We start from the raw sequence: 112263 nt of genomic DNA on the forward strand, positions 1-112263 counted from the left end.
TATCTGCTGTTCAAGAACTCCACCGTGACCAGCGGCTACGGGATCGCGCCGCGCCAGCTGCGCGTCATCGATTCAACCCTCCGCGGCGTCGAGCACGCGCCGCTTGCGTTCAAGGGCTCGTGGACGACGCAGCAGGTGGATGTCAGCGGCAGCGCGCTTGTCGGCTCCGGGCCGGTCTTCGCCGAATGGCCGCCCGAAAGTCTGACCATCGGCCGTGACGGCGTGAGCTGGGACGGCCGGCGGCTGACGGTCGCCGCGCTGTCCTCCTCGTCCGATGGGAAGATCTGGGGCCGCGCCGCCTGGGAAGGCGCGATCGTCTACGCCGACGCGGTGCGGTCGCCGAACTGGGGCATCATCACCGACATCACCGGCGAGGGCGATTCCATGTATTTCGACATCGACTGGAAAGCCGGCCCTGGCCCGACGGCGGGGACCCGGCTCTTCGTGCCGAGGCTGCACGACGTGGCCGTCAGGGCCTCGCATGCCACGCCGGGGCTGTCATGGAACGATACCGATGCCGGCCGTCAGCTCACGCCTGGCGGCAACTGGCCATTTCCGGAGGACTATCCAGCGGACCTGTCGGGCTTCTAGGACAGCGGCAGGTGTTGGCCGGGCATCGCCAGCCGCACTCAGGTGCCAATCTCGTTCCCGGTCCAGCGCGCCTGAGCCCGTCCTCACCTGGGTCATGGGGCACTTCGGCAGCCCAGGCCGAAAATCGACAGACGGCTGCCCCGGACCGGTTCCCCTGCCGACTGCGAGATCAGACGCCGTAGGTGGACGCCGGATATCCGGCCGAGAACACACGAGACGCGATCGTCGGAATCGTCTGCTCCGATGCGAAGTTGAAGCCGTTGAACGTCGTGGGCGTGACTGCGACGCAGTCATCGTCGACGAACACCTGCGCATGCGGCTCATATAGACGTTCTCCCCGGCACCTGGTGGAGAGCCGTTCAACCACATGGCGCTCTACAGAATCGCAGTGTGGTCGGAATTGCGGGCGATCGAGGTGATGTAACCATTGCGGCCAGAAAGGTTGCCGACATGGACCGGGCGCCCCTCGAACGCGGTGGACATCACCGATGGGCCGCCAGTTCGGGGATCGAGAGAGGACGGTCACCCGAACGGAGGAGAGAGTGGTCGTACCCGGCTCCGCCGATTTCCCGCGAAAGCAGTAATCCAGAAGCAACTAGGATGTATGTTATGTTGCAAATGGTAATTTATTGCCGATCCCTGCAGAAATGAGAATTCATTGCAGACCCATATCTGCAATATAATTTCTCTTTTTGCCCGTCCGTGTGCGGTTCCGAATGCCTGAATAGCATCCCCTTTTATTGTGCACACTGGTGCAAACAGTCGATGCCGCGGCGATGCACACGCTCATTCGCCGGAGTTTTGGCTCCGTGAGCATCATTGCCACGCGCTAACAAGAATGGGGTGGCTAATGAATATCGATGCAAAGCGCTTGGCCAGGGCCGTCTTGAAGCGCGTGGCTTCCTATCGATTTAATCGATTTCACGCGTTGCAAGCCCGATCCGTGCTTAGGACACTTGAGAAAAGGTACGGTAAGACGAACCCGGCACATATCAAGCTCGCAAATGCCTATGCGCGCGATGTGCTGGGGCACGCGCGCTATGCTCCATGGCTTTACGTCTACTCGGCAGTGTCCGGGGTGTTCAAGGAAGGCTGGATCCCGGACAACTATTACGGCAGCGTCGTGGTGCCGGCAATCACGGGCGGATATGGCAAGGTGTCTGACTTCAGGTGCCTGCAGAGAACGATATTTCAGAGCGCTGCTTTTCCCGATATCGTGTATTTCGTAAATGGCCTGTTCCTCACTCCCGACAACATCGCGGTCGCACCGCACAGCGTCAAACACCTGCTTTTCGCCAGTCGCGATGAAATTGTTTTTAAGGTCGACAATTCGCTCCAGGGTGCGGGCATTTTCTTTTTCCGTCGTAACAACTTTGATTTGAAAAAGATGGAAGCGCTTGGCAACGGTGTCTTTCAGGAGCGGATCGTCCAGCATGAGGCGCTGAATCGTTTCGCGCCTGGCTCGGTGGCGACGCTGCGCATGACCACGGCCGTAGACGACAACGGGCAGATCGCGCTCCGGGCCTGCTACCTGCGTCTGGGGCGAGCGGACGATACACACGTACAATCGAAGAATCACGTTCGCGTCGCGGTGGACCTGTCGAGTGGCGAACTTGCGCGTGAGGGCTATCTGGCGAACTGGCTGACGGTTCCAGCCCACCCCGACACAAACGTCGAGTTCTCAGGCACCCGGATTCCGGCTTTCGCCAAATGTGTCTCGATGGTGCTCGCGCATCACCGCAACATCCCGCTGACACGCAGCGTCGGCTGGGACGTCGCGATCGGTCGCGACGAAGCGGTGAAGCTGATGGAGTGGAACGCGTTGCACAACGACATCAAGTTCAGTGAGGCCACGCAAGGGCCGTGTTTCACTGATCTGCGCTGGGACAGGTTTGCGCGCGAATGATGCCCGTGCTCGACCCTGGTCGGCGGCAGCGGCGACGCGTCGACTGCATTAGCCGTCCCTATGAGGTATCAATGGCGGATCGCCCGATTCTGCCGGGCCGCCCCTGATTGTCGCCGCGGAGCCGCACTGCCGCCATGCCACACGCCGATTTCGTCCATCTGCGCGTGCACAGCGCCTATTCCCTCTCGGAAGGGGCGATCAAGACCAAGGAGCTGGTCGGGATCTGCAAGAAGATGCAGATGCCGGCCGTGGCGGTCACCGACACCGGCAACCTGTTCGGCGCGCTGGAATTCTCCTTCGCGGCCAAGGACTACGGCATCCAGCCGATCATCGGCACCATCCTCAGCATCACCCGGGCGGAGACGGAATCGGGCGCCCGCGTCGGCGGCCCGGCCATCGCCGAGCCGGACTGCCTGGTGCTGCTGGCCCAGAACGAGACCGGCTACGAGAACCTGATGGCGCTGACCAGCCGCGCCTATCTGGAGACCGAGCAGGGACTGGCGCCGCAACTCGCACTGGAAGCGCTGGAAGGCCACACCGAGGGCGTCATCGCCCTGACCGGCGGGCCGAAGGGCCCGGTCGGCCGCCTCCTGCTGGCCGAGCATCCGGAGCGGGCGCTGGCCACGCTGCGCTATTTGAAGACGCTGTTCCCCGGCCGGCTCTATGTCGAGCTGATGCGCCACGGGATGGAGGAGGAGGACCGGATCGAGGCCGGGCTGATCGACCTCGCTTATCAGGAGGATGTGCCCCTCGTCGCCACCAACGACTGCTTCTTCGCCACCGAGGACATGTACGAGGCGCATGACGCACTGCTGTGCATCGCCGACGGCACCTATGTGGTCGAGGCCAACCGCCGGCGGGTGACGCGCGACCACCGTTTCCGCCCGGCCGAGGAGATGCGCCAGCTCTTCGCCGACCTGCCGGAGGCGGTCGACAACACGCTGGTGATCGCCCGGCGCTGCGCCTTCATGCCGAAGAAGCGGGCGCCGATCCTGCCCGCCTTCTCCAGTGAGGCCGGCCGCAGCGAGGCGGAGGAGCTGCGGGCCCAGGCGCATGAAGGCTTGGCGCGGCGGCTGGAGGCGCATGTCTACAAGCCGGAGATGACGCCGGAGGAGCGCGAGGCGGTACGGGAGAAATACGTCGCCCGGCTCGACTACGAGCTCGACGTCATCGAGAAGATGGGGTTCCCGGGCTACTTCCTGATCGTCTCGGACTTCATCAAATGGGCCAAGGCGCACGACATCCCGGTCGGTCCCGGCCGCGGCTCGGGTGCCGGCTCGGCCGTCGCCTGGGCGCTGACCATCACCGACCTCGACCCGCTGCGCTTCGGCCTGCTGTTCGAGCGGTTCCTGAACCCCGAGCGCGTGTCGATGCCGGACTTCGACATCGACTTCTGCCAGGACCGGCGCGACGAGGTGATCTCCTATGTCCGCGACCGCTACGGGCACGACCGGGTGGCGCAGATCATCACCTTCGGTAAGCTGCAGGCCCGCGCCGTGCTGCGCGACGTCGGCCGCGTGCTGCAGATGCCGTACGGCCAGGTCGACCGCATCTGCAAGCTGGTGCCGAACAACCCGGCCAACCCGGTCACCCTGGCCCAGGCGATCGAGGGCGAGCCGGCGCTGCAGCAGGAGCGCGACAACGACCCCCAGGTGCGCCACCTGATCGACCTGGCGATGAAGCTGGAAGGGCTGTACCGCCACGCCTCGACCCACGCCGCCGGCGTGGTGATCGGCGACCGGCCGCTGCACCAGCTGGTGGCGCTGTACCGAGACCCGCGCTCGCCGATCCCGGCCACCCAGTTCAACATGAAGTATGTCGAGCAGGCCGGGCTGGTGAAGTTCGACTTCCTCGGCCTGAAGACCCTGACGGTGCTGCGCACGGCCGAGAACCTCTTGAAGGCCAGCGGCGTCGACATCGACCTGGCGCGGATCCCGCTCGACGATCCCACGACATACACCATGCTCGGCCGGGCGGAATCGACCGGCGTGTTCCAGCTGGAAAGCTCGGGCATGCGCGACGTGCTGCGCCGGATGAAGCCGAACCGGGTCGAGGACATCATCGCGCTGGTGGCCCTCTACCGCCCCGGCCCGATGGACAACATCCCGACCTACATCGAGGTCAAGAACGGCACCAAGGCGCCAGACTACCTCCACCCCTCGCTGCAGCCGATCCTGGAAGAGACCTACGGCATCATGGTCTATCAGGAGCAGGTGATGCAGGTGGCGCAGACGCTGGCGGGCTACTCGCTCGGCGGCGCCGATCTCCTCCGCCGCGCCATGGGCAAGAAGATCAAGGAGGAGATGGACGCCCAGAAGAAGACCTTCGTCGAAGGCGCATCCGCGCGCGGCGTGCCGGAAGGGCAGGCGGCCAACATCTTCGACCAGGTCGAGAAGTTCGCAGGCTACGGCTTCAACAAGTCGCACGCCGCCGCCTACGCCATCGTCGCCTACCAGACCGCCTATCTGAAGGCCAACCACCCGGTCGAGTTCCTGGCGGCGTCGATGACGCTCGACCTCGGCAACACCGACAAGCTGAACGTCTTCCGGCAGGAGCTGGGGCGGCTCGGCATCAAGCTGCTGATCCCGGACATCAACAAGTCCGACGCCGTCTTCGCGGTCGAGGTGCTGCCGGACGGCAAGAAGGCGATCCGCTACGCCCTCGGCGCGATCAAGGGCGTGGGGCCGGAGGCGATGCGCAGCCTGGTGGCGGAGCGCGAGCGCGGCGGGCCGTTCAAGGACCTGTTCGACCTGGCCCGGCGGCTCGACCTCAAGCTGCTGAACAAGCGCCAGCTCGAGAACCTGGCCCGCGCCGGCGCCTTCGACTCGCTCGACAACAACCGCGCCCGCGTCGTCGCCTCCTTCGAGACGCTGCTGCGCTACGCCCACACCGTGGCGGCGGAGCGCGAGAGCGGCCAGATCGGCCTGTTCGGCGGCCCGTCGGGCGGCGAGCTGAGCACGCCGCCGCTGCCGAACATCCCGGACTGGGATTCGATGGAACGGCTGAAGCAGGAGTTCGATGCCGTCGGCTTCTACCTCTCGGCCCATCCGCTCGACACCTACAACACCAAGCGGCTCGGTTCGGTGCGCTCGGCCGAGATCGGGCAGAAGGCGCGGCTCGGCCACACCCAGATCCGCCTCGCCGGCATCCTGATGGCGAAGCGGGAGATGACGACCAAGACCGGCAACCGAATGTGCTTCGGCACCTTCTCCGACGCCAGCGGCGTGTTCGAGGTCACCTTCTTCGCCGAGACCCTGGCCACGGCCCGGCAGATCCTCGAGGTCGGCGCCGCCCTGGCGATGTCGGTGGAGATCCAGAGCCGCGGCGAGGAGATGCGGCTGACCGCGATGTCGGTCGAGCCGATCGACCAGGCCCTGGCCCGCAGCGCCGCGCGCTTCGTGATCTATGTCGAAGGCGTGCAGGCGGTGCAGCCGCTGCACAGCCTGCTCGACCGCGAGGGGCCGGGCCGCTGCAAGGTCAACCTGCAACTCCTCCTGTCGCCGACCGAGGAGGTCGAGATCGAGCTGCCCGGCGCCTACGCCATCGGCGGCCGGGCCAAGGGGGCGCTGAAATCGGTGCCGGGCGTGCTCGGGGTCGAGGAGTTCTGACGGCTCGGACCTGTTGTCGCGCCCCTTGTTGCCGCGCCCGGCCTGCGCTTGAGTGGAGGCGTCGCGGAGAAACGAGGACCGGCAGGCATGGTCGAGACCGCAGCGGAGATGGCGGCGCCGGCCGGGCCGCCGAGCCTGGGGCAGATCTTCCTGGCCTTCGGCAAGATCGGGCTGACCAGCTTCGGCGGCGGCCTGAGCGGCTGGATGCTGCGGGAGTTCGTGCAGAACCGGCGCTGGATCAGCGAGGCCGACTTCCTGAACGGCCTCGCCCTGGCCCAGGCCTTTCCGGGCGTGAACGTCGTCAACCTGTCGCTCTGGATCGGCTTCCGGCTGCGCGGCGGGCCGGGGGCGCTGGCCGGCGTGCTCGGCATGGTGATCCCGGCGATGCTGGTCGCCATCGCCGCCGTGGCCGCCTTCGGCGAGGTGGCGCACTACCAGTCGGTGCATCTGGCGCTGGCCGGCGCTGCGGCGGCCGCCATCGGGCTGTCGCTGCAGATGGGCGTGCGCGCGGCGCGGCGGGCGGCCCGGTCGGCCGTGCCGGTCGCGATCATCGTCGCGACCTTCCTGGCGATCGGCGTGCTGCGCCTGCCGCTGCTGCCCGTGATCGCCGCAATGGCGCCGCTCAGCATCGGCCATGCCGCCTGGCGGCAGCGGAGGAGCTGATGGACAGCATCCTGCTGCGGCTGCTGATCGTCTTCGTCCCGCTGTCCTTCCTCAGCGTCGGCGGCGGCCAGAGCATCATTGCCGACATCCACCGCCAGTCGGTCGGCGTCTATGGCTGGATGACCGACGCGCGCTTCCTCGACCTGTTCGGCCTGTCGCGGATGACGCCGGGGCCGGGATCGCTGCTGGTGACGCTGGTCGGCTGGCAGGCCGCCGGCTGGGCCGGGGCGCTGGTGGCGACGGCGGCGATCTTCGTCCCGTCCTCGCTGCCGGTGTACGGGCTGGCGCGGCTGTGGGCGCGGTACCGCGGGGCGCCGTGGCAGCGCGCGGTCGAGGCGGGGCTGGCGCCGGTCGCCGCCGGCATGGTGCTGGCGGCCTCCTTCACCCTGCTGCAGGCGGCGGAGGGCGGGGTGCTGGCCTGGGCCACGGCCGTCATCTCCTGCCTCGCCCTGCTGTTCACCCGGGTCAGCCCCTTCCTGCTGCTGGGATCCGGAGCGGTGCTGTTCCTGCTGGTCCGGCCGTAGGCAGGGCTTGCGGCGTCGCGCCGCCATGGCCAAATGCTGCGACTTGCGCTACAAGCGCGACCGGACCCGGGCGCCGAGGGCTGCGCCGCGGGCGTTTTTTGTTGGAAGACGCTGTGTTGCGCACCGAAACCCGCGGCATGGGCCTGGCGCTGATCGCGATGATCGCCGTCGTGGTCGCCTCGAACTACCTGGTCCAGTTCCCGATCAACGACTGGCTGACCTGGGGTGCTTTCACCTATCCGGTCACCTTCCTGGTCACCGACCTGACCAATCGCTTCTTCGGTCCGCGCCGCGCCCGCCAGGTGGCCTATGTCGGCTTCGCGCTGGCCGTGGTGCTGTCGGTCTGGCTGGCCGACTGGCGCATCGCCGCCGCCTCCGGCACCGCCTTCCTGGTCGGTCAGCTGCTGGACATCCACATCTTCGACCGGCTGCGCCGCGCCGCCTGGTGGCGCGCGCCCTTCATCGGTTCGGCCCTCGGCTCGGTGGTCGACACCGCGATCTTCTTCACCGTCGCCTTCGCCGGCACCGGCCTGCCGATCGTGACCCTGATGGCCGGCGACCTGACGGTGAAGCTGGCCTGCGCCTTGCTGTTCCTGGCGCCGTTCCGGGCACTGATGAACGTCGTCATGCCGATGCCGGCGCTGCAGAACGGCTGATCCCGCCTCGTGATGCGTGTCGACGAGTTCGATTTCCACCTGCCGCGGCAGCTGATCGCCGAACGGCCGGCCGAGCCGCGCGATGCCGCCCGGATGCTGGAGGTCGCGGCCGATGGCCTCGCCGACCGGCAGGTGCGCGACCTGCCGGGCCGGCTTGAGGCCGGCGACCTGCTGGTGGTCAACGACACCCGCGTCATCCCGGCGCGGCTGCACGGCAAGCGCGACCTGGCGGGGATCGAGATCATGCTGCACCAGCCGGCGCAGGAGGGGCGCTGGCGCGCCTTCGCCCGCCCGGCCAAGAAGCTGAAGCCCGGCGATGTCGTGCGCTTCGCCGACGACTTCGCCGCCACCGTCGTCGCCAAAGGCGAGGCCGGCGAGGTCGAGGTTGCCTTCGACGACCCGGCCGGCCTGGCCGACAAGCTGCGCCGCTACGGCGAGGTGCCGCTGCCGCCCTATATCGCCCGCCCGGACGGGCCGGATGAGCGCGACCGCGAGGACTACCAGACCGTCTTCGCCCGGCATGACGGCGCCGTGGCTGCGCCGACCGCGGGGCTGCATTTCACCCCGCCTCTCCTGGATGCGCTGGCGGCGCGCGGCGTCGACACGGTCCGCCTGACCCTGCATGTCGGCGCCGGCACCTTCCTGCCGGTGAAGAGCGAGACGGTCGAGGGCCATGTCATGCATGCCGAGCGCGGCGTGCTGAGCCCCGAGGTCGCCGACCGGATCAACGCCGTGCGCGCCGCCGGCGGCCGCATCGTCGCGGTCGGCACCACCAGCCTGCGCCTGCTGGAGAGCGCGGCGGCGGACGGCACGGTGCGCCCGTTCGACGGCAGCACCGACATCTTCATCACCCCGGGCTACCGCTTCCGCGCCGTCGACCTGCTGCTGACGAATTTCCACCTGCCGCGGTCGACCCTGTTCATGCTGGTCTGCGCCTTCTCCGGCATGGCGCGCATGAAGCGGGCCTATGCCCATGCCATCGCCGCGGGCTACCGTTTCTACTCCTATGGCGACGCCTGCCTGCTGCACCGTTCGGACAAAGATGACTGAGTTCCGCTTCGAGACCCTGGCCCGTGACGGCGCCGCCCGCAGAGGCCGCCTGTACACCGCCCACGGCGTGGTCGAGACCCCGACCTTCATGCCGGTCGGCACCGCCGCGACGGTGAAGGCGATGCGGCCAGAGGAGGTAGCGGCCACCGGCGCGCAGATCGTGCTGGGCAACACCTACCACCTGATGCTGCGCCCGGGGGCGGAGCGGGTGGCGCGCCTCGGCGGCCTTCACCGCTTCATGAACTGGCCCGGCCCGATCCTGACCGATTCCGGCGGCTTTCAGGTGATGTCGCTGTCGCAGCTGCGGCGCATGGACAAGGATGGCGTGACCTTCCGCTCGCATCTCGACGGCAGCGAGCACCGGCTGACGCCGGCGCGGTCGACCGAGATCCAGCACCTGCTGGACTCCACCATCACCATGGCCTTCGACGAATGCACGCCGTTTCCGGCGGAGCCGGAGGTCGCGGCCAGCTCGATGCGCCTGTCGATGGACTGGGCGAAGCGCTCGCGCGACGCCTTCGTCGCCCGGCCCGGCTACGGCCAGTTCGGCATCGTCCAGGGCAGCGTCTACCCCGACCTCCGGCTCGAATCCGCCGCGGCGCTGACCGCGATCGGCTTCGAGGGCTACGCCATCGGCGGACTGGCGGTGGGCGAGGGGCAGGAGCGGATGTTTGCCGCCCTCGACGTCACCACGCCGGCGCTGCCGCACGACCGGCCGCGCTATCTGATGGGAGTGGGCAAGCCCTCCGACATCGTCGGTTCGGTCCTGCGCGGCGTCGACATGTTCGACTGCGTGCTGCCGACCCGCTCCGGCCGCACCGGCCAGGCCTTCACCCGCCGCGGCACGGTCAACCTGCGCAACGCCCGGCACCAGGACGACGAGCGGCCGCTGGACGAATCCTGCCGCTGCCCCGCTTGCCGCCAGTACAGCCGCGCCTATCTGCACCATCTGGTGCGCAGCGAGGAGGTGCTGGGGCTGATGCTGCTGACCCACCACAACCTGACCTATTATCAGGACCTGATGGCCGGCCTGCGCGACGCCATCGAAGCCGGCACGCTGAACGCCTTCGCCGCCGCCTTCGAGGCGGAGCAGGCGCTGGGCGACATCCCGGCCCTCTGAGGAGACGATCATGGCCCGCAAGGCGAAAGCGCAGGCGCAGGGGACCGAGGCCCTCACCCAGCTCGGCCAGCCGACGGCGCTGCCCGCGTCGCCCGAGGAGGCGGTTCTGGAAACGGTGCCGAACCCGCGGCCGAAGCAGCTCTACCTGGTGCGCTTCACCGCGCCGGAGTTCACCTCGTTGTGCCCGATCACCGGCCAGCCGGACTTCGCGCATCTGGTGATCGACTACGCTCCGGCGGCGAAGATCGTCGAAAGCAAGTCGCTGAAGCTGTTCCTCGGCTCCTTCCGCAACCACGGCGCCTTCCATGAGGACTGCACCGTCTATGTGGCGGAGCGGCTGATCCAGGCGATGAAGCCGCGCTGGCTGCGCATCGGCGGCTATTGGTACCCGCGCGGCGGCATCCCGATCGACGTGTTCTACCAGAGCGGGCCGGCGCCCGAAGGCCTCTGGCTGCCCGACCAGGGCGTGCCGCCCTATCGCGGACGGGGATGAGCGGCGGGGCCGACATCAAGGACCGCATCCGGGCCGAAGCCCATGCCCTCGGCTTCGACAGCGTGGGCTTCGCCGCAGCGACGCCCGACCCGAGATTGAAGGAGCGGCTGGAGCTCTTCCTCGCCGAAGGCCAGCACGGCGACATGGGCTGGATGGAAACCCATGCCGACCGCCGCGCCGACCCGCAGACCCTGTGGCCCGGCGCCCGCACCGTGCTGTCGATCGGCCTGAACTACGGCCCGGCCGAGGACCCGCTGCCGCTGCTGCGGGAGCGGGAGAGGGGGGTGATCTCGGTCTATGCCCAGGGCCGCGACTACCACGACGTGGTCAAGAAGAAGCTCAAGGCGCTGGGCGGCTGGATCCACCGCACCTTCAGGATCGAGCTGAAGGTCTTCGTCGACACCGCGCCGGTGATGGAGAAGCCGCTGGCGATGCGCGCCGGGATCGGCTGGCAGGGCAAGCACACCAACCTGGTCTCGCGCGACTGGGGCTCCTGGCTGTTCCTGGGCGAGATCTACCTGGCGCTGGAGCTGCCGCCGGACACGCCGGAGCGCGACCGCTGCGGCTCCTGCCATGCCTGCCTCGACATCTGCCCGACCGCGGCCTTTCCGGCGCCTTACAGGCTCGACGCCCGGCGCTGCATCTCCTACCTCACCATCGAGCACAAGGGGCCGATCCCGCGCGAGCTGCGGCCCCTGATCGGCAACCGCATCTATGGCTGCGACGACTGCCTGGCGGTCTGCCCCTGGAACAAGTTCGCCGCCGCCGGACGCGAGGCGGCGCTGGCGCCGCGGCCGGGGTTGACCGGCCCGGCCCTGGCTTCGCTGCTCGGCTTCGACGATGCCGGCTTCCGCGCCGCCTTCTCCGGCTCGCCGATCAAGCGCATCGGCCGCGACCGCTTCCTGCGCAACGTGCTGGTCGCCATCGGCAACAGCGGCGATGCCGGCCTGGCGCCGGCGGTCGAATCGCTCCTGGACGACGCCTCGCCTTTGGTGCGCGGTGCCGCGGTCTGGGCCCTGGGCCGGCTGCTCGGCCCCGACGGGCTGCGCCGGCTGGCAGCCGTGCGCGCCGAGGATCCGGAGGCGCAGGTGCGCGAGGAGTGGCAGGCCGGGCTGCAGGCAGCCGCCTGATACAAGTGCGCATAGCTCGCCCGCGGCGGCTGGCAAAGGCTGGCAGCCGCGGCGGAAGCGCGGTAGAAGGCGCGTTTTCCTGTTACGCTCCGGACCATGACCCCCTCCGCCCGCATCCAGGCCACGATCGACATTCTCGAGCGCATCGCCGCCGAGAACCGCCCCGCCGACGCCGTGGTCTCGGCCTATTTCCGCACCCGCCGCTTCATCGGCTCGAAGGACCGCAGCGAGATCGCCGGCCGCGTCTACGCCGTGCTGCGCCACCACGCCCGGCTGGGCTGGTGGCTGGACCGGGCCGGGGCCGAGGACACGCCGCGCAACCGGGTGATCGCCGAGCTGACCCTGGCCGAAGGCGTCGCGGTCAAGGACATGGGCCGCCTGTTCTCCGGTGACACCTACGCGCCGATCCCGCTCGACAAGCCGGAGGAGGCGCTGGTCAAGGCCACGGCCGGCCAGCCGCTCGACCATCCCGAGATGCCGAAGCCGGTGCGCAGCGAGATCCCGGACTGGGCCGCGGCCTCGCTGGAGGCGAATTTCGGCGACCGCTACGAGGCCGAGGTGGCGGCGCTGCTGGACCAGGCGCCGCTCGACTTGCGGGTCAACGAGCTGCGCGGCAGCCGCGACGAGGTGCTGCAGACGCTGGCCGCCGGCAAGCTGTCGGTCGAGCCGACGCCGCTGTCGCCGCTCGGCATCCGGGTCAAGGGCCGGCCGCAGCTCGGCCGTCATCCGGCCTTCCAGTCCGGCCTGATCGAGGTGCAGGACGAGGGCTCGCAGCTGATCGCCCTCCTGGTCGACGCCCGGCCGGGGCAGCAGGTGGTCGACTTCTGCTCCGGCGCCGGCGGCAAGGCGCTGGCCCTCGCCGCGCGGATGCGGGGCAAGGGCAGGGTGGTGGCCTGCGACGTCTCCAAGGGCCGGCTCGACCGCGGCAAGGAGCGGCTGCGCCGCGCCGGCATCGACAATGTCGAGCCCAAGCTGCTGGAGAACGAGCGCGACCGCTGGGTGAAGAAGCAGCGCGGCAAGTTCGACCGGGTGCTGATCGACGCGCCCTGCAGCGGCACCGGCGCCTGGCGCCGCAACCCCGACGCGCGCTGGCGGCCGATTGACCTCGACCGGCTGCTCGGCGTCCAGCGCGAGATCCTGGACAGCGCCGCCCGCCTGGCCAAGCCCGACGGCGGCCGGGTGATCTACGCCACCTGCTCGCTGCTGCGCGAGGAGAACGAGGCGCAGGTCGAGGCTTTCCTCGCCGCCCACCCCGACTACCGGCTGGTGCCGGTCGAGGAGGTGTGGGCCGAGGCGGTGGGCACCGGCCCGGCGCCGACCGCCGGCATGCTGCGCCTGTCGCCCGCGGCCAACGGCACCGACGGCTTCTTCGTCGCGGTGCTGGAGCGCGGGCCGAAAGCCGAGGCGGCCGACGCCGCCGGCGCGGAGGAGGCATGATCCGCCGCGCGGTCCTGGCCGACGCGCCGGTGATCGCGCGGATCCATGTCCAGGCCTGGCAGGAGACCTATCGCGGCCTGGTCCCGGACGAATACCTGGACAGCATGACCGTGGCCCAGCGCGAGCGCGGCCATGAGCGCCAGCTGGCGCATGAGGACGGCACCGCGACCTTCCTCGCCCTCGATCCGACGCCGGCCGGCGGGTCGGTGCCGGTCGGCTTCGCCTATTGCGGCCGGGCCCGTGGTGCGCCGGGGTACGGCTGGGGTGAGATCTACGCGCTCTACCTGCTCGACCGGGCCAAGGGGAAGGGGCACGGACGGGCGCTGATGGCGGCGGCCTCGGACTGGTTCGCCGATCGCGGCATGATGCCGTTCATGCTCTGGGCCCTGACCGCCAATTTCCGCGCCACCGGCTTCTACCGCCATCTCGGCGGCGAACCCTATGCCGACCGGCTGGAGCGCTTCGGCGGCGCCGTTCTGGCCGAGAGCGCTTTCCGCTTCGACCGGCGCATCCTTCCGGCGCCGCAACGCTGAGACCATGGCCTTGGGAGATCCGTCATGGCGAGCCCCGAAGGGGCGTGGCCATCCAGGGCCGCTTGCATCGGCCTCTGGATCGCCGCGTCGCTTCGCTCCTCGCGATGACGATGGGTGGTGGTCTTGAGCCGATGAGAAGAGCCTGAACCGTCTTCGCCCCGCGCATACAGGCCGCGCGCCGGACGCGGGCCGCGTCGCTTGTCCTGCGGGCGGCGGAGGGGTAAAGCTCCGTCCCACCGCCCGCCCCGGAGTTGTCATGACCGCCCCGACCGCCACGCCGTCGCCGGACCGCATCCTCATTCTCGATTTCGGCAGCCAGGTCACCCAGCTGATCGCCCGCCGGATCCGGGAATCCGGCGTCTATTGCGAGATCTGGCCGTTCAACCACGCGGGCGACGACCGCATCCGGGCCTTCGATCCGCGCGGCATCATTCTCTCCGGCGGCCCGGCCTCGGTGACCGAGGCGGCGTCGCCCCGCGCGCCGCAGCTGGTGTTCGAGCTCGGCGTGCCGGTGCTGGGCATCTGCTACGGCCAGCAGACCATGTGCGAGCAGCTGGGCGGCGCGGTGGAGAGCGGGCACCATCGCGAGTTCGGCCGTGCGTGGCTGGACATCCGGGAGAACTGCGCCCTGTTCGACGGCGCCTGGGACGTGGGCCAGCGCGAGCAGGTGTGGATGAGCCATGGCGACCGCGTCACCCGGCTGCCGGACGGCTTCCGCATCGTCGCCACCAGCGAGAACGCGCCCTATGCCGTGACCGCCGACGACGCCCGCCGCTTCTACGGCGTGCAGTTCCACCCCGAGGTGGTGCACACGCCGCACGGCGCGGCGCTGCTGCGCAACTTCACCCACCATGTCTGCGGCTGCGGCGGCAGCTGGACCATGGCCGCCTTCCGCGACGCGGAGATCAAGAAGATCCGCGCCCAGGTCGGCGACGGCCGCGTGATCTGCGGCCTGTCCGGCGGCGTCGACAGCGCCGTGGCGGCGGTGCTGATCCACGAGGCGATCGGCGACCAGCTGACCTGCATCTTCGTCGACACCGGGCTGATGCGGGCGGGCGAGGCTGAGCAGGTGGTGTCGCTGTTCCGCGGCCACTACAACATCCCGCTGGTGCATGTCGACGCGTCGGACCTGTTCCTCGGCCGGCTCGAGGGCGTGACCGACCCGGAGCAGAAGCGCAAGATCATCGGCGCCGCCTTCGTCGAGGTGTTCGATGCCGAGGCGGAGAAGATCGAGGGCGCCCGCTTCCTGGCCCAGGGCACGCTGTACCCCGACGTGATCGAGAGCGTGTCCTTCACCGGCGGCCCGTCGGTGACGATCAAGAGCCACCACAATGTCGGCGGCCTGCCGGAGCGGATGAAGCTGGCCCTGGTCGAGCCGCTGCGCGAGCTGTTCAAGGACGAGGTGCGGGCGCTGGGCCGCGAGCTGGGCCTGCCCGAGGACTTCGTCGGCCGGCATCCGTTCCCGGGGCCCGGGCTGGGCATCCGCATCCCCGGCGCGGTCACCCGCGACATGCTGGAGATCCTGCGCAAGGCCGACGTGATCTATCTCGAGGAGATCCGCCGCGCCGGCCTCTACGACGCGATCTGGCAGGCCTTCGCGGTGCTGCTGCCGGTGCGCACGGTCGGCGTGATGGGCGACGGCCGCACCTACGACTATGTCTGTGCGCTCAGGGCCGTGACCTCGACCGACGGCATGACCGCCGACTACTACCCCTTCGACCACGAGTTCCTGGGCCGGGTCTCGACCCGCATTGTCAACGAGGTCCGCGGCATCAACCGCGTCGTCTACGACATCACCTCGAAGCCGCCCGGGACGATCGAGTGGGAGTGAGAGGGGAAAACGGCGGCGATAGCGTAACTTTAGTAGTGAATTTCGCTGCCGTTCTGCTGCTACATCCGCCAGTCCGTCACGTCAGGCGCTGCACCAACATCCGCATGAATGCGCGCGTATTGTCATAAATCACCACTGCTTCATCGGCTGAGAAGCTGCGCTCCGGATGCATCGCCGGATTTCGGAAAGCATCCTTGACGAAATTCAGATAGGTTCCCGTTTCGGACGCCCATGTCCGCATCTCAGGATCACCCTTCATGCGGGCTGCGTCTCTGAGTGCGTCCGTGGTGTTAGCGATTGTCCCACCCCAGGTTGCTCCCCGCTTGACGCCGAGGTGATCGGCTAGCGCGCCGACGCCGACTTCTGCGACCCGCATCATATGCATGACGCACGCTGTCCAAAGCTCATAAGCGCGGCACTTGGCACCATCCGAAACATCCGCGCGGATTTCGGGAAATCGGTTCACGATGTCGAGCCCGAACAGTTTAATCCCATCGTCGATCAGCTTTCCTTCAGTCGGACCTACAATATATGTGTGATGGCGCCCGATCTCATCCCCAAGTGAGGTGGCGATCTGATGACAGCTGACGGCGATTTGTTCGCCGAGCTGCCGGCCAACCAGGATGCGATCTGACGGGCGCCATTGTCGCACAAGCTGATGGCAACGTTCGCAGGTAGCGGTCGTCACCGGCAGCTCGAGCCACTTTGCCGTATCTAATATCGAGGCCAGACTCCTCATGAAGACCGCCACTGTGCGATCGGCGGCGAGCTCCGCCAAACCACGCTCACCAAGCTTGCGCGTCTGGATAAGGAGCTTCTCCGCGAACATCGAAATGTTCACGGAGGCCGCGAGCAGACTGGCAAGATCAATGCGTTTCAAATCATTTCCCCCCGGCAACCGGCTAGCGTTTCCATTGTCATCATAGTTCGAGAGCGGCATCTGTGCGATGAGGGTCACGCCTTCGGCATTTAGGATGGCAGTGCACTTTTAGCGGACTTCGCGCTGCTGCCGGCGCACGGTGGGTGTGATGGGCAATGGCCGCACCTACGACTATGTCTGCGCGCTGCGGGCCGTGACCTCGACCGACGGCATGACCGCCGACTGCTACCCCTTCGACCACGAGTTCCTGGGCCGGGTCTCGAGCCGCATCGTCAACGAGGTCCGCGGCATCAACTGCGTCGTATATGTCACCTCGAAGCCGCCGGTGACCATTAAATGTGGGTGAGGGCTGCCTATGCCTCTGGCTAGCTAAGATGCTAGTATATAGATAGGTGAGCTTCTCTGACGCCAATTTCGTTCCTGGAGATGGTGGTGGGAGTTGTTGGACGGGTGGTTTTTGCTCCGTATGTTCCTTCGAAGAGGCATAGCTATCTGGTCCGAGAAAGCGTCAAATAGAAAGAATCTTTCGGGATGATGCGGGAAAGAAACCATGTCACTGGATGAGGAAATTGAGAAGGCGGCGCGACAGGTTTCTACGGACGCCTTTAGCCTCACAATAGGTGAAATTGTTAATATGTATCGCGATGGCGATATAATAATAAATCCTGATTTTCAGCGTCTGTTTCGATGGGATATCGAGAGAAAATCTCGTCTTGTGGAGTCCATACTCGTCAGAATTCCACTGCCATCTATATTTGTATTTGAACTTCCTAGCAGTAAGTGGGAAGTAATAGATGGTTTGCAACGTCTATCAACTATTCTTGAGTTTATGGGTGAACTTAGAGATCCAGATAATGGAGGCCTTTCGAAACCTAGGTCTCTTGTTGGGACTCAATATCTTCCTTCGTTGAGGGGAGCTTTTTGGTCCGAGGAATTAAAGGATGCACAGCTTGCTCTAGACGCGCAGAAGCGTGTTGCTGATGCTGAAAATTTTTTGGACATTACCTCTACATATTATGCTTTTGATGGAGATACTCAGAGAGCAATTAAAAGAACAAAGATTGGCGTTCAACTATTGGAGAAAAAAAGTGACCCGAAGAGCAAATACGATCTTTTCCAAAGGCTGAACAGTGGTGGATTGGTCGCAAACGACCAGGAACTTCGCAATTGCGCAATAGTTATGGTTAACCCGAGTTTTTTTGATGACCTTAAGACTATTGCCGTATCGGAGGATTTTTCTAAACTTATCCCGTTGGGAGGTCCGTCTATTAGAAAATCAAATCATTTGGATAATCTGTGTAAGATTATCGCATTTTCGTTTCAAGACTACAAAATTGGTACTGATATCGAGGAATTTGTGACAACGGCTATGATTGAAATAGCAAGCAAGAAAGAAAATGATATTGCAGGAATGTTTTCTGTCCTCCACGAAGGCATGAACCTGTTGATTCAATCTTGTGGCTATAATGCTCTTCGCCCCTACAAAGACGGAGAATTCATAGGAAGAATAGGCCGGACGTCTATCGAAATAATTTTGGTTGGTATACTAAAGTGTCTTCCAAACATTCGATCAAAAACCAATCCAGAGACTTTTGTAAGGGAAAAAATCATTGAATTCTGGAGATCCGAGGACTCTAAGAAGTTTTCTGCTGCTGGTATAGCTGGCACCGATAGGGTGCAGTATACTATCCCACTTGGCATTTCCATCTTCTCTGAATGAGCCCCGAAACGACCTTAGCTTCGCGTCTTCAGGATGACATCACCTGGAGAATTCGTGAGCTTTCAGAATTGGTTAGGGCTTGCAACGAGGCGAAGGGCACCCGTAGAGACGCTCTGCTTAGAGCGTCTGTTCCGGTGATATACGCGCATTGGGAGGGATATTTTGTCTACGCAACAAATTCATACCTTAATTTCCTGACAGAAAAGCGGCTAAATATGGGAACTCTACGGGATGAATTTTGGGCATTAACGATACGAAGAAGATATAAGCCAAACCAGTTCTCTGGTGATGTCCAATTTACTCGTTTTTTACTAGATATACGCTCTGACGTTGATCGCATATTCAAAAAGGGCAATTTTGAAAAAATCAATGGTGCTTCGAATTTGAAATCTGACGTCGTCAAATTCTGTTGCGCATGTATTGGTTTAAATCCTGATGTCTATTTAGGATATTTCGAATTCATTGATCGTGAACTGGTTGAGAAAAGGAATCATATAGCCCATGGAGTGTCTCTTCGATTCTCTGAAGAATCTGTTGCTGAGTATCGAGACAAAGTTGTTGATCTTATGAGAATAACTCAAAACGAAATCGAAAATACAGTGGTTCGACAACTCTACAGAAAGGTATCATAGTTACGGCTATATCGTTCGAGACCGCCGCGGCACTCAGCCACCTGCCCGGGCCGCCGCGCCGCCCGGACCTTGCCGCTCTTGCCGTCGCAGAGGAATCGGTCGGCGCCGTCGATTCTAGGCCGGATAGGCCCATCCCGGCCGGCTTTTCCAGGCTCTCCAGGACTTTGGCCGATCGCGGCAACACCTCGCCGTCGACCCAGCTGATGCTGGCGGAATGAGTTCAGGCCAGATCGGGTCATCCGATCGCACCAAGTTGTAGGATGCTGCCTCTCCTCGACGGGCTTGAGTCGGGAGGAGAGGTCCCAACGTGATCGGATCACAACTCATTCCAAACACGATGTGCAATTGCGTTAACCCGATTCGTGTTCATGATATGTTTCATGAACAAGGCGCAGACCGATCTGGCATTGGAGACCCTGGCCGCTCCCGCGGAGGAGCGGGCGGCGCGGCATCTGCGCATGCTCGCCCGGCAGCCGAGATCCAGATGGAGGTATGGAGGCGACCCGGCGACGCCTTCCGCGATGTGGGCTCTCGAAGACTATCTGCGCCGGCAGCGCCGGCATATCGATACCATCTTCGACTATCGGTATTCGCCGCTTCCTTTTGTCTTCGCTGCCGCCATCTGTGGAGGCTACTTGGATGAAGCAGTCTTGCCGGCTTGTCCGAAGAGAAGCTGGAGGCTGTTCCACGGTGACGAGATGGAAGGAAGACCGATCGTAAGAGCGCCGGCGCGACTTCCGCATCGCGCTCTGCTGCTCGTCAGGAGACCTCTTGCTGTCCAGGACAACTGCGTCACCTGGGCGGTGGCCAATCCGGGAGCAGAGTGATGCCGAATCTTGGCGAAGCCTCGCGGAGACGCTCGATCTCCTCGGGCGTCGGCGGCCCCACGATTTCGTCCGGTTGAAGCTCGTGGCCAGCTTCCTCGAGAAACCGGTCGAACAGAGCGGGGGTCCCGATCAAGATGTATCGGCTGGGATTGCCGCTCATGTTCATAAGCTGGTGCGGAATGCCGCGCGGCAGGAAGGCGCTCTCGCCTGCGGTCAGGCGTCGAGGCCGGCCGTCGATCACCGCGGTCAGCTCGCCTTCGATGATGTAGACCGTCTCGTCGTCCCTGGCGTGGACATGGATCGGCGTCCCCGTGTTTCCGCCGCTCTTGTTCTCGAAGAGGCAGAACTGCCCCGCGGTCTGGTCTCCGGACAGCAGGCGTTTCATGACAATCCCTGCAAGAACGAACTCTTTGCTGTCGTTTTCACCCATCGTCGGTTCCTTTCCACGCATGATGCAGGTGAAGTCGGCGGGATCTCCATTCAGCGAGTTCGGGATACCAAAGACGATAGACGCTGTGATGCGCCGGTTCCCGGAGCCGGCTGCGCGTGATCAAACTCCGGCCACACCGATATCCGGCTGTTCCTGCGACGCTCCATTGCGTGCCGCAGCACGAGTTCTATCGGATAGCAGCGACACTGTTGTCGTGTAGAATGACGGTGGCGCTGACTCTTGCCTGAGCAAATGATGTGAAATACTGTCAGTGCATCGCGCAGGGGGCGTCTACGACAAAGCCGAGTACGCCGAGGGCAGGGGGCGCTTGATGTCGGCAAGCCCAACACTCCAGGATATTCTCTGCGAACTCGCCGCACTTGAAGACCCGAAGATGCGGGAGACCAATGCGCGCCGTCGGGATGATCACGGCGTGAACCTGGCCCAGCTTCGCGCGCTCGCCAAGCGGCTCAAGACGCAGCACGAGCTCGCCCTTGATCTCTGGGCGACCGGCGGCACCGCTGCGCGCCTGCTCGCGACCCTGATCTGCAAGCCCAAGGCGTTCTCCGCCTCCGAGCTCGACGCCATGATCCGCGACATCCGTTGGCCCAAGCTCCTCGACTGGTTCATCGTCAATGTCGTGAAGCCGGGCCGGCACGCCGAGCAGCTCCGCCTGGCCTGGAAGGACGGCGACGACCTCGTCGGCCGAGCAGGCTGGAGCCTGACCACGGAACGGGTGGTCAAGAACGCCGAGGGGCTCGACCTTTCGGCGCTGCTCGACCAGATCGAGGCGGAGATGAAGCAGGCGCCGGAGCCGAAGCAATGGGCGATGAACCATTGTCTCGCTGAGATCGGCATCCACCATCGCGCGCATCGGAAGCGGGCGATCGCGATCGGCGAGCGGCTCGCCGTCCTGATCGACTATCCGGCGTCGCCGGGCTGCACGCCGCCCTATGCGCCGGTCTGGATCGCCGAAATGGTGCGCCGGCGCGAGCAGACGGAACCCGCCTGACGCGCCATAGGACGTCCGGCATGAGCCCGCCGGGCGCATCGATCTGAAGACCGAGGCCCCGCTTATGCCCGACGCTCCGGTCGAAGCCGCGATCGGCTTGAACGGCGGTCCAGTCTCGGCCATCCGGGTTTCTGCCAGTTGCCACAGTTCGCGCCGACGCAGAGCCGCAGATTGGAGTGACGGATCGCGGTGGGGACGCCCATTGCCAAGCGTCAACGAGGTGCGCGGGCGTCTCGAAGCTGCCCGGGACGATCGAGTGGGAGTGAATGGCTATGCCTTACACCGAAGTTCTTCCATCCAAGGCCGAGATATTCGGCCACTGGAAGGATCGCTTTGCGGGCATCGGTATTTTTGTCGATTGGGGTGAGCCGAGCTGCTGGGCGTGCGGTTTCCACTACGCCGCCAAATATGATATCAAGTCACCGGATGCGAATTGGAACGAAATACTCGATGGATGGGGGCGAATTCCGCTTCAGAGGTGTCATATTGTTCCTCGATCGCTGGGTGGGGCCGACAAGCCGGACAACCTGTTTTTGATGTGTCGTGAGTGTCACGATTTGGCACCCAATACCGCGCTGCCGGAGATCTTCTTCGAATGGGCTCGGGCACAAAGCTACTTGAGGCGCGAAATGGAAAAGATCAACGAAGCTCTGCGGTCGTTTAGCGTTAGCCCCAAGCAGTATTGTGAACTCCTCCAGGTTATCCAAACCTCGGATTTCAAGCTTTGGAAGCGCGGCAAGTTGGGGTTGCATAGGCCCCAATCAAAAATACGCCCGGGTATCGTGCCGACTTACTCCCGCAACTTTGATCGGGTTAGCAGTTCATTACCTGAGATCTGAACGAGATCAAAGTCTCCAGTAACATCGAGCGAGCGGATCGTCTTCCGGCTCGCCGGATCGAGAGCACTCCAAACCATAGGTGCCATCTGTTGAAGGCGATTCCGCCGTATATCGATCAATACTGATCGTGCCGGCGCACCCATTCCATGGTGAAGTTGAGACCGTCCTCATCCCGGCCCTTCGGCACCAGGTCGAGGAAATGGTAGGCGCCGTTCACCATCTCGACCCCGCGCTGGTAGCAGGAATAGGTGTGGAACACCTCACCGCTCCGGTTCTGGTAGAAGACGCTGATCCCGACCTGTTCCGAGATCTTGTTCGGCCTGATCTCGTAATTGTACAGCGCCTTGCCTTCGGCGATCTGCTCGGGCGTGAAGGACACCTGATAGTCGAAGTTGAAGTCGCTGCCGAAGGACGAGACCCAGGGAAAGCTCCAGCCCATGCGCGCCTTGTAGGCCTCGATCTTCGCCAGCGGCGCGCGCGAGACGGCCGTGAAGGTCACGTCGCGGTGGTTGAGATGGATCGGGATGCCGTTGAAGTTGTCGGCCCAGAAGGAGCAGGACTTGCAGCCTTCCTCCCAGTCGGGGCCGAGCATGAAGTGATAGATGATGAGCTGGGAGCGCCCGTCAAACAGGTCGGCCAGCGAGAGCGTGCCGTTCGGCCCCTCGAAGCGATAGGGCTTCTCCACCCGTTCCCAGGGCATCGCCTGCCGGCGGCGCGTCAGCGCGTCGAGCTGGCGGGTAAACTCCTTTTCCGCGGCAAGCAGGTCGAGGCGCGCTTTCAGCCATTCTTCGTGCGAGACCACCTTGTTGTCGAGCATGTCTCTCTCCTCGGGGCTGTCGTCAGCCCCGCTTCGGCCGCCGCACAGCCCTGATCTTCCCGCTCTTGCCGCCGCCGCAGAAGAACCGGTCGCCGCCGTCGGATTCAAGTCCGGACACGCCAGATCCCGCCGGCATCTCGAGCCGCTCCAGCACCTTCCCGGTCTGCGGATCGATCCGCCGCAACTCGCTCTCGTCGCCTTCCCAGGTGGCGTGCCACAACTCGCCCTCGACCCAGCTGACGCCGGTGACGTGGCGGTTGGACTCGATCGTGCGGAGGACCGCCCCCGTCTCGGGATCGACCTGATGGATCTTCCGCTCCTGGTATTGCCCCACCCAGAGCGTCCCCTCGGCCCAGGCGAGCCCGGAATCTCCCCCGCCGCCGGGCGCCGGGATGGTGTGGAGCACGCGGCCGGTCTCCGGGTCGATCTTCTGGATCCGACTCTCGGCGATCTGGAACAGGTGCCGGCCATCGAAGGCCGTTCCCGCATGCGCGGGGACGTCGAGCGAGCGCACCACCTTGCCGCTGTCGGGGTCGAGGGCGTTGAGCTTGTCCTCGGAGGCGAACCAGACGTGCCGGCCGTCATAGGTGACGCCGGCCACGGCCTCGACGCCCGGGAACGGCCCGTATTCGCGGATGATGTCGGCCATGGATCGTTTCCTTGATCGTTTTCCTGATCGTTTCATGGGGGCCAGCCTAGCCGTCGGGCAGCGGGGCCGGGAGTAACAAGGTCGTCGTGAAACCGGGCACGGGCGGGGTCATCCAGCGGCGCGCCCGGCCATGGCCGAAGGACTGCACCTTGCCCGCTTCCGCCAGCGCTTCGAGGGCCCGCTGCACGGTCCTCTGGCTGGCGCCCAGCGCCAGCGCCAGGGCCGAGCTCGACCAGGATTCGCCGTCGGCGAGGAAGGCCAGCACCGCTGCGTGCCGCTCCTCCACCGGCCGGGCCAGCACCACGGCCTCGCGGTCGTGACGCGGCACCAGGGCGAAGCCTCGCGCCGTCGCGTTTACCCTGGCCAACGGCCGCAGCGCGGCGCGCAGTCGCCCGATCTCCACCCGCAGCCGCGCGCGATGCGATTCATCGGCGAACTTCGCCCCGAAGGCCCGCGCCAGCAGCACGCCCCGCGGCGCGTCCCCGGGCCAGGCCTCGCCCAGCGCGCGGGCCAGCGCGAACAGCACCGGGCGCCGGGCGAGCGGGATCACCGTGCCCACGCCGCGCACGACATGGCGGCACGCATCCACGACCAGCGCGTCCGACGCCAGCAGCGCCTCGACCTCCTCGAGCCGGAGCGGGCGCTCCTCGCCGCGCGCCACCAGCCGCGCCGCCGGCGTCTCCAGCAGGCGGGCCGCGCCGTCGACCTCCGCCGCCAGCGCCGGGATGCCGGCGGTGCGGGCGGCCTGGTCGGCCCGGGCCAGCGCGGCGCGCGCCGGCTCGGTCCGCAGGCGGCGCATCGCGATCCCCGCGACCGCCAGCTCGTGGGTGGCCCTCAGCGCGGGCGGGAAGGGGGAGGGGTCGAACCCGGCCAGCGCCCGCTCCGCCTCGTCGAGCCGCCCGATCAGGAGGAGGCGCCGGATGGCGAGGGTGCGCGCATGGGCGGCGTTCACCCCGTCGCCGTGCCGTTCGAGCGTCGCCCGCGCCGCGTCCAGCGCCTTCTCGGGCCAGCCGAGGTCGCGCGAGGCCAGCGCGACCTCGGCCTCGGCGACGACGCACCGCGCCCGGGCCACGGCTTCCCTCGGGCCGAAGGCGCGCGCCGCGCGCCGCAGCAGGAGCTTCGCCCGGTCGAGATCGCCCAGCTGCGCCATGGCGATGCCGCGCAGCGCCAGAGCCGGCGCGTCGTCGCGCAAGGCGACGCGGTTCAGGGCGCCGAGCGGATCACCCGCCGAGAGCGCGCGCGCCGCGGCCGTGATCAGCGAGTCCATCGAAATCCCGCCACACTTGTCACTCCCCGCGGTTCGGTCCCCGGCACCAGTCTAACCCACGACCACCGGACACCAATGGAGAGTGGAACGATGACGGCACACAGGACCGGAACCCGCGAGGAATGGCTGGCGGCGCGGCTCGACCTGCTCGAGGCCGAGAAGGAGCTGACGCGGCGCAGCGACGAGCTGGCGCGGCGGCGGCAGGAACTGCCCTGGGTCCGGGTCGACAAGGAGTACCGGTTCGAGACCGACGACGGCGGCGCCTCGCTGCCGGACCTCTTCCGCGGGCGGTCGCAGCTGATCGTCTACCATTTCATGTTCGGGCCCGACTGGAAGGCGGGCTGCCCGTCCTGCTCGATGATCGCAGACAGCTTCAACGGCTTCGCGGTCCATCTGGCGAATCACGACGTGATGCTGTGGGCGGTCTCGCTGGCGCCGCTGGCGAAGCTGCAGGCCTATAAGCAGCGGATGGGGTGGACCTTCCCCTGGGCCTCCTCGCTCGGCGGCGACTTCAACTATGACTTCAACGTCGCCTTCACCGAGGAGCAGCAGCGCGCCGGGGCCATCGAATACAACTACAGGCGCGGCGGCCATGCGATGGACCTGGTCCCGGCGCCGGAGCCGATCGTCCAATTCGCGACCACCTGCGGCACGGACGCGCCGAGCTACAACCGCGACCGGCCGGGCATGAGCGCCTTCGCGCTCGAGGACGGCGTCGTCTATCACACCTACTCGGCCTACTCCCGCGGGCTCGATGCCCTGTGGGCGTCGTATCAGTGGCTCGACCGCGCCCCCAAGGGACGCAACGAGACCGGCATCTGGTGGCGCCGCCACGACGAGTACGGCCATGGCTGATCTCTCGATGCCTCGGCGCCTGGCTGGCGCGGCCGACTGGCTCGGCCTCGCGGCCGCGCCGACCTTCGCCCTCATGGCGCTGGTCTCGGCCGTGTCCGGCGGCGAGGCGGATGTCCTCTGTTCGGCCGCCGGAGCGTCGCCGCTGGCCGGAATGGTGCCGATGTACCTGCTGATGAGCGCCTTTCACATGGCGCCCTGGCTGCGGCTGATGACTGGAACAATGGGAGGAAAGACGAGATGAGCGAAGCCTATACCGGCGGCTGCGCCTGCGGCGCGATCCGCTACGAGATCGCCGGCGAGCCCGTCTTCATGAACGACTGCCAGTGCCGCGACTGCCAGTCCCGAAGCGGCACCGGGCACGGCTCCTACCTGACCTTCCCGAGCGCAGGCGTGAGGAAGCTCACGGGCGAGGCCTCGCGCTGGGACATCGTCGCCGACAACGGCAATGTGAAGACCCACGCCTTCTGTCCCGTCTGCGGATCGCCGGTCTACCTGACCTCCGCGGCCAAGCCCGACCTCTTCACCGTGCACGCCGCCAGCCTCGACGATCCGGGCCGGTACCGGCCGCAGGCGGTGACGTACCATCTTCGCGGCCACGCCTGGGACCGGCTCGACCCGGCGCTGCCGAAATTCGACGGAATGCCGCCGGCGTAAGCGGGTCACCGCCCGGGCGCTGCCGGCAGGCCCTCCAGCAGCACGCCGATCGCGGCCTCCACGACCGGCGTCCGCCGGTCCCGGGCGTAGAGGCCGTACTGGGCGGCCAGCGGCTCCGGCACGCCGGCCGAGGGCTTCAGCACCCGCATGGTGGCGGCGCGGACGGATTCGGGCGGCAGCAGCCCGATGCCCAGCCCGTTCTCGACCGCCGCCTGCAGGGCCGTGACGCTCTGGCTGGTGAAGGTGACACGATGCTCCCGGCCGCTGGCGGCCAGCGCGTCGAGCATGCGCTGGCGCCACAGGCAGGGCGCGGTGAAGGCGACCAGATCGAGCGGCCGGTCCGGATCCGGCGCATGGTCCGCGGCGGCCACCCATTGCAGCTCGACCGTCCACGAGGCCACGGCGTCGGCCACCACGACGGAGGTCGGGCCGATCATGATGTCCAGCCCATCCTCGCCCCACAGCCGCCCCAGCGCCACGCTGTGCTCGACCACCACGTCGAGGCGGATCTCGGGATAGGCGCGATGCAGCCGCCCCAGCGTCGCCGGCAGCGTCGCGGTGGCCAGCTCCTCGGCCAGGCCGATGCGCACGCCGCCGCTGATCTCCTTCTGCCGCAGGCGCGCCACCGCCTCGTCGCCCAGGGCCAGGATGCGGGTCGCGTATCCGAGCAGCAGCTCCCCCTCGGCGGTCGGCACCACGCCGCGGCCGGTGCGCTGGAACAGAGGCCGCCCGAGCAAGTCCTCGAGCCGGCGCATCTGCATGCTCAGCGCCGACTGGGTCCGCCCGGTCTGCGCCGCGACCTTGCTCAGGCTGCCCTGCCGGCAGACCGCGACATAGGTGCGGAGGAGGTCGAGTCCGATCTGCTCGGCTATCATCTTTTCTGAACTCTGAAATCACCGATATCGGTCTACGCTGATGCCTCCCGGCGCGCTATCTCCCCGGCATGATCCGCGCAACGAGAGGCGCCGACCCAATGAAAGCGATCCGTGTGCACCGCCATGGCGGGCCCGAGGTGCTCGCCGTCGAGGAGATCGACATCGGCCGGCCCGGGCCCGGCGAGGTCCGCGTCCGCCACCGGGCGATCGGCGTCAACTTCGTCGACATCTACTTCCGCTCCGGCGAATACGCGCCGCCGAGCCTGCCCTTCACGCCGGGCAACGAAGGCGCCGGCGAGGTGGTCGCGGTGGGCGAGGGCGTCACCGAATTCGCCCCGGGCGACCGCGTGGCCTATGTCGAGACGCTCGGCGCCTATGCCGAGGAGCGCAATGTCCCGGCCCACTACGTGGTGCGCCTGCCGGACGCCATCGATTTCGAGACAGGCGCCGCGATGATGCTGAAGGGCCTGACGGCGCAATACCTGCTGCGCCGCACCTTCCGGGTCGGGCCGGGCCACACCATCCTGATGCACGCCGCGGCGGGCGGTGTCGGCCTGATCCTGACGCAATGGGCGAAGCATCTCGGCGCCACCGTCATCGGCACGGTGGGCTCGCCGGAGAAGGCCGAGCTTGCCCGCGCCAACGGCTGCGACCACGTCATCGACTACCGGGACTTCGCCGCGCGCGTGCGCGATATCACGAACGGTGAGGGCTGCGACGTGGTCTATGACGGCGTCGGCCGCGCCACCTTCCCGGCCTCGCTCGACTGCCTGCGGCCCTTCGGCACCTTCGTCAGCTTCGGCTCGGCCTCGGGCCCGATCGAGCCGTTCGACATCATGCTGCTGATGAAGAAGGGTTCGCTCTTCGCCACCTGGCAGCTGCTGTTCGAGCACCTCAGGAGGCGCGAGGACGTGCTGGCCATGAGCGCGGAGCTGTTCCAGGTCGTCGCCGGTGGCGCGGTCAAGGTCCCGGTCCACGCCCGCCTGCCGCTCGCCGAGGCGGCCGAGGCGCATCGCCGGCTCGAGACACGGCAGACCACCGGCGCGACGATCCTGCTGCCATAGGCCTGGCGGCAGCAAGGGAACGCCCCGGAGCGGGCGCGCGTTGGCCGGTCACGCCGGCACCGTGACCGGCCATATCCCGGGGAGGGGGCCATGAGCAAACCCTATGTGGTCCACGGCCAGAAGGGCACGGGATCCGTTCCCGTCGAAGCCGCGCTGCACCTGCTGGGCGAGCCCTATGAGGTGGTCGAGCGCGGGCCGGACGACGACCGGCCCGCCGGCAACCCGATGCAGCAGGTCCCGGTCCTGATCCTGCCGAACGGGGAGGTGATGACCGAGAGCGCGGCCATCCTCATCCACCTCGCCGACACGCATCCGGCGTCGCGGCTGTCGCCGGCGATCGACGACCCGCGCCGCCCGGCCTTCCTGCGCTGGATGGTTTATGTCTCCGCACAGATCTACGCGCTCGTCTGGGCCAGGGACGATCCGAGCCGGATCGTCGCCGACAAGGCCCAGGAGGCGGTGGTGATGGAGCGCACGCGCGAGCGCATGGCCTTCTGCTGGCGGATGATGGACGCCCGGGTCAGCCCCGGCCGCTACATCCTGGGCGACGACCTGACCGTGCTCGACCTCTACGTGACCATGGTCTCGCATTGGGGCCCGCGCCGGCCGCGCTTCTATGAGGAGGCGCCGAAGATGGCCGAGGTCGTCCGGCGGGTCGACCAGGATCCGCGCCTCGCGGAGATCTGGGCCACGCGGCTGGGCTGAGGCGCTCTGGCACCATCGGCGCGTCGGCGCCGTTGCTTCCATGACGACGTCTGTCTGAGGAGAGCAGCCATGCAGGTCCAGGAGATCATGCACACCAGCGTCCAGCTTGCCGATCCCAATATGACCATCCGCGATGTGGCGCGGCGGATGCGCGCCGAGAACATCGGGGCGCTGCCGGTCGGCGAGAACGACCGTCTCGTCGGCATGGTGACGGACCGCGACATCGTGATGCGCGCGGTCGCCGACGAGCGGAATCCCGGCACCACCACCGTGCGCGAGGTGATGTCGGAGGGCATCTGCTACTGCTTCGAGGATGACGAGGTGGACCGGGCCGCCGAGGTCATGGCGCAGCACCAGGTGCGCCGGCTGCCGGTGCTCAACCGCAACAAGCGGCTGGTCGGCGTCGTCGCCCTCGCCGACATCGGGCGCTCTGGGGAAGGGGCCGCCGAGAGCGCGCTCAAAGGCATCTCGGAGCCGACGGAGAAGGAGCGGCGATAGCGCGCGCCTGCTGCCCGGAACAAACCGATCCTGCGAAGGCTCGCATCGGCGAGGAACGGCTCCGGCGCTGCGCGGGTTCTCACCGGTAACAGCCGGAGCCTCCGATGCCGACCCGTCCCTACGCCATCCTCGAGGCCCCATCCACGCTGGGTCTGGCGACCGACGGCGTGGAGGGCCTGCCCGACCGGCTCCTGGAGCTGGGCCTCGCCGACCGCATCCATGCGCGCCGCGCCGGGCGGCTGGCCGCCCCGCCGAAGGACCCGACGCCGGACCCCGAGACCCTGACGCTGAACGCCAAGGCGATCGCGGCGTGGTCGCCCGAGCTCGCCGACGCCGTGGAGGCGGTGCTGGACGCGGGCGACTTCCCGGTGGTGCTGGGCGGCGACTGCACGATCCTGCTGGGCTCGATGCTGGCGCTGCGGCGGCGCGGCCGCTACGGCCTGTTCTTCATCGACGGCAACGCCGACTTCTTCCAGCCCGAGGCCGAGCCCAATGGCGAGGGCGCCTCCATGGATCTGGCCTTCGTCACCGGATATGGCCCGGCGCTGCTGACCGAGCTGGAGGGCCGCCGCCCGCTGGTGCGGCCCGAGGATGCCGTCGCCTTCGCCTTCCGCGACCACGAGGACCAGGCCGAATTCGGCAGCCAGCCTCTGCCCGCCGGGCTCTCCGCCTATGATCTCCACGCCGTGCGCCGCCTGGGCGTCGAGGCCGCCGCCCGCGCGGCGCTCGTGCATCTGACGCGGGCGGAGCTGGACGGCTTTTTCATCCACCTGGACGCCGACTGTCTCGACGATGCCGTCATGCCGGCGGTCGATTTCCGCGTGCCGGGCGGGCTGTCGTGGGATGAGCTGGCGGCGGCGCTCCGGATCGTCCTGGCGAGCGGGAAGGCGGTCGGCCTCGAGGTCACCATCTACAATCCGCGCCTCGACCTGGACGGCAGCGCCGGCCGCGGCCTCGCCGACGTCCTGGCCTCGGCCCTCGGAACGGCCGCACCCGCTTAAGCCACCGCCATGCGCCGCCTCCGCAGGCGGGGAACCTCCGCCGGGGCCTCCCGTTGCCAGGATGTGATGGCTTGAGAGGCGGTCGCCCCATGGCTTCCGTGCGGAAGAAGCAGGAACGGCCCGAGGTCGACGAGGAGATCGTCGAGAAGGGCGACATCTATTTCGTGTACCGGCCCCGCATCGAGGAGGGCGAGGCCGAAGGCCTGGGCGAGGTCCAGCGCTTCTACATGGTGATGAAGCCGGACGGGCAGAGCAGGTTCCGCGTCGCGGTGCTCGGCCGCAAGCATATGCCCGAGGCTCACGACCACGAGCGCATCTGGGGCTTCGTCGACGCGGTGAAGAGCGGCCGCGAGGTCGAGGAGGAGTTCCGGGAGCACCATTATTCGACCAAGACGCGCGGCGAACGCACGCTGGCGGCCGTGCGGCCGGCGGGGGAGGGAGTCTATGCGCTGGTCCGGCGCGGACGGAACCTGCATCTGACCTATGAGCTCGAGCTGCCGGAACGGCCCGGCGAGGTCCAGAAGGAGCTGAAGATCGAGCGCCAGGCCGCCTACATCCTGTCGGTCAAGAACCCGGAGAAGCCGTCGCCGCCCGGTTCGGGGCTGCCCGAGCGGGAGGAGGCGCATTACCCGAAGACGCTGGAGCGGGAGTTCCGCGGCCGGCGCTTCGCCACCGAGGATCCGCATCTGCTCGACTACGAGGGCGCCGAGTTCATCCTGGTCGGGGCGCGCACCGACCCCGAGCGGGCCTATGATCTCCACATCGAGGCCGAGCACGAGACGGCCCGGAAGGCGGACATCTTCCGCCAGCTCAGGATGTCGCCGCGCGAGCATCCGATCGAGCCGTTGCTCAAGGGCAAGTGGCGGTAGCGGCGATGCGCCTGTGGAGCGAAGCCTTCGCGGATGGGCAGGAGATCCCGGTCGAATTCACCAAGGACGGCCGCAACGTCTCGCCGCCCTTGCGCTGGTCCGATCTGCCCGACGGCACACGCGAGCTGGCGATCCTGTTCGAAGGCGTCACCCCCGCCACCCGCGAGCCGTGGCTGCACTGGCTCGCCTACAAGATCCCGGCCGATCTCGACGGCCTGCCCGCCGGCTTCAAGCATCAGCACGAGCCGGAGGAGCCGCTGCATCTGTTCCACGGCCGCAACTCGCTGGACGGGGACGGCTATCAGGGCCCGCAGGGAACGCTCGGCCGCACCTTCCGCTACCGCATCCGCCTCCTGGCGCTGGACCATCCGGCCGAGGCGCCGCTGGGTCTCGACCGGAAGCGGTTCGAGACGGCGATCGCTGGTCATGTCCTAGAAGGAGGCGAAGCTGCACGCCACCTACACGCGGCAGGCCTGAGCGTCGCACCTACGCCCATTCGAGATGAAGCGCCCCGGTGTCGTCCGGCGCGACGCCGCCGCCGAAGCGGCGGCACTCGCGATCGAGCACGTCGCGGAGCCATTCGATATCGCTCTGCCCGGCGCGATTGAGCCGGAGCTGGCGCAGCTGGAACGGCACCATCGTCAGATCCTGCAGCGCGCCGTCCGCCGCCAGGACCGGCAGATACATGAGCACGAGATCGTCGCGAAAGGCCTCGTAGCCGGTGATCCCCTCGTAGTCGGTGATGAAGTCGCCGCAGCCATGGAGGATCAGCCGGCCGTGATGCACCTCGATCGCCTTGGGGTGATGCGAGGAATGGCCGTGCACCAGGTCGATGCCGGTCTCGTCGATCAGCGCATGGGCGAAGGCGCGGTGGGAACGGGAGATCCCATATCCCCAGTTCCCGCCCCAATGGATCGAGGCGATCACGGTGTCTCCCGCCCGCCTGGCGGTATCGAGCTGCGCCCCGATCCGCCGGGCGGTTCCGGCGGAGAGGTCGGGCAGGAGGTTGACCCCGGGCCTGTCCGGTCCGGCCAGCCAGCTCTGCGGCACGCCGCTGTCCGCGGAAGCGGCGGCATAGAGCAGGACCCGGCCTCGCTCCGTCAGCGGGAGGATGGCGGGCGCCGTCGCCTCGGCGATGCGGCGGCCGGCGCCCGGCGCCGCGATCCCCGATGCCTCGATCGTGTCGAGAGTCTCGATGAGTCCCGGCCTGCCCCAGTCGAGAACGTGATTGTTCGCCAGGACGCAGCAATCGATTCCGGCCGCCGTGATGCAGGCGAAGTTCTCCGGGCTCATGCGATAGTTGATGCCCTTCGGCTCCGGCGCGGAATGGCGTGTCACGCTGGTCTCGAGATTGATGATGCGGAGGTCGACACGGCGTTCCGCCAGCTCCGCCAGGGCATCGCCCCAGGGGTAGAGCAGGTCGACCGGCCAGGGCAGCGGCCCGTTCGCCTCCTCGGCCAGCGCGACGTATTGCCTGGCCGAGGTCACATGGCGCTCGTACAGCCCGGGATCGCACGGCCAGGGCAGCACCTGGTCGATGCCGCGCCCGGTCATCACGTCGCCGGTCAGGAACAGCCTGACGTCCTCCACGCCGCATCGTCCTTGCGTTGGCGCCTATCGGGGAAAACGCGGCCATCCGCCATCCGATCCGACTGTTCCGCCGGGCACGAGGAACCCGGGTTGCGCCGATCCGGTTAGACTGCAGCGGAGCCGGCCTGCGCCGGCCCGGACAGGAGGCGTCGCCATGACCCGTCCGCGCTACGCGATCGTCGAGGCGCCCTCGGTGCTGGGGCTGTTCCCGAAAGGGGTCGAGCGGCTGCCCGAGGCGCTGCTCGGGGCGGGGCTCGCCGAAAGGCTGGCGGCGCGCCGTGCCGGCCGGGTCGAGCCGCCGCCCTACGATCCCCGGCGCGATCCGGAGACGCTGCTGCTCAACCCGTCCGGTATCGCCGCCTATTCGGCCACCCTGGCGAACGCCATCGGGCTCGTCCGCGGCGCCGGCGAGGTGCCGGTGGTGCTGGGCGGCGACTGCTCGATCCTGCTCGGCTGTCTGCTGTCGCTGCGCCGCCGCGGCCGCTTCGGCCTGCTGTTCCTCGACGGCCATGCCGATTTCTACCAGCCGGAGGCCGAGCCGAACGGCGAGGCGGCGTCGATGGATCTGGCGCTGGCCACCGGCCGCGGCCCCGCCGTGGTGACGGATCTCGAAGGGCTGCGGCCGCTGGTCCGCGACGAGGACGTGGTCGCGTTCGGGCCCCGCGACGCCGAGATCGCGGAACGCTTCGGCAGCCAGCGGATCGAGGACACGATCATCGAGTTGCTGGACCTCGCGGCGGTCCGGCAGGCCGGCGCCGAGGCCGCGGCGGAGCGCGCGCTGCAGCGGCTGGTCCGCCCCGATCTCCTCGGCTTTTGGCTCCATCTCGACGCCGACGTGCTGGACGACGCCGCCATGCCGGCGGTCGACTACCGGATGCCGGACGGCCTGTCCTTCGACGAGATGTCGGCGGTCCTCCGCGCCGCCGCGGCGAGCGGCCGGATGGCCGGCGTCGACATCACGATCCTCAACCCGGCGCTGGACCCCGACGGCGCCATCGCGGCGCGCTTCGTCGATGCCGTCGCCCGGGGGCTGCGCCCGTAATATGCTTTCGCCCCATGGCCCGAGCCGGGCCGTCCTCGGGGGTGCCGGATGCCGCTTCGCCTGCCGCCGCTCTCGTCCCTCCGCTTCTTCGAGGCGGCGGGGCGCCATCTCAGCTTCAAGCTCGCCGCCGCCGAGCTGAACGTGACGCCGAGCGCGGTCAGCCACGGCATCGTCGGGCTGGAGCGGGCGCTGGGCGTCGAGCTGTTCGTGCGCGAGCCCCGCAAGCTGTCGCTGACGCCGGAAGGCGCGGACTACCTGCCCTATGTCTCCGAGGCGCTGTCGCTGATCGCCATCGGCACGCAGCGCCTGCCGGGCAGCGGCGAGCGCCGGACGATCACGGTGAGCTGCGCCCCCACCTTCGCCGCCCGCTGGCTGCTGCCGCGGCTGCACCGCTTCGGCGAACGCTGGCCGAACAGCGGCGTCACGGTCGACACCTCGCGGCGGCAGGTCGGCTTCCCGGTCGACGGCTTCGACTTCGCCGTCCGGATGAGCCGAGCGACCGCCGGCGCCGCCTGGACCCGGCTGTTCGGCGAAAGCCTGGTGCCGGTGTGCAGCCCCGGCTACCGCGAGACCCTGGCGGGCGACGGCGGGGCCGTCGATCTGCGCCGGGCCGCGCTGATCCACGTCACCCCGGCCAGCGAGGACTGGCAGGCCTGGCTGGAGCGGGTGGGGATCGACGGCGTCGACCTCGCCGGCGGGCTGCGGGTCGACACCATCCAGATGGCCTTCGAGGCCGCGGCGATGGGGCTCGGCGTCGCCCTGGGGCGGCGGCCGCTGGTCGACCGGGACCTCGCGTCGGGGGCTCTGGTCGAACTCGGCCTGCCGGCGATCGAAGCCGAGACCGCCTATTGGCTGGTCGGCCCCGAAGGGGCGGACCGCCGCCCGGACCTGCTGGGCTTCAGGCGCTGGCTGCTGCGCGAGGTCGAAGCGTTCGGGCAGGGTACGGCTGCCGCGGGCGAGGGGAGGCGGATCGCCTGAGGCTGTTCAGCCCCGGGCTTACGACACCCCAAGCCGTCATTGCGAGGAGGCGAAGCCGACGAAGCAATCCATGCCTCCGCTCTTGCGGCCTGGATTGCTTCGCTGCGCTCGCAATGACGATCCTTTGAGCTGACCGACCTGGGAGACCCGGCCGGGACCAGGTGAGCATTCTTCACCCGTCAGCGAAACCTTCTCTTTTGCCGGCCCTTTCGCCGGTTGCCATTGTGTGGGGCGGGCGAGGAGGGCCCGGACCATGGCGGCGACCGAAGCACGGCATTTCGCATCCCCCGGCATCCGGGCGGGGCTGGTGATCCTGGCCGGGGCGCTGATCATGAGCGCCGCCATGGGCTCCCGGCAGACCTTCGGCCTGTTCATCGAGCCGTTCTCCTTCGACCGCGGCGTGCCGGTCACGCTGATCGCCTTCGCCATCGCCCTGCACAACCTGGTCTGGGGCTTCGCCCAGCCCTTCGCCGGGGCCGCCGCCGACCGCTGGGGCTCGGCGCCGGTGGTGGCCTTCGGCGCGGTCGCCTTCGCCGCCGGGCTTGTCCTCACCGCCATGGCGTCGTCGGGGGTGACGCTGGTGCTCGGCCTCGGCCTCCTGGTCGGCATCGGCATCAGCTGCACCACCTTCGGCGTGGTGCTGACCGCCCTGGGCCGCGCGGCGCCGCCGGAGAAGCGCAGCATGGCGATGGGCCTCGCCAGCGCCGGCGGTTCGCTGGGCCAGGTGCTGCTGGTGCCGCTGGCGCAATGGGTCACGGATCTTTCCGGCACCGCGGCGTCGCTGCTCGTGCTCGCCGGCTGCCTGGTGGCCGTGGCGCCGCTCGGGCTGTTCCTGGATCGGCGCGACGGCGCCGCCGCGCCGGCGCAGGCGGAAGCGGCACAGCCGCTGCGGGCGGCGGTGGCGCAGGCGCTCGGCCATCGCGGCTATCGCCTGCTGACCCTCGGCTTCTTCACCTGCGGCTTCCAACTCGCCTTCATCGGCACGCATCTGCCCAACTACCTGCTGCTCTGCCACATGCCGGCGGGGCTCGGCGCCACGGCGCTGGCGCTGGTCGGGCTGTTCAACATGGTCGGCAGCTGGGGCTGCGGCTGGCTCGGCGGCCGCTTCCGCCAGCACCATGTGCTCGGCTGGCTGTACCTGATCCGCGGCGTCGCCATCGCCGCCTTCTTCCTGGCGCCGAAGAGCGAGGCCTCGGTCGTGCTCTTCGCCGCCGTGATGGGCCTGACCTGGCTGGGCACCGTGCCCCTGACCAGCGGCCTCGTGGCCAAGGTGTTCGGCACGCGCCATCTCGGCACGCTGTTCGGCGTCTGCTTCCTCAGCCACCAGATCGGCTCGTTCCTCGGCGCCTGGGCGGGCGGCTATGTGTTCGACGTCACCGGCTCCTATGCCCTGGTCTGGATCGCCACCGCGGTCGCCGGGCTGGTGGCGGCGCTGCTGCATTTCCCGATCGACGACAGGCCGGCGGCGGTCACCGCCTCGGCGCGCCAGGCCGCTTAGAACTCGTCATCCATCAGCGGCCGCTTCTTCCGCTTCGGCCGCGTCCACACCACGCCGGGAAAGCCCTTCAGCGGGCGCAGCGGCTCGCCGCGATAGGTCCATTCCGGCGCCTGCTCGATGGCGATGTGGTACAGCGGCTCGCGGCCGGTGCGGGTCTCGAACAGGGCGCGCGGGATGTTCACCATCTGCGGCGCGTGCGGCCGCTCATACAGCACCGGCGTGCCGCAGTGGCGGCAGAAGCTTCTCGTCCGGCCGGTGTCCTCCGCGACGAAGCGGGTGAGGGCGGACTCGCCCCTGACGATGCGGACGCGGCTGCGCCAGCAGCCGACATAGGTGGCGTAGGCGGCGCCGTGCGCCAGCCGGCTGTCCCGGGAATGGTCGTGCCAGGCCCAGCGGGCGGGGACGCCGATCTCGATCCGCACCCGGCCGCACAGGCACCGGCCCTCCGCCACCTCCGCCGGCGCTTTCCGGACCTTCAATGCCGTCTTGCTCATTCTCGGCCTCGTCTGCTGCGCCCGCAGAGAATACAGGCGCCACCTGCCAGGGAGTGTCAGCTATTCCGCGCCGGGGGAATCGATGACGCCGAGCCATCACGGGTCCCCGGCGAGCCCGCCGCGGTGTAGTCTCGCTCCACCTGTCGCGGAGCGGACCATCCCGAGTGGCATCGAACGGCAGTTCCTGGGCATCGCGCGGCGATCCGCGGCAACTCTCGCTGGACTTCGGGTTGCCGCAGACGCCTTCGATGTCGCCGGATCGGATCTTCTTCGCGATCCTCCCGTCGCCGGCCGATGCCGCCATGATCCGGGCGCAGGCGGAGGCCCTGCGGCTCGACCTCGGCCTGCGGGGACGGTTGCGGCCGCCGGAGGTCCTGCACATCTCGCTGCAATCCGTGGGCCAGTACCAGTCTTTGCCCTTCGCGCTGGTCGACCGGGCGATGCGCGCCGCCTGGACGATCGAACTGCCGCGATTCGAGGTGACATTCGACCGGGTGACGAGCTTCGGGGCGGGCAGCGGAGCCCGGCCGGTCGTGCTCCGCTGCGCCGAGGGGAACACCGCGCTCTTCGATCTGTACGAGGCCTTCGATCCGGCGATGGAGGCCGTCGGCCTGCACGGATCCCGCCCGCCTCCCAGGCCGCACCTGACGATCCTGTACGACCGGAAGGTCGTTCCCGAGGCGCTCCTCGACGCGCCGATCACCATCCCGGTGCGCGATTTCGCGCTCGTCCACAGCCTCTATGGCGAAAGCCGCCATCTGATCCTCGGACGCTGGCCGCTGTGCGGATGACGGCCGCGTCCGCCGTGCCTATGGTCGGTCTCCGACAGGACTCGGCACCAGGAGCGGAAGCGACATGGCGAAGGCGATCACGATCTACGGCATCAAGAACTGCGACACGATGAAGAAGGCGCGGGCGTGGCTGGACCAGCGCGGCGTCGCCTATGCCTTCCACGACTACAAGGCGGTCGGGATCGACCGCGCCACGCTCGAAGGCTGGGCGCGCAAGGTCGGCTGGGAGGTGCTGCTGAACCGGGCCGGCACCACCTTCCGCAAGCTGCCCGACGCCGCCCGGGAAGGGCTGACCGAGGCCAAGGCGATCGGGCTGATGCTCGACCAGCCCTCGATGATCAAGCGGCCGGTGCTCGACATCGGCGGCACGCTGCTGGTCGGCTTCAAGCCGGAGCAGTACGGGGCCGCATTCGCAGGCTGAGGCCCCGGGGATCCGGCGCGATGTTCACCAGGCGCCGATGGCCACTGACCGGGCGGAATGCAGGCGCTCGGCGAAGCCGCCCGTCCGTTGCGTTCGTGGTCGATCATCAGCAGGGCACGGTTCAGTGCCTCGAACACACCTCTGTCTCGCCAGGCCGCAAACCAGCGATAAACCGTGCTCGTCGGCGGAAATCGCTTGGAAGAAGCCGCCGTGCTACGCCACCGCGCATTACATAAAAGATCGCATTGACGACTTCGCGCGGCGGCCAGGATAGCTGTCGTCCCGTCCGCTTCGGTGCCGGCAGGAGCGGCTCGACCTGTTGCCACTCCGCATCCGTCAAATCCGTTTCGTATCGAGGCCCCCGCGCGACTATGCTGCCGGCGAGTGGCTGGGGTCCACATCGCGCTCGCTTCCCAAGATGGCCTGAACAATCCCCAGGAATCACGCGATGCTCGGTCGCTCAACCCTTTCGGGATAGGCTCTAGAGAGACGTCCAATGGATCGGGACATCCATCCCTTTGACGAGGCGCATCTGGCCCGGATTGAACCCGACGACCGTCTCGTGGTGCTCGCCCGGACGATACAGGCGCAGGATTCCCGAACGGAAGCTGAACTTAAGGATCGCGCCATTAACTGGGCACGCTTTGGGGAAACATGCCTCGGGCAGGCGCTCTATCGGCACCGCTCCGTCTTTCGGAATGCTTCGGAAGCGGCAGTGTGGAGCCATCTCGAACTGAGCTATTTTCGCGACATAGTTCCTGCCGACGCCATTCACGAACTCGTCGTCAAGCAGCAATCGGCCGAGACGCAACTGCTGCGCGCGGAGATTCTTTTGACCACTCCCTCGGCCTTCATACTGCCGCGAAACTGGCAGGGCTCAGCCGATCGGCCCGAACGGCAGGCATCGCTGGAATATATCGAAGTGCAATCGCCATATCTCAGCGAGTACAGAGCCATCATGCGGAAGTATATCGGCCCGGCCGCCGCGAAGCTCGTCCAGGCGAACAGGATCGGGACGTTCAGGACGATGGAGACAGCGGCAGTGCTCTACCGCGACCCGGCGTTGAAGATCGACGGAACCAGATTCACCTATGCGAAGTGGATGCCGACGGCTTCAATGGGTTCGGCCAAGAGTTCGATGCCGCGCTCCGTGAGGTTTCGCCGGACGGCGGCTTTGCGGCCGTCTTCGCCGGCCTCGACCGCATGCGCATGATACCCCGCTGGACCTTCAACGATCCCGTGGTGGAGGCGGATGCTGCTGTCGGGCGGGAAGGCATGGTAGAAGCATGAGGAATCTCGCCCCGGATCGTCCTAGAGCGAGTTTCGAGACAGGCTCTCAGAACGTTTGGTAGCGGATTCTGCTTCCTGCATTTCGTCCATTCCTAAAAGGATCTCTCGAAGCCATACCTTCTTGGGATCAGGAAGATTGCTGCGAAACGCAAGATGTTCGATGGTCGGTCGCAATTTCATTATCTCCCTATCAACCACCATTTGAAGATCTACTTCGCTACTATCCGAATCGATGATTTTCTCTTGTTTTGGTTCCGGATAAAAACTGAACAGCCAGTCTGTCAGAATTTCAACGGCGGTCAGTTTTGCCCATTCTTCTCCATGCTGGGCAATTAGACCGAGTATTGGGATAGCAGGAACAATCGCAGGATAATAGGTACCCGCTTCGGCATTCCCAAATGCGTATTCCGTGCCCATAACTGCGTTCCACGACGAATCCTCGTCGGAGGCACTTAATATTCTGCGAAGCTCCCACGGGATCCTCTGTCCCGAGTTCCCCGCCGGCTGCGTCTAGAGTTTCCAATCCATTGCGACGATCGCGTCTTCTATATCAGACAGGGGCCGCCCCTCGTCATTCATCGATCACGCCTTCCCCAGAGTGTCGCCTGCAATAGCCTAGCTCTATCGTCACACGAACGAACAGCCGCGGGGTGGAAGATACAAGGTTTCCTGGCAGCTTCTGCCCAGTGATGACTGCCTTCCGCCCTTGCCGGCCATTGCCGGCGCTCGCGGCGGCCGGTCCGGTATCGCCAGCCGTCCTCGACTCCCTTGGTCACCACGAAAACGAATCGTCATGGCGAGCCCCGCGGGGGCGTGGCCATCCAGCGCCTCCGGCCCGGACCGCCGCGCAGCTGCCGGCTCGTGATGACGTGAAGGCAGTTCTGCTTGACTATATGTTCCTGTTTCGTGCTAATGCAGAGATGGTCGATGCCGCCACAGCCGAGACTCCGTCCGCCGCTTCGCCGGCCGCGGATGAGGCTGTCCGGGAGACCGAGGTGCTGTCCGGGCTGACGAAGCTCGCCCTGGAGATGGCCCGCGGCTTCCAGGCTCAGGGACTCGCGGCCCTCGCGGCCGGCGATCTCGACCATGCCGGCAAGGCCGAAAGCCGCTTCAGCAACCTGTTCCTCGCCATCCGCCGCGCCGTCGCCCTCCAGGCCAAGCTGCGCCGGCAGCGGGAAGAGGCGCAAGCCGCCGCGTCGCCGGCCGCGGACGAGGCCGCGATGCTGTCCGAGCTGACGGAGCTCGCCCTGGCTCTGGCCCGCGGCTTCCAGGCTCGAGGACTCGCCGCCCTCGCGGCCGGCGATCTCGACCGCGCCGGGGATGCCGAGACCCGCTTCAGCAGCCTGTTCCTCGGCATCCGCCGTGCGATCGCGCTGAAGGCGAGCCTGCGGCGGCAGCGGGAGGAGGCGCGGCGCGAGGCCGAATGCCGGCGGAAGGCCCGGCAGGACGAGAAGGACGACCGGCGCCACGCCGTCGCCCAAGGCGTCGCCGCCGCCATCGCCGATGTTCCCGACACCGAAGCGCAGGAACGGCTGACCGTCGATCTCTGGGACCGGCTGACCGAGGACGAGCGCATCGACGTCGACCTCGCCGACACCGCCTTGCCGATCGAGGCCCTGATCGCCAGCCTGTGCCGGGCCCTCTGCCTCCCGCCCCACGGCCCCCCTCCGGCCGGCGGGGCTGCCGGCGCGGCGAAGGCCGGACCTCCGGCCCGGCCCCGCGCCGCGCCGCCTCCAACCTCTGCCGCACCACCCCGGCCGAGGAGGCCGGCGGGCCCGAGGGCGAGCGCCGCATCCGCACCGTCGCCGCCGGCGAGATCGACGGCCGGAGCCGGGAGCCCGTCCCGGCTCTGGCCGGGGACGACCGGCCGCCCGGCGACACCGCGCCGCCCGATCCGGCTCGGCCCCGTGGCCGGCGCCGATGGACCGACGCCGACTGGGCCGAACACCGTGGCCGCAAGACCGAGCGCAACACCCGGTGGCGCCACCTGCAGAGGCTCGCGCATATCCACCGCCACGGCTGAGGCTGGGCGGTGACCGGTCCTGCGTCTTGTATAAACCGATCAGTCGGTCTATTAATGAGGCATGCGACGGTCTCCTCATCGCGACCCGGCGGCATCGGGGGCGGAAGGGCCGGCCCTCGGATCCTGGGCGCGGCGGGGCCGCGCCGGGTTGGCCCGCTTCGCGCGCCGGCATCCGCGGCTCTACGCCGCCCGCCATGTCGTCCGGGCCCTGCTGCAGCTCGCCGTCGCCGCGACCGGCATCGGCGCCCTGATCTGGATGCTCGTGCCGGAGCTCGGCTGGCCTTGGCTCGACATCGACTGGGGCTGGCTGCGGCTGCTGCCCTGGCCTGACATCGGCTGGCTCTGGTCCTGGGTCCCGCCGCTGCCGGACTGGCTGAAGATGGTCCTGCACGGGGCGAAATGGGCCGTGCCGATCGTCATCGCGGTTCTGGTCGCGATCGACGAGGTGGAGCGCCGGGCCGGCCGCAGACATCCCGGCAATCCCCAATCCCATCCGGAGTGACCCGATGCGCACGCTCGACCCGGTGAAGCACGAGGCCAAGCGCCGCCGGATCCTGGAGGCGGCGGCCGAATGCTTCGCCACCAGGGGCTTCCACGACACCCGCACCGCCGACATCTGCGCCGCGGCCGGCATCAGCTCGGGCAACCTGTTCCATTATTTCCCGAGCAAGCAGGCGATCTTCACGGCGATCTTCGAGCAGGACGGCCGGGACAACGCCGATCGGCTGCGGTCGGCTCTGGCGGCCGAGGATCCGCTGGCCGCGCTGCTCGAGGTCGTCGAGGCCCAGGCGGCGCAGGCGGACTACCCGCATCTCGGCGGGCTGATGCTGGAGATCGTGGCCAATGCCAGGCGCGACGCGGCCTTCGCCGAGTTGATGGAGCGCAACGACCGCGCGCTGCGCGACGGGCTGCGGCAGCTGCTCGGCCGCGCCGCGGAGCGGGGACAGATCGACCCGGAGCTGCCGCCCGACGCGGCGGCGGACTGGATCATGGTGCTGCTCGACGGCGGCTTCGTCCGCGCCGCCGCCGATACCGGCTTCCGCCCGGCCGACCCGATGCTGCGGCGGATCATCCTGCGCTTCCTCGGGGCGGAGGACGCTCTATGATGCCGGGCTACACACGGCGCCGGGTGATCCGCGGCGCGGCGGCGCTCGGCGGCGGCCTGCTGGCCTCGGCCGCCGGCGCGGCCGGGCAGGACCTGGCGTTGAAGGGCGTCTGCTACGACACCGGCACGGCCTATGTGCCGGGATCGCCGTCGCGCGCGGCCTGGCATCCGGCGGCGGTGCGGCGGGACCTCCGCATCATTCGCGAGGCGCTGCACTGCAACGCGGTCTCGCTGTTCGGCACCGATCACGGGCGCCTGGCGGAGGCCGCTGAGGCGGCCGCGGCGGCCGGGCTTCAGGTGGGGCTGCAGCCGCGGCTGGTCGAGGCCGGGCAGGACGCGGCGCTGGACCATCTGGCCGAGACGGCGCGGATCGCCGAGGCCCTGCGGGCGCGCGGCGCCGCGGTGACGCTCAGCCTCGGCTGCGAGCTGACCCTGTTCACCGCCGGCTTCCTGCCCGGCGCGACATTCTTCGACCGGATGGCGGCCTTCGGCACCCTGTCAGCCGACGGCTTCACGGCGCTGAGCGTGGCCCTCAACAACCACCTCGCCCGGGCCCGCACCGCCGCCCGGTCCCGCTTCCGCGGGCCGGTCACCTATGCGGCCGGGCCTTGGGAGGATGTCGACTGGAGCGACTTCGACCTGATCGGGCTGGACCACTACCGGGACGCGTCGAACCGCGCGACCTATGTCGAGGAGCTCCGCGCCTTCCGGCGCTGGGGCAAGCCGGTCGTGGTCGCGGAGTTCGGCTGCTGTGCCTATGAGGGCGCCGAGGACGCGGGCGGCGACGGCTGGAGCATCGTCGATTGGACGAAACCGGTGCCGGAGCTGAAAGGCGCTCCGGTCCGCAGCGAGCGGGTCCAGGCGGAGACGATCGGCGAGCTGATCGGGCTCTACCGGGCCGAGGGCATCGCCGGCGCCTTCGTCTACCAGTTCATCGACACCGGCATGCCCCATTCGCCGGACCCGCGCCGCGACCTCGACATGGCCGGCTACGGCCTCGTCCGGGTGGACGAGGCGGATTCCGGCGACTGGACCCCGAAACAGGCTTTCCGGACGGTTGCGGAGCTCTACGGCCAGGGCTGAGGCTCATACCGGCGAGTTCACGATCGGACTCTTCCCTCTCCTGGGAAAGCACCGTCATTGCGAGGAGGCGGAGCCGACGAAGCAATCCAGGGGCCGGTGCGAGTGGCCCTGGATTGCTTCGCTGCGCTCGCAATGACGATTTTTGGGCTCGCCGGTATCAGGCGGCTTTCCACTTGATCGAGCACCCCATCGACGGCACCTGGTCGGCGGGCGCCTGGCCGGTCTCGGCGACCTGGAGCATCGCCTCGACCAGCTCGCGCCGCGCATGCGGCGGGGGCGGGGTGGTCCGGCCCTCGTCCAGCCGGCCGCGATACTTCAGCCGGCGGTGCGCGTCGTAGCCGAAGAAATCCGGGGTGCAGACCGCGCCATAGGCCCGCGCCACCGACTGGTCCTCGTCGTGCAGATAGGGGAAGGGCAGGTCATGGGCCTCGTCGAAGGCCTTCATCTTCTCGAAGCTATCCTCCGGATAGGCCGTGGCGTCGTTGGAGCAGATCGCGGCGAAGCCGATGCCCTCGGCCATCAGCGTCATGGCGTCGTCGGTCAGCCGGTCGATCACCGCCTTCACATAGGGGCAGTGGTTGCAGATGAAGACGATCACCGTGCCGCGCGGCCCGGCGATGTCGTCCAGGGAATAGGTCCGGCCGTCGGTGGCGGGCAGGCGGAAATCGGGGGCCGGCAGGTCGAGCTCGAGGGGCGGGGGCGTGGTGGCCATGGCGCGCGTCCTTCGCTGCGGAGGTCCGGCCCCAGTCTACCCGCAAGACAACATCGGCTGCAGCCCACATTGGGATGAGCTCAGAGCCTGTTTGAAAATGCGCTGGTGCGAGTCGGCTGGCGGTGGTTTCGAGAACCGGAGCGCAGCGGACGTGAAAGTCCGTGAGCACCGGAAGCGCAGAAACCGCCGTCAGGCGGCCGCTCCAATAGCATTTACAAGCAGGCTCTCAGCGCCAGGCGCAGATGCCCAGCGTCGCACCCTTCGCCAGCAGCGCCTGCGCTTCGGCCTCCGGCACCGCCTGCGACTTTCCGTCGGCGCACAGCATCGTCAGCTCGGCGTGGCCGGCGACATCCAGCAGCAGCTGGTCCCAGTGCCGGTACTGCACGTCATGGCCTTCGCCTCATAGATCCGGGCCTTGCGCAGGTTCTTGAAATGCGACTGCCAGTACTGCGCCTGATCCATCCCGACCGATTTATCGGCGGTGCCGTGATAGACATAGACCGGCGTGTCGACCTTGGAGATGTCGGCCTTCGGCCCGGTGCAGTAGCGGCGGTATTCGGCGACCTGGCCGCGCAGGTCGCCCATCTGGCCGCGGATGAAGTAGGTGCGCGCACCCTCCTCATAGGCCCGGTCGGCGAAGCCCGGGATCTTCCGGGTCGGGCTGGTCTCGGGATAGGCCCACCACGCCTCCGGGTTCTGCGCCACCTTCATCATCTCGGTCAGCTCGGCCTCCGACATGGTGCAGGCCTTGCGCTCCGGCCCGAAACCGGAGGTCGCGGCCAGGAAGTGCAGCGAGATCAGCCGCTCCGGCATCTCCGCCGCGATCTCGGCCAGGTAGGGCCCGCCGCCGGAAATGGCCAGTGCGGCCGTGCGCTCGATCCCGAGATGGTCCAGCACGGCGCGGACCTCGGCCGCATAGTCCTTGGTGGTCCAGCCCGGCTTGAACTCGGTGTCGCCGAAGCCGTTCCGCTCGACGCTGATGAAACGGAGCTGCAGCCTGGTGCGCAGGCTGCGCAGATACTCGGTCATGCCGAAGGCGCGGGCGCTGGTGCCGGTGCCGCTGACATAGAGCACAGGCCGCCAGCTGGGCTCGCCCTCGTCGATGTAGTGAACCTTGCGGCCGTCCGGCAGCGTCAGCGCCTGCACCGTCGGGCCCATCGGGTCGAAGCCGGTCTGGATGTCGGAAAGGGCTGTGGCCGGCACGGTCGGCGGCGGGTCGGCGGCCGGGGCCTGGCCGGCGGACAGCGCGAGGACGGTGGCAGCCAGCACGGGCCGGAACGATCGCATCGCGCTCTCCCTGTCGGTTTGCTTCACTCTAGGGTCGGAGGGAGGCCGCGGATTTGACCGCATCCGTCATGGACGTGACGGAAGCCGGCTATTGCGAGAGCCGCAGCCGCATGACGTGCCGCCGGCTGCCGGCCCGGCCGATCTCGGTGAAGCCGGCCCTGGCGAAGGCCTGGACGAAACCCATGAAGCGGTAGCTGGGCGAATCCGGATCGACCGGATACGCCTCGACCACGGTGGCGCCCTGCGCCCGCGCATGCTCGACCGCCGCCGCGATCAGCTGGTCGGCCAGGCCCAGGCCGCGCAGCCGGCGGGGGACGAACATGCAGGCGAGGGACCAGACCCGCTCCCCGTCCTGCGGGCCGCCGAGCGGACGATAGGTCTCGCGCGGGGCGATCGAGCACCAGGCCACCGGCTCGCCCTCATGATACCCGACGATGCCGATCGGCACCCCGTCCCGCACCCTGGCGTGCAGCGCCGCCTTGCGGCCGGCGCTGTCGAGCCTGACCTCCTGCGGCGTCGCGCGCCAGGCCATGCACCAGCAGTATTTCGGCGCGCCGCGGCTCTCGAACAGCCGCTCGAAATCGGGCCAGCTCGCCGCGTCGACCGGGCGGAAGGTCAGGGCCGGCGCGGGCCGGCGGGCGGCGCCGGTCACATGTGCCACCCGTGCCGCGGCTCGGCCGTCGCCGGGTCGTAATGCTGGTCGATCAGGTCGATCAGGGACCGGACGGTGAAGGCCGAGGCCAGGTCGTCGCGCGGGATCTCCGCCCCCAGCGCCTGCTCGATGTCCCAGGCCAGGCGCGTCACGTCCGCGGGGCCGATGCTTAGATCCTCCAGCAGCCGGTCGTCCGGCGCGACGGCGCGGCCGGCCGCGGCGCCCAGAACCCGCAGCACCTCGGCCTCGACCCGGTCGCGCCCGCTCACGTCGCCGGCTCCAGCGACCCGAGCGCGGTCGGCAGCAGCTCGGACACGGTCGGGTGGATCGGCATCGACCGCTGCAGCACGTCGTAGGGCGCCTTGGCGTACATCAGGTCCAGCAGCCCGTGCACCACCTCGTCGCCGCCGGTGCCGAGGATGGCGGCGCCCAGGATCTGCCGCGTGCCGGCATCGACCACGACCTTCATGAAACCTTCGGTCTCGCCCTTCTCGACCGCCCGGCCGACCCGGGTCATCGGCCGCTTGGCGACCAGGATGCGGCGGCCGGAGCGGCGCGCCTCCGCCTCGGTCATGCCGGCGCGGCCCAGCGGCGGATCGGTGAAGAGCGCATAGGCCGGGATCCGGTCGGTCACCCGCCGGGTCTCGCCATCCAGCAGGTTGGCGGCGACGATCTCGAAGTCGTTGTAAGAGGTGTGGGTGAAGGCGCCGCGGCCGTTGCAGTCGCCCAGCGCCCAGATTCCGGGCACGCTGGTCTGCAGCGCGTCGTCGACGGTGATGTAGCCGCGCTCGTCGGTGGCCACGCCCGCCGCCTCCAGCCCCAGATCGGCGGTGTTCGGGCGGCGCCCGACCGCCAGCAGCAGATGCGAGCCGGTGACGACCGGCGCGCCGGCTGTGCAGTCGACCGCCACCGCCACCCCGTCGCCCTGCCGCGCCACGCTCATGCACTTGGCGCTGGTGCGGATGGCGATGCCCTCCTTCTCAAGGAAGCCGGCGATGGCGGCGGAGACGTCCTCGTCCTCGCGTCCGATCAGCCGCGGCCCCTGCTCGATGATCGTCACCTGCGAGCCGAAGCGGCGGAATATTTGGCCGAACTCAAGCCCGATATAGGAGCCGCCGACGACCACCAGATGCTCCGGCAGCGTGTCCAGGTCCATCATCGTGCTGTTGGTCAGGAACGGCACCTCCTGGATCCCCGGCATCGGCGGCACAGCGGCCCGGCCGCCGACATTCAGGAAGATCCGCTCGGCGGTCAGGGTCTCGTCGCCGACCTGCACGCGGCGCGGCCCGGCCAGCCGGGCCTGGCCTTGGATCACGGTGCAGTTCTCCAGGCCGCGCAGCCAGCTCTCGACCCCGACCCGCGACTTGCCGGAGATTGCGTCCTTGCGCGCCTTGACCTGCCGCATGTCGACGCCGGGCGGGCCGGGCAGGACCACGCCGTATTCGGCGGCGCGCTGCGCCATCCGTGCGGCATAGGCGCTGGCGACCATGGCCTTGGTCGGGATGCACCCGGTGTTGACGCAGGTGCCGCCGAAGCGCGCGCGCTCGATGATCGCGACGCGCTGCCCGGCCCGGCTCAGCCGGTCCGCCAGCGCCGGCCCGGCCTGGCCCGTGCCGATGATGATGGCGTCGTAGCTGGTCATGGCCGCCTCCCTGTTGAGAAGGGGAGAGGATAGCGCATCCCTTCGTTAAGGACGGGATCTCTCCATCAATCGGCTCAGATTGAATTTTTATGACGATCCGTGGCGTTTCGCTATGATATGGGCGCCCAAGAGCAAAGGAGGCATGCCATGGCCAAGGGTCAATTGCGCAAGCCCAAGGAAGCCAAGAAGCCGAAGAAGGACGCCGCGCTGAAGAAGAGCGCCGCAACTTCGACGAAGAAGGCCTGACAATCGGCGCCGGCCGGGTCGCCTTCGAGAGACCCGGCCGGCACGGGGCCTGCTCAACGCTCCAGGAATCGCCCCAGCAGCCGCCGCGCCGCCGCGGTCGGCAGCAGGCGGCCGGCGACGACGTCGGCCTCCAGACCCGGCAGCGCCGCGGCCACGGCGGGATGACTTCGCAGAGCGTCCAGCAGGCCGTCGCCCAGCTCGCGCCACAGCCAGGACCGGGCCTGCTCGGCGCGACGCTCGGCCAGGGCCTCGCCCATTTGCGCACGGAACCGGCCGATCGTGTCCCAGACCTTGTCGATGCCGCGGTTCTCCAGCGCCGAGCATTGCAGCACCGGCGGGGTCCAGCCGCCGGTGCCGCGCAGCAGCGCCAGGGCGTGCCGGTACTCCGCGGCGGCGTGGTTGGCGGCGCCCTTCAACTCGCCGTCGGCCTTGTTCACCACCAGGATGTCGGCGACCTCGACGATGCCGCGCTTGATGCCCTGCAGCTCGTCGCCGGCGCCGGGCAGCAGCAGCAGCAGGAACACGTCGACCATCTGGGCGACGGCGGTCTCGGACTGGCCGACGCCGACGGTCTCGACGACCACCACGTCGTAGCCCGCGGCCTCGCACAGCAGCATGGTCTCGCGCGTCCGCCGCGCCACCCCGCCCAAGGTGGCGCCGGCCGGGGAGGGGCGGATGAAGGCGGCGGGGTCGCGGGTCAGCAGCTCCATCCGCGTCTTGTCGCCCAGGATCGACCCGCCCGAGCGCTGCGAGGACGGGTCGACCGCCAGCACCGCGACGCGGTGGCCCCGGCCGGTCAGGTGCAGGCCGAAGGCCTCGATGAAGGTCGACTTGCCGACGCCGGGCGGGCCGGAGATGCCGATGCGCACGGCGCCGCCGGCAACGGGCGTGAGCGCCTCCAGCAGCGCCTCCGCGCGTTCGCGGTGGTCGGCGCGGCGGGATTCGACCAGGGTGATGGCGCGGGCCAGGGCGCGGCGGTCGCCGCCCCGGATCCGCGCCGCCATCGCCTCGATCGTCTCCGCCGTCACCGCCCGCTCCAGAGTCGCCGTCATGCGGGGAGGCTAGGCGATTCCGGCCGACGGCGTCCAATCCGCGCGTCTATTTGCGGCCCTCGCCGCGGCTCGGGTCCTTGCCGGCGGCCTGGCTGCTCTTCTTCGGCCGCTGCGCCTCCTGCTTCCGCTCGCCCGCGCGATTGCCGCCATGCTTCCCGAGCGACGTCTTCGTCGGCGGGCGCGGCGCGCTGTCTCCCTTGTGTTCCTTGGCCATGGGTCCTGCACCTCCAGCATGGGGCTCTGTCTGCTCAACGGCGTTGGAACGGCGGGCGTTCACGCCCGGAATCGGCCGACGTCGCCCGATGTTGCGGAGGAAAGGTCTACCCACACGGCACAGAACGATCCCGCAGGGTCTGGAGGACAGGATGAGCGCCGCCGGGCTGGAGGTATTCGACAAGACGCTTCAGACGACCCACATCTGGCTGGACGAGCTGATGCAGCACGAGGCGTTCGGGCCGGACAGACGGTTCGCCTGGCATGTCCTGGGCGCGGTGCTGCGCGCCGTCCGCGACAGGCTGCCGCTGGATCTCGCGGCCCATCTCGGGGCGCAGCTCCCGCTGCTGATCCGCGGCGCCTATTACGATCGGTTCCGGCCGGAGGAGCTGCCGCATCGCGAACGGACGCTGGACGGCTTCCTCAAGGAAGTCGGCGACGATCTGGCCATGACGCGCCCGGTGAATCATCGCGAGGCGACCATGATGGTGTTCCAGATCGTGTCGAAGCACGTCAACCGGAGCCAGATCGACAAGGTGCGGCACGCCCTGCCCGAAGAGCTCCGCGCGATCTGGCACGACGACCCGAACGCGCCCGATGTCACGCCCCGGGAGGCCGAGCAGTAGGCCGCAGCCGACCAGGCTCTGGAACGGCGAGAACACGCCTCAATCGACGGGGCCGCCGATCTGCTCCGTGATCCGGGCGGCGGCGTCCCGGAGCGCGGCCAGGGCCTCCTCCGGCGACGTCGGGTCCCCGCGCTGGGGCAGGAAGGGCAGGGTCAGCGCCGCGACCGCCAGCCCCGACGGATCGAGGACGGGCGCGCTGATGTCGGTCAGGCCGGGCGCCGTCTCGCTCGGCGCCATGTCGAATCCGGCCGCGGCGATGCCCTCCAGCCGGGCCAGGACGTCGTCGACCGGCAGGACGTCCCGCTGCGCCATGATCCGCACCATCTCGCCCCGCCGCGGCTCGCGCTGAAAGGCGGTCAGGATGCGGGCGGAGACGAGGTGCATCGACAGCGGGAAGACGGCGCCCAGCTTCACCGTCCAGCCCATCGGCCGGTCCGGTTCGGCCTGGGCCACGATCAGGAAGTGCTCGCCGCTGGCCATGCTGAGATGGCAGGCGAGGCCGACCGAGGCGGCCAGCCGCTCCATGATCGGCAGCGCCGCCTGCTGCAGGCGGCGGGTCGGCGGGTGCTGGGTGCCGAGCTGGAACAGGCGCAGCGTCAGGCGGTATTCGCCGGTCTTCGGATCGCGGACGACATAGCCGCGCCGCTCCAGCACGCCCAGCATGCGGAAGATCTCGCCGACCGACCGGCCGACCCGCTCCGCCAGCCGTTTCTGGGTGATGCCGCCCGGCTCGGCCGCCAACGCCTCCAGCAGGTCCAGCCCCTTCTCCAGCGCCGGGGCGCCCGGCTTCGCGGCGGCGTCCCTGTCGTCGGCGTTGACATCGCTGTTCATATGGTCTTCCATATTTGAAATCATAACGACATCAATGAAATCAGAACATCGTCAAGATGCCCCATATCGGAGGAGCCGCCATGAAGATGCTGTCCCCGGACGCGGTGGAGCATTATCGGACGCACGGCTACTACGCGCCGATCCGGGTGCTCTCGGCCGCAGAGGCCGCGCAGATCCGCCGCCATCTCGAAACGCATGAGAGCGTGCACGGGACATTGAAGGGCCCGATGCGCCACAAGAGCCATCTCCTCTTCACCTGGCTGGACGAGCTGATCCGCCATCCCGCCATCCTCGACGCGGTCGAGGATATCATCGGCCCGAACATCCTGGCCTGGGGTTCGAGCTTCTTCATCAAGGAGCCGCACGATCCCGGCTTCGTTTCCTGGCATCAGGATTCGACCTATTGGGGGCTCGACCCGGCCGACATCGTCACCGCCTGGGTGGCGCTGTCCGAGAGCACGGCGGAGAACGGGGCGATGCGGGTGATCCCGGACAGCCACATGCTGGACCAGATCCCGCATCGCGACACCTTCGCCGCCCACAACCTGCTGACTCGCGGCCAGGAGATCGCGGTCGAGGTCGACGAGGCGAAGGCGCGGATGCTGGAGCTGCAGCCGGGCGAGATGTCGCTGCACCACGTCCGGCTGATCCACGGCTCGGACCCGAACCCTTCGGCCAAGCGCCGCATCGGCTTCGCCATCCGCTATCTGCCCACCTATGTGCGGCAGGTCGTCGGCACCCACGACTGCGCGACACTGGTCCGCGGCGTCGACGAGTTCCACAACTTCGAGCCCGAGCAGCGGCCCGATTCCGACCTGTCCGAAGCCGCGCTGGCGTTCCATGCCCGGGTCACCGGCGCGCATCAGCAGATCCTGATGCGCGGCACCGGCCGCCAGCCGGCCGCCTGACGGCCCGGCGCCGGTCCTGCCACCGGCCGGCAAGGCCGGATCAATCATAAGGGGAGGGACGCGATGGGCGCGCGGCTGCGCTGGTTCATCGTCTTTCTGCTGTTCCTGGGCGGCGGCATCAGCTACCTGGACCGGGCGGCGCTGTCGATCGCAGCACCGCTGATCGCCGAGGATCTCCAGCTTGATCCCGCCCGCCTCGGCATCGTCTTCAGCAGCTTCTTCTTCGGCTATGCGCTGTTCTGCTTCGTCGGCGGCTGGGCCGCGGACAGGATCGGGCCGAAGAACGTCTTCACCCTGGCGATGACGGTCTGGTCGGTGTTCTGCGGGCTGACCGCCGCCGCGACCAACATCGCGGTCCTCCTGGTCGTGCGGGTGATCTTCGGCATGGGGGAGGGGCCGTTCAGCGCCACCGCGAACAAGGTGGTCAGCAACTGGTTCCCGCGGCGCGAGCAGGCCACCGCCGTCGGCATCGCCAATGCCGGCCAGCCGATCGGCGCCGCGCTGGCCGGCCCGGTGGTCGGCACCATCGCCGTACTGGCGGGCTGGCGCATCTCCTTCATCGTCATCGCCCTGGTCGGGCTGGTCTGGGTGGCCGCGTGGATGCTGCTCGCCACCGACCGGCCGGAGCAGCACCGCTGGCTCGGCCCGGTCGAGCGCGAGGAAATGGAACAGGAGCGGGCGCAAGGCCCCGCCGTCACCGCCCGGCTGCCGCTGTCGGCCTATCTGCGCCGGCCGGCGATCCTCGCCACCGCCTTCGCTTTCTTCGGCTACGCCTACATCCTCTACTTCTTCCTCTCCTGGTTCCCGACCTACCTGGTCAAGGCACAGGGCCTCAGCATCGGGACGATGGGCGTGGTCAACGCCATCCCCTGGCTGGTCGGCTGCATCGGCATGGTGCTGGGCGGCATCGTCTGCGACCAGATCTACCGGCGCACCGGCCATGCCCTGTTCGCGCGCAAGCTGATCCTGGTCGGCAGCCTGGCCATCGCTGCGATCTGCGTGGCGCTGGCCGGCATCGTCACCGGCGTGTCGGCGGTGGTGGCGCTGATGGCGGTCTCGGTCTTCTTCATGTATCTGACCGCGAACACCTATTGGGCGATCATCCTCGACACGGTGGAGGAGGGGCGGGTGGGCAGCGTCGGCGGCTTCGTCCACCTGATCGCCAATCTCGCCGGCATCGTGGCGCCGGCCGTCACCGGTTTCATCGTCGAATGGTCGGGCGGCTTCGCCGGGGCCTTCGTCCTGACCGGTGGGATCGCGGTCCTGGGCGCGCTGGCGGTCGCGGTCTTCGTGCGTGGTCCGGCCCGGGCGGATACACCGGCGCTGTCGCGGGTGCCCGAACGGCTGGTTGGGGCCGGGTCGCCTCGGCCGTGACGGCTGGCCCAGCCTATTTCCCGGCGCGCCACTCGACCACGCCGAAATCGGTGACCAGCGCCACGACGCGGCCGGCTCCGTCGAGCCCGAAATACGATGCGTAGAAGCCGTCGCCGAAGCCCGAGGAGAACATCACCACATTAGCATGCCCGAACGGGCGCAGCAGCCACGCCCGGCTGCCGACGGGGGCATCGTTCAAGGCCGTGACCAGCCGTTCTGTGGCGGCCTCGTCGGCCATCGCCGCCACATAGGCGGCCTGGGCTTCGGCGTCCATGAACGCGCCGGTGCCGGTGTCGACGCCGTAGCCGTAGATGTGGCCAGGCTCCAGCTCCCTCGGGATCTGCCCGGGCCGCAGCGCCATCACCCAGCGGGCGGCCGGCCGGTCGGCGAAGAGGATACGGGCGAACGCCACCCGCTCCTCGCCATGACTCAGCCGCGCCACCGCCAGCTGGACCGGGAACTTGCCGACGGGCACGCGCCGGCTGAAGGCCTCGATGCCGTCGCAGACGAAGGGATCGCAGGCGACGATCCGGCCGCTCGGCACGGCCAGCTTGCCGATCTCGAGCCCCGACAGCTGGATCGGCCCGTCGGGCGGCGTGACGGTGAAGCCGGGGCCGAAGGCCTGTGAGAACAGGATCGATTGCGGCAGCGGCCATGACGCCTCCGCCGCCGGGGCCCGGCCAGCCGGAAAACAGGCCGGCAGGAGCAGCAGGATCCACGCGAGCAGCCGGCCGGGCAGGCGCATCATCCGACCCCGCCTCGCCGACGGCCCGTCACGGCGCCGCAGCCACGGCCGCCGCCGGGTCGCGGTTCGGCCGTTCCGGCGCCGGCAGCTCGCCGCGCTCGGCTGCCTCCTGCTGGCGGCGCCACATCTCGGCATAGCGGCCGTTCTCGGCCAGCAGCTGGGTGTGGCTGCCGCGCTCGGCGATGCGGCCGTCGGCCAGGACGATGATCTCGTCGGCGTCGATCACGGTCGACAGGCGGTGCGCGATCACCAGCGTGGTCTTGCCGCGGCTGACCTCGCGCAGGTTGGCCTGGATCTCGCGCTCGGTGTTGGTGTCGAGCGCCGAGGTCGCCTCGTCGAACAGCAGGATCGCCGGATCCTTCAGGATGGTGCGGGCGATCGCCACGCGCTGCTTCTCGCCGCCGGACAGCTTCAGCCCGCGCTCGCCGACCTTTGTCTCGTAACCGTCGGGCAGGCGCAGCACGAAATCGTGGATCCGCGCCATCTGCGCCGCGGCCACGACCTCCTCGTCGCTCGCCCCGGGCCGGCCATAGGCGATGTTGTAGCGGATGGTATCGTTGAACAGCACCGTGTCCTGCGGGACGATGCCGATGGCGGCGCGCAGGCTGGCCTGGCTGACGTCGCGGATGTCCTGCCCGTCGATCCGCACCGACCCGGCGGTGACGTCGTAGAAGCGGAACAAGAGGCGGCTGATGGTCGACTTGCCGGCCCCGGTCGGCCCGACGATGGCGACGGTGTGCCCGGCCGGCACGGTGAAGGTCACGCCCTTCAGGATCGGCCGCCGCTGGTCGTAGCCGAACTCGACATCGGTGAAGCTGACCGTGCCGCCCTGCACCGCCAGCGGCTGCGCCCCGGGGGCGTCCACCACCTCGGGCTCGACGCCGAGCAGCGAGAACATCTTTTCGATGTCGACCAGCGCCTGCTTCACCTCGCGATAGACGAAGCCGAAGAAGTTCAGCGGCAGGTACAGCTGGATCAGATAGGTGTTGGCCAGGACGAAATCGCCGACCGTCAGGCGGCCGTCGACGATGCCCTGGGCCGCCATCCACATCACCGCGGTCAAGCCGGCGGCGATGATCGCGGCCTGGCCGACATTCAGCAGCGACAGCGACACCCGGTTCTGCACCGCCGCCCGCTCGAACCGGATCAGCGAGGCCTCGTAGCGCCGCGCCTCATGCGCCTCGTTGCCGAAATACTTGACCGTCTCGAAGTTCAGCAGGCTGTCGATGGCCTTGGTGTTGGCCTCCTGGTCGGTCTCGTTCATCTGGCGGCGGAACTTGATCCGCCATTCCGTCACCCAGAGGGTGAAGGCGATGTAGAGGACGACCGTGACCAGGGTCACCAGCGCGAACCAGAAGTCCAGCACCCACCACAGCACCGCGACCACGAACAGGATCTCGACCAGGGTCGGCAGGATGTTGAACAGCATGAAGCTGAGCAGCGTCTCGATCGCCGCGGTGCCGCGCTCGATCACCCGCGACAGGCCGCCGGTCTGGCGGTCGAGATGGAAGCGCAGCGACAGCCCGTGCAGGTGCTGGAACACGGCCAGCCCGACCCGCCGAATCGCGCGCTGCGCCACCTTGGCGAAGATGGCGTCTCGCAGCTCGCCGAAGGCGAGGCTCAGCACCCGGGCCGTGCCATAGGCCAGGATCGCGCCGACCGGCAGCACCAGCGGCAGCGCGCCCTTCACGGTCAGGGCGTCGACCGCGTCCTTGTAGAAGATCGGGGTGTAGACGCTGGCGACCTTGGCCGCGATCAGCAGCAGCACCGCCACCACCACCCGGGCCCGCATCTCCCACTGGCCGGCCGGCCAGAGATACGGGGCGAGGGAGTGCAGCGGGTGACGGCCCTTGGCGGCGTCGATGACGGAAGAGGACGTTTCGGCGTTCATGGTGCGTACCCTAAGCGGGCCTCGCCCGGGCGGGAAGGCGAAAGCGGCCGGAGGCTGCATCTCAAAGCATATTGATAAAATTGATCTGATATGTTGCTGTGCAGCAACGATATGTGACTTTCACGATCGGATTACGCCGAAAGGACTTCTCTGGCCCGGTTGCCGCGTTACCTATTTTAGGACTGCTGGAGATCGATGATGCGACGCCTCGCTGTCCCTTTCCTGGCCCTGCTGCTCGGCTCGGCCACGCTGCCGGCCCCGGCGCAAGCCGGGCTGACGCCGGCGGCGACGGCGTCGCTCGACTCGGCGTCCCTGTCCGACCCTCGGGCGGCGATCGAGGCGGCGATCGGCGAGGACGACACCGTCACGCTCGGCGGCGTGGTCCTGAAGGCGAAGGACGTGCGCGAGCTTTATGCCGGCCGCGGCTGGTTCCCGCTGTGGATCGATTTCGACGGGCGGCTGGACCCGCGGGTGCAGCCGATCCTGGCGCGCCTGGCCGAGGCGCGGGAGGAGGGGCTGGTCCCGTCCGACTACTATGTCGAGCCGCTGCAGGAGCTGATCCGCTCCGCCGATGCCGACGACGTCGTTGCCGCCGAGATCCTGCTCAGCGCCGCGGTGATGCGCTACGGCGTCGACGTCCATGCCGGCCGGCTGGCGCCGCGGGAGATCGACAAGACCTTCGACATCACGCCGAAGCCGGTCGACCGCGCCGCCTTGGCCACCGCCGCGTCGATGCTGCCCGATCCGGATGCGTTCCTGGCCGATCTGGCGCCGAAGCACAAGCTGTACCAGCAGCTGAAGGGCGCGCTGCGCGGCTATAAGGCGCTGGCCGAGTCCGGCTGGCCGACCATCCCGCCCGGCGAGAGCCTGCGGCCGGGGCAGGAGAGCGACCGGGTGCCGGTGCTGCGGGCCCGTCTCGCCGCCACCGGGGAATTCGTCGGCGACCCGGCCGACCAGAGCCGCCTCTACGACCCGCTGCTGGTGACCGCGGTCGAGCAGTTCCAGGGCAAGCACGGGCTGAAGCCGGACGGCATCCTCGGCCGCGGGACGCTCGCCATGCTGAACCGGCAGGGGCCGGAGCGGATGAACAAGATCATCGCCAGCATGGAGCGGCTGCGCTGGCTGCCGGACGATCTCGGCGCGGACTACCTGATGGTCAACATCGCCGCGTTCACCATGGATGTCGTCGCCGACGGCCAGTTGGTGCGCAGCATGAACGTCGTGGTCGGCGAGGCCGACAACCAGACCCCGCTGTTCAACAGCGCCCTGACCTATCTCGAGTTCAACCCGACTTGGACGGTGCCGCCCTCGATCGCCGCCAAGGAGTATCTGCCGCGGCTGCGCAACAACCCGGGCTACCTCGCCAGCCGCAACTACAAGCTGTTCTCCGGCTGGGGCAGCGGGTCGCGGGAGATGAGCGCCGACTATGTCGACTGGAACAGCATCGGCCGCGGCACGATGCGGTCGCTGCGCATCCGGCAGGAGCCGGGGCCGGGCAACGCCCTCGGCAAGGTCAAGTTCATGATGGCGAACAACTGGAGCGTCTATCTCCACGACACGCCGTCGAAGAGCTACTTCCAGCGCGCCAACCGGGCGCTGTCGCATGGCTGCGTGCGGCTGCAGGATCCGATCTGGCTGGCCGACTATCTGCTGGAAGGGGCGCCGTCCTGGACTCCGGAGCGGCGGGCACGGGTGATGGGCAGCTGGACGCCGACGACGCGAATCAACCTGCCGACTCCGATGCCGCTCTACATCGTCTACCAGACCGCGTGGATCGATCAGACCGGCGAGGTGGCCTTCCGCGACGACATCTACGGCATCGACGCCAAGGTCATCGCAGCGCTCCAGGCCCGCGAAACCCGGCGCGAACAACTCGCATCTTCACGCTGAAATCCTCCTACAATTCGAGCGTTGCTGTAGCGGGCGTCCAAATTTCGGACGCCTCGCTGCGTTTTGTCTCAAAATTTTCGAGAGTCGATGGGAACTATACTTGCATTTTTGATATATTTACTTAGATGATTTCTGAAAGTGCGACGCATATACAACAATGTTGCGTTTATGTCACAGATATCGATTTGTAAATCTTTGAAGAAATGGTTGATTCCCGCTTCGTCCTGCATCACAAAGGTTCGCACCAAACGCCGGGCACCAGTATAGGCGTGTAAAGCGCCAGAAATGTCCGGCGGGTAGCGAGTGAAGGTTAGGAGCAGCGGGGACCGATGCAGAGACGGCAATTCCTGAGACTGTCGGCCGGGGCTGTCGCAGCCGCCGCCGTCGCGCCAATCGCACCACTCTCAGCCCTTGCCGCCACCAATAGACGAACGCTCCATCTCTACGACGCGCACAATCTCGTCGAGATCAAGGAAGAATACTGGGTCGACGGCTGGTACAACCCGGATATTCTGGCCAAGTTCAACTACTTCCTGCGCGACTGGCGGTCGGACGAGGTCCGCGCCATGGACCCGAAGCTGCTCGACATCCTCTATTCGCTGCAGCGCAAGGGCGGGTCGGCCGAGCCGATCCATGTCGTCTGCGGCTACCGCTCCCGCGCCACCAACGCCATGCTGGCCCGCCGCAGCCGCGGCGTCGCGCGCAACTCCCTGCACATCCGGGGACAGGCGGCCGACATCTTCATGCCGAATATGAGCCTCGCCTCCCTGCGCCGGAACGCGGTCGATCTCCAGGCCGGCGGCGTCGGCTATTATCCGCGGTCGAATTTCGTCCATGTCGACACCGGCGACATCCGCACCTGGTAGGGCGCGCCTGGTAAGGGCGCATAGCGATCGGGCGGGGGCCGCCGCCGGGCGGCCCTTTCCGTTTGTGCCCTACAGGTCGATCAGCGCATAGGGCCGGCCGCTCGGCTTCTCGATGGCCCAGGCGACGTTGTAGACCGGCGCCCCGCCCGGCGTCTGGCCCTGATAGACCCCGCGATGGGCATGGCCGTGCACCACCGCGCTCACGGTGAAGCGGTCGATCGTCTCGGCCAGGCGCGAGGAGCCGAGGAAGGGGTAGATCTCCAGGGGCTCGCCTTCGACCGTTTCGACGATCGGGGCGTAGTGCAGCACCACCAGCGCCCGCTGCGTCTTCACCGTCCGCATCGCGTTCTCCAGCCGCATCGCCTCGGACACGGCCACGGCGACGAACTCCTTGGTCTCCGGCTCGCCGAAGGATCCCAGCATGCGCCGGCCGAATCCGCCGGCGAATCCCTTGACGCCGACGAAGCCGACCCCGTCGACCTCGACCGCGTTGCCGTCGAGCAGGCGCAGCCCCGCCTGGATCAGGATCGAGCGCACCTCCTCGACGTGGCCGCATTCGTAGTCGTGGTTGCCCAGCACCCCGATCACCGGGATCGGGCAGGCGCGCAGATCCTCGGCCAGGCGCTCCGCCTGCTTGACCGTGCCGGTGTCGGTGAGATCGCCGCACAGCACCAGCGCGTCGGCCGCCTGGGCGATCTCGCCAAACATCTCGCGCAGCGGATCCGAGTTCTCCTTGACATGGATGTCGCCGATCGCGGCGACAGTGAATTTCTCCTTCTCCGCCATGGGTCGGTCCCGATGGTTGTGGGTTTCACGCGTCGCGCCACTCGCCTTCGCCGCCGACATCGGCAAAGCCCCACTGCTCGACCGCCATCGCGTAGTCGATCCGCGACAGCATGCGGCCGCGGCAGACCTTCATCTGCGGCGGCGGCAGGTCGAGCTGGTGGCCCAGCCGGTCCATCAGCTCGTCCATCAGCCAGCGCGGCACCCGGTCGCGCTCGGTCGGATAGACCCAGCGGAAGGTCAGCAGATGGACCAGCAGGATCTCCCAGTGCAGCTCCATGTAGCTCAACAGCCGCTGCCAGTCGATCTGGTCGTGCTGCTTCAGGATGACATGGACGACGTCGGCGCCGTCGTGGCGGTGACGCATCTGGATGAAGGCCTTGGACCAGACCAGCTCGGTCGGGGCGACGATCCGGACCTGGGTGCCGAACACCTCGATCTCGCGGGCGTGCGCGAACCACTGGTCGTGCACCGGCATGGTGCCGTTCGACGAGGCGTAGATCACGTCGAAGAAATGCCGGCCCTTGTGCACCTTGCCGAGCCAGCGCTCGTCCTCGATCTCGACCGAATAGCCGAGATCGCGGAAATGGCCGAGGATGCGCGGGCTGTCGCCGGCCTTGCAGAAGATGTCCAGGTCCTTGGTCGGCCGCGAGATGCCGGTATAGGCGCTGACGGCATAGGTCCCGGCCAGCAGGAAGGGCAGGCCGGTGGCGGCCAGCTCGCGCAGCGCCTCGGCATAGTACGCTTCCGCCTGCGGATCATGCGGCGTCGGCGCGGCGGCGGCGGTGATCGACGGAATCGCCAAGCCCTCTCGTTGCGACAGCAGTGTTGCAACAACCGGGCGGCGAGGCTGTCGGTTCCGCTATCGGACGTTCATCCTCCGGCCTCGTGCTTGGCGCAGAACGCCTCCGCATCGAGCGTCCGGAAATCCGCGAGCGCGCTGCGCAGCCGGTCGTGCGGCCAGTCCCACCAGGCCAGCGCCAGGAGGCGCGCCTCCACCGCCTCGGTCACCCGCCTGCGGATCGGCCGGGCCGGGCTGCCGGCGACGATGGTGTAGGGGGCGACGTCGCGCGTGACCACGGCGCCGGCCCCGATCGCGGCCCCGGTGCCGACCGTGACCCCGGGCAGCACGATGGCGCCGTGGCCGATCCAGACGTCGTGGCCGATCGCCACCCGGTTGTCGCGACGCCAAGCGAAGAAGTCGTCGTCATCCGCATCGGACAGGCCGTAGGCGGCGGAGCGATAGGTGAAATGGTGCTGTGTCGCCCGCCAGGTCGGATGGTTCGGCGCGTTCAGGCGGGTATAGGCCGCGATCGAGCAGAACTTGCCGATCTCGACACACCAGGCCATGGCGCCGTCCATCAGGTAGCTGTAGTCGCCGAGCTCGACCTCGTCGAGCACGGCCTGGGCGCCGACCTCGGTATAGGTGCCGAGCCGGCTGGCGGAGACGCGGGCGGTCGGATGGATCAGGGGCTCCGGCCCCAGGGTTTTCGGGCTCATCGGCCTCTCCACGGAAGGATCGTATAGAGGTCTAGACGAATTCGATGACGATTCTGCTGTCGTGCGGGTGATGGTCGCCGGACCCGTTCCACGCAACCTGGTGAGGGTGCAACCGACCTTTTGCTTTGGTTGCACCTTCTGATGCTGTGGTGGTACTACTCCACTCGCAATCCGGGAGCGGGGCAGGGCCATGGGCAGCACGACGTTCGGCGTGAAGATCGATGACGAGCTGCGGGCGCGGCTGAAGGCGGCGGCGGAGAAGCAGGGCCGCACCCCGCACTGGCTGGTCAAGCAGGCCATGCTGGCGATGCTCGACCGGGTCGAGCGTGGCGAGAGCTTCGGCGGGGTCGACGAGGCCGATGGCGTCGAGGTCGCCGACGGCGCGTCGGCGGTCGAGGAGGCCGGGCCGCAGCCCTTCCTGGAGTTCGCCCAGTCGGTGCAGCCGCAGACCGTGCTGCGCGCCAAGATCACCGCCGCCTATCGCCGGCCGGAGGAGGAGTGCCTGCCCTATATCCTGGCCGGCGCCACCCTGCCGAAGCCGGTGACCGACGGTGCCCGCGGCATCGCCCGCAGCCTGGTCGAGGCGCTGCGCGCCAAGGGCGTCGGCCATGGGGTCGAGGGGTTGATCCAGGAGTTCTCGCTGTCGAGCCATGAGGGCGTCGCCCTGATGTGCCTGGCCGAGGCGCTGCTGCGCATCCCCGACCGCGCCACCCGCGACGCGCTGATCCGCGACAAGATCGCCTCCGGCGACTGGCAGTCCCATGTCGGGCAGAGCCCGTCCATGTTCGTCAACGCCGCCGCCTGGGGGCTGGTGGTGACCGGGCGGCTGGTGACCACCAGCAGCGAGGCCGGCCTGTCCGCCGCCCTGACCCGGCTGATCGCCAAGGGCGGCGAGCCGGTGATCCGCAAGGGCGTCGACATCGCCATGCGGATGATGGGCGAACAGTTCGTCTCCGGCCAGACCATCTCCGAGGCGCTGGCCAACGGCCGGAAGATGGAGGCCAAGGGCTTCCGCTACTCCTACGACATGCTCGGCGAGGCGGCGACCACGGCGGCCGACGCCGACCGCTACTACCGCGACTACGAACAGGCGATCCACGCCATCGGCAAGGCGGGGGAGCGGCGCGGCATCTACGAAGGGCCGGGCATCTCGGTCAAGCTGTCGGCCCTGCATCCGCGCTATTCCCGCGCCCAGGCCGAGCGGGTGAAGGGTGAGCTGCTGCCGCGGCTGACGGCGCTGGCGGTGCTGGCCCGCAGCTACGACATCGGCCTCAACATCGATGCCGAGGAGGCCGACCGGCTGGAGCTGTCGCTCGACCTGCTGGAGGCGCTGTGCTTCGACCCGGCTCTGGCCGGGTGGAACGGCATCGGCTTCGTCGTCCAGGCCTATCAGAAGCGCTGCCCCTTCGTGATCGACTGGATCATCGACCTGGCCCGGCGCAGCGGCCACCGGCTGATGGTGCGGCTGGTCAAGGGTGCCTATTGGGACAGCGAGATCAAGCGCGCCCAGGTCGACGGCCTGGAAGGCTTCCCGGTCTACACCCGCAAGATCTACACCGACGTCTCCTACCTCGCCTGCGCCCGCAAGTTGCTGGCCGCGCCGGACGCGGTGTTCCCGCAATTCGCCACCCACAACGCCCAGACGCTGGCGACCATCTACAAGATGGCCGGCGAGAACTATTATCGCGGCCAGTACGAGTTCCAGTGCCTGCACGGCATGGGCGAGGGGCTGTACGAGGAGGTGGTCGGCCGCGACAAGCTGGATCGGCCGTGCCGGATCTACGCCCCGGTCGGCACCCATGAGACGCTGCTGGCCTATCTCGTCCGCCGCCTGCTCGAGAACGGGGCCAACACTTCCTTCGTCAACCGCATCGGCGACCCGGATGTCTCGGTCGACGAGCTGATCGCCGACCCGGTCGAGGCGGCACGCAAGGTGCAGCCGCTCGGCGCCCCGCATCCGAAGATCGCCCAGCCGCGCGCCCTGTTCGGCGAGGTCCGCGAGAATTCGGCGGGCCTCGACCTCACCAACGAGCAGCGCCTGGCCTCGCTCTCCGCCGCGCTGCTGGCCGGGGCCGACGCCATGGTCCGCGCCGTGCCGATGCTGGGCGACGGCGACCGCGACGGGCCGGCGCGAGAGGTCCGCAACCCGGCCGACCGGCGCGACGTGGTCGGGCAGGTGGTCGAGGCCTCGTCCGGGCAGGTCGACGAGGCGATGGCCCTGGCTGCCGCCGCGGCGCCGATCTGGCAGGCGACGCCGCCGGCCGACCGCGCCGCCTGCCTGCTGCGCGCCGCCGACCTGATGGAAGCGCGGATGCCGGCCCTGCTGGGCACCATCGTTCGCGAGGCCGGCAAGACCCTGTCGAACGCGATCGGCGAGGTGCGCGAGGCGGTCGATTTCCTGCGCTACTATGCGGCCCAGGTGCGGGATCAGTTCTCGAACGACACCCACCGGCCGCTCGGTCCGGTGGTCTGCATCAGCCCCTGGAACTTTCCGCTGGCGATCTTCACCGGCCAGGTTGCGGCGGCGCTGGCCGCCGGCAACGCCGTTCTGGCCAAGCCGGCCGAGGAGACGCCGCTGATCGCGGCCGCGGCGGTGCGCATCCTGCGCGAGGCCGGGGTGCCGGCCGGAGCGGTGCAACTGGTGCCCGGCGCGGGCGAGGTCGGGGCGCGGCTGGTGGCCGATCCCCGCACCCGCGGCGTGATGTTCACCGGCTCGACCGAGGTCGCCAAGATCATCCAGAAGGTGCTGGCCGACCGCCTCGACCCGGAGGGGCGTCCGATCCCGCTGATCGCCGAGACAGGCGGTCAGAACGCGCTGATCGTCGACAGCTCGGCGCTGCCGGAGCAGGTGGTGGGCGATGTCCTGACCTCGGCCTTCGACAGCGCCGGCCAGCGCTGCTCGGCCCTGCGCGTGCTGTGCCTGCAGGAGGATGTGGCCGACCGGGTGCTCACCATGCTGAAGGGCGCGATGGCCGAGCTCTCGGTCGGCAACCCCGACCGGCTCGCGGCCGATGTCGGCCCGGTGATCACCGAGGAGGCGCGGGCGGGCATCGCCAAGCATATCGAGGCGATGCGGGCCAAGGGCCGGAAGGTCCACGCCCTGCCGCTGCCGGAGGCGGCGAAGCACGGCACCTTCGTGCCGCCGACGCTGATCGAGATCGACGACATCGCCGAGCTGAAGCGCGAGGTGTTCGGGCCGGTGCTGCATGTGCTGCGCTACCGCCGCAACCGGCTCGACCGGCTGATCGGCGCGGTCAACGCCACCGGCTATGGCCTGACCTTCGGCGTGCACACGCGGATCGACGAGACCATCGCCCATGTCTCGCACCGCGCCGCAGCCGGCAATGTCTACGTGAACCGCAACCTGATCGGCGCCGTGGTCGGGGTGCAGCCCTTCGGTGGTCACGGCCTGTCCGGCACCGGGCCGAAGGCCGGCGGGCCGCTGTACCTGTACCGGCTGCTCTCGGTCCGACCCGAGGCCGGGCCGGTGCCGGCCGTCGACGACGCGGCTGCTGGCAAGCGCTTCCAGCCGCTGCGCGATTGGGTGGCCGGCCTGCGCAAGGCCGGTCTGGTGGCGGAGGCCGACCGCGTCGCTGCCTATGAGGGGCGCAGCCCGCTCGGCGTCACGCTCGATCTGCCGGGTCCGGTCGGCGAGAGGAACAGCTACGAGCTGGAGCCGCGCGGCGCTGTGCTCTGCCTGGCGCAGAGCACGACCGGCGCGGCGCTGCAGATCGGCGCGGCGCTGGCGACCGGCAACAAGGCGGTGCTGTCCGCCCCGAAGGAGATCGCCGACGCCCTGCTCGGGGCGATGCCGCCGTCGCTGAAGCCGCTGCTGTCCCGCGCCGACGACTGGTCTTCGGCGGAGGCCGATGCGGTCCTGTTCGAGGGCGACGGCGATGCCCTGCATGCGGTGAACCAGGCGGTCGCGGCCCGGCCGGGCCCGCTGGTGCCGGTCCAGGGCGCGACCCGCGCCGACCTGTCGGAGGGGCGGGCCTTCTACGCGCTCGAATGGCTGCTGCGCGAACGGTCGATCAGCAACAACACCGCCGCGGCCGGCGGTAATGCCAGCCTGATGACGATCGGGTGACCGCGGCGCGATCGATTACGAGTGCCAGAGCGCGAGCCCAGGTCCTGGCTCGGAAGTATACCGGGCTATGCGCCCGCCTTGGCTTAATTATTCCATAATTTTGTGATAGATATTCGTTCGGTTGCGTCAGGAATGTTCAAGGTTGTCGTTTATATCTGAGATGAAATTCAGTGTATAAGCTGAAATTCCTGACGCACTGAAATTGCTGCCCTTGCTGAGAGCTTTCAATTCGGTTTGAGCAGCTTGATTTGTTGACGACGTTCTTTGCCTCGGATCGGCAGGGCGACAGTCATGGGGGCTTCTGCGAGCGGCTTTGCGCTGAGACTCTTCGGGGATCCGCGATTGATCGGTCCCGACGGGAGCGACTGCACGCCGCGTCTGCGAAAGGCCTTCTGCCTCCTGGCCTATATCGCCCTGCAGCCGAACGGGCAGGCGCGCCGTGAACGGCTTGTCGGGCTGCTCTGGGGCGATCGGGACCAGTTGCAGGCGCAGACGTCGCTGCGCCACGCGCTGCTGGAGCTCCGGCGGACCTTCGGCAAGTCCGTCGGTGACGTGCTGGCCGCGGATCGTCTCGACGTGCGCCTTGATACACAGGCCGTCGCCGTCGATGCCCTGGAGGTCGACAGGCTTCTGGCCATCGGCACAGCGGAGGCGGTCCTGCGGGCGAGCGCCGCCTGGCTGGGCGAGTTCCTGGGTGATGTCGCCGCGCCCGATCCGGCCTTCGATGAATGGTTGATGTCAGAGCGCGAGTCCCGCCGGTCCGCCATCCTGCGCGCGCTGGAGAAGGCCATCGCCGACGCGGAAAAGGTCGAGCGGGAATCGGATCTGGAAGCCCTGGCCGAAGCCCTCCTGCGGATCGATCCCGCCCATGAAGGCGGCCACCGCGTGCTGATCGATCTGCACGCCCGCAAGGGCGCCATCGGGGCGGCGCTGCGACAGTTCGAGCAGTGCCGCAAGGCCCTGGCCCGCCTGCTCGATGTCGAGCCCTCGGCCGAGCTCCGGTCCCATGTCGACGCCCTTCGCCGGCGGCTGGAGGAGAGACCACGCCAATCAGCGGCACCGGCCCGGCGGGCGGTTCCGCATCGGACACCGATCGTGGCGGTCTTCGCCCAGCCCCCGATCGGGCCGCCCGAGCTGGTGCGGGATCTGTCGCATCTCCTGGAAGACGAGCTCGTCATCGCGCTGTCCCGGTACCGGACCTTCTCGACCCGGCTGGTCGCATCGCCCGAGCAGGCGTTCGAGGCCGGCCAGTATCTGCTGCGGACCGGCCTCCGGCACGACGGCCGCATCTGCCGCTACGGCATGCGCCTCGGCGACACGACGACCAATCTGCAGCATCTGGCCGAGGTGTTCACCTTTCCGGCGGTCCTGGATCTGGCGTCGGTGCTGCCGCATCTGGCCGGCTTCGTGCTACGGGTCGACCATGTCATCCGGACCGAGCGCAGGCCCCGGCTCGGCGAGAGCGCCGACGCTTATGATCTGTGGCTCGCCGGCGACCGGATGGCGGAGACCTTCAGCAGCGAGGCGTTCGATGCCGCCGTGCCGCTGCTGAACCGGGCGGCGGCGGCGGATCCGGGCTTCGCGCGGCCGCTCTCCGGCCTCGCCTCGATCGAGCTCTCGCGGCAGCAGCTGGTGCCCGGGATGAAAAGCAGCGCCGAAACCCTCGCGCATGCGACCCGGCTCGCCCGGGACGCTCTCGCGATCGATCCTTGGGACAGCTACGGGCACATGATCGCCGCCTGGGCCTATCTGCGCCAGCGGATGCCGGAGCAGGCGCGGCGGCATTTCGAGCAGGGGCGGGCCCTCAATCCGGAGGACCCGATGACGCTGATCGCCTGTGCCGAAGGGCTTGCGCATCTCGGCTCGGTCGACGAGGCGATCCGGTGCGGCGAACGGGCCCTGGCGATCCATCCGGCTCCGCCGGCCTACTTCTACTGGTACCTGGCCGTGGCCTGCATGCATGCCGGTGCCCATGAGCGCGCGCTCGCGCTCGCACCGCTCGGTCCGGATACGGTCCCAGAACTCGTCGCCTGGCGCGCGGTGGCCCTGGCCGCGACGGGCCGAGCCGCCGAAGCCAGGGCGGCCGGCGAGGAGTTCTTCCGGCGCCTCGGGCGCAACTGGCGCGGGGAGGGGCCGTTCACCCGCGAACGTGCTCTGCAATGGCTCGATGAAGTTGTGCTTATCCCCGACGAGGGCAGGCGGCGGGATTTCCTCGACGCCGTGTCACGGATCACCCGCTCCTGAGATCGGGCCGGCCGCTCACCTGCATCCGCAGAGGACCATGAAGCCGAGCCTCTTGATGTACTCGCCCCGGTCCTGCTGATCCTTGAAGACGGTTTGCACCTGGGGGATGACGATGTTGATCACATCGTCGGTGTCCACGACGATATTCAGGCTCTTGCCGGCCACGGCCTTGGGATCGAGGCCGTTGCGAAGGGTCGGCTGCTGCAGGAGCGTCTTTGCGTTTCGGATGAAGTCGTGCAGGGCAACCGGATCCGTGGCCGCCTTGAAGACTTCCTCGCCGACTGCCAGAAGCTGGGCCTGATTGCCCAAATTGGTCACGGAAAAATCGTGGGGTGTAGCGATCGGATCGAAACGCGGCATGGTTTTGCCCTCGAACGCTATCTCAAAGAAGCGACCGTGCTGCGATCGGCCGGAAATGGAAAGCCATCCATAGGGATGCGCAGCCCCGTCCGGAAGACGCAGGAGTGAGCCGCGCCAGACGGTTCTCGGACGCGCCGTCAGCCCTCCAGCGAGCCGCGGGCGATCCGGTAGACATGGACCGGCTGCGTGATGTTCCTGAGCTCGCACCTGCCGAGCGCTTCGAAGCGCACCCCCGCCACATCGCCGACCTCGGCGACGACGCCGTCGGACAGATAGACGTCGCCCGGCTCGGCAAGGGCCTGAAGGCGGGCGGCGATGTTCAGAGGATGTCCGTACAGATCGCCGTCGACGGCAATGCTCTCGCCGGCGCAGATGCCCATGTGCAGCCGAAGATCACCGTCGACCGCGGCCCCGGCCCGCGTCGAGTTCAGCGCGCGCTGCAGCGCGACGGCGCAGTTCACCGCGTCTGTGGAACGGGGAAACGCCATCAGCGTGGCGTCGCCCGCGGAGCTGGCGATCCATCCACGATGCGCGTGCATCGTCGGCAGAATCAGGCGCCTTCGGAGCTCGTGCAGACGAAGGACGGTGGCAAGGTCATCGAGCTCGACCTGGCGGCTGAACCCCGCGACATCCGCGATCAGGACGCAAAGCCGCCGCCGCTCGATCTGAGGTGGAGAGGGCGGGTCCGCACAAGGTGCGAAGACCCGGCCCGTGGTCGGAGCGATGAGGTCGCCGGTCGTTCCGGTGATGCGCATGAGAGGCCTCCCTGCCATTTTCCGGCCCCGTGGGTTCGGGGCGATGAAGGGAGTCTCTCCGGAGATGCGTCAGGCTCCGTGCACGGACCGGACCTCGACCGTGAAAACTGCGTGATCCGAGGACGCGGGCCATCCGGACCAGAACCCGTCGGCCGGCGAGGCGGCTGGGCGCCTCGCCGCCGAGCGGATCCGTCCTTACCCGGCTATCGTGGCCCGATCACTCCGCCGGCATCGGCGGCGCGACGGGGCCGCGATCGGTGGTGCTCTCGCCGGACCGCGACCGCCGCGCCGGGACGAGCCGTTCGAGCGCCGCCAGACCGGCCTGCAGGATACGCTCGAGATGGGTCGCCAGCCGCGGCCAGAAGCGGCGGTCGAAATGCGAGGCGAATTCGCGGTTGATCCGCACCACCCGCCAATAGGTCTCCTCCCATTCGTGGAAGGCGTGCGTCAGCTCGCGGCTCTGCTGCTGCGAGACGCGGAGGAGGGCGCAGTCGCAGCGCGCTTCGATCCGGGCGCTGCCGCCCAGCGGGTCGAACACCACCCGGTGACCGCTGGGCCTGTGGCGCAGCAGCCCTCGGCTGATGTCGAACTCGGCCGGGGAGGTGCGCAGGGCGGCAATCATCGGGCTTACATCGAGGTAGGCCATGTCGATCCTCCTGAAATGCCTCGCGGCGTGGAGGTCTCATCCCGGAGGATGCGGCGCACGTCCCGAGCGGCGACGGGTCGCCCGCGTCGCGAGGTCATCGTTCCGGCCAGATCGTCGAAGACGGGCCCCCGATCCCGGCTCGTGGTGGGCCTGGCCGCGATGTCCCACCCGCACCCGCCCCCCGGCACGGGCCGAAGCGGTTCTGCACAGTGGATGGAAAAATCATGGACCCATGGCCGGCCGAGTCAATCGGCTTCGACGGTCTTCGGGCGATACCGCCGATGAGCCGGCCGGTCTCCCCGTGGTCGGCAACGGCTTGGTGTGTCGCTGCAAAATACATTTCACACATGCATTTTCTGTTAATTGACATTTTGTCCTACAGGATTATGTATTGGCGATCGGGCCGCCGGGGTGGCGGCCACTCCGGATTCAATGCGATGTCGACGGTTTCTCTCTCCGGCGGGCAGGCAGCCGCCCCTCGTCTTGCCCCGACGGCCAATCTGCGCGTCGCTGGCCTGGCCGGGCTGGTGCTGATTGCCGGCGTGCTGCTGCTCTCCGCCGCGATCGATGCCCGTCAGGCCGCGCTCTACGTCCTGGGCGCGGCCCTCGGCGCGGTGCTCTACCACGCCGCCTTCGGCTTCACCTCGGCTTGGCGGGTGTTCATCGCCGACGGCCGCGGCGCCGGGCTGCGGGCGCAGATGGTGATGCTGGCGGTCGCCGTCCTGCTGTTCTTCCCGGCGCTGTCGGCCGGCACGCTGTTCGGCCAGCCGGTCGCCGGCAATGTCTCGCCGCTCGGCACCTCGGTGGTGGTCGGCGCCTTCATCTTCGGCATCGGCATGCAGCTCGGCGGCGGCTGCGCCTCCGGCACGCTCTACACCGTCGGCGGCGGTTCCACCCGCATGGTGCTGACGCTCGTCTTCTTCATCGTCGGCTCGGCGATCGGCGCCGCGCATCTGCACTGGTGGACGGCGCTGCCCTCGCTGCCGCCGGTGTCGCTGGTGACCAGCCTCGGGCTGTGGCCGGCGCTGCTGCTCAGCCTCGCCGCCTTCGCCGCGATCGCAGCCCTGACGGTGGTGCGGGAGCGTCGGCTTCACGGCGCCCTGGTGGCGGCCGAGCCGCCGGCGACGCGGGGTCTGCAGCGGCTGCTGCGCGGCCCCTGGCCGCTGATCTGGGGTGGCGTCGCCCTGGCGGTGCTCAACTTCGTCACCTTGGCCCTGGCCGGCCGGCCCTGGGGCATCACCTCGGCCTTCGCCCTCTGGGGCTCGAAGGCGGCGGCGCTGGTCGGCTTCGATCCGGCGAGCTGGCCCTACTGGTCGAAGCCGGCCAATGCCGCGGCGCTGAACGGCAGCATCCTGGCCGACGTCACCTCGGTCATGGATATCGGCATCATCGTCGGCGCGCTGGCGGCCGCCGGCCTCGCCGGGCGCTTCGCCCCGGTCTGGCGCATCCCAGCGCGCCAGGTCGCCGCCGCCGTGGTCGGCGGGCTGCTGCTCGGCTACGGCGCCCGGCTGGCCTATGGCTGCAACATCGGCGCCTATTTCTCCGGCATCGCCTCGGGCAGCCTGCATGGCTGGCTGTGGCTCGTCGCCGCCTTCTTCGGCAATGTCGCCGGCACCTGGCTGCGGCCGGCCTTCGGGCTGGAGGTGGAGCGGACGCCGCGTCTCACCGGCTGCTGACATAGGTCACCGATCCTCGCTACTCTGGCTGCCGAGGATCCAGATCACAGCGGTGCCGAGATGAGCTCCGAGACGCAGACTGCCGCCAACCCGCTGCTCGCAGAATGGAACACGCCGTTCGGCAGCCCGCCCTGGGAACGGATCTCGGTCGCGCATTTCCGCCCGGCCTTCGACGCCGCGCTGGCCGAGCATCTCCGCGAGATCGAGGCGATCGCCGGCGACCCGGCGGAGCCGAGCTTCGACAACACCGTCGCGGCGCTGGAGCGCAGCGGCCGGGCGCTGCGCCGGGTCGCCGGCGTGTTCTTCAACCTGACCTCGGCGCACAGCAGCGACGAATTGCAGGCGGTGGAGCGCGAGGTCGCCCCGCTGCTGGCCCGGCATCACAACGCGATCCAGCAGAACCCGGCGCTGTTCCGCCGGGTCGACTCGCTGTTCGCCCGCCGCGGCGAACTCGGCCTGACGCCGGAGCAGGAGCGGGTGCTGGAGCGCTATCATCTCGGCTTCACCCGCGCCGGTGCCGGGCTCGAGGACGGGGCGAAGCGCCGTCTGGCCGAGATCGTCGAGCGCCTGGCCACGCTCGGCACCGCCTTCGGCCAGAACGTGCTGGCCGACGAGAAGGCCTATGCTCTGGTGCTGGACGGCGAGGCCGACCTCGCCGGCCTGCCGCAGGAGCTGCGCGACGCGGCCGCCGCCGCGGCGGCGGAGCGCGGCTTGCCGGGCAAGCACGCGATCACGCTGGGGCGGTCGAGCGTCGAACCCTTCCTGCAGTTCTCCACCCGGCGCGACCTGCGCGAGACGGCGTTCAAGGCCTGGATCGCGCGCGGCGAGGGCGCGGCGTCCGACAACCGGCCGATCATCGCCGAGACCGTGGCTCTGCGGGCGGAGCAGGCGCGGCTGCTCGGCTACCCCAGCTACGCCCATTTCCGCCTTGCCGACACCATGGCCAAGACACCGGAGGCGGCACGGGACCTGCTGCACTCGGTCTGGCGCCCGGCCCGCGCCCGCGCTTTGCGAGAGCAGGAGAAGCTGCAGGCGCTGGTCGCGGCCGAGGGCGGTAATTTCGAGATCGCGGCCTGGGACTGGCGCTACTACGCCGAGCAGCAGCGCAAGCGGGAGTTCGACCTCGACGAGAGCGAGCTCAAGCCCTACCTGCAGCTCGAGCGCATGATCGCGGCCGCCTTCGACGTGGCGCATCGCCTGTTCGGCCTGTCCTTCACCGAGCGGCGCGACGTGCCGGCCTGGCACCCGGATGTCCGCACCTGGGAGGTGACGGGCCCCGACGGCCGCTTGGTGGGACTGTTCTACGGCGACTATTTCGCCCGGCCGTCGAAGCGCAGTGGCGCCTGGATGGAGGCGATCCGCGAGCAGGAGAATCTCGACGGCGAGGTGCGGCCGATCGTCGTCAACGTGATGAACTTCGCCAAGGCGGCGGAGGGCGCGCCGAGCCTGCTCAGCTTCGACGACGCCCGCACCCTGTTCCATGAGTTCGGCCACGCCCTGCACGGGCTGATGTCCGACCTGAGCTACCGGACCATCGCCGGCACCAATGTGGCGCTCGACTTCGTCGAGTTCCCGTCGCAGCTCTACGAGCACTGGCTGGAGCGGCCGGAGATCCTGCGCCGCCATGCGCTGCACTACCGCACCGGCGAGCCGATGCCGGAGGCGCTGCTGCAGCGGGTGCTGGCGGCCCGCACCTTCAACCAGGGCTTCGCCACGGCCGAATACGTCGCCTCGGCCCTGGTCGATCTCGACTTCCATGCGGCGGGCGCCGACGCCTCCGACCCGGCGGCCTTCGAGCTCGCGGCGCTGGACCGGATCGGCATGCCGTCCGCGATCGTGATGCGGCACCGGCCGCCGCACTTCCAGCACGTCTTCGCCGGCGGCGGCTATGCCGCCGGCTACTACAGCTATCTGTGGTCGGAGGTGCTGGATGCCGACGGCTTCGGCGCCTTCGAGGAGGCGGGCGACGTGTTCGACCCGGCGACGGCGCAGCGTCTGGCGGAGTTCGTCTATTCCGCCGGCTATCGCCGTGATCCGGCCGAGGCCTACCGCGCCTTCCGCGGCAGGCCGCCCGAACCGGAGGCGCTGCTGAAGAAGCGCGGCCTGGACGAAGCCGCCTGAGGGCCTCTACGCCCGCTCTTCTGCCCAGATCGCATCCAACCCTTCGCGATAGCTCGGATAGGCGAGGTGTACCCCGAGCTCCTCCGTGATCCGGTCGATCTTCAGCCGCTTGCACTCCGAATAGAACTCCCGGCCGAGCGGCGACAGGCCGGCCTGCTCGAACGGCACCAGCGGCGGCGGGTCGATGCCGAGCAGCCGGGCCGCGTGCTCGATCGGGTCGTTCGGGCTGGAGGGGTGGCCGTCGGCGACGTTGTAGACCGCGCCCGGATCCGGCCGGCGCATCGAGGCCATCAGCACGGTGCCGATGTCGTCGACATGGATGCGGTTGAACACCTGGCCCGGCTTGTCGATGCGTCGGGCGCGGCCGTGTCGCAACTGGTCGAAGGCGCTGCGCCCCGGCCCGTAGATGCCGGCCAGACGGAACACCTGCACCGGCACGCCGGTGTCCCGGAAGGCCGCGAACCAGGCGCGCTCCGCCTCCAGCCGTTTCCAGCCGCGCGGTGATCCCGGGGTCGGGTCGGCGGTCTCGTCGATCCAGGCCCCGCCGCGGTCGCCATAGACCGACGGGGTCGAGAGATAGCCGACCCAGCGCAGCTCGGGCAGCGCCCTCAGCGCCCCGGCCAGCGCCGGCACCGCCGGGTCGCCCGATTCCTCCGGCGAGATCGACTGGATCAGATGCGTGGTCCCGGCGAGCGCCGCAGGGTCGAGCGGCTGGCCCGGACCGAAGCCGTGGGCGTCGAAGCCTTCCTCGCGCAGCATCGCCAGCCTGTCGGCATCGCGGGTGGTGCCGGCGACCTGCCAGCCGAGATTGCGCAGCCGCCGCGCCAGCCGCGTCATGCTGTAGCCGAGGCCGAAGACGAAGAGCCGGCCGGGTCGCAGATCGTCCATCGGATGTCGCGTCTCTGTTGCCTTTCGGGGGACCGCTATAGCAATGTGGCGGCCGGGACGTCGACGGTGCGTCCCGCGACGCCCCCGGGATGCTCAAAGGCAACGGGGTCTTTGGACGGATAGATCCAAGCGATATCCGCGCGTGCCGCCCACCGTCCGCTGCCGGTCCTCGGGCCGGCCGTGCCGGCATGGCGTGGAGCCAGGAGGGCATGATGGCGGGCAAGCTGGGCGTGATGGTCTGCGGCCATGGCAGCCGGGACCAGGGGGCCGTGGACGAATTCGCCGCCGTGTCCCTGCAACTGCGCCGGCGCCTGCCGCAATACGAGGTCGATTACGGCTATCTCGAATTCGCCCGGCCGATCATCCGCGACGGGCTGGACCGGCTGCGCGCCAAGGGCGTGACCGAGGTGCTGGCGATTCCGGGCATGCTGTTCGCCGCCGGCCACGCCAAGAACGACATCCCGTCGGTGCTCAACACCTATCAGGCGCAGCATCCGGGCCTGACCATCCGCTACGGCCGCGAGCTGGGCATCGATGTGAAGATGCTGCGCGCCGCCGGTGAGCGGGTGCAGGAGGCGGTGGAGATCGCCGACGCGCGGCGTGAGGACGGGCCGATCGGGCGGCACGAGACCATGCTGGTCGTGGTCGGCCGCGGCGCGTCGGATCCCGATGCCAACTCCAATGTCGCGAAGGTCATGCGCATGCTGTGGGAGGGGATGGGCTTCGGCTGGGGCGAGACCGCCTATTCCGGCGTCACCTTCCCGCTGGTCGAGCCGGCGCTGGAGCATGCGGCCAAGCTAGGCTACCGCCGCATCGTCGTGTTCCCGTATTTCCTGTTCACCGGAATCCTGGTCGACCGGATCTACGACTCGACCGACGCGGTGGCGGCGCGCCACCCGGAGATCGAGTTCGTCAAGGCGCGCTACCTGAACGACCACCCGCTGGTGCTGGAGGCGCTGGAGGACCGGATCGCCGAGATCCTCGACGGCACCGGCAACATGAACTGCCAGATGTGCAAGTACCGGATGCAGGTCCTGGGCTTCGAGGCCGAGGTCGGCCTGCCGCAGGAGAGCCATCACCATCACGTCGAAGGCATCGGCAGCGGCCCGGCGCACCACCATCACGATCATGATCACGGGCACGGCCATCACCACGATCATGGGCACCACCATGATCACGACCATGATCACCACGATGGCCACGGCCACCATCACCATCATCACGGCGACGGCCGTCATCACCATCACGATCATGGGCACGGCCATAGCCATGACCATGGGCATCACCATCATCCCTATCCCCATGCCGACCACCCGCTGGGGCCGAAGAGCCTGAAGAAGGCCGGGTGAGGGGTGGGATGGAGCAAGCCTATCTCCGCGACCCGGAGGCGATCTATCGGCAGTCCTTCGCCACCATCCGGGCCGAGGCGCGGCTGGAGCGGTTTCCTCCGGACGTCGCCGGGCTTGCGGTCCGGGTGGCCCATGCCTGCGGCATGGTCGAGGTGGTCGACGACCTGGTCTTCACCCCCGATGTCGCCGCGCGGGGCCGGGCGGCGCTTCTGGCCGGCGCGCCGGTGCTGGTCGACTGCCGCATGGTCGAGGCCGGCATCATCCGCTCGCGCCTGCCGGCCGGGAACGAGGTCGTGTCCCTGATCGGTGATCCGTCGCTGCCGGAGCTGGCGCGCCGCCTCGGCACCACCCGCTCGGCCGCGATGGTCGAGCTGTGGCGCGACCGGCTGGACGGCGCGGTGGTAGCCGTCGGGAACGCCCCGACAGCCTTGTTCCGGCTGCTGGAGCTGCTGGAGGAGGGGGCGCCGAAGCCGGCCGCCATCCTGGGCTTTCCGGTCGGCTTCGTTGGCGCCGCCGAATCCAAGGCTGCCCTGGCCGAAAGCGGCGTGCCGTTCCTGACCCTGCCGGGCCGGCGCGGCGGCAGCGCCATGGCCTCGGCTGCCGTGAACGCCCTGGCGCGGGAGGGGATCTGATGACCCCCTGGCTCAGCGTGATCGGCATCGGCGAGGACGGGCTGGACGGCCTGTCGCCGGCCGCCCGCGCGCTCTATGACGCCGCCGAGGTCGTGGTCGGCGGCAAGCGGCATCTGGCGATGGTGCCGGAGGACGGCCGCCGCCGCATCCCCTGGCCGCCGCAGCTGGTGGCCCTGGTGCCGGAGATCGAGGCGCTGCGCGGCCGTCGCGTCTGCGTCCTGGCCAGCGGCGACCCGATGTGCTTCGGCGTCGGCGTCACCCTGTCCCGCCGCATCCCGATCGCGGAGATGGTGGTGGTGCCGGCGCCCTCGGCCTTCAGCCTGGCCTGCGCCCGGCTGGGCTGGCCGCTGGTCGAGGCCCGCATGGTGACGCTGCACGGACGGCCGCTGGAGCTGGTGGTGCCGCATCTGCAGCCCGGCGCGAAGATCCTGGTGCTCAGCGCCGACCGCGCCACCCCGGCACGGCTGGCCGAGCTGCTGCGCCGCACCGGCTGGGACCGCAGCGTCTTCATCGTGCTGGAGCGGATGGGCGGGGAGGGCGAGCGCCTCACCCGCGCCACCGCCGCGGAGTGGGACGGGCGCGAGGTCGACGATCTCAACACCATCGCCCTCGACTGCGTCGCCGGGCCGGAGACGCGCGTGCTGCCGCCCGTGTCGGGCCTGCCGGACGACGCCTTCGCCCATGACGGGCAGCTGACCAAGCGCGAGGTGCGGGCCGTGACGCTGGCGGCGCTGGCGCCGTCGCCGGGCCAGGTGCTGTGGGATGTCGGCGCCGGCTGCGGCTCGATCGCGATCGAATGGATGCGCTCAGACCCGCGCTGCCGGGCCGTGGCGATCGAGCGCGACGACGGCCGCCTGGCCCTGATCGCGCAGAACGCGGCGGCGCTGGGCACGCCCTTCCTGAAGGTGGTGCGCGGCGAGGCGCCGGACGCGCTGGCCGAGGACCTGCCGCGGCCGGATGCGGTGTTCATCGGCGGCGGCATCACGGCGGAGGGGGTGGTGGAGGCCTGCTGGGCGGCGCTGCCGCCGGGCGGCCGGCTGGTCGCCAATGTGGTGACGGCAGAAGGAGAGGCGGCGGCGATCGGCCATCAGGCCCGGCTCGGCGGCAGCCTGTCCCGCATCGCTGTATCACGGGCCGAGCCGGTCGGCGGCTATCACGGCTGGCGCCCACTGATGCCGGTGACGCAATGGGCCGCGGTGAAGCCCTGGGGTGCGAGTTGATGATTCGTCCCGGCTGCTTCGAAAGCGGAGCCCTCGTCTACCTCTCCCGCCTGGCGGGAGAGGTCGGACGTCCGCCAGGACGTCTGGGTGAGGGCTGGCACCGGCCTCGACAAAATCCCCTCACCCGGAGCCGCTTCGCGCCTCCGACCTCTCCCGCAAGCGGGAGAGGCAAAGGGAAACTCGGCGCAACCAAACTGCTCCGGAGAGGCGCATGAGCGGCACGCTCTACGGGCTCGGCGTCGGGCCGGGCGATCCGGAGCTGATCACACTGAAGGCGCTGCGGCTGCTGCGCGTGGCGCCGGTGGTCGCCTATCCGGCGCCGGATGTCGGCGACAGCTTCGCCCGGTCGATCGTGGCGCCGCATCTCCCGGGCGACCAGACGGAGATCGCCATCCGCGTGCCGATGCGGGTCGACCCGGCCCCCGCCCAGGTGGTTTACGACGCCGCGGCGATCGAGATCGGCGGCCATCTCGACGCCGGCCGCGACGTGGCGGTGCTCTGCGAGGGCGACCCGTTCTTCTACGGCTCCTTCATGTACCTCTTCGGCCGACTGGCGGAACGCCATCGGATCGAGGTGGTGCCCGGCGTCTCCTCGCTGTCCGCCTGCGCCGCCGCCACTGGCCTGCCGCTGGCCGCCCGCAACGACGTGCTGACCGTCCTGCCGGCGCCGCTGCCGGAGGAGGAACTGCGGCAGCGGCTTCGCGCCGCCGATGCCGTGGCGATCATGAAGCTCCGTCGGCACTTCAGGAAAATCGTGCAATTGCTTGAAGAAGAAAGCCTGTATATCGGCGCACGCTATATCGAGCGGGCCACGCTCGGGCAGCAGCGGGTGCTGCCCCTGGCCAAGGTCGATCCCGACACCGTGCCCTATTTCTCGATGATCCTGGCGCATCGGCGCGGGGCGGCGTGGCGATGACGGCGCTGATCACCCTGACTTCCGGTGGGCTCGCCACCGCGCAACGGCTCAAGCCGCTGCTGCCGGGCGTGCTGATCCACGCGCCGGCCTGCCGCGTCACCGGCGCCGATATCGCCTTCGGCAAGCTGGCCGACCATCTGCGAACCCTGTTCGCGGCGGGCGAGCCGATCATCGGCCTCTGCGCCGCCGGCGCGCTGATCCGCATCCTGGCGCCTCTGCTCTCCGACAAGCGCAGCGAGCCGCCGGTGCTGGCGGTGGCGGAGGACGGCAGCGCCGTGGTTCCGCTGCTCGGCGGCCATCACGGCGCCAACGAGCTGGCGCGGCGGGTGGCGCAGGCGCTGGGCGTCGCCCCGGCGATCACCACCGTCGGCGACCTGCGCTTCGGCGTGGCGCTGGACGACCCGCCGTCCGGCTGGCGCCTGTCGGAAGCCAGCGATTACAAGAGTTTCGCCGCCGATCTTCTGGCTGGCGAGACCGTTCGCCTCGATGGCGACCTGCCCTGGCTGGCCGATGCCGAGCTGCCGCTCGATCCCTCGGCGCACAAGGCGATCGTCGCCAGTGTCCGCACGCGGCCGCCCGATCCCGACCGGCTGGTCTACCACCCGGCGATGCTGGCGGTCGGCGTCGGTTGCGAGCGCGGCGCCGAGGCGGCGGAGATCGAGGCGCTGATTCGCAGCGCCCTGGCCGAGGCCGGGCTGGCCCTGGAGGCCGTGGCGACCTTGGTCTCGGTCGACCTCAAGGCCGACGAGGCCGGGCTGCAGGCGGCGGCGCAATCGCTCGGATTGCCGGTGCGGGTCTTCGATCCAGTGGCGCTGGAGGCGGAGACGCCGCGCCTCGCCAACCCGTCCGAGGTGGTGCTCCGGGAGATCGGCTGCCACGGCGTGGCCGAGGCGGCGGCTCTGGCCGCGGCTGGACCGCAAGGGCGCCTGGTGGTCGAGAAGCACAAGTCCCGCCGCGCCACCTGCGCCGTGGCGGAGGCGCCGGCGATTCTCGACCCGGAGCGGATCGGCCGGAAGCGCGGCACGCTGGCGCTGATCGGCATGGGGCCTGGCCGGGCCGACTGGCGGGCGCCGGAGGCCGACCGGCTGATCGCCCGGGCCACCGATCTGGTCGGCTACAGCCTCTATATCGACCTGCTCGGCCCGGCCGCCGCCGGCAAGGCGCGGCACGACTACAGGCTGGGCGAGGAGGAGTTGCGGGTGCGCGCGGCGCTGGACTTGGCGGCGGAGGGGCGGGATGTGGCCCTGATCTGCTCCGGCGACGCCGGCATCTACGCCATGGGCAGCCTGCTGTGGGAGCTGATCGAGCGCGGCGGCCGGCCGGACTGGCGCCGGGTCGAGGTCACCACGGTGCCCGGAATCTCGGCGATGCAGGCGGCCGCTTCCCGGATCGGCGCGCCGCTGGGCCATGATTTCTGCGCCATCTCGCTGTCCGACCTGATGACGCCCTGGCCGGCGATCGAGCGGCGGATCACCGCAGCGGCGGAGGGCGACTTCGTCGTCGCCTTCTACAACCCGGTGTCGCAGCGCCGCCGCAGCCAGCTGGCGCGGGCCCGCGAGATCCTGCTGGCGCACCGCCCGGCGGCGACGCCGGTGGTGCTGGGCCGCAATCTCGGCCGCGACGGCGAGACCCTCGTGGTCACCACACTCGGCGATCTGACCGTCGAGATGGTCGACATGCTGACCCTGGTGCTGGTCGGCTCCTCGGAAAGCCGGGCGCTGACGCTCGGCGACGGTACCCCGCGCGTCTACACGCCGCGCGGCTATGGCGACAAGCCGGAGGCGCAGCGGGCATGACCGTGCATTTCATCGGCGCCGGCCCCGGCGACCCGGACCTCCTGACCCTGCGGGGCCGCGACCTGATCGCCCGCTGTCCGGTCTGCCTCTATGCCGGCTCGCTGGTGCCGGAGGCGGTGGTGGCCCATGCGCCGCCGGGGGCGCGGGTGGTCGACACGGCGCCGCTGCATCTCGACCAGATCATCGCCGAGATCGAGGCAGCCCATGCCCAGGGCCAGGACGTCGCCCGGGTGCATTCCGGCGATCCGTCGCTCTACGGCGCGATCGCCGAGCAGATCCGCCGGCTGAAGGTGCTGGGCATCCCCTACACCATCACCCCCGGCGTGCCGGCTTTCGCGGCCGCTGCCGCGGCCTTGGGCACCGAACTGACGCTGCCGGACGTCAGCCAGACCGTGATCCTGACCCGGACCGCGATGAAGGCCTCGGCCATGCCGCCGGGCGAGGAGCTGGAGACGCTGGGCCGCTCCGGCGCGACGCTGGCAATCCACCTCTCGATCCGCAACATCCCGGCGGTGCGCCGGGCGCTGGAGCCGCATTACGGCGCCGACTGCCCGGTGGTCGTGGTGTACCGCGCCACCTGGCCGGACCAGCGGATCATCCACGGGACACTGGCCGACATCGGCGCCAGGGTGCGCGAGGCGAAGATCACCCGCACCGCGCTGATCCTGGTCGGCCGCGTGCTGGGCGACACCGAGTTCACCGACAGCGCCCTCTACGACCCGGCGCATGTCCATGTGCTGCGCCCGAAGCGCGGCACGAAAGTTGCGTCTGTGTGATACCGATGGTTGTGACGCCGATGGTCGTGATGCCCATGGTCCGAAACCCCGAATCGTCATGGCGAGCCCCGCAGGGGCGCGGCCATCCAGGGCTGCTCGCACCGGCCCCTGGATGGCCACGGCGCTTCGCGCCTCGCCATGACGGTGATGGTTGGCGGGCCGCTCAGCCTTCTTGCCTCTGCATGAACCTGACTATCTGACCCCTGGAGACCCTCCGATGCGATTTGCCAAGACCCTCGCCCTGACCGCGCTGGCGACGCTGCTGCCGGCGGCGGCCTATGCCCATCCGGGGCATGACGTGGTCGGCTTCTCGGCCGGCTTCGAGCACCCGTTCTCCGGCCTCGACCACATCCTCGCCATGGTCGCGGTCGGCATCTGGGCCGGCCAGGTCGGCGGCCGCTACATCTGGCAGGCGCCGCTGGCCTTCCTGACCCTGATGGCGCTGGGCGGCGTCGCCGGCATCCAGGGGCTCGGTCTGCCGATGGTCGAGCTCGGCATCGCCGGGTCGATCATCGTCTTCGGCGCGCTGATCGCGCTGGCGGTGCGGCCGGTGGCCTGGGTCGGCATGGCGGTGACCGGGCTGTTCGCCGTGTTCCACGGCTATGCCCATGGCGCCGAGATGCACCCGGACGGCTCGGCGCTGACCTACGGAATCGGCTTCATCGCGGCGACCGCGATCCTGCACGGCATCGGCATCGGCGCGGCGCTGGGCCTGAACCGGCTGCGCTTCGCCCCGGTGGAGCGCGCGCTGGGCGCGGCCATCGCCGTGGCCGGCCTGGTCATCGCGGCCGGCTGAGCCAGTCCAGCGCCCCGGCGACGTCAGGCACGGCCGGCGTCGCCGGGGGCGCCGGGCGCCGGATCATGACCACCGGGATCGCCGCCTCGCGCGCCGCCGCCAGCTTCGCCGCCGTGGCCTCGCCGCCGGCGTTCTTGGCGACGACGGCACGGATGCCGTGGCGCGCGATCAGGGCGCGCTCGCCCTCCAGCGTGAATGGGCCGCGCTCGCTCAGCAGCAGGCAGTCCGGCGGCAGGTCATCGGCTGCCGGCGGCTCGATCGAGCGCAGCACGAAGCGCAGGGCGTGGCAGCGCCTGAACGGCGCCACTTCCTGCCGGCCCAAGGTCAGCAGCACCGCAGAACCGGACGGCAGAACCCTTGCCAGCCGATCGGCCGCCTCGGCAGCGTCCGCCACATCGATCCAGCGGTCGCCCGGCTCCGGCATCCAGGCTGGCCGCTCGATCCGCAGCAATGGCACACCCAACCGGGTGCAGGCGGCCGCGGCGTTGGCCGAGATCGTCGCGGCGAAGGGATGGGTGGCATCGACCACCCGGTCGATCCGCTCCGCCCGCAGATACGCCGCCAGCCCGTCAGCGCCGCCGAAGCCGCCGACCCGCACCGTTCCGGGCAGCGCCGCCGGCGCCCGCGTGCGGCCGGCCAGCGAGGTGACGACGTCCCAGTCCCCCGCCTCGGCCAAAGCGCGGGCCAGCGCCGCCGCCTCCGTGGTGCCGCCGAGGATCAGCAGCCGCCTACCAGCCATCGGCGGCCCCCACCAGCCCGCCCTGGCGGTCGAACACCAGGATCTCGACCGCGACGCCGCTGCCCTCGACCACCCCTTGAGCCGTCGCCTGAGCCCGGCGTGCCACAAGGTCAGCCAGGGGAATGCCCGCGCCGGAGGCCAGGTCCAGCACCTGCTTGGCCGTGTTGGCGCGCCGCGCCTGCTCGACCATCCCGGCCGGGGCGCCGGCCTCGGCCAGCCGGTCGCCGAGCCAGTCGAAATCCACCTCGCTGCGGCCGGAATGCAGGTCGAGGAAGCCCTGCGCCAGCTTGGTCAGCTTGCCGAAGCCGCCGCCGATGGTCAGGCGCGGGATCGGATGCGCCCTCAGGTATTTCAGCAGCCCGCCGGCGAAATCGCCCATGTCGAGCAGCGCCGTGTCCGGCAGGCCGTAGCGGGCGACGACCGCGGCCTCGGAGGTCGACCCGGTGCAGCCGGCGACATGGGTCAGGCTCAGCGCCCGGGCGACATCGATGCCGCTGTGGATGGAATGGATCCAGGCGGAGCAGGAGAAGGGCACGACCACGCCGGTGGTGCCCAGCACCGACAGGCCGCCGACGATGCCGAGCCGCGGATTCCAGGTCTTCCGCGCCAGCCGCTCGCCATCCGGGATCGAGATCTCGACCACCACGTCGCCGGCATCGCCGTGCTCGGCGGCGATCCTGGCCACGGCCTCGGTCATCATCCGCCGCGGCACCGGGTTGATCGCCGGCTCGCCGGGCGGCACCGGCAGGCCGGGCAGGGTGACGGTGCCGACCCCCGGCCCGGCCTTGAAGGTGACGCCCGACCCGGCCTCGCCGCGCCGCACCTCGGCGATCACCAGCGCGCCATGGGTCACGTCCGGGTCGTCGCCGGCGTCCTTGACGATGCCGGCACGCGCCCAGCCGTCGCCGCGCCCTTCCAGCGCCAGGGCGAAGGCCGGCGTCTCGCCGCGCGGAAGGGTGATCGCCACCGGGTCCGGGAAGCGGCCAGTCAGCAGCGCGGTGGTGGCGGCGGCGGTCGCGGCGGTGGCGCAGGCGCCGGTGGTCCAGCCGCGCCGCAGCGGTCCCTCAGGTTTGCGGGCCATGATGGGTTTCGATACAGGAAGCGTCGCAGCCTGCCTAGCGGCGGCGGCGCATGGCTCTTAAGGTTCCGGTGATGGTTGATCTCCCGCTGTCCTTCCCCGAGTTTCAGCCCGGCTGGGTCTGGCTGGTCGGCGCCGGCCCCGGCGATCCCGGCCTCCTAACCCTGCACGCGCTGCACGCGCTGCGCTCGGCCGATGTCGTGGTCTATGACGCGCTGGTATCCGACGCGATCATCGGCCTGGCCGCGCCGGGCGCAGTGCTGGAATTCGCCGGCAAGCGTGGCGGCAAGCCCTCGCCCAAGCAGCCCGACATCACGGCCAAGCTGATCCAGCTCGCCCGGGCCGGCAAGCGGGTGCTGCGGCTGAAGGGCGGCGACCCGTTCGTCTTCGGCCGGGGCGGGGAGGAGGGGCTGGCCTTGGTCGAGGCTGGCATCCCGTTCCGCATCGTCCCCGGCATCACCGCGGGCGTCGGCGGCCCGGCCTATGCCGGCATCCCGGTGACGCATCGCGACACCAACCACGCCGTTACCTTCCTGACCGGCCACGACGCCACCGGAGACGTTACCGCCGGGGTCGCCTGGGACGCGATCGCCCGCGGCTCCCCGGTGATCGTGGTCTATATGGCGATCAAGCACATCGCCCGGATCGCGGCCCATCTGATCGAGGGCGGTCGGTCGCCCGCCGAGCCGGTGGCGGTGATCAGCCGGGCGACGACGTCGCAGCAGCGGGTGCTGGAGACCACGCTGGCCCGGGCGGCGGAGGATGTCGCGGTCCAGGGCATCGAAGCCCCGGCGGTGGTCGTGGTGGGCGAGGTAGTGCGCCTGCGCGCGGCGCTCGACTGGCTCGGCGCGTTGGAGGGCAGGAAGCTGACCCCGGACCCGCTCGGCACGCGCGGGAAGGGCGAGGCGGCGTCCTAGCCATGCCTGTGCCCGCCCTGATGATCGCGGCGCCGGCCTCCGGCAGCGGCAAGACGGTGGTGACGCTGGGCCTGCTGCGCCATCTGCGCGATCGCGGCGTCGCGGTGGCCTCGGCCAAGTCCGGGCCGGATTATATCGACCCCGCTTTCCACGCCGCGGCCAGCGGTCGGCCCTGCGTCAATCTCGACGCCTGGGCGATGCGGCCGCAGACGCTGGACGCGCTGGCGGCGCGGCAGACGGAGGGGGCGGAGCTGCTGGTGGTCGAGGCGGCGATGGGGCTGTTCGACGGCGCCCCAGGGCCGGGATCGGTCGGCGACGGCTCTGCTGCCGACCTCGCCGCCCGTTTCGGCTGGCCGGTGGTGCTGGTGCTGGACGCCGGCGGCCAGGGCTTCTCCGCCGCCGCGGTGCTGGCCGGCTTCAAATCCTTCCGCGACGACGTCCGGGTCGCCGGTGTGATCTTCAACCGGGTCGGCAGCGCCCGGCACGAAGCGGTGCTGCGCCGCGCCGCCGCCCATGCCGGCCTGCCGGTGCTCGGTTTCATCCCGCGTCTGCCGGCGTTGGCGCTGCCCTCCCGCCATCTCGGCCTGATCCAGGCCGGCGAGCATGCGGCGCTGGAGGCCTTCCTGGCTGCGGCCGGGCAGGTGGTTGGGGCGAAGGTGGATGTCGATGCGCTGCGCCGTATTTGCCTCACGACAGAAGAAATCCTCCCCCTCCCCTTGCGGGAGGGGGTAGGGGGAGGGGACTCGGGCCGAAAGAGCGGGCAGGGCCAGCACTCTTCGATCGACATACCCCTCCCCCTTCCCCCCTCCCGCAAGGGGAGGGGGAGTGTTGAGAGATTCGTCCTCCCACCGCTCGGCCAACGCATCGCCGTGGCCCGGGACACGGCCTTCGCCTTCGCCTATCCGCATCTGCTGGCTGCCTGGCGCGAGGCGGGGGCGGAGATCCTGCCGTTCTCGCCGCTGGCCGACGAGGGGCCGGACGCCTCGGCCGACGCGGTTTACCTCCCCGGCGGCTATCCTGAGCTCCATGCGGACCGGCTCTCCGCCAGCCGCCGCTTCCTCGACGGGCTGCGCGCGGCGGCGGGGCAGGGTCGGGCGGTCTATGGCGAATGCGGCGGCTACATGGTGCTGGGCGCCGGCCTCACCGATGCCGAGGGCCGGCGTCACGCCATGGCCGGGCTGCTGCCGGTCGAGACCTCCTTCGCCGAGCGCCGGCTGCACCTAGGCTACCGCCAGACGACACTGGCCGCCGCGACGCCGCTCGGCGCCGCCGGCACGGCCTGGCGCGGGCATGAATTCCACTACGCCTCGATCCTGTCCGAAGGACCGGGCGAGGCGCTGTTCGAGGCCTGGGACGCCGAGGGCGCGCCGCTAGGCCCGATGGGCCGGCGCGCCGGCTCCGTCTTCGGCTCCTTCTTCCATCTGATCGACCGGGCATGAACATGGTTCCGCATGGCGGCGATCTCGCCGCGGCCGAGGCCCGCTGGGGCCGCCCAGCCGAGGGCTGGCTCGACCTCTCCACCGGCATCAACCCGATGCCCTATCCGATCCCGGCGATCGACTCCGCCGCGTGGCACCGGCTGCCGCAGCACGACCGGATGGGCGAGCTGCTGGAGACCGCCCGAGCCTGCTACGCCGCCCCGGCGGACGCGCCGATCGTCGCCGCGCCCGGCACCCAGATCCTGATCCAGCTGCTGCCCCGGCTGCGTCCTGGCGTCCGGGTGGCGATCCTCGGCCCGACCTATGGCGAGCACGCCGCCTGCTGGTCCGCGGAGGGCACCGCGGTGGCAACCGTCGGCTCGCTCGAGGAGGCCGCGGCGGCGGATGTCGTCGTGCTGGTCAACCCGAACAACCCGGACGGCCGTATCGTTTTGCCCGAGCGCCTGCTGGCCCTGGCCGAGGGTCTGGCGGCGCGCGGCGGTCTTCTGGTGGTCGACGAGGCCTTTGCCGAGGTGACGCCGTGGGCCAGCGTCGCGGTGGAAGCCGGGCGCCCGGGCCTGCTGATTCTCCGATCGTTCGGTAAATTCTTCGGCCTGGCCGGCATCCGGCTCGGCTTCGCGCTCGGCCCGGCGGCGGAGATCGACCGGCTGGCACGCCTCCTTGGCCCCTGGGCGGTGCCGGGACCGGCGATCGAGATAGGCATCGCCGCGCTGTCGGACCATGGCTGGCAGGAGGAGGCTCGGAAGCGCCTGTCGGTCGGCGCCGAACGGCTTACGGCGCTGCTCCTCGCCCGTGGCTGCGCCGATCGCGGCGGCACCGACCTGTTCCGGCTGGTCGAGCATCCGGAGGCGGCACAGCTCTGGGACCGGCTCGGCCGCGCCGGCATCCTGGTCCGGCCCTTCCCGGACCGGCCGACGTTGCTGCGCTTTGGCCTACCGGGCAACGAGGAGGGGTTTGCCCTGCTCGCCGCCGCGCTCGGCTGAGCCCAGATCTGTTTTAAACTTAAAGCATTTCGTGATTAGATGAACGCAAGCGCTTCCGCCCGACGGAGGCGCGTGAAAGACTGGCGGCGCGACCGTCGGCGTGCGGCAAGAAAGAGGGGAGAGCATCATGGCGAGACGCGTTCCGGCCCTGCTCGCGGCCGTGCTGATGGCGGCGGCGCTGCCGTCCGGCGCGCAGGCGGAAGAGGGCAAGCTCAAGATCGGCTTCATGGCCACGCTCTCCGGCCCGCCGGCGGCGCTGGGCCAGCACATGCGCGACGGCTTCCTGCTCGGGGTCAAGGAGCTGGACGGCAAGCTCGGCGGGCTGCCGACCGAGGTGGTGGTCGAGGATGACGAGCTGAAGCCCGACGTGGCCGTCAACAAGGTGCGCAAGCTGCTGGAGAGCGACCAGGTCGACATCGTCGTCGGCGTCGTCTTCTCCAATGTCATGATGGCGATCGCCAAGCCGGTGACCGGCGCCGAGAAGATCCTGATCAGCCCGAATGCCGGGCCGTCGCCCTTGGCCGGCAAGGGCTGCAGCCCGTATTTCTTCTCGGTCTCCTACCAGAACGACCAGAACCACGAGGTCATGGGCAAATACGCCCAGGACAAGGGCTGGGCCAAGGTCGCGCTGATCGCCCCGAACTACCAGGCCGGCAAGGACGCGCTGGCCGGCTTCAAGCGCCACTACAAGGGCGAGGTGGTGGAGGAGATCTACACCCAGGTCAACCAGCAGGATTTCTCGGCCGAGCTGGCGAAGATCGCGGCGGCCGAGCCGCAGGCGGTGTTCGTGTTCATGCCCGGCGGCTCCGGCGTCAACCTGGTGCGGCAGTACCGCCAGGCGGGCCTGGCCGAGCGCATCCCGTTCCTGTCCGCCTTCACCGTCGACGAGACGACGCTGCCGGCGACCAAGGACGCCGCGCTCGGGCTCTTCGCCGGGGCGCAATGGGCGCCGAACCTGGACAATCCCGCCAACAGGGCCTTCGTCGCCGCCTTCGAGAAGGAATACGGCTACCCGCCGGCGCTTTACGCCGCCAATGGCTACGACGCCGCCAAGCTGATCGACGCCGCGATCCGCCAAGCCGGCGGCAAGACCGATGCGGGGACGCTGAAGACCGCCATTCGCGACGCGAAGTGGACCAGCGTCCGCGGCGACTTCGCCTGGAACAAGAACAACTTCCCGGTCCAGGACTTCTATTTGACCGAGGTGGTGAAGCGCGACGACGGCAAGATCGTCACCAGCCGGGTCGAGACCGTGTTCCCGGACTACGGCGACGCCTACGCCGACCAGTGCTCGATGGATTGAACGGAAGGACGGCCGGCCGGTGAGCACCACCCTCCTGGTCGTCCAGACCCTGAACGGGCTGCAGCTCGGCGTGCTCCTGTTCCTGATCGCGGCCGGGCTGACGCTGGTCTTCGGGGTGATGGACTTCATCAACCTGGCGCACGGCGTCCAGTACATGCTGGGCGCCTATTTCGCCGTCGCCTGCTACGGGCTGACCGGCCATTTCCTGCTGGCCCTGCTGCTGGCGCTGGCGGCGGCGCTGCTGCTGGGCCTGCTGCTCGAGGTGCTGATGTTCCGGCATCTCTACGGCCGCAGCCATCTCGACCAGGTGCTGGCGACCTTCGGGCTGATCCTGTTCTTCAACGAGGCGGTGCGGGCGCTCTGGGGCTCGGCACCGCTGAGCTACCCGATGCCGGAGGCGCTGTCGGGGTCGATCGCGCTGATGCCGGGCCTGCTGTACCCCGTCTACCGCCTCGCCGTGCTGGCGGCCGGGCTCGGCGTCGCCCTGCTGCTCTGGCTTCTGATCACCCGGACGCGGGTCGGCATGCGCGTCAGGGCCGGGGCCAGCAACGCCGACATGGTCTCGGCCCTCGGCGTCAACATCCGCCGGCTGTTCATGATCGTGTTCGGCGTCGGCACCATGCTGGCGGGCTTCGCCGGCGCCCTGGCCGGGCCGATCTTCGCGGTCGAGCCGAACATGGGCGACAACTTCCTGATCCTCGCCTTCGTCGTCATCGTCATCGGCGGCATCGGCTCGATCAAGGGCGCCTTCATGGCGTCGCTTCTGGTCGGGCTGGTCGACACGCTCGGCCGCTCCTTCGCCACCGACCTGTTCCGGCTGGTGCTGGCGCCGGCCGCGGCCAACCAGGTCGGGCCGGCGCTGGCCTCCATGCTGATCTACCTGCTGATGGCCGCGATCCTGTTCTGGCGTCCGGCCGGGCTGTTCCCCGCCCATGGCCAGTGACGCGATGACCGGGGCTGCGACCCGGCAATCCTCTTTCGCACTGCGCTCCGTCTGGCCGGCGCTGCTGATCTTCGTCCTGCTGGCGCTGGTGCCGGTCGCGGCGCCGCTGCTCGGCGGCGGCAGCTATCCGCTGACCGTCGCCGGCCGGATCATGATCTTCGCCATCGCCGCGGTCAGCCTCGACCTGATCCTCGGCTATGGCGGGCTGGTGTCCTTCGGCCATGCCGCCTTCATCGGCCTCGGCGCCTATGCCGTCGGCATCCTGATGGATTCGGGATGGGAGGAAGGGCTGCTGCTGTTCCCGGCCGCGATGCTGGCCGCCGCGCTCTTCGCCCTCCTGACCGGCGCGGTGTCGCTGAAGACCCGCGGCGTGCACTACATCATGATCACGCTGGCGTTCGGGCAGATGGCCTATTTCACGATGACCAGCCTGTCCGCCTATGGCGGCGACGACGGGCTGACGCTGTGGTCGCGCCCGCTGGTCGCCGGCTTCGATTGGCTGAACGATCGGTCAGCCTTTTACTACGTAGTGCTGGTCCTGCTGGTCGCCGCCTGGGCGCTGTGCCGCGCCGTCACCCGGTCGCGCTTCGGCCGGGTGCTGCGCGGCTGCCGCGAGGACGAGGAGCGGATGCGCGCCCTCGGATACGACCCCTTCGCCTACCGCCTCGCCGCCACCGTCATCGCCGGGGCCCTGGCCGGGCTGGCCGGGGCGCTGCTGGCGGTCCAGGCCGAGTTCGTCAGCCCGGCCTACATGTCCTGGCAGCGCTCGGGCGAGCTGATCGTGATGGTGGTGCTGGGCGGGATCGGCAGTCTGCACGGCGCCATCGTCGGCGCCGCCGCCTTCCTGCTGGCCGAGGAGCTGCTGTCCGGCGTCACCGAGCATTGGCGGATGATCTTCGGGCCACTGCTGATCCTGGTGGTGCTGTTCCTGCGCGGCGGGCTGGGCGGCCTGCTGGGGGCGGTGCGGCATGACTGAGCCGGTGCTGACCGTGCAGGGCCTGTGCAAGCGCTTCGGAGCGCTGGCGGTGACCGAAGCGGTGAACTTCGACGTTCGTCCCGGCGAGATCCACGCCCTGATCGGCCCGAACGGCGCCGGCAAGACCACGCTGATCCAGCAGATCTGCGGCCGTCTGGCGCCCGATGCCGGCACCATCCGCTTCCTGGGTGAGGACGTCACCCGCCTGCCGGCGCATCGAAGGGCGCAGCGCGGCCTGGCCCGCACCTTCCAGATCACGCGGCTGCTGCCCGGCTTCACGACGCTGCAGAACGTGGCGGCGGCGGTGCAGCGCCGCCGCGGCTCCAGCTTCCGTTTCTTCCGGCCGGTCGGGCGGGACGCTGAGATCAACGCGGCGGCCCGGGCGCTGCTGCAGCGGGTCGGCCTTGCAAGCCGCGCCGACATACCGGCCGCGGCGCTGAGCCATGGCGAGAAGCGCCAGCTCGAGCTCGCCATGGCCCTGGCGCTGGAGCCGAAGCTGTTGGTGCTGGACGAACCGATGGCCGGAACCGGCCAGGAGGAGACGGCGCGGCTGGTCGGGCTGCTGCGCGGCCTGGCCGGGACCGTGCCGATGATCCTGGTCGAGCACGACATGAGCGCGGTCTTCGCCCTGGCCGACCGCATCTCCGTGCTGGTCTATGGAAAGATCATCGCCACCGGCGCGCCGGACGAGATCCGCGCCAGCCCCGAGGTCCGCGCCGCCTATCTCGGCGAGGAGGCGGCGTGACCGCCCTCCTGGAGATCGAGGGGCTGGAGGCCGGCTATGGCGGCGCCCAGGTGCTGTTCGGCGTCTCCTTCCGCGTGGCATCGGGAGAGATCGCGACCCTGCTGGGCCGCAACGGCATGGGCAAGACCACGACCATCCGCAGCCTGATGGGCCTGCTGCGCCCCCGCGCCGGCCGCATCCGGTTCGAGGGGACCGACATCACCGGCCAGCCGCCCTACCGCATCGCCCAGGCCGGCATCGGGCTGGTGCCGGAAGGGCGACAGGTCTTCCCGACCCTGACGGTCGAGGAGAACCTGGTCGCCACTGCTGCCGACCGCTTCGGCCGGGCCGCGCCCTGGACCCTCGACCGGGTCTATGCCGTCTTCCCGCGGCTGGCGGAGCGGCGGCGGCACCGCGGCAGCCAGCTCTCCGGCGGCGAGCAGCAGATGCTGGCGATCGGCCGGGCGCTGATGACCAATCCGAAGCTGCTGGTGCTGGACGAGGCGACCGAGGGTCTGGCGCCGCTGATCCGGGCCGAGATCTGGGACTGCCTCGACCGGCTGAAGCGCGAAGGCCAGTCGATCCTGATCGTCGACAAGAATCTCGACGCCCTGCTGCGCCTGGCCCAGCGCCATGCCGTGATCGAGAAGGGCAGGGTGGCGTGGAGCGGCACCAGTGCCGAGCTCGCCGCGGCAGAGGGGATACGGGAGCGCTATCTCGCGCTATGATCGGGGTATCGCCGCCAGTCCGGGGGTCACCGATGAACACCGCCAATCTCCAACTCGAAGGCGTCTACGCCGCCCTGACGGCGCTGATGACGGCGCTGCGGGACAAGGGCCTGCTCAGCCAGGACGAGATCGACCAGGCTCTGGCGAAGGCCGAGGCCGGCCTTGTCGGCGACTCCCGGCGCCCGGCCGAGGTCAGCGCCGCCAATGTCGAGGCGATCTGTTTTCCCCTGCGCTATCTCCGCTTGGCCAACCGGGCCGCGGCCGAGGAGCCGGCGCCGTCCTTCTCGGTCCTGGCGGCTCGGGTCGGGCAGAGCAAGGTGCGGATCAATCTGTCTGACAAATAGCCGTTGCGCCGCCTCCCGAGCGCTGCCAGAGTTCCATCGGGGCTCGGAAGAAGCCTCGTGTGGCTGTTGTTCGACAGCACGATACTGGGAGGACGTCCATGGGCGATCGCGAGCATCGCAGCAGGCGTGATTTCATCATGGCCGCGGCGGCCACGGCCGGCGCGGCGGCCGCGCTCGGTGGCCTGGATTTCAAGATGGCGGCGCAGGCGGCGGAAGCCGTCGGCCGGTCCGAGAAGCCGCTGAGGGCGGCCTTCTCCAACGCCGGCCTGCAGGCCACCTGGTGCGCCCAGGGCAAGCAGGCGGCGGAATACTGGGGCAAGCTGTTCAACGTCGAGATCACCTGGTTCGACGGCGAGCTGGCGGCGCCGAAGCAGCGCGCTGCGATCGACAACATGGCCTCCCAGAAGTGGGACTTCGTGGCGATCCAGGCCTTCGGCATCGGCACCCTGACCCAGCCGGTGCAGAAGATGATCGACGCCGGCATTCCGGTGATCGACATGGACACGCTGATCGCGCCGCTGGACCAGATCAACGTCCACAGCTTCCTGGCCCCGGACAACGAGTTCATGGGCGCGTCGGTGACCCAGGCGCTGTGCAACGCCATCAACGGCGAGGGCACCATCATCATGACCCAGGGCGCGCTCGGCCACACCGGGGCGCAGGGGCGGGCGCGCGGCTTCGAGTCGGTGGTCAAGCAGTTCCCGAAGATCGAGGTGCTGAACACCGACCCCGCCGACTGGGACGTGTCGAAGACGGCCCGGCTGTGGGAGACGCACCTGACCAAGTATCCGAAGATCAGCGCCGCCTTCTTCCACAACGACGACATGGCGCTGGCCGCCTACAACGTGATGAAGGCCCGCAACCGGACCGACATCCTGATCGGCGGCGTCGACGCCATGCCGCCGGCGATCCAGGCGGTGGCGGACGGGCGCATGTTCGCCACCGTGCGCAACCCGTCCTGCCGCATCCATGGCGGCGCGGTGATCGCCGGTGTGGCGGCGGTCGTCGGCGGCGAGAAGACCGGCCCGGGCGGCATCCCGAAATCCGTGGTCACCGACGGTCCGGTCGTGACCAAGGCGAACGCGGCCGGGATGCAGTGGATGCAGGATCACTTCCTGATCTGACCGTGGCTGTCCGGTCGAGCGAGCAAAATGCAAGCAGGCAGTCGGCTCCCGAGCCGAACCCTCAATTTTAACCTGTCATGCCCGGGCTTGACCCGGGCATCCAGAGGATATCGGGACCCTCTGGATTGCCGGGTCAAGCCCGGCAATGACAATGGGGACTTGGGGCGAACCCTCGGCCGGACGGCAGTGGACAGACCCGCACGATGACACAGCCCCCTGTGCTCGAGCTCAGCGGCATCTCGAAGGCGTTCGGCGGCGTCCGGGCCCTTCGGGATGTCGACTTCGCGCTCAAGGCCGGCGAGATCCACGGCCTCGTCGGCGAGAACGGCGCCGGCAAGTCGACCCTGATGAAGATCATCGCCGGCGTGCATTCGGAGTATGAGGGCCGGATGCGGATCGACGGCCGCGAGGTCCGGTTCCGCTCGGCCCGCGACGCGCTGGCCGCCGGGGTCGGCATGGTGCATCAGGAGCTGAGCATCGTGCCGGATCTCAGCGTGGCCGAGAACGTGTTCCTCGGCTCGCAGCCGCTGACCAAACTCGGCATCGTCGACTGGGCCGGCATGCGCCGCGCGGCGGGGGAGCAGCTGCGGCGCCTCGGCATCGACCTCGACCCGCGCACGCTGGCCGGCGCCCTGCCGATCGGGCTGCAGCAGCTGATCGAGATCGCCCGGGTGCTGTTCTCCGGCGCGCGCATCATCATCCTGGACGAGCCGACCTCGGCCCTGTCGCCGCCGGAGATCGAGCGGCTGTTCGGCGTGCTGCGGCGGTTGCGCGACGAGGGGCGCAGCTTCGTCTTCATCTCGCATTTCCTCGACGACATCCTGCGGATCTCCGATTCGGTGACGGTGTTCCGCAACGGCCAGCGCGTGATGTCGGCCGCGGCCGCCGAGACCGACAAGGCGATGCTGATCGACCGCATGATCGGCGCCGGCCATGACGAGCTGGAGGAGAGCTATACCGGCGAGTTCCGGCTCGACCCCAAGCCCGGCCATCCGGTGGTGCTGTCCGTCGACAGGCTGTCGCTGGCCGGCCGCTACCGCGACATCTCGCTCGAGGTGCGGGCCGGCGAGGTGCTGGGCATCTACGGCTTCATGGGCTGCGGCCAGCTGGAGCTGGCGCGGACCCTGTTCGGCAAGCTGCGCGCCGATGGCGGCCGGGTCTCGGTGGCGGGGCAGCCGGTGCAGCTCTCCAGCACCGCCAAGGCGCGCCGGGCCGGCATCGCCTTCGTGCCGGAGAGCCGTCGGGCGATGCTGTTCCACCACGAGCCGATCTACAAGAACGTCTCGATCAGCATCCTCGACCGGATCTCGCGCTGGCTGCTGCGGCCGGAGGCCGAGCGCGGCATCGCCCGCAAGCACGTCGAAAGGCTGCGCATCCGGACCCCGCATGTCGATGCCGAGCTCGGCGCGCTGTCGGGCGGCAATCAGCAGAAGGTGGCCTTGGCCAAGTGGCTGACCTACGCGCCGCGCGTGCTGATCCTCAGCGAGCCGACCCGCGGCATGGATGTCGGCGCCAAGGAGGATGTGGTCGGCATTGTCCGGGGCCTGCGCGACCAGGGCATCGGCGTCGTGGTGGTCTCGGCGGAGCCCGAGACGGTGCTGGCGCTGGCCGACCGCATCCTGGTGATGCGCAAGGGCCAGATCGCGCGTGAATTCGCGGAAGGCACGGTCAGCAAGGACCGCCTGCTCGAGGCGGCGTGACAGGGGACGGAAAGCGGATGGACGCGCAGATCAAATCGGCCGGCAGCTCCGGCTCCAGGCTCGGCGCTCTGCTGGGCAGCCAGCTGCGCAACATCGCCCCCTTCATCACGCTGATCGCGCTGCTGGTGTTCTTCGGCATCGCCAGCCCGTCCTTCCTGACGCTGGACAATTTCAGCAATATCCTGAACCAGGTGTCGGTCACCGCGATCATCGCCGTCGGCCTGACCTTCGTCATCCTGTGCGCCGAGATCGACCTGTCGGTCGCCGCCATCGCCAACGCCACCGGCATCGTCGTCGCCTTCCTGACGGTGCAGGAATCCTATGTGAACATCGCCAATGTGCCGCTGCCGGGCTGGGCCGCGATCCTGGTGGCGCTGGCGAGCTGCGTGGTGCTGGGCCTGGTCAACGCCTTCGGCGTGACGCGGATCGGCATCCCGTCCTTCATCATGACGCTGGCGATGATGCAGATCGGCGCCGGCATCTGCGCCATGCTGGTGCGCGGCCAGATCGCCTACGCCGTGCCGCCGCTGATCGTCACCCTCGGCTCGGGCTCGATCGGCGGCATCCCCTGGATCGTGATCGTGGCCGGGCTGACGCTGCTGATTGCGCATCTGGTGCTGACCTATACGCGCTTCGGCCGCTACGTCTACATGGTCGGCGGCAACCGCGAGGCGGCGGAGTTCTCGGGCGTCAACGTTCGGGTGATCATCGGCGCGGTGCTGGTGATCTCGGCCGTCTGCTCCGGCATCGCCGGCATGCTCGGCGTCGCCTATTTCGGCAGCGCCCAGCAGAACGAGTTCGACACCTTCCTGCTCGATGCCATCGCCGCCGTGGTGGTCGGCGGCACCAGCCTGTTCGGCGGCCGCGGCGGCATCGGCAACACCATCATCGGCGTGCTGATCCTGGGCGTGCTGAACAACGGCTTGGACCATGTCGACATCGACAGCTTCCTGAAGATCCTGATCCGCGGCCTGATCCTGCTGGCGGCGCTGGTGATCAACGTCTACGCCCAGCGCCTGCGGACGGTGCGGGACACGGGCGGCTCCGCTTGACGCCGCCACCGTGATCCCCATCTAGGGGACGCCCGGCGCTCCCTTCGTCGAGGTGATGCATCAGAGACGCCGAGGACCACGCGAGCCCATGACAAGCACGAAGGCCGGCCCCGACAACGCCTCGGGCGACCACGAGGATATCCTGTATCCGGAGGCGGTTCCGTTCGTGCTGTTCCATCTCGCCGCCTTCGCGGCGATCTGGACCGGGATCACCTGGCAGTCCCTCGTGATCTGCGCCGCGCTCTACGTCGTGCGTATCTTTGCCATCGGGGCCGGCTATCACCGCTATTTCGCGCACCGCGCCTATTCGACCAGCCGGACCTTCCAGTTCATCCTGGCCTTCCTGTCGCAAAGCACGGCGCAGAAGAGCGTGCTGTGGTGGGCGGCCAAGCACCGGCACCACCACCAGCATTCCGACACCGAGCAGGACGTGCATTCGCCCCGGCACCGGGGCTTCGTCTACGCCCATCTCGGCTGGATCTTCTCGACCCGCCACCGCACGACGGATCTGACGAAGATCGCCGATTTCGCGCGCTACCCCGAGCTGATGTGGCTGCACAAATACGAGCTGGCGCCGGCCGTCGTCCTGGCTGTCATCGCCTTTCTGATCGGCGGCTGGCCCGGGCTGGTTGTCGGCTTCGTCTGGAGCACGGTGCTGGTCTACCACGCCACCTTCAGCATCAACTCGCTGGCCCATGTTCACGGCCGCAAGCGCTACGTCACCGGCGACGACTCCCGCAACAACTGGCTGCTCGCGCTCCTCACCCTGGGCGAGGGCTGGCACAACAACCACCACGCCTATCAGAGCAGCGTGCGCCAGGGCTTCAAGTGGTGGGAGATCGACCCGACCTTCTACATCCTGAAGGCGCTGTCCTGGTGCGGCGTGGTCTGGAACCTGAAGACCCCGCCCGAGGCCGTGCTGCGCAACGAGCAGCGGCTCGGCACCAAGATCATCGAGCGTGCGGCGGCCGAGCTGGCGGCGAGCTTCCCCAGTGAACGCATCGCGACGGCCGTGCGAGAGGCGCTGGCTCATGCCCATGCGCCGACCCTGTCCGACCTCCAGGACACCCTGGCGGCGGCACAGAACAAGACTGCGGAGCTGCTGGCCAAGGCGCATATCCCGGCCCTGCCGACGCGCGACGACATCCGGGCGCGTGCCACGTCCATGTTCGCCCGAACGCGGTCGATGGAGGACATCGTCGACCGGGCCCACCGCCTGGTCCTGGAAGCGGTCGGCAAGCGCCTGACCACGGCCTGAGCACGAGACGCTCGACGCGGCGCCGATTGACCGGCCGCTACGCGCCGCCTACTGTGCCGCAATCGCGCAGCCGGTTCCCCGAAGGCGGACGCCCGAAGGGATGAAAAGGGAACGCGGGACGGTCGATCCCTTCGGGAGACCTGATCCGCGGCTGCCCCCGCAACTGTAGGCGGCGAGCCGACCTCCGACAGCCACTGGCCGATGGCCGGGAAGGCGGAGGCAGGCGAGGACCCGCGAGCCAGGAGACCTGCCGGCGAGGCGATGCGTGCGAACCGCCGGGCGGGGTGTACCGGTGGCGCGGGATGCGCGGCGCCTTCGGGCACCGACTCCGGCGTCCGAGCCCCTTCCGGCCGAGCGAGGGGCGTGGCGTGAAGCATCGACCAAACCATGGCTGAGCTGCCGGCGGTGACGCTGGTGCTGGGCGGCGCCCGGTCGGGCAAGAGCCGCCATGCCGAGGCGCTGGTCGAGAGCCAGTCCGGCGACTGCATCTATCTCGCCACCGCCGAGGCCTGGGACGCCGAGATGGTGGAGCGCATCTCTCGCCACCAGGCGCAGCGCGGCTCGCGCTGGCGCACCGTCGAGGCGCCGCTCGAGCTGGTCGAGACGCTGGCCCAGGTCGCCGGCCCCGGCCGCGCCGTGCTGGTCGATTGCCTGACCCTCTGGCTCTCCAACCTGATGCATGCCGACCGCGACATCGCCGCCGAGACCGAGCGGCTGGTGCGCTGGCTCGCGGCCCCGCCCGGCCCGGTGGTGCTGGTGTCGAACGAGGTCGGGCTTGGCATCGTCCCCGACAACGCCCTGGCCCGCGCCTTCCGCGACCATGCCGGCCGCCTGCACCAGGCCGTGGCGGCCGTCGTGCCCTCGGTCGTCTTCGTCGCCGCCGGCCTTTCCCTGACCCTGAAATCCGCCTGAGGATCCCGAATGCCCGCCAAGATTCCCGCCACCGTCGTCACCGGCTTCCTCGGCGCCGGCAAGACCACGCTGATCCGCCACCTGCTGCAGACCGCGAACGGCCGCCGGCTGGCCCTGATCATCAACGAGTTCGGCGATGTCGGCGTGGATGGCGAGCTGCTGCGCAGCTGCGGCGACGCCACCTGCCGCGAGGAGGATGTGGTGGAGCTGGCCAATGGCTGCATCTGCTGCACCGTGGCCGACGACTTCATCCCGACCATCGAGAAGCTGCTGGCCCGCGCCGAGCCGCCGGAGCACATCGTGATCGAGACCAGCGGCCTGGCCCTGCCCAAGCCGCTGGTGAAGGCCTTCGGCTGGCCGGAGATCCGCACCCGGGTGACGGTCGACGGCGTCATCACCGTGATCGACGGCGCCGCCGTGGCCGAGGGCCGCTTCGTGCCGGACGAGGAGGCCCTGGCGGCCCAGCGCGCGGCGGATGAGGCCTTGGATCATGACAGCCCGCTGGAGGAGCTGTTCGAGGACCAGCTGGCCTGCGCCGACATGGTGATCCTGAACAAGACCGACCTGCTGGACGACGACGCGCTGTCCGCCGTGTCGACCGATCTCGCCGCCCAACTGCGGCCGGGGGTGAAGGTGGTCAAGGCCCGGCACGGCGCCATCGACGCCGCGGTGTTGCTCGGCCTCGGCGCCGCGGCCGAGGACGACTTGGCGGCGCGCCCCTCCCATCACGACGCGGAGGAGGAGCACGACCATGACGATTTCGAGAGCTTCCATGTCGATCTCGGCACGGTGGCCGACCCGGACGCCCTGGCGCGCAAGCTGAAGCCCGTGATCGAGGCGCACGACATCCTGCGGCTGAAGGGCTTCGCCGCGGTCGAGGGCAAGCCGATGCGCCTGGTGGTGCAGGCGGTCGGCGGCCGCATCCAGCACTATTACGACCGCGCCTGGCGCACCGACGAGCCGCGCGGCACCACCCTGGTGGTGATCGGCGAGCGTGGCCTGGACCGCGGCGCCATCACCGCGGCTCTGGCGGCCTGATGCATCTCCTCGCCGCCAAGCCGGGCAGCATCGCCGACGGGTCGGAGGCGGTCGATCTGGGCCAGAGCCCGGGCGACATCGTCGTCCTGACCGCGGCGGACACCGAGCTCGCCTGCCTGTCGGCGGCGCGGGCCGGCTTCGGCGAGGATTTCCCCCGGTTGCGCCTAGCCAACCTGCTGCAGCTCGGCCACAACCTGTCGGTCGACACCTATGTCGACGATGTGGTCAGCCGGGCGAAGCTGGTGGTGGTGCGTCTCTTGGGCGGGGCCGGCTACTGGCGCTACGGCATCGAACAGGTGCACGCCGCCTGCCGGCGCGAGGGCATCGCGCTGGCTGTGCTGCCCGGGGACGACAAGCCGGACGCCGATCTCGACGACCTGTCGACCCTGCCGCAGGAGGCGAGGGGCCGGCTGTGGCGCTATCTGACCGAGGGCGGGATCGAGAACGCGCGCGGCTTCCTGGCCTATGCCGCCACCCTGGTCGGCCACGACCTGCCCTGGGCCGAGCCTCGGCCGCTGCTGCGCGCCGGATCGTACTGGCCGGATCTGCGGCATCCGTCGTTCGCGGAGATCGAGCAGCGGTGGAACGAAAGGGCTAAGGCCTTTCCAAACGCTCTCCCCCTCCCCTTGCGGGAGGGGGGAAGGGGGAGGGGGCTGGCGCCGCAAGAGCCGGATCAAGAGGCAAGATCAGATCCCCGCATCGACGAACCCCTCCCCCTACCCCCTCCCGCAAGGGGAGGGGGAGGATCTGAAGAGGGCACTCCGCACGCCACCACCGCCCCCGTCATCGGCCTGGTCTTCTACCGCGCCCTGGTGCAGGCCGGGAACCTGGCGCCGGTCGACGCGCTGGTGGCGGCGCTGCGCGAGCGCGGGCTGAACCCGCTGCCGGTCTTCGTCTCCAGCCTCAAGGACGTGGTGTCGGCCGAGCTGGTGGCCGACGCCTTCGCGCGGCACCCGCCGGCCGTGATCCTCAATGCCACCGGCTTCGCCGTCTCCAGCCCCGGCGGCCCGGTGCAGCCCACACCGTTCGACGCGGCCGACTGCCCGGTGTTGCAGGTGGTGTTCGCCGGCGGAGCCGAGGCGGCGTGGCGCGAGGGCACGCGCGGCCTGTCGGCCCAGGACCTGGCGATGAACGTCGCCCTGACCGAGATCGACGGCCGGGTGCTGACCCGCGCGGTGTCCTTCAAATCGGAGGCGCGCTGGGATCCCCTGACCGAATGCACCGTGGTGTCCTATCGCCCGGTGCCCGATCGGATCGATTTCACCGCCGACCTGGCCGCCGCCTGGGCGGGGCTGCGCCGCACGCCGGCCGCTGAGCGCAAGGTCGCGCTGATCCTGGCCAACTACCCGAACCGCGACGGCCGGCTCGGCAACGGCGTCGGCCTCGACACTCCGGCCGGGACGGTCGAGGTGCTGCGCGCCCTGGCAGCGTCCGGCTACCGGGTCGAGGACCTGCCGGCCGATGCCGCCGCGCTGATGGCTCGGGTCTCCTCCGGCCCGACCAACGCGCCGGAGGGCCGGGCGGACCGCGCTGGCGGCGTCTTCTATCCGCTGGCCGAGTACCGCGCCTTCTTCAACGCTCTGCCCGAAGCCGTCCGGGCCGTGGTGACGGAGCGCTGGGGCGCGCCGGAGTCCGATCCCTTCGTCGAGGCCGGCGCCTTCCGCCTGGCGGTGCATCGCTTCGGCCATGTCGTCCTCGGCGTGCAGCCGGCGCGCGGCTACAACATCGACCCGCAGGCGACCTATCACGACCCGGACCTGGTGCCGCCGCACGGCTACCTGGCCTTCTACGCCTGGCTGCGCCGCGGCTTCGGCGCCCAGGCCATCGTCCATATGGGCAAGCACGGCAACCTGGAATGGCTGCCGGGCAAGGCGCTGGCGCTGTCGCAGGACTGTTTCCCGGAGGCCGCCTTCGGCCCGGTCCCGCATCTCTACCCCTTCATCGTCAACGACCCGGGCGAGGGCACCCAGGCCAAGCGCCGCGCCGCCGCCGTGATCATCGATCACCTGACGCCGCCGCTGACCCGTGCCGAGAGCTACGGCCCGCTGAAGGACCTGGAGGCGCTGGTCGACGAATATTACGAGGCCGCCGGCATGGACCCGCGCCGGCTCAAGCATCTGCGCGACCGCATCCTCGACCTCGCCCGGTCGACCGGCCTCGACCGCGACTGCGGCGTGGCGCCGGACGCTGATTCCGACTCCGCCCTGGCGCAGATCGACAACCATCTCTGCGAGCTGAAGGAGATGCAGATCCGCGACGGGCTGCATGTCTTCGGCCGCTCGCCGCAGGGCGACCAGCGCACTGACCTGCTGGTGGCGCTGACCCGGGTGCCGCGCGGTGCGGGGCAGGGCGGCGACGCCTCGCTGATCCGGGCGCTGGCGAGCGATCTCGGCCTCGGCTTCGACCCGCTGGACTGCCGCTTCGGCGAGGCCTGGGCCGGGCCGCGCCCTGCAGTGCTGGGGCCGGAGAAGGGCTGGCGGATCCATGGCGACACGGTCGAGCGATTGGAGGTATTGGCGCGTGACCTCGTCGCCGGCACTCGGATGCCGGAACCCGGCTGGACCGCGACCGCCGCGGTGCTGGCGGAGATCGAGACCGCGGTCGCCCCCGCCGTCGACCGCTCCGGCGCCGCCGAGATCGAGGGGTTGCTGCGCGGCCTGGACGGCCGCTTCGTGCCGCCCGGCTCCTCCGGCGCGCCGACCCGCGGGCGGCTGGACGTGCTGCCGACCGGCCGCAACTTCTACTCGGTCGACAGCCGCACGGTGCCGACCCCGGCTGCTTGGCACCTGGGCTGGAAATCCGCCTCGCTGCTGGTCGAGCGGCACCGGCAGGAGCATGGCGACTGGCCCCGCACCATGGCGCTCAGCGCCTGGGGCACCAGCAACATGCGCACCGGCGGCGACGACATCGCCCAAGCGCTGGCGCTGCTCGGAGTCCAGCCGCGCTGGGACCCCGCGTCCCGCCGCGTCACCGGCTTCGAGGTGATGCCGGAAAGCGTGCTGGGCCGGCCGCGGGTCGACGTGACCCTGCGCGTCTCCGGCTTCTTCCGCGACGCCTTCCCGAGCCAGATCGACCTGTTCGACAGCGCTGTCCGCGCCGTCGCCGCGCTGGACGAGCCGGAGGAGGCGAATCCGCTGGCCGCCCGGGTGCGGGCCGAGACGGCCGCACTGACCGCCACCGGCGTGCCCGAGGCCGAGGCGCGGCGCCGCGCCGGCTTCCGGGTCTTCGGCTCGAAGCCGGGGGCCTATGGCGCCGGGCTGCAGGCGCTGATCGACGAGAAGCTGTGGCGCGACGAGGCCGATCTCGGCCGCGCCTATCTGGAATGGGGCGGCTGGGCCTATGGCGACGGGGCCGAGGGCGCGGCGGCGCACGATTTGTTCGCCCGCCGGCTGGAGAAGGTCGAGGCGGTGATCCATAACCAGGACAACCGCGAGCACGACCTGCTCGATTCCGACGACTACTATCAGTTCGAGGGCGGGCTGGCGGCGGCGATCCACCACCTCTCCGGCACCCGGCCGGCGGTCTGGCACAACGACCATTCGCGGCCCGAGCGGCCGGTGATCCGCACCCTGCGCGAGGAGATCGCCCGCGTCGTCCGCGCCCGGGTGGTCAACCCGAAATGGATCCGCGGCGTGATGCGCCACGGCTACAAGGGCGCCTTCGAGATGGCGGCGACGGTGGATTACCTGTTCGCCTTCGCCGCCACCACCGACGCCGTGGCCGATCACCAGTTCGACCTGGTCTATGACGCCATGCTCGGCGATCCGGAGGTGCGGGCCTTCCTGCAGCAGGCCAATCCCGCGGCGGCGCGCGAGATCGCGGAACGGCTGCAGGAGGCGCTGGACCGCGGCCTGTGGCAGCCGAGGGCGAACGCCGTCTACCATGAACTCGATGCGCTGACGAAGGAGCCCCGCCCATGAACACCGAGGGCATGACCGAGGACGAGATCAACGCCCGCCACGCCGAGAAGATGGCGAAGAAGAAGGCGGTGCGCGACCGGATGCTGGCCGGCAAGACCATCGAGAAGGGGCTGCTGATCGTCCACACCGGCAAGGGCAAGGGCAAGTCGACCGCGGCCTTCGGCATGGTGCTGCGATCGATCGGCCACGGCTTCCGCACCGGCGTGGTGCAGTTCGTCAAGGGAAGCTGGGACACCGGCGAGCGCCATGTGCTGGAGCGGTTCCCGGACCTCGTGACCATCGCCGCGATGGGCGAGGGCTTCACCTGGGAGACACAGGATCGCGAGCGCGACATAGCCGCCGCCCGCGCCGCCTGGGAGGCCGCCAAGGCGATGATCCGCGACCCGTCCTACCGCATGGTGCTGCTGGACGAGCTGAACATCGTGCTGCGCTACGATTACCTGCCAGTCGATGAGGTGATCGCCTTCCTGCGCGACGAGAAGCCCGCCGGCACCCATGTCATCGTCACCGGCCGCAACGCCAAGGACGAGCTGATCGAGATCGCCGACCTGGTCACCGAGATGACGCTGATCAAGCACCCGTTCCGCGACGGGGTGAAGGCCCAGGCCGGGATCGAGTTCTGATGGGGCGAGGGTGCGCTGTTCCCTTGTTGTCATGCCCGGGCTTGACCCGGGCATCCAGAGAGCGTCGACACCCTTTGGATTGCCGGGTCAAGCCCGGCAATGACAGAAGAGAGAGCGGGGCATGAAGCCCCCCGCCCTGATGGTCCAGGGCACCGGCTCGGATGTCGGCAAGTCGCTGATCGTTGCCGGGCTGTGCCGGGTCTTCGCCCGGCGCGGCCTGCGGGTGCGGCCGTTCAAGCCGCAGAACATGTCGAACAACGCCGCGGTGACCGCCGACGGCGGCGAGATCGGCCGGGCCCAGGCGCTGCAGGCGCGGGCCTGCGGTGTCGAGCCGACCGTGCATATGAACCCGGTGCTGCTGAAGCCGGAGACCGAGACCGGCGCCCAGGTGATCGTCCAGGGCCGGCGCGTCACCACGCTGAAGGCCCGCGACTACGCCGCCCGCAAGCCGGAGCTGCTGGCGGCGGTGCTGGACAGCTATCGCCGCCTGTCGGCCGAGGCCGATCTGGTGCTGGTGGAGGGCGCCGGCAGCCCGGCCGAAGTCAATCTGCGGGCCGGCGACATCGCCAATATGGGCTTCGCCGAGGCGGCGGACCTGCCGGTGGTGCTGGTCGCCGACATCCATCGCGGCGGCGTCATCGCCAGCCTGGTCGGCACCCATGCGGTGATCGAGCCGGTGGAGGCGGCGCGCATCCGCGGCTTCATCGTCAACCGCTTCCGCGGCGACGCGGCGCTGTTCGCCGACGGCATGCGGGTCGTCGAGGACCGCACCGGCTGGCGCGGCCTCGGCATCGTGCCGCACTGGCCCGAGGCCGCGCGGCTGCCGGCCGAGGACGCCAACGCCCTGGCCGAGATCGAGACGCCGCGGGGCCGGGCGATCACTATCGCCGTGCCGGTGCTGTCGCGCATCGCCAATTTCGACGATCTCGACCCGCTGCGGTTGGAGCCGGACGTGGCGGTGCGGATGGTACCGCCCGGCGAGGCGCTGCCGGGCGACGCCGACCTGGTGCTGCTGCCGGGGTCGAAATCGACCATCGGCGACCTCGGCTTCCTGCGCACCCAGGGCTGGGACATCGACTTGATGGCCCATGTCCGGCGCGGTGGCCGGGTGCTGGGCCTCTGCGCCGGTTTCCAGATGCTCGGCCGAAGGCTGCACGACCCGGACGGGATCGACGGCCCGCCCGGCTCCGCCGACGGGCTCGGGCTGCTCGACCTCGAGACGGTGATGACGCCGGAGAAGAGCCTGGTCGCCGTCGCCGGCACGCATCGGCCGACCGGCACCGCGATCCGCGGCTACGAGATGCATGTCGGCCGCACCGAGGGCCCGGCCCTGGCCCGACCGCTGCTCGACCTGGACGGACGGCCGGACGGCGCCGTCTCCCCGGATGGCCGGATCGCCGGCTGCTACGTCCATGGCCTGTTCGCCGCCGACGGCTTCCGCGCCGCCTTCCTGGCAGCGCTCGGGCCGCGGGCCGGGGGCGGCCTGGCCTATGACGCCACCGTCGACACCACGCTGGACGGGCTGGCCGACCATCTGGAACGGCATCTGGACGTGGCGGCGCTGGCGAGGATCGCGGGGCTTCCGGCGTAGGTTGGGTTCGCGTCGCGAACCCAACATCCCGGCATGGCGTCCATGTTGGGTTCGCCATTCGGCGAACCCAACCTACGCAAGTAGGGCAGCAGCGGTCACAACCAGAAACAGGATCACCCCGGCGCCGCTGGTGACCGCCAGTGCCCGGCGGATGTCGCGCGGCGTCGCCTCCGCCCGGCCGCCATTACCCATCCAGGCGTCGGTCACCACCGTGCCGTGATATTGGCGCGGCCCGGCCAGGGCGAGGCCGAGGCCGCCGGCCATCGCCGCCTCCGGCCAACCGGCATTGGGCGAGCGGTGCTTCGGCGCGTCGCGCAGCATCGCCCGCCAGGCGGAGCCGATGTGCCCGCCGCCGAAGGGGGCGGCGAGGGTCAGCAGGGCGCCGCACAGCCGTGCGGGAATCAGATTGAGCATGTCGTCCAGCCGCGCCGCCGCCCAGCCGAAGGCCTCGTGCCTCGCGGTGCGGTGGCCGATCATGCTGTCGGCGGTGTTCACCGCCTTGTAGGCCAGGATCCCGGGCAGGCCGAACAGCGCGAACCAGAAGGCCGGCGCGACCACGCCGTCGGAGTAGTTCTCGGCATCGCTCTCGATCGCGGCGCGACAGACCCCGGCCATGTCCAGGCTCTGCGGGTCGCGGCCGACGATCATCGACACGGCGCGGCGGCCGCCCTCCAGCCCCTCCAGATCGCAGGCCGCAGCCACGGCCGAGACGTGATCGTGCAGGCTGCGCTGGGCCAGGAAGACGGCGGCCAGCACGATCTCCAGCAGCCAGCCGAAGGGCAGGGCGCGCAGCAGGGCCGAGACGCCCCAGCCGATGCCGCCGGCCAGCAGCACCAGCAGCAGCGTCGCGCCGATCCCCACCATCCGGCGCCGGGCCGGGGCGTCGCCGTCCTGGTTCAGGCGGCGGTCCAGCCAGCCGATCAGCCGGCCGATCAGCGCGACGGGATGCGGCAGCCGCCGCCACAGCCAGGGCGGATCGCCGACCAGGGCGTCGAGCAGCAGAGCCGCGGCCAGCAGGCAGAGATGGGTCTGGAAGTCCGGCATGCTCACGCTGTGGCCGCACCGCGCTTCCGGGTCAAGCCCGACCTGACGGAGCGGCCGTCACTGCTTGCCGGATAGGCTCGCGAACAGGAGAACGAGAATGACTGCCGCCACCACGGCCAAGCCGATCTTGACCCAGCTCCAGGGCCGCTGGCCCTGCACCTCGCCGGTGCGACCGTTGATCACGAAGCTGTAGGTCCGGCCGCCGTAGCGGAAGCTGTTCAACCAGATCGGCAGCAGCACATGCTTGAAGGTGACGCCGTAGTAGCGCGTCTCCTGGCTGCGGATGACCTGCCTGTCGCCGCCGATATCGGCGCAGATGTCGCGGCGGATGGGGGGCTCCATCTTCTCCTGCGCCCGGCCGAAGCCCGTGGCCAGGTCGACCTGGTAGTGCTGGGCACCGAAACCGCGCAGATAGCTCGGGTCATAGGGCACCAGCTCGGCGAGATCCCAGGGTTCGAGCTTGTCGAGATAGCCCTCGGGCAGGGACCGGCTGGCCACCACCGTCACATCGTCGAAATCGCGGGCCACCCGTCCGCTGCAGCTCGTCCAGCGTGTTTCGATGACGGTGCGGGTCTTGCCGCCGTCGCGGATGGTCCGGGTGTAGTTGTCGCCGCGCTGGCCGGTGTAGTCGGTGCGGGTCGCGGCGTCGAAGGTCCAGTACGGGACATACATGCCGACGAAGCCGCCATCGGTCTTCGCCAGGCGCTTCACGTCGTTCGGCGCGAACCACAGGCCGGACAGCCAAGCCTCGTATTTCGACCGCGCCGCCTTGGCGTCGAAGGCGAAGGGCAGCACCGCACCGGGGCGCAGATGGGTGAGCGCGCGCGGCTGCAGCACGATCGGCGTGCCGCAGAACGGGCAGCGCGACGCCTGGATCGCGGGGTCCAGCTGGAATTCGGCGGCGCAGCGCTGGCAGCCGACCACCGACACCGTCTCGGTCGGCGCCGACTGCTCGGCCTCGGCCAGGCCGGTGGCGTAGTCGATCTCCTCGACCGCCGAGGCCGGGGCCTGCTCGATCGGGTTCTCGTGGCCGCAATAGGGGCATTTCATCGCCCGGGTGCCGGGCGCGTATTCGAGCTGCGCGCCGCAGGACGCGCAGGTGAACGCCATGTCCGCCATGATCCGTGATCAGGCGGGCGGCAGCGGCGGCGGCAAGTCGGCGAACAGCGCGGCCAGGGCGCCGACCTCGCCGGCCCTGGTCCAGTTCGCCATGCCCTGGGTCCAGACCAGGCTGTCGCGGGTCAGTCGCCCGTCGCGCACCAGCCCCGGCAGCTGGTCGGCCGGGAAGGGGCCGGCCTGCTTGCCGTCGATGGCGACGTGATAGGACGCGGCGCCGGGCAGGGGCGGCGGGGCCGAACCGGCGGCCGGCGCCGGCTGGGCGCCCTGCTGCACCGCGGCGCCCATGGCGGAGGCCAGCCCCCCGGCCGTCGCCATGCCGATGCCGATGCCGGCGGCGCCGCCCGGATTCTCGGCCGCGGCCTTGATCGCCTCGGCGGTCTGGTACTGGGTGTATCGGCCGAGATCGCCGACCACGCCCATGCTGCTGCGCCGGTCCAGCGCCTTCTCCACCTCTTCGGGCAGCGACACGTTCTCGACCAGCAGCGTCGCGACCTTGAGCCCGTAGGTGTCGAATTCCGGCTGGATCGCGTCGCGGATGACCTTGCCGAGCTGGTCGTAATTGGACGACAGGTCCAGCACCGGGATGTTCGACTTCGCCACCGCGCCGGCGAAGCTGGTGACGATCAGGTTGCGCAACTGATCCGTGATCTCGTCGGTGGTGAAGCGGCCGTCGGTGCCGGCGATCTCGCGAATGAAGGCAGCGGGGTCCTTGACCCGGATGGCGTAGGTGCCGAAGGCGCGCAGCCGGACCGGCCCGAATTCCGGGTCGCGCAGCATCACCGGGTTCATCGTGCCCCATTTCAGGTCGGTGAACCGCTTGGTGTTGAGGAAGTAGACCTCGGCCTTGAACGGGCTCTCGAAACCGTATTTCCAGCCCTGCAGCGTCGACAGGATCGGCAGGTTCCTGGTCTCCAGCCGATACATCCCCGGTTGGAACACGTCGGCCACCTTGCCTTCGTTGACGAAGACGGCGACCTGGCTCTCGCGCACCGTCAGCTGGGCGCCGTACTTGATCTCGTTGTTGTGCCGCTCGAAGCGGTAGACGATGGTGTCCTGCGAGTCATCGGTCCATTCGATGATGTCGATGAACTCGCCGGCAATCTTGTCCCACAGGGCCATGGTCCCCTCCGTCGCCGTCCCCCATGGGCCGGACTGGGCGGGAAGGATAGTATCAGCTTGGGACGAAAAAGAGGCGGGGGAGCGGATGGCCGAGGTGACGGTGCGGCCGGCGAAGCCGGGCGATCGCGCGGCGCTGCTGGCGGCGCTGGTCGACATGCAGGAGTACGAGCGGGCGCTGCATGACACGCGGCGGCCGGGCAGCGAGACGGCGCAGCCCTATCTCGACTGGCTCGAGGGCCACGCGGCGGAGCGCGGCGGCGTGATCCTGGTGGCGGTGTCGGCCGACGGTGACCTCGCCGGCTTCTCCGCCGGCTGGGTGCAGCAGGACGACCTCATTTCCGAGACCTCGGATTCCAACCGCTTCGGCTATGTGTCCGACGTCTACACCGCGCCGGCCTGGCGGGGGCGCGGCGTCGCCGGCCGGCTGCTGGCGGCGATCGAGGCGCATCTGCGCGGCGCCGGCGTGGTGCGGATGCGGATCGGCGTGCTGGCGAACAACGACAGCGCCATACGCGCCTATCGCAAGCACGGTTTCGATCCCTACGAGATGATCCTGGAGAAGCGGTTGTGAGCGCGCAGGCCGGGGAGCCAAGCCCCGGCCCGCCTCGATCTCAGCTCCGCGGGTTCGGCTGCGGCGCCGCCGTCCCGGCCGCCGGCGGGGTCAGCTTCACGCCCGGCAGCGTGCGGGGAAGGGCGCGCGGGTCGAGCCGCAGGTCGTAGCGCTCGGCCAGGAGGGCCGTGCCCATGATCAGGAGCCCAGTGCCGGACACGACCAGGAACGGCAGGTACCAGGCCAGGTCGGTCAGGACCATGCCGAGCAGCACCGCGCCGGCCGCCGTTTCCGGAACGCCGCTGCCGGCGCCGCTGCGGTAGCCGGAGCGGCGCGAGCTGCCCTTCTTCGGCGTGCGCACGAAGCCGCTGCGCCGGCCGAGGAAGGCCTCGATCACGCCGCGGGAGTTCGACAGCGACAGGCCCGCGTTCAGCGCCATGGTGGCGAGCATGTCCATGACGGCCTGGCCGAGCCGCTCCCGCCGCACGGCGCAGCGGCCGGAGATCAGGAAGGCCGCGGTGCCGGAGATGCCGAGCACGGTCGAGACCACGCCCAGCGCGGTCAGCGCCACGGGCTGGTCGAAGCCGATGCCGAGGAACATCAGCGTGTTCACCATGGCGAGGGCGCCCAGCGGGTAGAACATGCACTGCAGCAACTGCAGGCTGACCGCGACCTTGGTCTTGCGCGGCAGGGCCGAGCGCCAGATCGTCGGCAGCAGCTTGCAGGCGACCTGGGCGAAGCCCTTGGTCCAGCGGAACTGCTGCACCCGCCAGGCGGCGATGCTCGACGGCAGCTCGCCCGGCACGGTGATGTCGGACAGGTAGCGGGCGCGCCAGCCCTTGAGATGGGCGCGCAGGCTGAGGTCCAGATCCTCGGTCAGCGTGTCGGCCTTCCAGCCGCCGGCATCGTCGATCGCGGCACGGCGCCAGATGCCGCAGGTGCCGTTGAAGGGCAGGGGCAGGCCGGTCATGCTGCGGGCCGGCTGCTCGATCCCGAAATGCGCGTCCAGCATCAGCGTCTGGGCGCGGGTCAGGCGGTTCTCGTCGCCGTTCAGATGCTCCCAGCGGCCTTGCACGAAGGCCAGGCGCTGGTCGTTCTCCAGCACGCCGACGGTGCGGCGCAGGAAATCCGGCCGCGGGATGAAGTCGGCGTCGAAGATCGCGACATAGGGGTGGTCGGTGGCGGCCAGCCCGGCGTGCAGCGCCCCGGCCTTGAAGCCGGTGCGGTCGGTGCGGTGCAGCCGGTGGGCGTCGACGCCGGCGGCGCGCAGTTCCCGGATCGCCGCTTCGGCGATCTCACGGGTCTCGTCGACGCTGTCGTCGAGCAGCTGGATCGTCAGCTTGTCCTGCGGCCAGTCGAGCGCGGCGGCGGCGCCGAGGATGCGGCGCACCACATGCCGCTCGTTGAACACCGGAATCTGGATCAGGACCCTGGGCAGGTCGTCGTCATCCGGGGCTGGAGCCGCCTTCTGATTCGCCAGGCTCTGGCCCTGCGACTGATGGCGCCAGAAGGTGATCGCGAGCCAGAGGAGATTGCATGACAGGAGGCACAATAGCGTCAGCGCGATGGCGAGTAGACCGTATACGCTGAATTCGAAGATCTCTAAGGGGGTCAAGATGGCCCGGCCTTTTCTTGCGTATAGTCAGTGTTCAAAACAGCCGACTCATGTCGTTGTTCCGTCATACTACCGTATCGACGGATCGCCGACATCAAACGCAACGGAACGTGGCACCAGCATGGCAGCCATCGGGCGGCCTCCGGGCCGGTCCCCTTGGAATGCCTTGAATCGTCGGACTTGTGCGATAGGCTGGGCGCCGGCCCGCCGATCCGGGGCCAAGGAAGGAAACCGCCGCCATGACCAAACCCGTCGTCCTCGCTTTGGCCGGCCTGATGCCCGGCCCCTTCGCCGAGCTGGAGGCGAACTGCACCGTGCACCGGCTGTGGGAGGCGGCGGATCGTGAGGAACTGATCCGGCGGGTGGCGCCGGAGGTCCGCGGCATCGTCACCGGCCCCGGCGTCTCGGCCGAGTTCATGGACCGGTTCCCGGCGCTGGAGATCATCGGCAATTTCGGCGTCGGCTACGACAAGGTCGACACCGTCCACGCCAAGAGCCGCGGCGTCCGCGTCACCAACACCCCCGGCGTGCTCGACGACGAGGTGGCGGATCTCGGCCTCTTGCTGATGCTGGCGACGGCGCGGCGGCTCTGCGTCGGCGACCGCTTCGTGCGTGCCGGGAAATGGCTCGAAGGCGGCCTGCCGCTGGCCCGCAGCCTGCGCGGCAAGCGGCTCGGCGTCGTCGGCATGGGCCGGATCGGCCAGGCGGTGGCGGAGCGGGCAAAGATCTTCGGCCTGTCGATCGCCTGGCACGGGCCGCGGGCGAAGCCGGAGATCGACTATCCGTACTATCCGGACCTGGTGGCGCTGGCCCGCGACAGCGACGTGCTGGTGCTGTGCTGCCCGGGCGGCGCCGCGACCCACCACATCGTCAACCGGGCGGTGATCGAGGCGCTGGGGCCCGAAGGCATCCTGGTCAACATCGCCCGCGGCACGGTGGTGGACGAGCCGGAGATGGTCGCGGCCCTGGTCGACGGCCGGCTAGGCGCCGCCGGCCTCGATGTGTTCGAGCATGAGCCGAAGGTGCCGGAGGCGCTGTACGGCCTCGACAACGTCGTGCTGCAGCCGCATGTCGGCAGCGCCACGGTCGAGACCCGCAACGCCATGGCCGACCTCGTCGTCCGCAACCTCCTGGCCCATTTCGCCGGCAAGCCGCTGCTGACGCCGGTGGTGTGAGGCGGAAGCCGCAACCACTCACTCGTCATTGCGAGCGTAGCGAAGCAATCCAGGGGCCAGCGCGAGCCGCCCTGGATTGCTTCGTCGGCTTCGCCTCCTCGCAATGACGGTTGGGGGAAGCGGTTACCGTCCGTTGGCCTTGCGCCAGGCGGCGAAGTCGAGCCTGGTCTGCTCCTCGGTCGCCGGGTAGAGGCCCAGGATCGAGCGGCCCTTCATCACCTCCTCGGTGACGAAGTCCTCGAAGGCGGTCATCTCCACCGCCTCCTCGGTGATCTCGTCGGCGATGTTCGCCGGGATCACCACCACGCCCTCGGCGTCGCCGACCACCACGTCGCCGGGGAACACCGGCACATCGCCGCAGCCGATCGGCACGTTGATGTCCAGCGCCTGGTGGCGGGTCAGGTTGGTCGGCGCCGCCGGGCGGTTGTGATAGGCGGGGATGCCGAGCTTCGCGATCTCGGGCGAATCGCGGAATCCGCCGTCGGTGACGACGCCGGCGACGCCGCGCTTCATCAGCCGCGCCACCAGGATCGACCCGGCCGAGGCGGCGCGCGGGTCCTTGCGGCTGTCGATGACGAAGACGGCGCCGGGCGGGCATTCCTCAACCGCCTTGCGCTGCGGATGGGCGCGGTCCTGGAACACGCTGATCGGGTTCAGGTCCTCGCGCGCCGGAATGTAGCGCAGGGTGAAGGCCTCGCCGACCATCGGTCCGGCCGACGGGTTCAGCGGATGCACGTCCTGGATGAACTGGTTGCGCAGGCCGCGCTTGAACAGCGCCGTGGTCAGGGTGGCGGTGCTGACGGTCTTCAGCTTGTCCCGGGTCTCGGGCTTCAATCCGGTCATTCGGTCATCCTCGCGATGGCGGGATCGGCATCAGCCGACCGTTGCGCCTTGGGTGCCCACATAGAGGGCATAGACGGACTGGCTGGCGGCCATGAACAGGCGGTTGCGCGCCTCGCCGCCGAAGCACAGGTTGGCGCAGCGCTCCGGCAGCGCGATCCGGCCGATCGGCTTGCCGGCCGGGTTGAACACCATCACCCCGTCCAGCTCGTCGCTGCCCATGCCCCAACCGCACCAGAGATTGCCGTCGACATCGACGCGCAGCCCGTCCGCGGTGCCCTTGCCGCAATCCACCGCCACGCGGCGGTTGGCGATGCCGCGACCGCCATCGACCACGTCATAGGCCTGGATCAGGCGGTTCGGCTTGGCGCCGCCTTCGACCACGTAGAGGATCTTCTCGTCGGGCGAGAAGGCAAGGCCGTTGGGCCGATTCAGATCCCCCGCGACCACGGCCAGCGCGCCGGTCTCCGGATCCAGC

At 69.3% G+C, this 112263-nt stretch carries 108 protein-coding genes, 3 pseudogenes and 1 riboswitch (1 of these 112 only partly in view); of the genes and pseudogenes, 74 read left to right on the forward strand and 37 right to left on the reverse strand.

Translation table 11 applies throughout. The annotated features are described in order from the left end of the window. Nucleotides 1-591 (forward strand): hypothetical protein (locus tag G537_RS38550; protein WP_034852133.1); only part of this gene is annotated, 591 nt, incomplete at its 5' end. Between the two features lie 169 nt (nt 592-760). Here the strand turns inward: G537_RS38550 and G537_RS43700 are convergent. Beyond that, nucleotides 761-898, reverse strand: a complete 138-nt coding sequence (locus G537_RS43700; RefSeq protein WP_155888648.1) for a hypothetical protein — start codon at nt 896-898, stop codon at nt 761-763. 543 nt (nt 899-1441) lie between these two features. Between G537_RS43700 and G537_RS0117815 the strand changes: the two genes are divergently transcribed. The 12 genes from G537_RS0117815 (at nt 1442) to guaA (ending at nt 15542) form a co-directional block, all read left to right on the forward strand. Then, nucleotides 1442-2497, forward strand: coding sequence for a sugar-transfer associated ATP-grasp domain-containing protein (locus tag G537_RS0117815; RefSeq protein WP_211230421.1), 1056 nt, complete (start codon nt 1442-1444; stop codon nt 2495-2497). A gap of 134 nt (nt 2498-2631) precedes the next feature. Then, nucleotides 2632-6105: a DNA polymerase III subunit alpha gene (gene dnaE / locus G537_RS0117820; RefSeq protein ID WP_026871277.1), complete on the forward strand. Its 3474-nt coding sequence runs from the start codon at nt 2632-2634 to the stop codon at nt 6103-6105. 87 nt (nt 6106-6192) lie between these two features. After that, the gene (locus tag G537_RS0117825; protein WP_211230422.1) at nt 6193-6768 is read left to right on the forward strand and encodes a chromate transporter; all 576 of its coding nucleotides are present in this window, start codon (nt 6193-6195) and stop codon (nt 6766-6768) included. After that, nucleotides 6768-7292 carry a chromate transporter gene (locus G537_RS0117830; protein WP_026871279.1) on the forward strand — a complete coding sequence of 175 codons (525 nt, stop codon included), beginning with the start codon at nt 6768-6770 and terminating at the stop codon, nt 7290-7292. The genes G537_RS0117825 and G537_RS0117830 overlap by 1 nt, the downstream gene beginning before the upstream one ends. Before the next feature lie 116 nt (nt 7293-7408). Continuing rightward, nucleotides 7409-7948 carry a VUT family protein gene (locus G537_RS0117835; RefSeq protein WP_342665219.1) on the forward strand — a complete coding sequence of 180 codons (540 nt, stop codon included), beginning with the start codon at nt 7409-7411 and terminating at the stop codon, nt 7946-7948. 12 nt (nt 7949-7960) lie between these two features. After that, the gene (gene queA, locus G537_RS0117840) at nt 7961-8998 is read left to right on the forward strand and encodes a tRNA preQ1(34) S-adenosylmethionine ribosyltransferase-isomerase QueA (protein WP_026871281.1); all 1038 of its coding nucleotides are present in this window, start codon (nt 7961-7963) and stop codon (nt 8996-8998) included. Then, on the forward strand, nt 8991-10118 hold the full coding sequence (gene tgt / locus G537_RS0117845; RefSeq protein ID WP_026871282.1) for a tRNA guanosine(34) transglycosylase Tgt: 1128 nt from the start codon (nt 8991-8993) through the stop codon (nt 10116-10118). Before queA ends, tgt begins: the two co-directional genes overlap by 8 nt. A 10-nt stretch (nt 10119-10128) precedes the next feature. Beyond that, nucleotides 10129-10611, forward strand: coding sequence for a preQ(1) synthase (gene queF, locus G537_RS0117850; protein WP_026871283.1), 483 nt, complete (start codon nt 10129-10131; stop codon nt 10609-10611). Further along, nucleotides 10608-11741, forward strand: a complete 1134-nt coding sequence (gene queG / locus G537_RS38555; RefSeq protein ID WP_034852135.1) for a tRNA epoxyqueuosine(34) reductase QueG — start codon at nt 10608-10610, stop codon at nt 11739-11741. Before queF ends, queG begins: the two co-directional genes overlap by 4 nt. Before the next feature lie 96 nt (nt 11742-11837). Then, nucleotides 11838-13178, forward strand: a complete 1341-nt coding sequence (locus G537_RS0117860; RefSeq protein WP_026871284.1) for an RsmB/NOP family class I SAM-dependent RNA methyltransferase — start codon at nt 11838-11840, stop codon at nt 13176-13178. Next, nucleotides 13175-13711: a GNAT family N-acetyltransferase gene (locus G537_RS38560; RefSeq protein WP_034852136.1), complete on the forward strand. Its 537-nt coding sequence runs from the start codon at nt 13175-13177 to the stop codon at nt 13709-13711. The genes G537_RS0117860 and G537_RS38560 overlap by 4 nt, the downstream gene beginning before the upstream one ends. Before the next feature lie 256 nt (nt 13712-13967). Then, a complete protein-coding gene (guaA, locus tag G537_RS0117870; RefSeq protein WP_026871285.1) occupies nt 13968-15542 on the forward strand; it encodes a glutamine-hydrolyzing GMP synthase in 1575 nt (524 codons plus the stop codon). Between the two features lie 76 nt (nt 15543-15618). Here guaA and G537_RS42150 read toward each other — a convergent pair whose 3' ends face one another. Further along, on the reverse strand, nt 15619-16500 hold the full coding sequence (locus G537_RS42150) for a hypothetical protein (protein WP_155888649.1): 882 nt from the start codon (nt 16498-16500) through the stop codon (nt 15619-15621). Nucleotides 16501-16555: 55 nt separating this feature from the next. On the opposite strand from G537_RS42150, the pseudogene G537_RS0117880 reads away from it, so the two are divergent. The 4 genes and pseudogenes from G537_RS0117880 to G537_RS44685 form a co-directional block, all read left to right on the forward strand. Beyond that, nucleotides 16556-16768, forward strand: a pseudogene (locus G537_RS0117880) (GMP synthase (glutamine-hydrolyzing)); the annotation flags it as partial. A gap of 204 nt (nt 16769-16972) precedes the next feature. Continuing rightward, nucleotides 16973-18142: a DUF262 domain-containing protein gene (locus tag G537_RS42970; protein ID WP_081688885.1), complete on the forward strand. Its 1170-nt coding sequence runs from the start codon at nt 16973-16975 to the stop codon at nt 18140-18142. Next, nucleotides 18139-18774, forward strand: a complete 636-nt coding sequence (locus tag G537_RS45605) for an MAE_28990/MAE_18760 family HEPN-like nuclease (RefSeq protein ID WP_162146124.1) — start codon at nt 18139-18141, stop codon at nt 18772-18774. The genes G537_RS42970 and G537_RS45605 overlap by 4 nt, the downstream gene beginning before the upstream one ends. Before the next feature lie 380 nt (nt 18775-19154). Then, entirely contained in the window at nt 19155-19601 is a 447-nt protein-coding gene (locus G537_RS44685; RefSeq protein ID WP_155888650.1) for a hypothetical protein, read from the forward strand. On the opposite strand, the gene G537_RS0117885 is transcribed toward G537_RS44685, so the two are convergent. Beyond that, complete coding sequence (locus G537_RS0117885; RefSeq protein WP_026871287.1) at nt 19567-20031, reverse strand: cupin domain-containing protein; 465 nt, start codon at nt 20029-20031, stop codon at nt 19567-19569. The two genes, G537_RS44685 and G537_RS0117885, sit on opposite strands and share 35 nt — an antisense overlap. Before the next feature lie 331 nt (nt 20032-20362). Between G537_RS0117885 and G537_RS0117890 the strand changes: the two genes are divergently transcribed. Both G537_RS0117890 and G537_RS42975 read left to right on the forward strand, forming a co-directional pair. Continuing rightward, a complete protein-coding gene (locus tag G537_RS0117890) occupies nt 20363-21043 on the forward strand; it encodes a DNA alkylation repair protein (RefSeq protein WP_026871288.1) in 681 nt (226 codons plus the stop codon). A 272-nt stretch (nt 21044-21315) separates the two neighbouring features. Then, a complete protein-coding gene (locus G537_RS42975) occupies nt 21316-21882 on the forward strand; it encodes an HNH endonuclease (RefSeq protein WP_081688886.1) in 567 nt (188 codons plus the stop codon). Nucleotides 21883-21997: 115 nt separating this feature from the next. Here G537_RS42975 and G537_RS0117895 read toward each other — a convergent pair whose 3' ends face one another. The 3 genes from G537_RS0117895 to G537_RS0117905 are packed head-to-tail and all read right to left on the reverse strand — an operon-like array spanning nt 21998 to nt 24615. After that, nucleotides 21998-22699: a DUF899 domain-containing protein gene (locus tag G537_RS0117895; protein ID WP_026871289.1), complete on the reverse strand. Its 702-nt coding sequence runs from the start codon at nt 22697-22699 to the stop codon at nt 21998-22000. Nucleotides 22700-22721: 22 nt separating this feature from the next. After that, nucleotides 22722-23348, reverse strand: a complete 627-nt coding sequence (locus tag G537_RS0117900; protein WP_245579050.1) for a Vgb family protein — start codon at nt 23346-23348, stop codon at nt 22722-22724. Nucleotides 23349-23394: 46 nt separating this feature from the next. Then, nucleotides 23395-24615 (reverse strand): hypothetical protein, encoded by a 1221-nt coding sequence (locus G537_RS0117905; RefSeq protein ID WP_026871291.1) that lies wholly within the window; start codon nt 24613-24615, stop codon nt 23395-23397. A gap of 90 nt (nt 24616-24705) precedes the next feature. Between G537_RS0117905 and G537_RS0117910 the strand changes: the two genes are divergently transcribed. The 3 genes from G537_RS0117910 to G537_RS0117920 are packed head-to-tail and all read left to right on the forward strand — an operon-like array spanning nt 24706 to nt 26124. Next, nucleotides 24706-25470, forward strand: coding sequence for a DUF899 domain-containing protein (locus tag G537_RS0117910; protein ID WP_026871292.1), 765 nt, complete (start codon nt 24706-24708; stop codon nt 25468-25470). Then, nucleotides 25463-25711, forward strand: a complete 249-nt coding sequence (locus G537_RS0117915; RefSeq protein WP_026871293.1) for a hypothetical protein — start codon at nt 25463-25465, stop codon at nt 25709-25711. The genes G537_RS0117910 and G537_RS0117915 overlap by 8 nt, the downstream gene beginning before the upstream one ends. Continuing rightward, nucleotides 25708-26124, forward strand: a complete 417-nt coding sequence (locus G537_RS0117920) for a GFA family protein (RefSeq protein WP_026871294.1) — start codon at nt 25708-25710, stop codon at nt 26122-26124. Before G537_RS0117915 ends, G537_RS0117920 begins: the two co-directional genes overlap by 4 nt. A 5-nt stretch (nt 26125-26129) precedes the next feature. Here G537_RS0117920 and G537_RS38570 read toward each other — a convergent pair whose 3' ends face one another. Next, entirely contained in the window at nt 26130-26999 is an 870-nt protein-coding gene (locus G537_RS38570; protein ID WP_034852139.1) for a LysR substrate-binding domain-containing protein, read from the reverse strand. Nucleotides 27000-27097: 98 nt separating this feature from the next. Here G537_RS38570 and G537_RS0117930 point away from each other — a divergent pair, with 98 nt between their 5' ends. From G537_RS0117930 to G537_RS45075, 6 genes are all read left to right on the forward strand, one after another. Then, nucleotides 27098-28063, forward strand: a complete 966-nt coding sequence (locus G537_RS0117930; RefSeq protein WP_026871295.1) for a quinone oxidoreductase family protein — start codon at nt 27098-27100, stop codon at nt 28061-28063. A gap of 90 nt (nt 28064-28153) precedes the next feature. Further along, nucleotides 28154-28768: a glutathione S-transferase family protein gene (locus G537_RS0117935; protein ID WP_026871296.1), complete on the forward strand. Its 615-nt coding sequence runs from the start codon at nt 28154-28156 to the stop codon at nt 28766-28768. Between the two features lie 69 nt (nt 28769-28837). Continuing rightward, complete coding sequence (locus tag G537_RS0117940) at nt 28838-29266, forward strand: CBS domain-containing protein (RefSeq protein WP_026871297.1); 429 nt, start codon at nt 28838-28840, stop codon at nt 29264-29266. A gap of 104 nt (nt 29267-29370) precedes the next feature. Beyond that, nucleotides 29371-30267, forward strand: a complete 897-nt coding sequence (locus tag G537_RS0117945; protein ID WP_026871298.1) for an arginase family protein — start codon at nt 29371-29373, stop codon at nt 30265-30267. 89 nt (nt 30268-30356) lie between these two features. Next, nucleotides 30357-31136: a hypothetical protein gene (locus G537_RS0117950; RefSeq protein WP_051248568.1), complete on the forward strand. Its 780-nt coding sequence runs from the start codon at nt 30357-30359 to the stop codon at nt 31134-31136. Nucleotides 31137-31141: 5 nt separating this feature from the next. Next, complete coding sequence (locus G537_RS45075) at nt 31142-31744, forward strand: YbhB/YbcL family Raf kinase inhibitor-like protein (RefSeq protein WP_026871300.1); 603 nt, start codon at nt 31142-31144, stop codon at nt 31742-31744. Nucleotides 31745-31880: 136 nt separating this feature from the next. On the opposite strand, the pseudogene G537_RS0117960 reads toward G537_RS45075, so the two are convergent. After that, nucleotides 31881-32726: pseudogene (locus tag G537_RS0117960) on the reverse strand (CapA family protein); the annotation flags it as partial. A gap of 154 nt (nt 32727-32880) precedes the next feature. On the opposite strand from G537_RS0117960, the gene G537_RS0117965 reads away from it, so the two are divergent. The 3 genes from G537_RS0117965 to G537_RS0117975 all read left to right on the forward strand — a co-directional run bounded on the left by G537_RS0117965 (nt 32881) and on the right by G537_RS0117975 (nt 36244). Then, nucleotides 32881-33768 carry an arginase family protein gene (locus tag G537_RS0117965; RefSeq protein ID WP_026871302.1) on the forward strand — a complete coding sequence of 296 codons (888 nt, stop codon included), beginning with the start codon at nt 32881-32883 and terminating at the stop codon, nt 33766-33768. Between the two features lie 48 nt (nt 33769-33816). Continuing rightward, the gene (locus tag G537_RS0117970) at nt 33817-34746 is read left to right on the forward strand and encodes a LysR substrate-binding domain-containing protein (protein ID WP_026871303.1); all 930 of its coding nucleotides are present in this window, start codon (nt 33817-33819) and stop codon (nt 34744-34746) included. A 253-nt stretch (nt 34747-34999) separates the two neighbouring features. Beyond that, nucleotides 35000-36244, forward strand: coding sequence for an MFS transporter (locus G537_RS0117975; RefSeq protein ID WP_026871304.1), 1245 nt, complete (start codon nt 35000-35002; stop codon nt 36242-36244). Here G537_RS0117975 and G537_RS0117980 read toward each other — a convergent pair. Beyond that, nucleotides 36241-36738 carry a GFA family protein gene (locus G537_RS0117980; protein WP_026871305.1) on the reverse strand — a complete coding sequence of 166 codons (498 nt, stop codon included), beginning with the start codon at nt 36736-36738 and terminating at the stop codon, nt 36241-36243. The genes G537_RS0117975 and G537_RS0117980 overlap by 4 nt on opposite strands. A 164-nt stretch (nt 36739-36902) precedes the next feature. Here G537_RS0117980 and G537_RS0117985 point away from each other — a divergent pair, with 164 nt between their 5' ends. Beyond that, nucleotides 36903-37529 (forward strand): 2'-5' RNA ligase family protein, encoded by a 627-nt coding sequence (locus tag G537_RS0117985; RefSeq protein ID WP_155888651.1) that lies wholly within the window; start codon nt 36903-36905, stop codon nt 37527-37529. A gap of 64 nt (nt 37530-37593) precedes the next feature. After that, nucleotides 37594-37950, forward strand: a complete 357-nt coding sequence (locus tag G537_RS0117990; protein WP_026871307.1) for an ArsC family reductase — start codon at nt 37594-37596, stop codon at nt 37948-37950. Nucleotides 37951-37994: 44 nt separating this feature from the next. Here the strand turns inward: G537_RS0117990 and G537_RS45080 are convergent. Beyond that, nucleotides 37995-38351 (reverse strand): annotated as a pseudogene (locus tag G537_RS45080) (transposase); the annotation flags it as partial. 95 nt (nt 38352-38446) lie between these two features. Between G537_RS45080 and G537_RS0117995 the strand changes: the two are divergent. Further along, nucleotides 38447-39163 carry a hypothetical protein gene (locus G537_RS0117995; protein ID WP_026871308.1) on the forward strand — a complete coding sequence of 239 codons (717 nt, stop codon included), beginning with the start codon at nt 38447-38449 and terminating at the stop codon, nt 39161-39163. A 98-nt stretch (nt 39164-39261) separates the two neighbouring features. Here G537_RS0117995 and G537_RS43710 read toward each other — a convergent pair whose 3' ends face one another. Then, a complete protein-coding gene (locus tag G537_RS43710; RefSeq protein WP_155888652.1) occupies nt 39262-39657 on the reverse strand; it encodes a hypothetical protein in 396 nt (131 codons plus the stop codon). Between the two features lie 578 nt (nt 39658-40235). Here G537_RS43710 and G537_RS0118000 point away from each other — a divergent pair. Genes G537_RS0118000 through G537_RS42155 form a run of 4 tightly spaced genes read left to right on the forward strand, consistent with a single transcriptional unit; the run spans nt 40236 to nt 43451 of the window. Next, nucleotides 40236-41276 carry a hypothetical protein gene (locus G537_RS0118000; RefSeq protein WP_155888653.1) on the forward strand — a complete coding sequence of 347 codons (1041 nt, stop codon included), beginning with the start codon at nt 40236-40238 and terminating at the stop codon, nt 41274-41276. 48 nt (nt 41277-41324) lie between these two features. Next, the gene (locus G537_RS0118005) at nt 41325-41765 is read left to right on the forward strand and encodes a hypothetical protein (protein WP_155888654.1); all 441 of its coding nucleotides are present in this window, start codon (nt 41325-41327) and stop codon (nt 41763-41765) included. A 4-nt stretch (nt 41766-41769) separates the two neighbouring features. Then, a complete protein-coding gene (locus G537_RS0118010; RefSeq protein WP_026871311.1) occupies nt 41770-42369 on the forward strand; it encodes a TetR/AcrR family transcriptional regulator in 600 nt (199 codons plus the stop codon). Then, the gene (locus tag G537_RS42155) at nt 42369-43451 is read left to right on the forward strand and encodes an abortive infection protein (RefSeq protein WP_155888655.1); all 1083 of its coding nucleotides are present in this window, start codon (nt 42369-42371) and stop codon (nt 43449-43451) included. Before G537_RS0118010 ends, G537_RS42155 begins: the two co-directional genes overlap by 1 nt. 157 nt (nt 43452-43608) lie before the next feature. On the opposite strand, the gene G537_RS0118020 is transcribed toward G537_RS42155, so the two are convergent. The 8 genes from G537_RS0118020 to G537_RS44485 all read right to left on the reverse strand — a co-directional run bounded on the left by G537_RS0118020 (nt 43609) and on the right by G537_RS44485 (nt 49256). Next, the gene (locus tag G537_RS0118020; protein WP_026871313.1) at nt 43609-44163 is read right to left on the reverse strand and encodes a thioredoxin family protein; all 555 of its coding nucleotides are present in this window, start codon (nt 44161-44163) and stop codon (nt 43609-43611) included. A gap of 226 nt (nt 44164-44389) precedes the next feature. Continuing rightward, entirely contained in the window at nt 44390-44548 is a 159-nt protein-coding gene (locus G537_RS43715; RefSeq protein WP_155888656.1) for a hypothetical protein, read from the reverse strand. Further along, complete coding sequence (locus tag G537_RS38580; RefSeq protein WP_155888657.1) at nt 44491-45450, reverse strand: alpha/beta fold hydrolase; 960 nt, start codon at nt 45448-45450, stop codon at nt 44491-44493. Before G537_RS38580 ends, G537_RS43715 begins: the two co-directional genes overlap by 58 nt. A gap of 88 nt (nt 45451-45538) precedes the next feature. Then, nucleotides 45539-46111 (reverse strand): GNAT family N-acetyltransferase, encoded by a 573-nt coding sequence (locus G537_RS0118030; RefSeq protein ID WP_211230423.1) that lies wholly within the window; start codon nt 46109-46111, stop codon nt 45539-45541. Continuing rightward, the gene (locus G537_RS0118035) at nt 46099-46371 is read right to left on the reverse strand and encodes an acyl carrier protein (RefSeq protein WP_026871315.1); all 273 of its coding nucleotides are present in this window, start codon (nt 46369-46371) and stop codon (nt 46099-46101) included. Before G537_RS0118035 ends, G537_RS0118030 begins: the two co-directional genes overlap by 13 nt. After that, complete coding sequence (locus G537_RS0118040) at nt 46368-47744, reverse strand: FAD-containing oxidoreductase (RefSeq protein WP_026871316.1); 1377 nt, start codon at nt 47742-47744, stop codon at nt 46368-46370. The genes G537_RS0118035 and G537_RS0118040 overlap by 4 nt, the downstream gene beginning before the upstream one ends. Before the next feature lie 299 nt (nt 47745-48043). After that, nucleotides 48044-49042 carry a methylmalonyl Co-A mutase-associated GTPase MeaB gene (meaB, locus tag G537_RS0118050; protein WP_026871317.1) on the reverse strand — a complete coding sequence of 333 codons (999 nt, stop codon included), beginning with the start codon at nt 49040-49042 and terminating at the stop codon, nt 48044-48046. Between the two features lie 46 nt (nt 49043-49088). Continuing rightward, complete coding sequence (locus tag G537_RS44485; RefSeq protein WP_169516730.1) at nt 49089-49256, reverse strand: hypothetical protein; 168 nt, start codon at nt 49254-49256, stop codon at nt 49089-49091. Between the two features lie 151 nt (nt 49257-49407). On the opposite strand from G537_RS44485, the gene G537_RS38585 reads away from it, so the two are divergent. Further along, complete coding sequence (locus G537_RS38585; RefSeq protein WP_034852142.1) at nt 49408-49881, forward strand: DUF2267 domain-containing protein; 474 nt, start codon at nt 49408-49410, stop codon at nt 49879-49881. 39 nt (nt 49882-49920) lie between these two features. Here G537_RS38585 and G537_RS0118065 read toward each other — a convergent pair whose 3' ends face one another. Beyond that, on the reverse strand, nt 49921-50712 hold the full coding sequence (locus G537_RS0118065) for an IclR family transcriptional regulator (RefSeq protein WP_026871318.1): 792 nt from the start codon (nt 50710-50712) through the stop codon (nt 49921-49923). Nucleotides 50713-50792: 80 nt separating this feature from the next. Between G537_RS0118065 and G537_RS0118070 the strand changes: the two genes are divergently transcribed. Further along, nucleotides 50793-51620: a phytanoyl-CoA dioxygenase family protein gene (locus tag G537_RS0118070; RefSeq protein ID WP_034852143.1), complete on the forward strand. Its 828-nt coding sequence runs from the start codon at nt 50793-50795 to the stop codon at nt 51618-51620. A 63-nt stretch (nt 51621-51683) separates the two neighbouring features. Next, nucleotides 51684-52994 carry an MFS transporter gene (locus G537_RS38590; RefSeq protein ID WP_051248570.1) on the forward strand — a complete coding sequence of 437 codons (1311 nt, stop codon included), beginning with the start codon at nt 51684-51686 and terminating at the stop codon, nt 52992-52994. A 13-nt stretch (nt 52995-53007) separates the two neighbouring features. Here G537_RS38590 and G537_RS38595 read toward each other — a convergent pair whose 3' ends face one another. After that, complete coding sequence (locus G537_RS38595) at nt 53008-53742, reverse strand: DUF4241 domain-containing protein (RefSeq protein WP_051248572.1); 735 nt, start codon at nt 53740-53742, stop codon at nt 53008-53010. A gap of 25 nt (nt 53743-53767) precedes the next feature. Continuing rightward, complete coding sequence (locus G537_RS38600) at nt 53768-55630, reverse strand: ABCB family ABC transporter ATP-binding protein/permease (RefSeq protein WP_051248574.1); 1863 nt, start codon at nt 55628-55630, stop codon at nt 53768-53770. 198 nt (nt 55631-55828) lie between these two features. On the opposite strand from G537_RS38600, the gene G537_RS42160 reads away from it, so the two are divergent. Together G537_RS42160 and mepK are read left to right on the forward strand one after the other, a co-directional pair. Continuing rightward, nucleotides 55829-57520, forward strand: coding sequence for a L,D-transpeptidase family protein (locus G537_RS42160; protein WP_051248575.1), 1692 nt, complete (start codon nt 55829-55831; stop codon nt 57518-57520). 329 nt (nt 57521-57849) lie between these two features. Further along, the gene (gene mepK, locus G537_RS0118095; RefSeq protein WP_026871320.1) at nt 57850-58386 is read left to right on the forward strand and encodes a peptidoglycan L,D-endopeptidase MepK; all 537 of its coding nucleotides are present in this window, start codon (nt 57850-57852) and stop codon (nt 58384-58386) included. Nucleotides 58387-58455: 69 nt separating this feature from the next. Here mepK and G537_RS0118100 read toward each other — a convergent pair whose 3' ends face one another. The 3 genes from G537_RS0118100 to G537_RS0118110 all read right to left on the reverse strand — a co-directional run bounded on the left by G537_RS0118100 (nt 58456) and on the right by G537_RS0118110 (nt 60669). Continuing rightward, entirely contained in the window at nt 58456-59172 is a 717-nt protein-coding gene (locus G537_RS0118100) for a metallophosphoesterase family protein (RefSeq protein WP_026871321.1), read from the reverse strand. Between the two features lie 25 nt (nt 59173-59197). After that, nucleotides 59198-59974 carry a nucleotidyltransferase family protein gene (locus tag G537_RS0118105; protein WP_034852144.1) on the reverse strand — a complete coding sequence of 259 codons (777 nt, stop codon included), beginning with the start codon at nt 59972-59974 and terminating at the stop codon, nt 59198-59200. 68 nt (nt 59975-60042) lie between these two features. Next, nucleotides 60043-60669, reverse strand: coding sequence for a DapH/DapD/GlmU-related protein (locus tag G537_RS0118110; protein ID WP_026871323.1), 627 nt, complete (start codon nt 60667-60669; stop codon nt 60043-60045). A gap of 190 nt (nt 60670-60859) precedes the next feature. On the opposite strand from G537_RS0118110, the gene putA reads away from it, so the two are divergent. Continuing rightward, on the forward strand, nt 60860-64756 hold the full coding sequence (gene putA / locus G537_RS0118115) for a trifunctional transcriptional regulator/proline dehydrogenase/L-glutamate gamma-semialdehyde dehydrogenase (RefSeq protein WP_026871324.1): 3897 nt from the start codon (nt 60860-60862) through the stop codon (nt 64754-64756). A 342-nt stretch (nt 64757-65098) separates the two neighbouring features. After that, nucleotides 65099-67000 carry an AfsR/SARP family transcriptional regulator gene (locus tag G537_RS0118120; protein ID WP_026871325.1) on the forward strand — a complete coding sequence of 634 codons (1902 nt, stop codon included), beginning with the start codon at nt 65099-65101 and terminating at the stop codon, nt 66998-67000. Nucleotides 67001-67015: 15 nt separating this feature from the next. Here G537_RS0118120 and G537_RS0118125 read toward each other — a convergent pair whose 3' ends face one another. The 3 genes from G537_RS0118125 to G537_RS0118135 form a co-directional block, all read right to left on the reverse strand. Next, nucleotides 67016-67360: a hypothetical protein gene (locus G537_RS0118125; protein WP_026871326.1), complete on the reverse strand. Its 345-nt coding sequence runs from the start codon at nt 67358-67360 to the stop codon at nt 67016-67018. A gap of 137 nt (nt 67361-67497) precedes the next feature. After that, nucleotides 67498-68115 (reverse strand): adenylate/guanylate cyclase domain-containing protein, encoded by a 618-nt coding sequence (locus G537_RS0118130; RefSeq protein ID WP_026871327.1) that lies wholly within the window; start codon nt 68113-68115, stop codon nt 67498-67500. A gap of 217 nt (nt 68116-68332) precedes the next feature. Next, entirely contained in the window at nt 68333-68761 is a 429-nt protein-coding gene (locus tag G537_RS0118135; RefSeq protein ID WP_026871328.1) for a hypothetical protein, read from the reverse strand. A gap of 437 nt (nt 68762-69198) precedes the next feature. On the opposite strand from G537_RS0118135, the gene G537_RS0118140 reads away from it, so the two are divergent. Continuing rightward, nucleotides 69199-70437: a YeeE/YedE family protein gene (locus G537_RS0118140; protein ID WP_026871329.1), complete on the forward strand. Its 1239-nt coding sequence runs from the start codon at nt 69199-69201 to the stop codon at nt 70435-70437. Nucleotides 70438-70497: 60 nt separating this feature from the next. Continuing rightward, nucleotides 70498-72558 carry a M3 family metallopeptidase gene (locus G537_RS0118145; protein WP_026871330.1) on the forward strand — a complete coding sequence of 687 codons (2061 nt, stop codon included), beginning with the start codon at nt 70498-70500 and terminating at the stop codon, nt 72556-72558. Between the two features lie 6 nt (nt 72559-72564). On the opposite strand, the gene G537_RS0118150 is transcribed toward G537_RS0118145, so the two are convergent. Then, nucleotides 72565-73446, reverse strand: a complete 882-nt coding sequence (locus G537_RS0118150; protein ID WP_034852145.1) for an SDR family oxidoreductase — start codon at nt 73444-73446, stop codon at nt 72565-72567. A gap of 212 nt (nt 73447-73658) precedes the next feature. Here G537_RS0118150 and G537_RS0118155 point away from each other — a divergent pair, with 212 nt between their 5' ends. The 7 genes from G537_RS0118155 to G537_RS0118185 all read left to right on the forward strand — a co-directional run bounded on the left by G537_RS0118155 (nt 73659) and on the right by G537_RS0118185 (nt 80931). Next, a complete protein-coding gene (locus G537_RS0118155; RefSeq protein WP_026871332.1) occupies nt 73659-74795 on the forward strand; it encodes a sirohydrochlorin chelatase in 1137 nt (378 codons plus the stop codon). An 8-nt stretch (nt 74796-74803) separates the two neighbouring features. Continuing rightward, nucleotides 74804-75427 carry a precorrin-8X methylmutase gene (locus tag G537_RS0118160; protein ID WP_026871333.1) on the forward strand — a complete coding sequence of 208 codons (624 nt, stop codon included), beginning with the start codon at nt 74804-74806 and terminating at the stop codon, nt 75425-75427. Beyond that, nucleotides 75427-76647 (forward strand): bifunctional cobalt-precorrin-7 (C(5))-methyltransferase/cobalt-precorrin-6B (C(15))-methyltransferase, encoded by a 1221-nt coding sequence (locus G537_RS0118165; RefSeq protein WP_026871334.1) that lies wholly within the window; start codon nt 75427-75429, stop codon nt 76645-76647. Before G537_RS0118160 ends, G537_RS0118165 begins: the two co-directional genes overlap by 1 nt. 211 nt (nt 76648-76858) lie before the next feature. Then, the gene (gene cobI / locus G537_RS0118170; RefSeq protein WP_026871335.1) at nt 76859-77563 is read left to right on the forward strand and encodes a precorrin-2 C(20)-methyltransferase; all 705 of its coding nucleotides are present in this window, start codon (nt 76859-76861) and stop codon (nt 77561-77563) included. Beyond that, nucleotides 77560-79359: a precorrin-3B C(17)-methyltransferase gene (gene cobJ, locus G537_RS0118175; protein ID WP_034852146.1), complete on the forward strand. Its 1800-nt coding sequence runs from the start codon at nt 77560-77562 to the stop codon at nt 79357-79359. The genes cobI and cobJ overlap by 4 nt, the downstream gene beginning before the upstream one ends. Beyond that, nucleotides 79356-80135: a precorrin-4 C(11)-methyltransferase gene (gene cobM, locus G537_RS0118180; protein WP_026871337.1), complete on the forward strand. Its 780-nt coding sequence runs from the start codon at nt 79356-79358 to the stop codon at nt 80133-80135. Before cobJ ends, cobM begins: the two co-directional genes overlap by 4 nt. A 217-nt stretch (nt 80136-80352) precedes the next feature. Beyond that, on the forward strand, nt 80353-80931 hold the full coding sequence (locus tag G537_RS0118185) for a HupE/UreJ family protein (RefSeq protein WP_026871338.1): 579 nt from the start codon (nt 80353-80355) through the stop codon (nt 80929-80931). Here the strand turns inward: G537_RS0118185 and G537_RS0118190 are convergent. Both G537_RS0118190 and G537_RS0118195 read right to left on the reverse strand, forming a co-directional pair. Then, nucleotides 80915-81670 (reverse strand): cobalt-precorrin-6A reductase, encoded by a 756-nt coding sequence (locus G537_RS0118190; protein WP_026871339.1) that lies wholly within the window; start codon nt 81668-81670, stop codon nt 80915-80917. The genes G537_RS0118185 and G537_RS0118190 overlap by 17 nt on opposite strands. Next, a complete protein-coding gene (locus G537_RS0118195; RefSeq protein ID WP_026871340.1) occupies nt 81660-82751 on the reverse strand; it encodes a cobalt-precorrin-5B (C(1))-methyltransferase in 1092 nt (363 codons plus the stop codon). The genes G537_RS0118190 and G537_RS0118195 overlap by 11 nt, the downstream gene beginning before the upstream one ends. A 71-nt stretch (nt 82752-82822) precedes the next feature. Here G537_RS0118195 and cobA point away from each other — a divergent pair, with 71 nt between their 5' ends. The 18 genes from cobA to G537_RS0118285 all read left to right on the forward strand — a co-directional run bounded on the left by cobA (nt 82823) and on the right by G537_RS0118285 (nt 104323). After that, nucleotides 82823-83665 carry a uroporphyrinogen-III C-methyltransferase gene (gene cobA / locus G537_RS0118200; protein ID WP_026871341.1) on the forward strand — a complete coding sequence of 281 codons (843 nt, stop codon included), beginning with the start codon at nt 82823-82825 and terminating at the stop codon, nt 83663-83665. Nucleotides 83666-83667: 2 nt separating this feature from the next. Continuing rightward, on the forward strand, nt 83668-85104 hold the full coding sequence (locus tag G537_RS0118205; protein WP_026871342.1) for a cobyrinic acid a,c-diamide synthase CobB: 1437 nt from the start codon (nt 83668-83670) through the stop codon (nt 85102-85104). After that, nucleotides 85101-86087: a threonine-phosphate decarboxylase CobD gene (cobD, locus tag G537_RS0118210; RefSeq protein ID WP_026871343.1), complete on the forward strand. Its 987-nt coding sequence runs from the start codon at nt 85101-85103 to the stop codon at nt 86085-86087. Before G537_RS0118205 ends, cobD begins: the two co-directional genes overlap by 4 nt. Before the next feature lie 127 nt (nt 86088-86214). Further along, nucleotides 86215-87390: an ABC transporter substrate-binding protein gene (locus G537_RS0118215; RefSeq protein ID WP_034852147.1), complete on the forward strand. Its 1176-nt coding sequence runs from the start codon at nt 86215-86217 to the stop codon at nt 87388-87390. A 19-nt stretch (nt 87391-87409) separates the two neighbouring features. After that, entirely contained in the window at nt 87410-88333 is a 924-nt protein-coding gene (locus tag G537_RS0118220; protein ID WP_026871345.1) for a branched-chain amino acid ABC transporter permease, read from the forward strand. Next, entirely contained in the window at nt 88323-89309 is a 987-nt protein-coding gene (locus tag G537_RS0118225) for a branched-chain amino acid ABC transporter permease (protein WP_081688890.1), read from the forward strand. The genes G537_RS0118220 and G537_RS0118225 overlap by 11 nt, the downstream gene beginning before the upstream one ends. Continuing rightward, entirely contained in the window at nt 89302-90054 is a 753-nt protein-coding gene (locus tag G537_RS0118230) for an ABC transporter ATP-binding protein (RefSeq protein WP_026871347.1), read from the forward strand. Before G537_RS0118225 ends, G537_RS0118230 begins: the two co-directional genes overlap by 8 nt. Further along, nucleotides 90051-90761 carry an ABC transporter ATP-binding protein gene (locus tag G537_RS0118235; protein ID WP_026871348.1) on the forward strand — a complete coding sequence of 237 codons (711 nt, stop codon included), beginning with the start codon at nt 90051-90053 and terminating at the stop codon, nt 90759-90761. Before G537_RS0118230 ends, G537_RS0118235 begins: the two co-directional genes overlap by 4 nt. A 32-nt stretch (nt 90762-90793) precedes the next feature. Then, nucleotides 90794-91105 carry a hypothetical protein gene (locus tag G537_RS38610; RefSeq protein WP_034852148.1) on the forward strand — a complete coding sequence of 104 codons (312 nt, stop codon included), beginning with the start codon at nt 90794-90796 and terminating at the stop codon, nt 91103-91105. A 98-nt stretch (nt 91106-91203) separates the two neighbouring features. Beyond that, nucleotides 91204-92229 carry a sugar ABC transporter substrate-binding protein gene (locus G537_RS0118245; RefSeq protein WP_026871349.1) on the forward strand — a complete coding sequence of 342 codons (1026 nt, stop codon included), beginning with the start codon at nt 91204-91206 and terminating at the stop codon, nt 92227-92229. A gap of 203 nt (nt 92230-92432) precedes the next feature. Next, on the forward strand, nt 92433-93929 hold the full coding sequence (locus tag G537_RS0118250) for a sugar ABC transporter ATP-binding protein (protein WP_026871350.1): 1497 nt from the start codon (nt 92433-92435) through the stop codon (nt 93927-93929). Between the two features lie 17 nt (nt 93930-93946). Further along, nucleotides 93947-94981, forward strand: a complete 1035-nt coding sequence (locus tag G537_RS0118255; RefSeq protein WP_026871351.1) for an ABC transporter permease — start codon at nt 93947-93949, stop codon at nt 94979-94981. Nucleotides 94982-95069: 88 nt separating this feature from the next. Next, nucleotides 95070-96239 (forward strand): acyl-CoA desaturase, encoded by a 1170-nt coding sequence (locus G537_RS0118260; protein ID WP_026871352.1) that lies wholly within the window; start codon nt 95070-95072, stop codon nt 96237-96239. Between the two features lie 54 nt (nt 96240-96293). Next, a riboswitch (cobalamin riboswitch) is annotated at nt 96294-96508 on the forward strand. 118 nt (nt 96509-96626) lie between these two features. Next, entirely contained in the window at nt 96627-97151 is a 525-nt protein-coding gene (gene cobU / locus G537_RS0118265; protein WP_026871353.1) for a bifunctional adenosylcobinamide kinase/adenosylcobinamide-phosphate guanylyltransferase, read from the forward strand. 9 nt (nt 97152-97160) lie between these two features. Next, nucleotides 97161-98189 (forward strand): cobalamin biosynthesis protein CobW, encoded by a 1029-nt coding sequence (gene cobW, locus G537_RS0118270; protein WP_026871354.1) that lies wholly within the window; start codon nt 97161-97163, stop codon nt 98187-98189. Beyond that, on the forward strand, nt 98189-102109 hold the full coding sequence (cobN, locus tag G537_RS0118275) for a cobaltochelatase subunit CobN (RefSeq protein ID WP_026871355.1): 3921 nt from the start codon (nt 98189-98191) through the stop codon (nt 102107-102109). Before cobW ends, cobN begins: the two co-directional genes overlap by 1 nt. Beyond that, nucleotides 102106-102732 (forward strand): cob(I)yrinic acid a,c-diamide adenosyltransferase, encoded by a 627-nt coding sequence (cobO, locus tag G537_RS0118280; protein WP_026871356.1) that lies wholly within the window; start codon nt 102106-102108, stop codon nt 102730-102732. Before cobN ends, cobO begins: the two co-directional genes overlap by 4 nt. Nucleotides 102733-102853: 121 nt before the next feature. Next, nucleotides 102854-104323, forward strand: a complete 1470-nt coding sequence (locus tag G537_RS0118285; RefSeq protein ID WP_026871357.1) for a cobyric acid synthase — start codon at nt 102854-102856, stop codon at nt 104321-104323. A gap of 72 nt (nt 104324-104395) precedes the next feature. Here G537_RS0118285 and cbiB read toward each other — a convergent pair whose 3' ends face one another. From cbiB to G537_RS0118300, 3 genes are read right to left on the reverse strand one after another with little or no spacing between them, the layout of a single operon-like run. Further along, the gene (gene cbiB / locus G537_RS0118290; protein WP_026871358.1) at nt 104396-105367 is read right to left on the reverse strand and encodes an adenosylcobinamide-phosphate synthase CbiB; all 972 of its coding nucleotides are present in this window, start codon (nt 105365-105367) and stop codon (nt 104396-104398) included. Between the two features lie 57 nt (nt 105368-105424). Continuing rightward, a complete protein-coding gene (locus G537_RS0118295) occupies nt 105425-106477 on the reverse strand; it encodes a TFIIB-type zinc ribbon-containing protein (protein ID WP_211230424.1) in 1053 nt (350 codons plus the stop codon). A gap of 18 nt (nt 106478-106495) precedes the next feature. Then, nucleotides 106496-107605: an SPFH domain-containing protein gene (locus G537_RS0118300; protein ID WP_026871360.1), complete on the reverse strand. Its 1110-nt coding sequence runs from the start codon at nt 107603-107605 to the stop codon at nt 106496-106498. Nucleotides 107606-107690: 85 nt separating this feature from the next. On the opposite strand from G537_RS0118300, the gene G537_RS42165 reads away from it, so the two are divergent. Then, on the forward strand, nt 107691-108176 hold the full coding sequence (locus G537_RS42165) for a GNAT family N-acetyltransferase (protein ID WP_051248578.1): 486 nt from the start codon (nt 107691-107693) through the stop codon (nt 108174-108176). 40 nt (nt 108177-108216) lie between these two features. On the opposite strand, the gene G537_RS38620 is transcribed toward G537_RS42165, so the two are convergent. After that, the gene (locus G537_RS38620; protein ID WP_211230425.1) at nt 108217-109770 is read right to left on the reverse strand and encodes a glycosyltransferase; all 1554 of its coding nucleotides are present in this window, start codon (nt 109768-109770) and stop codon (nt 108217-108219) included. 239 nt (nt 109771-110009) lie between these two features. On the opposite strand from G537_RS38620, the gene G537_RS0118315 reads away from it, so the two are divergent. After that, on the forward strand, nt 110010-110945 hold the full coding sequence (locus G537_RS0118315) for a 2-hydroxyacid dehydrogenase (protein ID WP_026871361.1): 936 nt from the start codon (nt 110010-110012) through the stop codon (nt 110943-110945). 123 nt (nt 110946-111068) lie between these two features. On the opposite strand, the gene G537_RS0118320 is transcribed toward G537_RS0118315, so the two are convergent. Further along, complete coding sequence (locus G537_RS0118320; RefSeq protein WP_026871362.1) at nt 111069-111788, reverse strand: ribonuclease activity regulator RraA; 720 nt, start codon at nt 111786-111788, stop codon at nt 111069-111071. A gap of 30 nt (nt 111789-111818) precedes the next feature. After that, nucleotides 111819-112263: the 3' end of an SMP-30/gluconolactonase/LRE family protein gene (locus tag G537_RS0118325; RefSeq protein WP_081688891.1), read on the reverse strand. The gene runs 575 nt beyond the window's last position; the window shows 445 of its 1020 coding nt (coding positions 576-1020); its start codon lies beyond the right edge, outside the window; its stop codon occupies nt 111819-111821.

Source organism: Inquilinus limosus DSM 16000, from assembly GCF_000423185.1.
Classification (GTDB): Bacteria; Pseudomonadota; Alphaproteobacteria; order DSM-16000; family Inquilinaceae; genus Inquilinus; species Inquilinus limosus.

Bases quoted from the DNA above. Each gene is read 5' to 3' on its own strand.
- G537_RS43710 (WP_155888652.1), bottom strand. From the start codon at position 39,657: ATGGGCACGGAATACGCATTTGGGAATGCCGAAGCGGGTACCTATTAT.
- cbiB (WP_026871358.1), bottom strand. From the start codon at position 105,367: ATGCCGGACTTCCAGACCCATCTCTGCCTGCTGGCCGCGGCTCTGCTG.
- G537_RS0118190 (WP_026871339.1), bottom strand. From the start codon at position 81,670: ATGGCTGGTAGGCGGCTGCTGATCCTCGGCGGCACCACGGAGGCGGCG.
- G537_RS38560 (WP_034852136.1), top strand. From the start codon at position 13,175: ATGATCCGCCGCGCGGTCCTGGCCGACGCGCCGGTGATCGCGCGGATC.
- queG (WP_034852135.1), top strand. From the start codon at position 10,608: ATGAGCGGCGGGGCCGACATCAAGGACCGCATCCGGGCCGAAGCCCAT.
- G537_RS0117895 (WP_026871289.1), bottom strand. From the start codon at position 22,699: ATGCTCGACAACAAGGTGGTCTCGCACGAAGAATGGCTGAAAGCGCGC.
- G537_RS0118150 (WP_034852145.1), bottom strand. From the start codon at position 73,446: ATGGACGATCTGCGACCCGGCCGGCTCTTCGTCTTCGGCCTCGGCTAC.
- G537_RS0117945 (WP_026871298.1), top strand. From the start codon at position 29,371: ATGCCGACCCGTCCCTACGCCATCCTCGAGGCCCCATCCACGCTGGGT.
- G537_RS0117930 (WP_026871295.1), top strand. From the start codon at position 27,098: ATGAAAGCGATCCGTGTGCACCGCCATGGCGGGCCCGAGGTGCTCGCC.
- G537_RS42975 (WP_081688886.1), top strand. From the start codon at position 21,316: ATGCCTTACACCGAAGTTCTTCCATCCAAGGCCGAGATATTCGGCCAC.
- G537_RS0118260 (WP_026871352.1), top strand. From the start codon at position 95,070: ATGACAAGCACGAAGGCCGGCCCCGACAACGCCTCGGGCGACCACGAG.
- G537_RS0118130 (WP_026871327.1), bottom strand. From the start codon at position 68,115: ATGCGCATCACCGGAACGACCGGCGACCTCATCGCTCCGACCACGGGC.
- G537_RS0117970 (WP_026871303.1), top strand. From the start codon at position 33,817: ATGCCGCTTCGCCTGCCGCCGCTCTCGTCCCTCCGCTTCTTCGAGGCG.
- cobN (WP_026871355.1), top strand. From the start codon at position 98,189: ATGCATCTCCTCGCCGCCAAGCCGGGCAGCATCGCCGACGGGTCGGAG.
- G537_RS0118285 (WP_026871357.1), top strand. From the start codon at position 102,854: ATGAAGCCCCCCGCCCTGATGGTCCAGGGCACCGGCTCGGATGTCGGC.
- guaA (WP_026871285.1), top strand. From the start codon at position 13,968: ATGACCGCCCCGACCGCCACGCCGTCGCCGGACCGCATCCTCATTCTC.
- G537_RS0118230 (WP_026871347.1), top strand. From the start codon at position 89,302: ATGACTGAGCCGGTGCTGACCGTGCAGGGCCTGTGCAAGCGCTTCGGA.
- G537_RS0118155 (WP_026871332.1), top strand. From the start codon at position 73,659: ATGGCGGGCAAGCTGGGCGTGATGGTCTGCGGCCATGGCAGCCGGGAC.
- cobI (WP_026871335.1), top strand. From the start codon at position 76,859: ATGAGCGGCACGCTCTACGGGCTCGGCGTCGGGCCGGGCGATCCGGAG.
- G537_RS0118315 (WP_026871361.1), top strand. From the start codon at position 110,010: ATGACCAAACCCGTCGTCCTCGCTTTGGCCGGCCTGATGCCCGGCCCC.
- G537_RS0117825 (WP_211230422.1), top strand. From the start codon at position 6,193: ATGGTCGAGACCGCAGCGGAGATGGCGGCGCCGGCCGGGCCGCCGAGC.
- G537_RS0117905 (WP_026871291.1), bottom strand. From the start codon at position 24,615: ATGGACTCGCTGATCACGGCCGCGGCGCGCGCGCTCTCGGCGGGTGAT.
- G537_RS38595 (WP_051248572.1), bottom strand. From the start codon at position 53,742: ATGATGCGCCTGCCCGGCCGGCTGCTCGCGTGGATCCTGCTGCTCCTG.
- G537_RS0118135 (WP_026871328.1), bottom strand. From the start codon at position 68,761: ATGGCCTACCTCGATGTAAGCCCGATGATTGCCGCCCTGCGCACCTCC.
- cobA (WP_026871341.1), top strand. From the start codon at position 82,823: ATGGTTGATCTCCCGCTGTCCTTCCCCGAGTTTCAGCCCGGCTGGGTC.
- G537_RS0118225 (WP_081688890.1), top strand. From the start codon at position 88,323: ATGGCCAGTGACGCGATGACCGGGGCTGCGACCCGGCAATCCTCTTTC.
- G537_RS0118250 (WP_026871350.1), top strand. From the start codon at position 92,433: ATGACACAGCCCCCTGTGCTCGAGCTCAGCGGCATCTCGAAGGCGTTC.
- G537_RS38600 (WP_051248574.1), bottom strand. From the start codon at position 55,630: ATGAACGCCGAAACGTCCTCTTCCGTCATCGACGCCGCCAAGGGCCGT.
- G537_RS42165 (WP_051248578.1), top strand. From the start codon at position 107,691: ATGGCCGAGGTGACGGTGCGGCCGGCGAAGCCGGGCGATCGCGCGGCG.
- G537_RS0118040 (WP_026871316.1), bottom strand. From the start codon at position 47,744: ATGACCAGCTACGACGCCATCATCATCGGCACGGGCCAGGCCGGGCCG.
- cobM (WP_026871337.1), top strand. From the start codon at position 79,356: ATGACCGTGCATTTCATCGGCGCCGGCCCCGGCGACCCGGACCTCCTG.
- G537_RS42155 (WP_155888655.1), top strand. From the start codon at position 42,369: ATGCCGGGCTACACACGGCGCCGGGTGATCCGCGGCGCGGCGGCGCTC.
- G537_RS0117885 (WP_026871287.1), bottom strand. From the start codon at position 20,031: ATGGGTGAAAACGACAGCAAAGAGTTCGTTCTTGCAGGGATTGTCATG.
- G537_RS0118205 (WP_026871342.1), top strand. From the start codon at position 83,668: ATGCCTGTGCCCGCCCTGATGATCGCGGCGCCGGCCTCCGGCAGCGGC.
- G537_RS45075 (WP_026871300.1), top strand. From the start codon at position 31,142: ATGCGCCTGTGGAGCGAAGCCTTCGCGGATGGGCAGGAGATCCCGGTC.
- G537_RS0117915 (WP_026871293.1), top strand. From the start codon at position 25,463: ATGGCTGATCTCTCGATGCCTCGGCGCCTGGCTGGCGCGGCCGACTGG.
- G537_RS0117900 (WP_245579050.1), bottom strand. From the start codon at position 23,348: ATGGCCGACATCATCCGCGAATACGGGCCGTTCCCGGGCGTCGAGGCC.
- G537_RS45605 (WP_162146124.1), top strand. From the start codon at position 18,139: ATGAGCCCCGAAACGACCTTAGCTTCGCGTCTTCAGGATGACATCACC.
- G537_RS0118160 (WP_026871333.1), top strand. From the start codon at position 74,804: ATGGAGCAAGCCTATCTCCGCGACCCGGAGGCGATCTATCGGCAGTCC.
- G537_RS0118070 (WP_034852143.1), top strand. From the start codon at position 50,793: ATGAAGATGCTGTCCCCGGACGCGGTGGAGCATTATCGGACGCACGGC.
- cobU (WP_026871353.1), top strand. From the start codon at position 96,627: ATGGCTGAGCTGCCGGCGGTGACGCTGGTGCTGGGCGGCGCCCGGTCG.
- meaB (WP_026871317.1), bottom strand. From the start codon at position 49,042: ATGACGGCGACTCTGGAGCGGGCGGTGACGGCGGAGACGATCGAGGCG.
- G537_RS0118065 (WP_026871318.1), bottom strand. From the start codon at position 50,712: ATGAACAGCGATGTCAACGCCGACGACAGGGACGCCGCCGCGAAGCCG.
- G537_RS0118140 (WP_026871329.1), top strand. From the start codon at position 69,199: ATGTCGACGGTTTCTCTCTCCGGCGGGCAGGCAGCCGCCCCTCGTCTT.
- G537_RS42160 (WP_051248575.1), top strand. From the start codon at position 55,829: ATGCGACGCCTCGCTGTCCCTTTCCTGGCCCTGCTGCTCGGCTCGGCC.
- G537_RS0117990 (WP_026871307.1), top strand. From the start codon at position 37,594: ATGGCGAAGGCGATCACGATCTACGGCATCAAGAACTGCGACACGATG.
- G537_RS0117975 (WP_026871304.1), top strand. From the start codon at position 35,000: ATGGCGGCGACCGAAGCACGGCATTTCGCATCCCCCGGCATCCGGGCG.
- queF (WP_026871283.1), top strand. From the start codon at position 10,129: ATGGCCCGCAAGGCGAAAGCGCAGGCGCAGGGGACCGAGGCCCTCACC.
- G537_RS0117860 (WP_026871284.1), top strand. From the start codon at position 11,838: ATGACCCCCTCCGCCCGCATCCAGGCCACGATCGACATTCTCGAGCGC.
- G537_RS38590 (WP_051248570.1), top strand. From the start codon at position 51,684: ATGGGCGCGCGGCTGCGCTGGTTCATCGTCTTTCTGCTGTTCCTGGGC.
- G537_RS0117935 (WP_026871296.1), top strand. From the start codon at position 28,154: ATGAGCAAACCCTATGTGGTCCACGGCCAGAAGGGCACGGGATCCGTT.
- mepK (WP_026871320.1), top strand. From the start codon at position 57,850: ATGCAGAGACGGCAATTCCTGAGACTGTCGGCCGGGGCTGTCGCAGCC.
- G537_RS0117830 (WP_026871279.1), top strand. From the start codon at position 6,768: ATGGACAGCATCCTGCTGCGGCTGCTGATCGTCTTCGTCCCGCTGTCC.
- G537_RS0118005 (WP_155888654.1), top strand. From the start codon at position 41,325: ATGCGACGGTCTCCTCATCGCGACCCGGCGGCATCGGGGGCGGAAGGG.
- G537_RS38610 (WP_034852148.1), top strand. From the start codon at position 90,794: ATGAACACCGCCAATCTCCAACTCGAAGGCGTCTACGCCGCCCTGACG.
- queA (WP_026871281.1), top strand. From the start codon at position 7,961: ATGCGTGTCGACGAGTTCGATTTCCACCTGCCGCGGCAGCTGATCGCC.
- cobO (WP_026871356.1), top strand. From the start codon at position 102,106: ATGAACACCGAGGGCATGACCGAGGACGAGATCAACGCCCGCCACGCC.
- G537_RS0118195 (WP_026871340.1), bottom strand. From the start codon at position 82,751: ATGGCCCGCAAACCTGAGGGACCGCTGCGGCGCGGCTGGACCACCGGC.
- G537_RS0117910 (WP_026871292.1), top strand. From the start codon at position 24,706: ATGACGGCACACAGGACCGGAACCCGCGAGGAATGGCTGGCGGCGCGG.
- G537_RS0118100 (WP_026871321.1), bottom strand. From the start codon at position 59,172: ATGGCGGAGAAGGAGAAATTCACTGTCGCCGCGATCGGCGACATCCAT.
- cobJ (WP_034852146.1), top strand. From the start codon at position 77,560: ATGACGGCGCTGATCACCCTGACTTCCGGTGGGCTCGCCACCGCGCAA.
- cobW (WP_026871354.1), top strand. From the start codon at position 97,161: ATGCCCGCCAAGATTCCCGCCACCGTCGTCACCGGCTTCCTCGGCGCC.
- G537_RS0117890 (WP_026871288.1), top strand. From the start codon at position 20,363: ATGTCGGCAAGCCCAACACTCCAGGATATTCTCTGCGAACTCGCCGCA.
- G537_RS42970 (WP_081688885.1), top strand. From the start codon at position 16,973: ATGTCACTGGATGAGGAAATTGAGAAGGCGGCGCGACAGGTTTCTACG.
- G537_RS0117995 (WP_026871308.1), top strand. From the start codon at position 38,447: ATGGATCGGGACATCCATCCCTTTGACGAGGCGCATCTGGCCCGGATT.
- G537_RS0117940 (WP_026871297.1), top strand. From the start codon at position 28,838: ATGCAGGTCCAGGAGATCATGCACACCAGCGTCCAGCTTGCCGATCCC.
- G537_RS44685 (WP_155888650.1), top strand. From the start codon at position 19,155: ATGAACAAGGCGCAGACCGATCTGGCATTGGAGACCCTGGCCGCTCCC.
- G537_RS0118295 (WP_211230424.1), bottom strand. From the start codon at position 106,477: ATGGCGTTCACCTGCGCGTCCTGCGGCGCGCAGCTCGAATACGCGCCC.
- G537_RS0117920 (WP_026871294.1), top strand. From the start codon at position 25,708: ATGAGCGAAGCCTATACCGGCGGCTGCGCCTGCGGCGCGATCCGCTAC.
- G537_RS0118245 (WP_026871349.1), top strand. From the start codon at position 91,204: ATGGGCGATCGCGAGCATCGCAGCAGGCGTGATTTCATCATGGCCGCG.
- tgt (WP_026871282.1), top strand. From the start codon at position 8,991: ATGACTGAGTTCCGCTTCGAGACCCTGGCCCGTGACGGCGCCGCCCGC.
- G537_RS0117815 (WP_211230421.1), top strand. From the start codon at position 1,442: ATGAATATCGATGCAAAGCGCTTGGCCAGGGCCGTCTTGAAGCGCGTG.
- G537_RS0117950 (WP_051248568.1), top strand. From the start codon at position 30,357: ATGGCTTCCGTGCGGAAGAAGCAGGAACGGCCCGAGGTCGACGAGGAG.
- G537_RS44485 (WP_169516730.1), bottom strand. From the start codon at position 49,256: ATGGCCAAGGAACACAAGGGAGACAGCGCGCCGCGCCCGCCGACGAAG.
- G537_RS0117965 (WP_026871302.1), top strand. From the start codon at position 32,881: ATGACCCGTCCGCGCTACGCGATCGTCGAGGCGCCCTCGGTGCTGGGG.
- G537_RS0118320 (WP_026871362.1), bottom strand. From the start codon at position 111,788: ATGACCGGATTGAAGCCCGAGACCCGGGACAAGCTGAAGACCGTCAGC.
- G537_RS0118165 (WP_026871334.1), top strand. From the start codon at position 75,427: ATGACCCCCTGGCTCAGCGTGATCGGCATCGGCGAGGACGGGCTGGAC.
- putA (WP_026871324.1), top strand. From the start codon at position 60,860: ATGGGCAGCACGACGTTCGGCGTGAAGATCGATGACGAGCTGCGGGCG.
- G537_RS0118125 (WP_026871326.1), bottom strand. From the start codon at position 67,360: ATGCCGCGTTTCGATCCGATCGCTACACCCCACGATTTTTCCGTGACC.
- G537_RS0118110 (WP_026871323.1), bottom strand. From the start codon at position 60,669: ATGAGCCCGAAAACCCTGGGGCCGGAGCCCCTGATCCATCCGACCGCC.
- G537_RS0118145 (WP_026871330.1), top strand. From the start codon at position 70,498: ATGAGCTCCGAGACGCAGACTGCCGCCAACCCGCTGCTCGCAGAATGG.
- G537_RS0118255 (WP_026871351.1), top strand. From the start codon at position 93,947: ATGGACGCGCAGATCAAATCGGCCGGCAGCTCCGGCTCCAGGCTCGGC.
- G537_RS38570 (WP_034852139.1), bottom strand. From the start codon at position 26,999: ATGATAGCCGAGCAGATCGGACTCGACCTCCTCCGCACCTATGTCGCG.
- dnaE (WP_026871277.1), top strand. From the start codon at position 2,632: ATGCCACACGCCGATTTCGTCCATCTGCGCGTGCACAGCGCCTATTCC.
- G537_RS0118300 (WP_026871360.1), bottom strand. From the start codon at position 107,605: ATGGCCCTGTGGGACAAGATTGCCGGCGAGTTCATCGACATCATCGAA.
- G537_RS0117980 (WP_026871305.1), bottom strand. From the start codon at position 36,738: ATGAGCAAGACGGCATTGAAGGTCCGGAAAGCGCCGGCGGAGGTGGCG.
- G537_RS38580 (WP_155888657.1), bottom strand. From the start codon at position 45,450: ATGCGATCGTTCCGGCCCGTGCTGGCTGCCACCGTCCTCGCGCTGTCC.
- G537_RS38585 (WP_034852142.1), top strand. From the start codon at position 49,408: ATGAGCGCCGCCGGGCTGGAGGTATTCGACAAGACGCTTCAGACGACC.
- G537_RS0118215 (WP_034852147.1), top strand. From the start codon at position 86,215: ATGGCGAGACGCGTTCCGGCCCTGCTCGCGGCCGTGCTGATGGCGGCG.
- cobD (WP_026871343.1), top strand. From the start codon at position 85,101: ATGAACATGGTTCCGCATGGCGGCGATCTCGCCGCGGCCGAGGCCCGC.
- G537_RS0118020 (WP_026871313.1), bottom strand. From the start codon at position 44,163: ATGGCCACCACGCCCCCGCCCCTCGAGCTCGACCTGCCGGCCCCCGAT.
- G537_RS0118010 (WP_026871311.1), top strand. From the start codon at position 41,770: ATGCGCACGCTCGACCCGGTGAAGCACGAGGCCAAGCGCCGCCGGATC.
- G537_RS0118185 (WP_026871338.1), top strand. From the start codon at position 80,353: ATGCGATTTGCCAAGACCCTCGCCCTGACCGCGCTGGCGACGCTGCTG.